The 115,343-nt window shown below is 43.4% G+C and carries 102 protein-coding genes and 1 pseudogene (2 of these 103 cut by a window edge); 87 read left to right on the top strand and 16 right to left on the bottom strand.

All coding sequences use genetic code 11. From position 1 onward, the window contains the following. From SD450_RS09885 to SD450_RS09860, 6 genes are all read right to left on the bottom strand, one after another. On the bottom strand, nucleotides 1–313 hold the 5' portion of the coding sequence (locus SD450_RS09885) for an AsnC family protein (protein WP_119648314.1). The gene continues 389 nt to the left of window position 1, outside the view; only the first 313 of its 702 coding nucleotides appear in the window; its start codon is at nucleotides 311–313; its stop codon lies off the left edge, out of view. A 393-nt stretch (nucleotides 314–706) separates the two neighbouring features. After that, the gene (locus SD450_RS09880; protein ID WP_119648313.1) at nucleotides 707–5,722 is read right to left on the bottom strand and encodes a helicase-related protein; all 5,016 of its coding nucleotides are present in this window, start codon (nucleotides 5,720–5,722) and stop codon (nucleotides 707–709) included. Between the two features lie 6 nt (nucleotides 5,723–5,728). Then, entirely contained in the window at nucleotides 5,729–6,094 is a 366-nt protein-coding gene (locus tag SD450_RS09875; RefSeq protein WP_094997563.1) for a hypothetical protein, read from the bottom strand. 12 nt (nucleotides 6,095–6,106) lie between these two features. Continuing rightward, on the bottom strand, nucleotides 6,107–6,421 hold the full coding sequence (locus SD450_RS09870; protein WP_094997562.1) for a hypothetical protein: 315 nt from the start codon (nucleotides 6,419–6,421) through the stop codon (nucleotides 6,107–6,109). A gap of 3 nt (nucleotides 6,422–6,424) precedes the next feature. Continuing rightward, nucleotides 6,425–7,684, bottom strand: coding sequence for a hypothetical protein (locus SD450_RS09865; RefSeq protein WP_119648312.1), 1,260 nt, complete (start codon nucleotides 7,682–7,684; stop codon nucleotides 6,425–6,427). A gap of 10 nt (nucleotides 7,685–7,694) precedes the next feature. After that, nucleotides 7,695–8,489, bottom strand: a complete 795-nt coding sequence (locus SD450_RS09860; RefSeq protein ID WP_119648311.1) for a M23 family metallopeptidase — start codon at nucleotides 8,487–8,489, stop codon at nucleotides 7,695–7,697. A gap of 98 nt (nucleotides 8,490–8,587) precedes the next feature. On the opposite strand from SD450_RS09860, the gene SD450_RS09855 reads away from it, so the two are divergent. From SD450_RS09855 to SD450_RS09770, 18 genes are all read left to right on the top strand, one after another. Further along, on the top strand, nucleotides 8,588–9,799 hold the full coding sequence (locus SD450_RS09855; RefSeq protein WP_119648310.1) for a hypothetical protein: 1,212 nt from the start codon (nucleotides 8,588–8,590) through the stop codon (nucleotides 9,797–9,799). Nucleotides 9,800–9,918: 119 nt separating this feature from the next. Then, nucleotides 9,919–10,731 carry a hypothetical protein gene (locus SD450_RS09850; protein ID WP_119648309.1) on the top strand — a complete coding sequence of 271 codons (813 nt, stop codon included), beginning with the start codon at nucleotides 9,919–9,921 and terminating at the stop codon, nucleotides 10,729–10,731. A 212-nt stretch (nucleotides 10,732–10,943) separates the two neighbouring features. Next, nucleotides 10,944–12,236 (top strand): toprim domain-containing protein, encoded by a 1,293-nt coding sequence (locus SD450_RS09845; RefSeq protein WP_119648308.1) that lies wholly within the window; start codon nucleotides 10,944–10,946, stop codon nucleotides 12,234–12,236. A gap of 45 nt (nucleotides 12,237–12,281) precedes the next feature. Further along, nucleotides 12,282–14,747 (top strand): type IV secretory system conjugative DNA transfer family protein, encoded by a 2,466-nt coding sequence (locus SD450_RS09840; RefSeq protein WP_119648307.1) that lies wholly within the window; start codon nucleotides 12,282–12,284, stop codon nucleotides 14,745–14,747. Next, a complete protein-coding gene (locus tag SD450_RS09835; protein ID WP_094997555.1) occupies nucleotides 14,747–15,145 on the top strand; it encodes a hypothetical protein in 399 nt (132 codons plus the stop codon). The genes SD450_RS09840 and SD450_RS09835 overlap by 1 nt, the downstream gene beginning before the upstream one ends. Nucleotides 15,146–15,385: 240 nt before the next feature. Next, nucleotides 15,386–16,060, top strand: a complete 675-nt coding sequence (locus SD450_RS09830) for a ParA family protein (protein WP_183114848.1) — start codon at nucleotides 15,386–15,388, stop codon at nucleotides 16,058–16,060. 2 nt (nucleotides 16,061–16,062) lie between these two features. Then, on the top strand, nucleotides 16,063–16,527 hold the full coding sequence (locus SD450_RS09825; RefSeq protein WP_119648305.1) for a hypothetical protein: 465 nt from the start codon (nucleotides 16,063–16,065) through the stop codon (nucleotides 16,525–16,527). Between the two features lie 176 nt (nucleotides 16,528–16,703). Continuing rightward, on the top strand, nucleotides 16,704–16,880 hold the full coding sequence (locus tag SD450_RS09820) for a hypothetical protein (RefSeq protein WP_166248844.1): 177 nt from the start codon (nucleotides 16,704–16,706) through the stop codon (nucleotides 16,878–16,880). Further along, on the top strand, nucleotides 16,813–17,169 hold the full coding sequence (locus tag SD450_RS09815) for a hypothetical protein (protein WP_147378288.1): 357 nt from the start codon (nucleotides 16,813–16,815) through the stop codon (nucleotides 17,167–17,169). The genes SD450_RS09820 and SD450_RS09815 overlap by 68 nt, the downstream gene beginning before the upstream one ends. Before the next feature lie 2 nt (nucleotides 17,170–17,171). Then, nucleotides 17,172–17,495, top strand: coding sequence for a DUF4133 domain-containing protein (locus SD450_RS09810; RefSeq protein ID WP_094997551.1), 324 nt, complete (start codon nucleotides 17,172–17,174; stop codon nucleotides 17,493–17,495). Further along, nucleotides 17,480–20,083, top strand: a complete 2,604-nt coding sequence (locus SD450_RS09805; RefSeq protein WP_119648303.1) for a TraG family conjugative transposon ATPase — start codon at nucleotides 17,480–17,482, stop codon at nucleotides 20,081–20,083. Before SD450_RS09810 ends, SD450_RS09805 begins: the two co-directional genes overlap by 16 nt. Nucleotides 20,084–20,091: 8 nt before the next feature. Then, nucleotides 20,092–20,712, top strand: coding sequence for a hypothetical protein (locus SD450_RS09800; protein WP_318344313.1), 621 nt, complete (start codon nucleotides 20,092–20,094; stop codon nucleotides 20,710–20,712). 8 nt (nucleotides 20,713–20,720) lie between these two features. Further along, entirely contained in the window at nucleotides 20,721–21,626 is a 906-nt protein-coding gene (locus tag SD450_RS09795; RefSeq protein WP_162987836.1) for a type IV secretion system protein, read from the top strand. A gap of 8 nt (nucleotides 21,627–21,634) precedes the next feature. Beyond that, nucleotides 21,635–22,261, top strand: a complete 627-nt coding sequence (locus SD450_RS09790) for a hypothetical protein (RefSeq protein WP_094997547.1) — start codon at nucleotides 21,635–21,637, stop codon at nucleotides 22,259–22,261. A gap of 64 nt (nucleotides 22,262–22,325) precedes the next feature. After that, entirely contained in the window at nucleotides 22,326–23,294 is a 969-nt protein-coding gene (gene traM, locus SD450_RS09785) for a conjugative transposon protein TraM (RefSeq protein ID WP_166248845.1), read from the top strand. Next, nucleotides 23,291–24,274 (top strand): DUF4138 domain-containing protein, encoded by a 984-nt coding sequence (locus tag SD450_RS09780; protein ID WP_119648299.1) that lies wholly within the window; start codon nucleotides 23,291–23,293, stop codon nucleotides 24,272–24,274. The genes traM and SD450_RS09780 overlap by 4 nt, the downstream gene beginning before the upstream one ends. After that, on the top strand, nucleotides 24,271–24,822 hold the full coding sequence (locus tag SD450_RS09775; RefSeq protein ID WP_119648298.1) for a conjugal transfer protein TraO: 552 nt from the start codon (nucleotides 24,271–24,273) through the stop codon (nucleotides 24,820–24,822). Before SD450_RS09780 ends, SD450_RS09775 begins: the two co-directional genes overlap by 4 nt. An 11-nt stretch (nucleotides 24,823–24,833) precedes the next feature. Continuing rightward, nucleotides 24,834–28,190 (top strand): TraQ conjugal transfer family protein, encoded by a 3,357-nt coding sequence (locus SD450_RS09770; RefSeq protein WP_119648297.1) that lies wholly within the window; start codon nucleotides 24,834–24,836, stop codon nucleotides 28,188–28,190. A gap of 27 nt (nucleotides 28,191–28,217) precedes the next feature. On the opposite strand, the gene SD450_RS09765 is transcribed toward SD450_RS09770, so the two are convergent. From SD450_RS09765 to SD450_RS09755, 3 genes are all read right to left on the bottom strand, one after another. Then, entirely contained in the window at nucleotides 28,218–28,706 is a 489-nt protein-coding gene (locus SD450_RS09765) for a hypothetical protein (RefSeq protein ID WP_119648296.1), read from the bottom strand. A 909-nt stretch (nucleotides 28,707–29,615) separates the two neighbouring features. After that, nucleotides 29,616–30,077 carry a universal stress protein gene (locus SD450_RS09760; RefSeq protein ID WP_119648295.1) on the bottom strand — a complete coding sequence of 154 codons (462 nt, stop codon included), beginning with the start codon at nucleotides 30,075–30,077 and terminating at the stop codon, nucleotides 29,616–29,618. A 228-nt stretch (nucleotides 30,078–30,305) separates the two neighbouring features. Then, nucleotides 30,306–30,500, bottom strand: coding sequence for a hypothetical protein (locus tag SD450_RS09755; RefSeq protein WP_119648610.1), 195 nt, complete (start codon nucleotides 30,498–30,500; stop codon nucleotides 30,306–30,308). Nucleotides 30,501–31,332: 832 nt separating this feature from the next. Between SD450_RS09755 and SD450_RS09750 the strand changes: the two genes are divergently transcribed. Beyond that, nucleotides 31,333–32,580 carry a mechanosensitive ion channel family protein gene (locus SD450_RS09750; RefSeq protein WP_119648294.1) on the top strand — a complete coding sequence of 416 codons (1,248 nt, stop codon included), beginning with the start codon at nucleotides 31,333–31,335 and terminating at the stop codon, nucleotides 32,578–32,580. A 76-nt stretch (nucleotides 32,581–32,656) separates the two neighbouring features. Here the strand turns inward: SD450_RS09750 and SD450_RS09745 are convergent, their stop codons facing one another. From SD450_RS09745 to SD450_RS09735, 3 genes are all read right to left on the bottom strand, one after another. Then, entirely contained in the window at nucleotides 32,657–33,472 is an 816-nt protein-coding gene (locus tag SD450_RS09745) for a prohibitin family protein (RefSeq protein WP_119648293.1), read from the bottom strand. 782 nt (nucleotides 33,473–34,254) lie between these two features. After that, nucleotides 34,255–35,043 (bottom strand): M90 family metallopeptidase, encoded by a 789-nt coding sequence (locus SD450_RS09740; protein ID WP_166248846.1) that lies wholly within the window; start codon nucleotides 35,041–35,043, stop codon nucleotides 34,255–34,257. A 28-nt stretch (nucleotides 35,044–35,071) separates the two neighbouring features. After that, a complete protein-coding gene (locus SD450_RS09735) occupies nucleotides 35,072–35,290 on the bottom strand; it encodes a heavy-metal-associated domain-containing protein (protein ID WP_166248847.1) in 219 nt (72 codons plus the stop codon). A 388-nt stretch (nucleotides 35,291–35,678) separates the two neighbouring features. Here SD450_RS09735 and SD450_RS09730 point away from each other — a divergent pair, with 388 nt between their 5' ends. Then, the gene (locus SD450_RS09730; RefSeq protein ID WP_318344312.1) at nucleotides 35,679–37,883 is read left to right on the top strand and encodes a TonB-dependent receptor family protein; all 2,205 of its coding nucleotides are present in this window, start codon (nucleotides 35,679–35,681) and stop codon (nucleotides 37,881–37,883) included. Nucleotides 37,884–37,946: 63 nt separating this feature from the next. Here SD450_RS09730 and SD450_RS09725 read toward each other — a convergent pair whose 3' ends face one another. Next, entirely contained in the window at nucleotides 37,947–38,516 is a 570-nt protein-coding gene (locus SD450_RS09725) for an RNA polymerase sigma factor (RefSeq protein WP_318344311.1), read from the bottom strand. 130 nt (nucleotides 38,517–38,646) lie between these two features. Here SD450_RS09725 and SD450_RS09720 point away from each other — a divergent pair, with 130 nt between their 5' ends. From SD450_RS09720 to SD450_RS09700, 5 genes are all read left to right on the top strand, one after another. Beyond that, entirely contained in the window at nucleotides 38,647–39,798 is a 1,152-nt protein-coding gene (locus SD450_RS09720; RefSeq protein ID WP_166248850.1) for a FecR family protein, read from the top strand. Between the two features lie 239 nt (nucleotides 39,799–40,037). Continuing rightward, on the top strand, nucleotides 40,038–43,166 hold the full coding sequence (locus SD450_RS09715) for a SusC/RagA family TonB-linked outer membrane protein (protein ID WP_318344310.1): 3,129 nt from the start codon (nucleotides 40,038–40,040) through the stop codon (nucleotides 43,164–43,166). A 19-nt stretch (nucleotides 43,167–43,185) separates the two neighbouring features. Next, a complete protein-coding gene (locus SD450_RS09710; protein WP_094997506.1) occupies nucleotides 43,186–44,523 on the top strand; it encodes a hypothetical protein in 1,338 nt (445 codons plus the stop codon). Between the two features lie 97 nt (nucleotides 44,524–44,620). Further along, nucleotides 44,621–47,191 carry a spermidine synthase gene (locus SD450_RS09705; RefSeq protein WP_166248852.1) on the top strand — a complete coding sequence of 857 codons (2,571 nt, stop codon included), beginning with the start codon at nucleotides 44,621–44,623 and terminating at the stop codon, nucleotides 47,189–47,191. A gap of 1 nt (nucleotide 47,192) precedes the next feature. Next, nucleotides 47,193–47,996: a DUF6503 family protein gene (locus SD450_RS09700; protein WP_162987833.1), complete on the top strand. Its 804-nt coding sequence runs from the start codon at nucleotides 47,193–47,195 to the stop codon at nucleotides 47,994–47,996. Between the two features lie 11 nt (nucleotides 47,997–48,007). Here the strand turns inward: SD450_RS09700 and SD450_RS09695 are convergent, their stop codons facing one another. Then, nucleotides 48,008–48,451, bottom strand: a complete 444-nt coding sequence (locus SD450_RS09695; RefSeq protein WP_094997503.1) for a QcrA and Rieske domain-containing protein — start codon at nucleotides 48,449–48,451, stop codon at nucleotides 48,008–48,010. Between the two features lie 421 nt (nucleotides 48,452–48,872). Here SD450_RS09695 and SD450_RS09690 point away from each other — a divergent pair, with 421 nt between their 5' ends. The 59 genes from SD450_RS09690 to SD450_RS09400 all read left to right on the top strand — a co-directional run bounded on the left by SD450_RS09690 (nucleotide 48,873) and on the right by SD450_RS09400 (nucleotide 110,165). Beyond that, nucleotides 48,873–49,292 (top strand): HYC_CC_PP family protein, encoded by a 420-nt coding sequence (locus SD450_RS09690; RefSeq protein ID WP_094997502.1) that lies wholly within the window; start codon nucleotides 48,873–48,875, stop codon nucleotides 49,290–49,292. A gap of 179 nt (nucleotides 49,293–49,471) precedes the next feature. Then, complete coding sequence (locus SD450_RS09685; protein ID WP_166248854.1) at nucleotides 49,472–50,053, top strand: helix-turn-helix domain-containing protein; 582 nt, start codon at nucleotides 49,472–49,474, stop codon at nucleotides 50,051–50,053. A 101-nt stretch (nucleotides 50,054–50,154) separates the two neighbouring features. Continuing rightward, nucleotides 50,155–50,694 carry a helix-turn-helix domain-containing protein gene (locus tag SD450_RS09680; RefSeq protein WP_166250478.1) on the top strand — a complete coding sequence of 180 codons (540 nt, stop codon included), beginning with the start codon at nucleotides 50,155–50,157 and terminating at the stop codon, nucleotides 50,692–50,694. Between the two features lie 228 nt (nucleotides 50,695–50,922). Continuing rightward, nucleotides 50,923–51,426 (top strand): hypothetical protein, encoded by a 504-nt coding sequence (locus tag SD450_RS09675; protein ID WP_309474613.1) that lies wholly within the window; start codon nucleotides 50,923–50,925, stop codon nucleotides 51,424–51,426. A 34-nt stretch (nucleotides 51,427–51,460) separates the two neighbouring features. Continuing rightward, nucleotides 51,461–51,748 carry a hypothetical protein gene (locus SD450_RS09670; protein ID WP_318344309.1) on the top strand — a complete coding sequence of 96 codons (288 nt, stop codon included), beginning with the start codon at nucleotides 51,461–51,463 and terminating at the stop codon, nucleotides 51,746–51,748. Between the two features lie 16 nt (nucleotides 51,749–51,764). Continuing rightward, on the top strand, nucleotides 51,765–51,980 hold the full coding sequence (locus SD450_RS09665) for a heavy-metal-associated domain-containing protein (protein WP_166248855.1): 216 nt from the start codon (nucleotides 51,765–51,767) through the stop codon (nucleotides 51,978–51,980). 27 nt (nucleotides 51,981–52,007) lie between these two features. Then, on the top strand, nucleotides 52,008–52,217 hold the full coding sequence (locus tag SD450_RS09660; protein ID WP_119648281.1) for an SHOCT domain-containing protein: 210 nt from the start codon (nucleotides 52,008–52,010) through the stop codon (nucleotides 52,215–52,217). A gap of 37 nt (nucleotides 52,218–52,254) precedes the next feature. Then, nucleotides 52,255–52,470, top strand: a complete 216-nt coding sequence (locus tag SD450_RS09655; RefSeq protein ID WP_166248856.1) for an SHOCT domain-containing protein — start codon at nucleotides 52,255–52,257, stop codon at nucleotides 52,468–52,470. 66 nt (nucleotides 52,471–52,536) lie between these two features. Further along, the gene (locus tag SD450_RS09650) at nucleotides 52,537–52,983 is read left to right on the top strand and encodes a hypothetical protein (protein ID WP_166248857.1); all 447 of its coding nucleotides are present in this window, start codon (nucleotides 52,537–52,539) and stop codon (nucleotides 52,981–52,983) included. Nucleotides 52,984–53,056: 73 nt separating this feature from the next. Continuing rightward, nucleotides 53,057–53,332: a DUF5676 family membrane protein gene (locus tag SD450_RS09645; RefSeq protein ID WP_119648278.1), complete on the top strand. Its 276-nt coding sequence runs from the start codon at nucleotides 53,057–53,059 to the stop codon at nucleotides 53,330–53,332. A 30-nt stretch (nucleotides 53,333–53,362) separates the two neighbouring features. Then, a complete protein-coding gene (locus SD450_RS09640; protein ID WP_318344308.1) occupies nucleotides 53,363–54,634 on the top strand; it encodes a multicopper oxidase family protein in 1,272 nt (423 codons plus the stop codon). Between the two features lie 25 nt (nucleotides 54,635–54,659). Beyond that, nucleotides 54,660–55,892 carry a hypothetical protein gene (locus SD450_RS09635; RefSeq protein ID WP_166248858.1) on the top strand — a complete coding sequence of 411 codons (1,233 nt, stop codon included), beginning with the start codon at nucleotides 54,660–54,662 and terminating at the stop codon, nucleotides 55,890–55,892. A gap of 17 nt (nucleotides 55,893–55,909) precedes the next feature. Continuing rightward, nucleotides 55,910–56,710 carry an AlbA family DNA-binding domain-containing protein gene (locus SD450_RS09630; RefSeq protein WP_166248859.1) on the top strand — a complete coding sequence of 267 codons (801 nt, stop codon included), beginning with the start codon at nucleotides 55,910–55,912 and terminating at the stop codon, nucleotides 56,708–56,710. Nucleotides 56,711–56,715: 5 nt separating this feature from the next. Continuing rightward, nucleotides 56,716–57,420: a lycopene cyclase domain-containing protein gene (locus SD450_RS09625; RefSeq protein WP_318344307.1), complete on the top strand. Its 705-nt coding sequence runs from the start codon at nucleotides 56,716–56,718 to the stop codon at nucleotides 57,418–57,420. 54 nt (nucleotides 57,421–57,474) lie between these two features. Further along, a complete protein-coding gene (locus SD450_RS09620) occupies nucleotides 57,475–57,951 on the top strand; it encodes a universal stress protein (RefSeq protein ID WP_275615842.1) in 477 nt (158 codons plus the stop codon). A 22-nt stretch (nucleotides 57,952–57,973) separates the two neighbouring features. Then, a complete protein-coding gene (locus tag SD450_RS09615; RefSeq protein ID WP_404828238.1) occupies nucleotides 57,974–59,374 on the top strand; it encodes an NAD(P)/FAD-dependent oxidoreductase in 1,401 nt (466 codons plus the stop codon). Next, the gene (gene nhaA / locus SD450_RS09610; protein ID WP_318344305.1) at nucleotides 59,367–60,737 is read left to right on the top strand and encodes a Na+/H+ antiporter NhaA; all 1,371 of its coding nucleotides are present in this window, start codon (nucleotides 59,367–59,369) and stop codon (nucleotides 60,735–60,737) included. The genes SD450_RS09615 and nhaA overlap by 8 nt, the downstream gene beginning before the upstream one ends. A gap of 60 nt (nucleotides 60,738–60,797) precedes the next feature. Further along, complete coding sequence (locus SD450_RS09605; RefSeq protein ID WP_205791666.1) at nucleotides 60,798–62,021, top strand: SAM-dependent methyltransferase; 1,224 nt, start codon at nucleotides 60,798–60,800, stop codon at nucleotides 62,019–62,021. Between the two features lie 91 nt (nucleotides 62,022–62,112). After that, entirely contained in the window at nucleotides 62,113–62,358 is a 246-nt protein-coding gene (locus SD450_RS09600; protein WP_163636414.1) for a heavy-metal-associated domain-containing protein, read from the top strand. Between the two features lie 36 nt (nucleotides 62,359–62,394). After that, nucleotides 62,395–63,444 (top strand): FAD-dependent oxidoreductase, encoded by a 1,050-nt coding sequence (locus SD450_RS09595; RefSeq protein WP_166248866.1) that lies wholly within the window; start codon nucleotides 62,395–62,397, stop codon nucleotides 63,442–63,444. Nucleotides 63,445–63,554: 110 nt separating this feature from the next. Further along, nucleotides 63,555–64,568, top strand: a complete 1,014-nt coding sequence (locus SD450_RS09590; protein WP_166248867.1) for a type II glyceraldehyde-3-phosphate dehydrogenase — start codon at nucleotides 63,555–63,557, stop codon at nucleotides 64,566–64,568. A 99-nt stretch (nucleotides 64,569–64,667) separates the two neighbouring features. Further along, complete coding sequence (locus SD450_RS09585; RefSeq protein WP_166248868.1) at nucleotides 64,668–65,729, top strand: class I fructose-bisphosphate aldolase; 1,062 nt, start codon at nucleotides 64,668–64,670, stop codon at nucleotides 65,727–65,729. 13 nt (nucleotides 65,730–65,742) lie between these two features. Continuing rightward, the gene (locus SD450_RS09580; protein WP_166248869.1) at nucleotides 65,743–67,107 is read left to right on the top strand and encodes a dicarboxylate/amino acid:cation symporter; all 1,365 of its coding nucleotides are present in this window, start codon (nucleotides 65,743–65,745) and stop codon (nucleotides 67,105–67,107) included. 19 nt (nucleotides 67,108–67,126) lie between these two features. After that, on the top strand, nucleotides 67,127–68,812 hold the full coding sequence (locus SD450_RS09575) for an alpha-amylase family glycosyl hydrolase (RefSeq protein WP_318344304.1): 1,686 nt from the start codon (nucleotides 67,127–67,129) through the stop codon (nucleotides 68,810–68,812). Nucleotides 68,813–68,872: 60 nt separating this feature from the next. Further along, complete coding sequence (locus SD450_RS09570) at nucleotides 68,873–69,760, top strand: alpha/beta fold hydrolase (RefSeq protein ID WP_166248871.1); 888 nt, start codon at nucleotides 68,873–68,875, stop codon at nucleotides 69,758–69,760. 37 nt (nucleotides 69,761–69,797) lie between these two features. Beyond that, nucleotides 69,798–72,338, top strand: a complete 2,541-nt coding sequence (glgP, locus tag SD450_RS09565; protein WP_166248872.1) for an alpha-glucan family phosphorylase — start codon at nucleotides 69,798–69,800, stop codon at nucleotides 72,336–72,338. A 24-nt stretch (nucleotides 72,339–72,362) separates the two neighbouring features. After that, entirely contained in the window at nucleotides 72,363–72,584 is a 222-nt protein-coding gene (locus tag SD450_RS09560; RefSeq protein WP_119648264.1) for a hypothetical protein, read from the top strand. 8 nt (nucleotides 72,585–72,592) lie between these two features. Then, a complete protein-coding gene (locus SD450_RS09555; RefSeq protein ID WP_205791668.1) occupies nucleotides 72,593–73,891 on the top strand; it encodes an acetate/propionate family kinase in 1,299 nt (432 codons plus the stop codon). Between the two features lie 130 nt (nucleotides 73,892–74,021). Next, a complete protein-coding gene (locus SD450_RS09550) occupies nucleotides 74,022–74,990 on the top strand; it encodes a 6-phosphofructokinase (protein ID WP_119648263.1) in 969 nt (322 codons plus the stop codon). Between the two features lie 7 nt (nucleotides 74,991–74,997). Then, nucleotides 74,998–77,355 carry a hypothetical protein gene (locus SD450_RS09545; protein WP_147378285.1) on the top strand — a complete coding sequence of 786 codons (2,358 nt, stop codon included), beginning with the start codon at nucleotides 74,998–75,000 and terminating at the stop codon, nucleotides 77,353–77,355. Continuing rightward, complete coding sequence (locus SD450_RS09540) at nucleotides 77,352–78,434, top strand: site-2 protease family protein (protein ID WP_119648261.1); 1,083 nt, start codon at nucleotides 77,352–77,354, stop codon at nucleotides 78,432–78,434. The genes SD450_RS09545 and SD450_RS09540 overlap by 4 nt, the downstream gene beginning before the upstream one ends. Beyond that, the gene (locus SD450_RS09535; RefSeq protein ID WP_240905002.1) at nucleotides 78,434–79,714 is read left to right on the top strand and encodes an MgtC/SapB family protein; all 1,281 of its coding nucleotides are present in this window, start codon (nucleotides 78,434–78,436) and stop codon (nucleotides 79,712–79,714) included. The genes SD450_RS09540 and SD450_RS09535 overlap by 1 nt, the downstream gene beginning before the upstream one ends. A gap of 22 nt (nucleotides 79,715–79,736) precedes the next feature. Then, nucleotides 79,737–80,744 carry a 2-hydroxyacid dehydrogenase gene (locus tag SD450_RS09530; protein ID WP_318344303.1) on the top strand — a complete coding sequence of 336 codons (1,008 nt, stop codon included), beginning with the start codon at nucleotides 79,737–79,739 and terminating at the stop codon, nucleotides 80,742–80,744. 12 nt (nucleotides 80,745–80,756) lie between these two features. Continuing rightward, nucleotides 80,757–81,587: a universal stress protein gene (locus SD450_RS09525; RefSeq protein WP_119648634.1), complete on the top strand. Its 831-nt coding sequence runs from the start codon at nucleotides 80,757–80,759 to the stop codon at nucleotides 81,585–81,587. 181 nt (nucleotides 81,588–81,768) lie between these two features. Continuing rightward, nucleotides 81,769–82,023 carry a hypothetical protein gene (locus SD450_RS09520; protein ID WP_119648635.1) on the top strand — a complete coding sequence of 85 codons (255 nt, stop codon included), beginning with the start codon at nucleotides 81,769–81,771 and terminating at the stop codon, nucleotides 82,021–82,023. A gap of 183 nt (nucleotides 82,024–82,206) precedes the next feature. Then, entirely contained in the window at nucleotides 82,207–82,560 is a 354-nt protein-coding gene (locus tag SD450_RS09515) for an MBL fold metallo-hydrolase (protein WP_119648636.1), read from the top strand. 51 nt (nucleotides 82,561–82,611) lie between these two features. Further along, entirely contained in the window at nucleotides 82,612–83,895 is a 1,284-nt protein-coding gene (gene eno, locus SD450_RS09510; RefSeq protein ID WP_119648637.1) for a phosphopyruvate hydratase, read from the top strand. A gap of 48 nt (nucleotides 83,896–83,943) precedes the next feature. Continuing rightward, on the top strand, nucleotides 83,944–84,075 hold the full coding sequence (locus tag SD450_RS09505; protein ID WP_449757763.1) for a hypothetical protein: 132 nt from the start codon (nucleotides 83,944–83,946) through the stop codon (nucleotides 84,073–84,075). A 113-nt stretch (nucleotides 84,076–84,188) separates the two neighbouring features. Next, nucleotides 84,189–84,956, top strand: a complete 768-nt coding sequence (locus SD450_RS09500) for an outer membrane lipoprotein-sorting protein (protein WP_203583834.1) — start codon at nucleotides 84,189–84,191, stop codon at nucleotides 84,954–84,956. Then, the gene (locus tag SD450_RS09495; protein WP_119648638.1) at nucleotides 84,957–86,168 is read left to right on the top strand and encodes an ABC transporter permease; all 1,212 of its coding nucleotides are present in this window, start codon (nucleotides 84,957–84,959) and stop codon (nucleotides 86,166–86,168) included. Nucleotides 86,169–86,268: 100 nt separating this feature from the next. Then, nucleotides 86,269–87,498 carry an ABC transporter permease gene (locus SD450_RS09490; RefSeq protein ID WP_129759431.1) on the top strand — a complete coding sequence of 410 codons (1,230 nt, stop codon included), beginning with the start codon at nucleotides 86,269–86,271 and terminating at the stop codon, nucleotides 87,496–87,498. An 11-nt stretch (nucleotides 87,499–87,509) separates the two neighbouring features. After that, nucleotides 87,510–88,220, top strand: a complete 711-nt coding sequence (locus tag SD450_RS09485; protein WP_119648640.1) for an ABC transporter ATP-binding protein — start codon at nucleotides 87,510–87,512, stop codon at nucleotides 88,218–88,220. After that, nucleotides 88,217–89,359 (top strand): hypothetical protein, encoded by a 1,143-nt coding sequence (locus tag SD450_RS09480; protein WP_119648641.1) that lies wholly within the window; start codon nucleotides 88,217–88,219, stop codon nucleotides 89,357–89,359. The genes SD450_RS09485 and SD450_RS09480 overlap by 4 nt, the downstream gene beginning before the upstream one ends. Before the next feature lie 36 nt (nucleotides 89,360–89,395). Next, complete coding sequence (locus SD450_RS09475; RefSeq protein WP_318344302.1) at nucleotides 89,396–91,567, top strand: copper-translocating P-type ATPase; 2,172 nt, start codon at nucleotides 89,396–89,398, stop codon at nucleotides 91,565–91,567. Beyond that, a complete protein-coding gene (locus SD450_RS09470; RefSeq protein ID WP_166248882.1) occupies nucleotides 91,567–92,826 on the top strand; it encodes an MFS transporter in 1,260 nt (419 codons plus the stop codon). Before SD450_RS09475 ends, SD450_RS09470 begins: the two co-directional genes overlap by 1 nt. Nucleotides 92,827–93,011: 185 nt before the next feature. Continuing rightward, the gene (locus SD450_RS09465) at nucleotides 93,012–94,751 is read left to right on the top strand and encodes a thiamine pyrophosphate-dependent enzyme (RefSeq protein ID WP_119648644.1); all 1,740 of its coding nucleotides are present in this window, start codon (nucleotides 93,012–93,014) and stop codon (nucleotides 94,749–94,751) included. An 83-nt stretch (nucleotides 94,752–94,834) separates the two neighbouring features. After that, the gene (locus SD450_RS09460) at nucleotides 94,835–96,028 is read left to right on the top strand and encodes a phospholipase D-like domain-containing protein (RefSeq protein ID WP_119648645.1); all 1,194 of its coding nucleotides are present in this window, start codon (nucleotides 94,835–94,837) and stop codon (nucleotides 96,026–96,028) included. 48 nt (nucleotides 96,029–96,076) lie between these two features. Beyond that, nucleotides 96,077–96,559, top strand: coding sequence for a pyridoxamine 5'-phosphate oxidase family protein (locus tag SD450_RS09455; protein ID WP_318344301.1), 483 nt, complete (start codon nucleotides 96,077–96,079; stop codon nucleotides 96,557–96,559). 116 nt (nucleotides 96,560–96,675) lie between these two features. After that, on the top strand, nucleotides 96,676–98,388 hold the full coding sequence (locus SD450_RS09450) for a GMC family oxidoreductase (protein WP_318344300.1): 1,713 nt from the start codon (nucleotides 96,676–96,678) through the stop codon (nucleotides 98,386–98,388). Next, nucleotides 98,388–99,035 carry a gluconate 2-dehydrogenase subunit 3 family protein gene (locus SD450_RS09445; RefSeq protein WP_163636401.1) on the top strand — a complete coding sequence of 216 codons (648 nt, stop codon included), beginning with the start codon at nucleotides 98,388–98,390 and terminating at the stop codon, nucleotides 99,033–99,035. The genes SD450_RS09450 and SD450_RS09445 overlap by 1 nt, the downstream gene beginning before the upstream one ends. A 57-nt stretch (nucleotides 99,036–99,092) precedes the next feature. Then, the gene (locus SD450_RS09440; RefSeq protein WP_163636400.1) at nucleotides 99,093–99,545 is read left to right on the top strand and encodes a pyridoxamine 5'-phosphate oxidase family protein; all 453 of its coding nucleotides are present in this window, start codon (nucleotides 99,093–99,095) and stop codon (nucleotides 99,543–99,545) included. 486 nt (nucleotides 99,546–100,031) lie between these two features. Then, nucleotides 100,032–101,501 carry a glycerol kinase GlpK gene (glpK, locus tag SD450_RS09435; RefSeq protein ID WP_119648648.1) on the top strand — a complete coding sequence of 490 codons (1,470 nt, stop codon included), beginning with the start codon at nucleotides 100,032–100,034 and terminating at the stop codon, nucleotides 101,499–101,501. A gap of 24 nt (nucleotides 101,502–101,525) precedes the next feature. After that, nucleotides 101,526–103,094 (top strand): glycerol-3-phosphate dehydrogenase/oxidase, encoded by a 1,569-nt coding sequence (locus SD450_RS09430; protein WP_119648649.1) that lies wholly within the window; start codon nucleotides 101,526–101,528, stop codon nucleotides 103,092–103,094. 35 nt (nucleotides 103,095–103,129) lie between these two features. Then, on the top strand, nucleotides 103,130–103,867 hold the full coding sequence (locus tag SD450_RS09425; RefSeq protein ID WP_119648650.1) for an MIP/aquaporin family protein: 738 nt from the start codon (nucleotides 103,130–103,132) through the stop codon (nucleotides 103,865–103,867). Between the two features lie 138 nt (nucleotides 103,868–104,005). Then, nucleotides 104,006–104,803 carry a universal stress protein gene (locus tag SD450_RS09420; RefSeq protein WP_119648651.1) on the top strand — a complete coding sequence of 266 codons (798 nt, stop codon included), beginning with the start codon at nucleotides 104,006–104,008 and terminating at the stop codon, nucleotides 104,801–104,803. Between the two features lie 160 nt (nucleotides 104,804–104,963). Continuing rightward, nucleotides 104,964–106,595 (top strand): phosphoenolpyruvate carboxykinase (ATP), encoded by a 1,632-nt coding sequence (gene pckA / locus SD450_RS09415; RefSeq protein WP_119648652.1) that lies wholly within the window; start codon nucleotides 104,964–104,966, stop codon nucleotides 106,593–106,595. Between the two features lie 231 nt (nucleotides 106,596–106,826). Further along, complete coding sequence (locus SD450_RS09410; protein ID WP_119648653.1) at nucleotides 106,827–107,495, top strand: succinate dehydrogenase cytochrome b subunit; 669 nt, start codon at nucleotides 106,827–106,829, stop codon at nucleotides 107,493–107,495. A gap of 9 nt (nucleotides 107,496–107,504) precedes the next feature. Next, nucleotides 107,505–109,415, top strand: coding sequence for a fumarate reductase/succinate dehydrogenase flavoprotein subunit (locus SD450_RS09405; RefSeq protein WP_119648654.1), 1,911 nt, complete (start codon nucleotides 107,505–107,507; stop codon nucleotides 109,413–109,415). 6 nt (nucleotides 109,416–109,421) lie between these two features. Further along, nucleotides 109,422–110,165, top strand: coding sequence for a succinate dehydrogenase/fumarate reductase iron-sulfur subunit (locus tag SD450_RS09400; protein WP_119648655.1), 744 nt, complete (start codon nucleotides 109,422–109,424; stop codon nucleotides 110,163–110,165). A gap of 100 nt (nucleotides 110,166–110,265) precedes the next feature. Here SD450_RS09400 and SD450_RS09395 read toward each other — a convergent pair whose 3' ends face one another. Further along, nucleotides 110,266–111,036 carry a hypothetical protein gene (locus SD450_RS09395; protein WP_119648656.1) on the bottom strand — a complete coding sequence of 257 codons (771 nt, stop codon included), beginning with the start codon at nucleotides 111,034–111,036 and terminating at the stop codon, nucleotides 110,266–110,268. An 866-nt stretch (nucleotides 111,037–111,902) separates the two neighbouring features. On the opposite strand from SD450_RS09395, the gene SD450_RS09390 reads away from it, so the two are divergent. Together SD450_RS09390 and SD450_RS09385 are read left to right on the top strand one after the other, a co-directional pair. Beyond that, nucleotides 111,903–112,592, top strand: coding sequence for a 2,3-bisphosphoglycerate-dependent phosphoglycerate mutase (locus SD450_RS09390; RefSeq protein WP_119648657.1), 690 nt, complete (start codon nucleotides 111,903–111,905; stop codon nucleotides 112,590–112,592). Between the two features lie 110 nt (nucleotides 112,593–112,702). After that, nucleotides 112,703–113,209 (top strand): hypothetical protein, encoded by a 507-nt coding sequence (locus SD450_RS09385; RefSeq protein WP_318344299.1) that lies wholly within the window; start codon nucleotides 112,703–112,705, stop codon nucleotides 113,207–113,209. Between the two features lie 86 nt (nucleotides 113,210–113,295). Here SD450_RS09385 and SD450_RS09380 read toward each other — a convergent pair. Further along, nucleotides 113,296–113,581, bottom strand: a pseudogene (locus tag SD450_RS09380) (transposase); the annotation flags it as partial. A 490-nt stretch (nucleotides 113,582–114,071) separates the two neighbouring features. On the opposite strand from SD450_RS09380, the gene SD450_RS09375 reads away from it, so the two are divergent. Then, nucleotides 114,072–115,343: the 5' portion of a hypothetical protein gene (locus SD450_RS09375; RefSeq protein WP_119648659.1), read on the top strand. Its footprint extends 102 nt past the window's final position; only the first 1,272 of its 1,374 coding nucleotides appear in the window; the start codon lies at nucleotides 114,072–114,074; its stop codon lies beyond the right edge, outside the window.

The following is a 115,343-nucleotide window of genomic DNA, read 5'->3' as shown; positions in this document are numbered from 1 at the left end:
AGTACCCAAGTTGTTGAAGTATTCTTTTAAAACGGATACCCCTTTTACCATTTGAAGAAATATGGTGCAGGATTTTAATGTCCGTTTTATCGAGTTTATTTCTCTTTGGCGGCCAACCACTTTTATCAATATCTTCCCATACCACAATCAGAATATCTGGGATTCCTGTCTCGGCATAAACTTCCTTTAGTACTTTAAACTTGTAATTTTTCTTCTCAAAGTTTTGAGTATATTGATTTAGAAAAGTATTGACCAAGTCATTTTCAGGGCCTTCTTTTTCTTTCCTAAAGTTAAATTGCAGGTTGTCGAGCATATAAATTTTTGTTTTGAACAAAGATAACAGTCTAAAGATAATTCCTTTTTTGTACTTGAACAGGATATTAAAAATAAATCAATACTCTCGGCGTTTATTGCCATTTGTTTTCAAAAAAACTGCTAATGATAGGGTCTAAAAAGGTTAGATGAAACTACTCCCTATTATATGCTGGGCAAACAACTCCAATTCAATTTGAACTTTTAAGATTTCAGGAATCCTCGTAAGTAGTCCCTTTTAAAACAACCGCACAGCTATTGACTAAAAAATATCCATTATAAAGGGGCTAACCGCCAAAATTCAACTACTAATTTATAAGGTATTTCTGGCTATATTCCACTTTAGGCGTGTTTACATTCTAAATTGGAATATACAAAATAGTCTTTGCCGCGGTTAGACTTTGACTGCCCTTTTTCGTTTGAGCTCTTTGATATCCTGTCTTAATACCTGCATCTTGGCCGTTTTTTCCGGAGGGAAGCCAATAGCCGTTTTCTTTTTATGGGTTTCCATCGAACGCAGGTTATAGTCCAGATCGAATTTTTTGGAGCTGATTTCCCGTTGTACCTTTTGACATAGTTTGAACAGTTGCAGGGCCACTTTTTCCGGGTCGAACCGTTGCTGTTTTCTGCCAACGATGTGGATATTCCTAAACTCCAGTCGATAGCAATAGAGATAATTGTGATTTGAGGGAACATATTCTGCTTGAAAGACCAAATTGGCATTCAGGGTTCGCAAACGGGCAACTTGCTTGTGCTTTTGTATGTTCAGGTTCAAATTCGACCGTTCGACCATGGCCAAGCCCAATTGTTTAAGGAAAGTTTTGGGTTCCTTTACATTATGGACACTCGATTCGAGTTCGGAACCCGAAACGAGACCTAGCAAACCTCTTTGCAACTGGTCCATGTCCTCGGGTTCGATTTCATCCATGGGCATGTTCATCCCGCTGATCGCATTTTGCGCCCTTTCCAAATCGGCCACTTGGGAAACAATATGTTTGTTTTCCTTTTCGATGCGCTCGATGGCCTTGAAGGAATTGGCCTTGTTGAGCTCGTGCAACCGCTTTTGCGATTGTAAAAACTTTAGGTCATCAGAAAGTTTGACGAGTTGAAATTGGTCCATATCCCCAATCAACGCAGCCTGCATCTGCTCATAGGACAGGCTCTTGTCATCGGGAACAAGGTCGTCATAGATACGCTTGTTCGGGTCGGCTTCCCTGATCTGTTCCCGGAACCTTTCCTTATGGGTATTCAACGAATAGGAAAAGATATCCGTGGAATCCTTGATGCCGTAGAATCGCTCCACCACCGTATTGCCATAGATTTGGGCCACTTCATTTCCCTTGCGCAGGCCCCGTCCGGCCCTTTGGTCAAAGGCATCGGGGGAATAGGGAATGTCCATATGGAAGATGCCTACGACCCGTTTTTGGATGTTCGTGCCCGTACCCAATACCTGTGTACTACCGAGTGCCACCCTAATCTCTCCATTTCGTATCTTTTCCTGCATGAAATCCGTTTTGTTCTTAGCCTTTTCCTCCTGAGCCAAGGCAATTTCATGGGCTGGAATGTCATAGTCTTCCCAAAGGATTTCGCGGACCGTGTCGTACGAGTTGTACTGTCCCGGTTTCCAAACATTCAGGTCGGAGAACACCAAACACACCCCTTTGTGTTCCGATGTTTTTTTATAAAGCTCGGCAACATCCCGGCACAGACGTTGCAGTTTGAATTGGTCGAGTTCCGAAAAATCGATGGCAAGATTGTCCTTTGCCAAAGGGTCGATCAAAAGGGAACGGTTGATGTTGAGTGCCGTTATGTGTGCGGACTTCATTTGGTCTGCGTTGTAAATGGGAACCTTGAACAGGGCATTTTGGTTGCGATCCTTTGTAAACCTGAGCGAGGCCTGTTTGAGTTCTTCATAGGCTGGTGTCGACTCCAAAATGATAAATTCCCTGTCCACTTCAAGGTCATGGGTCTTGAAATGTTTGTCCCTACAGATATGGGTAAAGGAGTTGTACATCTTGCTCAATTCGGGCAGATTGGTATAGTATCGAAATCGCGCATGCATCCTCGGATCCCCGAAAATGTTCGGTTCGATGCTTACGCTCTGCTTCAGGAAAATCGAGGCCCAGGCATCGAAATTGAAGATGTTCTTGCGCTTCAGTGCCGCAGGGGTAAGATAGCGCTGGTAGGCATACAGTTCGGTAACCGAGTTTTTTAGAGGGGTGCCGCTATAAAAAAAGATGTTTTTGTCGGGACCCATCCTGTGGTGGATGGATTTTATGCTGATTTCAAGGTCCAGGTTCCTTTGACTGTCCGAATGGTTGTTGAGGCCGGATACGTTCTGATGCCGGGTCGTGAAACCGATGTTCTTGAAATAATGGGCCTCGTCGATCATCAAAGCTTCGATGCCTAGATCCGTCAGGGTCGTTTCCATCCCATCGGACCGTTCCTCCAATTTTTTAAGGGTCGCCTGTAGCTTGCCCTCCAAATGTTCCTTCCTTTTGATCAGGCCCTTGATCAGTTTTTTGGATTCCTTTATATTTCCGTATTCCCTTGCCGTTTGTAGGTCCTGTTCGATCATATCGATTTTTTCTTCGAGGATATCCAGGACGAAGTGCCTTGATTTGGGAATCTGCTTTAAATGGCCATGCTCGGCGATGATCAGGTCAATGGCCCTGTGGTTTTTAATCGTTTTCAAGGTCTTGGCCCTCTTGCCCTTGGCCATGTTCTTGGAACTCAATCGGAGCATGTTCAGTTGGGGAAAATTGGCCCTGATCTCGGCCTCGATCTGGGGGGCTACGCTTTTTAAAGTCAGTAACAGGGTTCTCTTGCTCTTCCCGTGCTGTTTCAGTTTATGGGCCAGCATCGCCATGGAGAGGGTCTTGCCCTTGCCGACCTGATGATCGTTCAGGGCACTCCCTTTGGTAAGCCCGAAGAGTGTGGAATCGATCTGGTGCTGGTAGGGCGGGTAGACCAAGGTATCCGGAAAGGTGAGCCATCCCTTGGGTACCGTGATATTGACATCGGCCAAAAAGGCCTGATAATAGTTGTTCTCTATGGTGGCCTTCAATTCTTGGCTCCCTTCGATAAAGGACTTGAAGTGGAGCTGCAGTTCCTCATAAATATTTTGGGCCATCAAGGTGGCATCCTTGTCCAGTTTCCTGATGGTCTTTCCGGACCTGTCCTTATACGAGGTAAAGATGACAGGATACCTGTTTTCAGCAAAATGTTGCAATATCCGTTTATAGTTCGCCTTGACCTCATGGTGCAGCACCACACTGAAACGTTCGTGGGCCTCTTGGTTAAAGTCCCTGGGGAACATCAGGGTCAGGGTGGAATTGAACTGGGCCATATTGATCTGTACCTTCTCGCCTATGAGCTCCTCTAAAAAGGACTCCTTCGCGGAAATGGGGATAAAATGGCTTTCGAAATTGAACTCGATATCGTCCAGGTCCAACTTTATGGGAAGCAGCTCCGTCAACGCCTGTTCCATTCTTTCCGTTCCGATTTCGAATGGCGGAGGATGGTTCCCGACATAATCGATCTTATCCTGGATATAGCCACTCGAAAATAGGAAATAGGGCACCACTGCATAGCCCGTTTCGGATTCCCTATCGGGCTCTAGAAAAAGGGAGCGGGTTTCCAGCCCGTTCAGCAACAGTTCCTTTTCGTTGGTCTTAAAGGCTCTTGTGATGGCTGCTATATCGATCTGTCCGTTATGGTCAAATTGGTAGCGCGCCATTTGTTCGGGATTCTCGAATCTGGGTTCCTTTGAGTCGGATGTATCTGTGCCAATTTCAGCAGAAGCGGTTTCATCGGGTTTGGTTTTGGCGCGGGGAGCCTTTAGAAATCGTTTCAAGGTGAACGACGGATTTTTGCCATAGCCCTTTCCATCCTCCTTTTTCTCAAACTGTTGGCGGACCTGCTCGAAATAATGGTCGTCCTTCAGAAATATGAGATGCCCCTTTAGGAATCCCCACTTAAAATGGAAGGTGTCCAATTGGTAGTCCAAGTCCTGGAAGCGTCGGGCAACTTCTTGCTCCGGAAGTTCCCTTTTTTCGATATTGAGGTTGAGCAGTACGAGCTCGTTCCGCATACGGGCATAGTCCGCCACCAATTCCCTGATTTTATGGGGTACCTTTCTTGTGCGCTGTGGGTCGGTGTAAAACAAAACTTCGCCCTTCTTGTTAAAATTGTAGGTACCAAAAAACAATCGGGAGTATTGTTTGGCTTCTTTATCGTGCAAGGCAATCGGAGGTAAAACCGTATCGACGATAGGAGGCGTTGGTGGTGCTGCCGTTTGTTCCTCGGCTATGGCCTCCTTTGGCAAGGGTTCCGGTTTTTTCGGTATATCTAAAGGTGCCTGACCGACCTCGAACTTGAAACCATCGGATTGTCCTTCCAGAAAATTCGACAGGGATATTTCGTTAGGTTCAACAATAATGCTTGGCCTGTTGTGGAAAAAGCCGAGCTTGGGCGTACCGTGAACATTTCCCGGATTGTTCTTGAAAAAACGATTGGTCAGAAAGGATTGACCTTCCAGTTCAACGGCTTCGGTTTCCGCAAAATCCATTTCGTCGGCGGACAGCGTTTTTTTGTTGGAAGTCCTACGGTACAACAATAGATCGGATACGACCTTGGTGCCCTCGTTGGTGAACAAGTCCGTGTTGAAACGGTTGGCCAGGAGCAAGTCGTTATCCAATAATATAGACTCCCTAAAATCATTGTAGGCACTTCGCTCGGCAAAGGCGGAAGAGGTAACCAAGGCCGTGATTCCCCCATGGCGTACCATCTTTGGGGCATAAAAATTAAAATAATTGCCCACATTCTTGAGCGGACCTTCCGTCAGGTAATCGTGTCGATAGGCCTTGGTGATGGGAATGTCCCCAAAAGGGATATTGGTCATGACCAGATCGAAACGGGTCTTTTCCCCTTGATCCAGAAAAAAATCCTCAAAAGTGGTGTTCAGTACGGTTACACGGTCGTCTTTTTGGTTATTGGCCTTAAGGATTTCAAACGATAGGATATCGGGTTCCAAAGCCGTGATTTGGGCTTCGGGAAACGCCTTTTTCAATTCCTGCACATAGGCCCCATTGCCCGCCGAGGGCTCCAGTATGGTCTTGGGTTCGAACCCGTTCTTTTTTAGAAGACCGATTTTATATTCGATAAGGGTCTTGGGGGTATAGTAACTGGTCAGATGGTACCGCCGCAACGAAGCCAGAATTCCCCTGAAGGTCTCCGGGAAGGCCTGTTCAAGGGTTTGCAGCAATTGTTGCCCCTGTTTTTCCTTCCCAGATGCAGGATAGAACAACAGCTCCCCCAACTTGGCAAGTCCGGAATTGTTGATATAATAGTTCTTGGGATTCGATGCCTTTATCAAGGCAACGATCTGAGCCAAATGTTCCTGTTTCATCCCGAATTATTGAAGCGATTTCAGGATGGCCGCCTTTCCCTCGGGGTCTTTTTCGTTCAAGGCCCGATAGATATCCGACAGGGCTTCATTGGCATGCTCCAGCGCAAGGGGCCCAATGTGGCCGTCCTCAAGAAACTGCCCCTGTAATTTGGCGTGCAGGATATAGGCATTGATGGCAAAATCAAAACGGTATTCCGCAGCATCCAAACGGGCGGTCAGGTTCGGATAAGCCTCCAACGCGTAAAAACAAAAATGAAGGTCGGGACCACATTCCCCATTGGCAAGCTGGCGCTCCCAGTCCTTGATCGTTTCCGGATGTTCAGTTCGGAACCTTTGGGTTTCCGAAGTAAGTAAGAGTTCTTCCTGTGTCATGGATTGTATTTTTTAAGGTTTGTTTGACAGTATAAAATCAATTGTGCTTTCAATGTTTCGATTTGGAGTTTCGTTCAATTCGATAAGGTGTTCGTACAAGGCGTTCTTGAACAGTATCACGCCGTCAAGTGAATCGAAGCGATGGAAAACGTGTCGACCCTTTTCGCAGCGGATGAAAAGCTCAAAGGCCTTTTTCTCGGTGCTTTGGCTCAATGGTTTTAATACTTCTGAGGTAAAATCCATCAATGTGGTAATACTTTCCATAAGGAAAGCATCCCGTAGTAAGGGACGGCCATTTGTGTCCAAAATCGTTATCTCAAAAAGCATGGTTCAAATGGAAATTTTAATTTGTCTTTTTTTCTTTGTCCCCAATGGTTCCAAGACATTGGTATGGTTCATATATTCCCTATAGCTATGGTAGTATTCGGGATGTTTGCTTTTTAGATTGGCAATGGGCCTATATTCCTTGAGTTCTGGTTTCTTGCCTTTTTTCGACAATGCAAAGTAGGTTTTGCCCGAACCGTAATGCTTTTTTAGCAGTAGGGTATCGTTGGTCTGCCGCAAGGGAATCTTGTCCACATCTATGAGATAGTCCTTCTTCTCAATAAGGTTTTTGACGACCTCGTACTTTAACCGTTTCGGGACGTTTTTGGATTCCAAAAAATCATCCAGCAATGTCCATTGCTTTAAAACATCGATACCTCCCACACTGTCCGTAGCCTTTAGGAATAATCTGTTCCCATGAATGCCTAGGGAAACGCCGTATTTGGTCTCGGCCAAAAAGGTTATTGATTTTTGTCCAAGTAATGTGCGGAATTCGCCTACCGAGAGATATAGGCGATTTTTTTCATTGGCGACTTTTAGATAGGGCACCAGTACGACAACGTTTTTTCCTAGGGTTGCGGGAACGAAAAGTCCATCCAAACCTTGTTCGACCTGAATAGGCAATGTTTTGGATAATTTCGGTAGTTTACCGACCGGGGGCACCATAGGCCGGATGCCATTTTGCAGATGCCGATTGTACGAGTACATATTTCGTAAAGTATCGTTGAAAAGGTGGAGCAGCCTGTTTTTGGTCTGTTTATCCAAATGGTTGACATCCCTTTGGAAATACCTGTGCTTCATAAACAAATGATCGGATTTGGAAGGGTAAAGGTGTTGAACCCTTTCCTTTAGTAGCGAAATGGTATTGTTGTTCCAGACGGGACAATTGTTCAAATGTGCAAAGGATATATAAGTCCTATTCTCCATGCTATTATAGCCCAATAGCAGTTTCATCAACTTATTTTCGTTTTCATGGATGGATATGCGGCCTACGGGGGTGATATTCCTGTCTTTTTGGAACAGCCGGTTTTTACTTTTTAAAAGGGCCAACTGCTCTTTCAATGCCGTATTGATAAAACCCGATTCGGCCAATTTGAGATTGCGGACATATCGCAGCTTTCTAAGGTCGTTCAATTGATCGGTCGGAACGGACTTAAATTCAAATTCTTTAAATGTACTGAAGTCGGGATCCAAAAATCGGGATACCAAATTTTTGACCCTGTGGAAGAGTTTAATGGCAAAGCGAATAGTAAGGTACGATTTCATGGCTATCGGTTCAATCAGTTTTTAAATTGGAATACACCTCATATTTTATATTAAAGGAAGGTGCTGGATTTATCCTGTTTCCGTCCTTAATGACCTCGTAATGCAGATGGGGACCAGTGGAAATTCCCGTACTCCCAACGGTTCCGATAAAATCATGGGCATCGAGTGCTTCCCCTAGGGCGACCGCCACGGATTCCATATGCCCGTATAGGGTACTGAAACCATAGGCATGTGAAATGATGACATGCAGGCCATGCCCATTGGGATCGTTTCCGATATGGGCCACCCTTCCGGCAGCGGTACAATAGATCGGGGTATCCTTCTCCGCCGCCAAATCGACCCCAAAATGTTTCCTTGTGATCCGATGGATGGGATGGTGGCGGTTTCCATAGGAACTTGAGAGTACATAGTGCTCCCGGAACAGGGGAACCGTCGAGGGCACACTGTCCAAAATTTTCGGCCGCAAGGGCAAAAACGGTTTTAACCGGTCTATTTGCTCGAAATTTTTCAAGTCGTGCAGAAGGTCGTTGAGCCGTTGATAGACAAGGTCTTCCCTAGATTCCTCGGTTATGGGTTGACTTATTTGCCTTGCAAGGTTTCCAAGGTCTTTTGTATTATGGGGATTATCGTAAAAAAATCGATTGGCGGCGATACAAAGAAAGAACACCGTGACAAAAATCCAGTAATTACTGTTCTGCGGGGTAAAATGACCGCTATCCTTGGAATTGGTCACGTCGCCCACTTTTTGGGCGCATCCCTTTATCCAACCGATCGAGGATTTTTTAATGTTCTTCCAAACGCTCATAACGAATTTATTACAAAGGTTTTTGATAAAATTTTGATTATTGCAAATTTTATTTATATTTGTAGCAATTATTGCAAATATATGTAATTTTTACAAATATGAACAACAGGTGGCGAAAATTTGATGCAACGCTGGATGTCCCGGCCCTAATGGATTATTTTAGGCTTGTGGTCCAACGTGAGACGCGTACTTTTATATGCTACCAAATCGGGAAGGAGCAGTACATCGTTATCAGGACCGAACTCGGATATCGCTATTACAAGCCGAGCGGACCCAAGACAAAACTGACCGCTTTTGACTTTATACTGGAGCGGCTTTCTCGAACCGATGCAGAGGCGAGAACGGGTCTGTGGACCAAAGTCGAGGATTTCTATACGGAACTTGAAAAAAAGCCGGAATTTTTTCTAAATAACGGCTCCAAAAATTCACTTGAAATTGTTGACATTGATTTCAACCATTTTGAAACGCTCAACGAGGAACTTTCCTTAAGGCCGAAAAGCCTAGGGGGCGACGGTTCCGACATTTTTAAAGATCGTATCTACGAAAATCCGGAAGGCCGACTGTATTTCCCCTATCGCAACTTGGCCAACACCCTCACGGGATATGCCATGGAAAAGGATGGAAAGCTTTCCCTGATAGCGGAAAGCGATATTTCCAAATCGGTTTGGTTCAGTAAGGTACCCGATACCATCAAGCATTTGGTGGTACTCCGCAACCCTATGGAAGCTATGGCCTTTCATCGAAGGTTCCAATTGGAGGACGTGGTCTACCTTACGATATCCAAAATCAATTACGAGACCTCGAAACTACTGGTGCAGATCCTGAAGCGTACCAAACTGAAAAAAATGGTGCTCAGTTTTACCGGATCATCCAAGATCGAAGGCTATATCCACGACCTGATGCTCATTTCCTTTATCAACGACTCGCGTTTTTTGTTCCGGGTGGGCAAGGACCATTTGGCCGTCCGCTTCGATCCCGAAGGGCAGAAACCGTTGGCCAAGCTGCACAATGAGGTACTAAAATACAACGGTAGCTTGGCAAAGGAATATATCAAATACAACAAGGTGCCCGACCAATCCCTTTTGAACAGGAAGAGCATCGTGCTGACCAAGGAAAAGCAGTGGGTATCGTGCCGTATTCCCTTTGAGGTCAACGCACTTCGCTATTTTCTCTGGAGCTATTACCGAAACTATATGGACAAGACCGTTGAGATCGTTAAACCCGTACACGCCAATTGGAGGCTGGAGTTCGAAGCGAACGGGGTCTATGTCGGAACCGAAAAATTAAAGGCCTTTAGGATGGCCGTATAAAAAAAGGGGGCGCTCCCGCCCCCTTCAATCCTTAATTCCGGACATGAAAAATGGAAATGTCATATCCAGAATTACAAAGTTAACAATTGTTTATTAATCCTTAATTTAAAACTTGAAAAATGGAAAAACAAGCACAGCAGGTTTTCGTAAAAGTGAACCAACGGTGGCAACGGGCTACCGTAACCGGAGAAAAGGACGGAAAGGTATCCGTCGTGAACAACGAGGGACAATCGTTCAAAGTGCCCAAAAAAAAGAAGTATTATGAACCCATCGAATCCAAGGACCAGAAATTTGCTTATAAGGACCTCGAAGAACAATTGAAGGGCCATTATATCAGCTATAAAAAAATCCTCCCGAACGTACGCACAAATCTGACCGAGGGACAGGAGCATTTCCACGAGTCCACCTATATCTCCGAGGGCGAGCTCAAGGAAAGTGCCAAAATGATACAGATGGTATATGACCGGAACTTGGGTACTAGACTGGACGTCCAGTACCGTAGAAATGAAAAGGTAACTCTGGACGAGGCATGGGCCTATAACCATACTTTCAGCGCCGATGAGTTCGAGCGCATGGTGGACAAAAAGGAGTTCGTGCTGTTCCAGGGAAGCACCAACGACGGCGAAGTGTTCCAAAAATTGGCCTATTACGAGCCAAAGGTACAGGATATCCGTACCAAACCGGCACTTTCCACGAACACCTATTTTTATGGGGTAAAGTTGACGGCGAAACAGGCCGATGCACTCAACAGGGGCCAGGAGCTCGAAATGGTCATCAAGAGCAAAGTCCACGGGAACAAACCGTATTTGGTATCCTGGTCCCCGCGCCGACAGACCTTTATTACCAAAAAAGTCGATTTGGAAAAGGCCAAAAAGCTTGAGGTCAACCCCGGCGAAAAAAAAAAATCGCGCGGCCGAGGCATGAAAGTCTGACCGATTGACCTAACAATGGGCCGTCCGTCACGGACGGCCTTCTTTTCATCCATACTATCTACAAAAGCAAATAACCTCAGGGCAACCCTACGAGGCATTCACAATGAAAAGACTTACAATTATCGAGATAAGTCTTTAGCATTTAAATCTCGATTACTGACTAAAGTTTGGGACATAACCGCATGTAATGCTCCCAAAAAAACCATGCCTATATGAAAAATTATGCCGAAAATCCGGAGCACTACAAACGGTTGATCGCCCAGATCGATCGTGAGGTCGATTTTCCCGGATACCTGATCGCACAGGGCTACCAATTGCTCAAGAAAAGTTCGGGTTCACAGGAATTTGGCAAGGAGGCGGAACGCCTCGTCCTACAGACAAAAAGAAATCCCGTAACCTATTTCAATCGCAACGACTCTTCGGACAAGGGGCGATTTTTCAAATACCTCCACAAACGCTCCGCCAATTTTTACGAAGCCGTAAAACAGGGACTGGGCATCATCCAAAGGGATTATCCCGAACCTTCCCCGGCCAAGGTGCACCAAAAGAACAACAGGCATATCAGCTTGGAAGATCGTTATCATATCGGCCCCTTGACCAGACCGAACTATTTAACGGAAGGTCGCGGACTCTCCATAAACACCCTCCAATCCGAAGCCTTCAAGGGCAGGATCTTCAATGCCTTCCACGTCAGTGATAACAAGGGCCGCATCGCCAATATCGCCCTTCCCAAATATGGGTTGGACGGAAAAATCAAGAACTATACGCTTTATAATAGGCCCTATCGGGACAGAAAGGACGGAAAGGTGAAAAAGTTCCGCTTGTTCCTCAACGAGCGTTATGAATACCTTTTCGTTTCCAATCCAAATATCAACGCAGAAAAAATAGTTTGTGTGGAGAGCGGTTTCGATGCCATGGCCTACCATGAACTGCACGGTTGCCCAAAAACATTCTACATCTCCATGTCGGGCCATATCGACGAGCGGAAACTCGAACAGTTCCTCCAATGGAATCGTACGGTAGATCCATCCCATACGCTCCCTCTTCTTTTGGCCTTTGACCATGATATCGAGGGGATGCGCTACGACCTTATTCTTTTGAGCCATTGGATCAATCGAAAGTCCAACCGGGTATTCATCGAAACGGATTGGAAACGCCCCGTGATGCGTTTGAAACTGAACTATCTCACCAAATCCATTGCTATCATGGAACGGGATACCGATTACATCAATGAACGGATTTCCAGAGGTTCTCACGGAATGCCCGAAGGTCTTCAAAAAGCCGTCTGCTATCGCGACAAGGTGCTTTGGGAATTGGATTTGGAAAGGATAGTCTCCCTCCCCCAACATTCCAGAACCTATTGGCGGCTGGCAGTGGAGGCACTTTCCCAATGCTTCGCACAGGGTATCCTGAAAATGGACAAATGCCCCACCATGAAGGATTGGAACGAGGAACTGATCTCGGTAAAAAAAAAGTCCAGTTGTCGGCTAGTGAATCTACTTTAAAGACTGTCATGGACAGACCGAGGAAAACCCAAAAAAGAAAAGGACATGCAAGATAAGAACAAGGGCTATATGGGCATGTACCTATCCGCTTTCCACTTCGCCATTATCCTATTCCGGGAGCAATATGCCCTGTACTTATTCCATTACGGGCATCAGGGATTCTCGGATAACATCCATTCCTTTCTAGTACGGTCCGGGCTACCGTCCCAAGGCATGGTCGCCCGTCTGCTCTTGCTGGGGCTTCTGATGGGCGGTATTATGATGTACCGTCCGGTCAAAAAAGAGGAAGTCGGTCGCAGAAAAAGTGTTGCGGGCTTTCTCGTGTCCTTGGCCTTGCTGTTCGTTTCTTGGTGGTGCCACGGTGCTTCCGAACTAGGGATGTGGGCCTCCATGATATTTCTTTCATTGGCCTACTTGGGATTGATGACTTTCGGGATGCGATTGTTCCAGTTTTTGGACTTCATGAACTTGGCAAAAAATGACCCCTTTAACGATACGAAGGAAACCTTCGAGCAGACTGGGGAGCGTATAGATACCCCATATTCCGCCAATATCCCATATACCTATTCGCACGATGGGAAACAACGGAAAGGATGGATTAATTTTGTCAATCTTTTCAGGGCGTTGTTGGTCATCGGCACTCCGGGGAGCGGCAAATCCTTTTCCGTTATCGAGGAGATCATGGCCCAGTTCATCGACAAGAAATACGCCATGGTCATCTACGATTTTAAGTTTGATACGCTGACCCGTAAGGCGTACGGTTATCTACAGGAGGCCATAAAAAAGCATGGGAACGATTCCGAAATGCCTTTCCCGAAGCTCTACCGAATCTGTTTTGATGACCTTCGGATGACGCACCGGAACAACCCCATGGATCCCTATGGGCTGGTCAATCAGTCGGATGCCATCGATACGGCCACGACCCTTATGAAAAACCTGAATCCCGAATGGATAAAACGGCAGGACTATTTTTCACGTAGTGCCATCAGTTATACAGGGGGCTGTATCTGGTATCTCAAGAAAAAATCGGAAGAAACGGGCAGGTATCTCTGTACCCCGGGGCATTTGGCCATTCTGACCACCGTAAAGATCGATATATTGATGGAAATCATGACCAAGGACGTAGAGGTACGCCAAATATTGGTTCCTTTTCGGGACGCATTGGAAAAGGAGGCCATGGAACAACTGTCTGGCCAGACCAGTACGGTCCAGATAAGCCTTTCTAGTATTGCGACCAAGGAAATTTTCTATGTGATGTCGGGCAACGACTTCAGTCTTGAGGTGAACGATCCCCGGTATCCCAAAATCGTATCGCTACAGAACAATCCCGAACGGAAGGAAGTCTACTCCGCACCCTTGGGCCTGTACATGAACACCATTCTCAAACGGGTAAACAAACCGGGCAAGCGGCACATGGCATTGCTTATCGACGAGGTACCCACCCTGTTCATCATGTTGTTGCGGACCATAATCGATACCGGGAGGGAAAACAAGATCGCCACCATTTTGGGGCTTCAGAGCGTCGGACAGCTGATCTTGGACTACGGCCGGGAACTGGCCGATGTCATCTATGACAACTGTGCGAACATTATCTGCGGTGCGGCCAAGGGCGAGACGGCCAAACGGTTGAGCGAGCTTTTCGGAAAGATCCATCAAGAAAAGGTCTCGAAGAACACGAGCAGTTCGGACGTAAGTACCAATCTGAGTACACAGATGATGGAGCTCTTGCCCAGGAGCAAGATCGCATCCATGTCCACCGGACATTTCGCAGGGTTGGTGGCCGATACTTTCGAGCATCAGATCAAGGAAAAGAAATGTTATGGCCAGTTGCTCCCCGACATCGAAGGCAAGCGAAGGGCCATGAAGCACAAGTTGCCCGTTGTCAACGATTTCAAACCGGAGAATTTCGGGGAACTTTTCCAAGCACAGATGAAGCTCATAGAGGAGCTGGATTTACCGAAGAATGTCTCGGGCCTGTTTACCAGGGAAATTGGGTACATCGAATTTTATGGAAAGCGTCTGGAAGAAACGGCCAAAAATGCATTTACCAATGGTACCAAACGCCGAATTTTTAAGGATGTGGTCAAGGAGCTTCGCCTGTTCGATTTCAGGGAGGATATTCTGGAACTGCTGAATACGGGTGTTAGGGACGCCGATTGGCAAAGGTTATTGGCCTATATTGTGGAGGAATTTTTGGTACGTACGGAAATGGACCGTGTGGCCCAGGCCGAATTCGACAAGATCATTAATGAAGTGGACAGCTTGGTCAAAGAAGAGTATAAAGCCCTTACGGGAAAAGAGCTGAAGAGTGCCATATTTGACGAAAAGAAAATAAATGGTGAAATTGCAAGATCAATCGACAACTCCGAGGCGGCCGTGGAAAAGTTCATGGACGATTTCGGGAAGGAACTTGATGAGTCCCTGTCCCAAAGTTTGGCAGCTTGGCAGGAAGAGACGGAGTATAATTTTGAAGAGGAATTTTCCTCGTATCCCATAGAAAATTTTGAATAATGGACAATGAATCGATCATCAATCTGGACTCCAAGGATTTGGGGTATATCGGGGAACGCTTAAAGGAAATACGTCTTGAACTGGTGGAATTGGACGATGTCGAGGACAAAAGGTTCAGTCAGTTTTCGATGACCAACCTAAGCGATTACCTGAACATGGACCGTACAACTTTGGCCAATGTGGAGCGCGGTTCCTCAATGGTCAATTCAATCAAGATCATCCTCTATTTCTACAGCTTGGGCTATAACCCCATTTGGATCCTGTTGCCCGATAACGAGTTCGTGCAAAAGCGTAATCTCGGGGAAAATATGGTCTATCAAGAAGGACTTCGCGAGAAATACCTTGAGCTGGAGGAACGGGTTTCAGAGGCCATGAAGGATTTCAAATCGTCCTTGTAAATTTTGCATTCGAAGTAATTTCTTGCCGTTAAAAAGATTTAGGTTCAATATCCCCATTATTGTCCGCAACAATCTACCTATGCTTTGTTCAATTGCTGTATAGCAATGTCCATAGCATTATAATCATTGCTATATAGCAACGTATAATGCAATAGATATTCAATGCTATATATGGATATAGTTTCAAATGTTCATAGTGTCATATGGCCATATGATACTATGGTTTTAAAAAGTATATTTATGGAAACAAAAATAATTTCATGTACGGGGGAAAAGGGCGGTTGTGGCAAGACGACCCTGAATATCATCTTGGCCACCAACCTTTTCCACTTGTACGGGAAGAAAGTAGTATTGATCGACATGGATAATCCCCAGTACTCTGTGTACAAAAAGAGGAACCGAGATCTTGGACAGGTAGGTTCGACCGAAATGCCGATGTTTCCCGTGGAGCGGGCAACGGTCCAGACCTTGGAACCGTTGATTAAAAAATATTATGGTACCGTGGATTTTATCATCGTCGATTTCCCCGGAAACCTTAACGAGGAAATGGTAAGGGGGCTGCTGTACGTCGAACATATCTTTATTCCCTTTTTCCTTGACGAACTGGAAATCGACGGTACGGCGGTGTTTTACAAAACACTGCAACGGAACTATCTAATGAACGAAAATCGGGTACTTCGTTCCGTCAACCTGTTCTTCAACCGCTACGAGCTGGTCAAGGTCAATAAGTTCAATGCGGTAAGGAAAACCTTGGCGAAAGCGGGGATGCCCATGATGGAACAGGTCGTCATGGAACGGACCGTATACAGGGAGCGATACCGGAATACCCTAATTCCCATTCCCGAGACAAAAGAGAACGGGGAACTGGGGTTGAAACGATTTATGGAAGAGGTCATGAAAATTTCAAAAAACTAAAAATGGGCAAAAAAGTAAACGTTAAGGATTTGCTGGAATCGGCCATCCTAGATAATACGGATACCAAGGAAGAGGTCGAGGGACTGAGGGAACAACGGCACGGCACAGGCGGAAAAGTTGGAAATAATCCGATGGAGCAAAATAAAACAACTGATGACACCCTTAAAGATAGCAGAACGCATAGGGCCTTTGCCCGTACATTTCCGTTGACAAAGTTAAGCCGTAGAGAACAAAGGAAAGTAATGGATTTCGAGAGGTTAATGGAGCAAAACGATTATACCGACAAAAAGGAGCAGTTTATCTTTAGGTTGAGCAAGACCTGTTTCGAGGATTATGAACGGCTGGCCAGCGCATGCAGCTATAAATTGGAAAAAAAGGTATCGCGCAACGATATCATGCGAAAGGCCCTGGAGATTTACCACCAAGAAAACATTCGGGAACTTCAACGAATTATCGACAAGATTTGAATTGGCAGTGGGAACATATCGTCTATGCCGTCATCGGTATCCTGTGCCTGTTGTGGTACCTATGGGTCTTTGTCATACTTAAAAAATCAAAAAACGAAAAAAATGTTCAGGAAAATGATTCATATATGCAAAAATCACATATATTTGTAAAAAACACATCTTCAAAGGATAAAGATATGGACCAGTTACTCAGCCGTGTCGATGAGAATGAAACCAGCTCCGAGCTGTTGGATATTTTCAATGCGTCCGATAAAGATGTTCAGAATGAATCCTTAATTCCAGAACATGAAAAATTCAAGATTATCAAAAACTCCGAGTCCCCTCCGGAACCGGAGCTGGACGACTCCGATTAACGTCTTCCTAACACTATTCCTTATTGTTGCTTTCCATTCGGCCGGCTTTGCCCAGATCGATGAACTGGTCGATCAGGTCAACGAGGCGGAACAGGGTACGGCACAGATAGGGAACAGTATTTTCCGCATCATCAAGATTGCCGCAGGCGTACTTCTGGCCATCGCGGCACTGGCCTTTCTCATCATCAGGGAACAGAACCAGGATATGGCCCGAAAAGTGGGCAACGCCATTGTGGGGCTGGTCATTTTCTACGGCCTTATCGAAATCGGGGAAAACTTGGCCAACTGATCATGGAAAACAAGCTGGTCAAAATTCCAAAGGCCCTGCAAAAGGACGTTTCCTTCTTTGGGCTTCGTGCTAAATATGTGGACCAAGCCTTTAAGGGCTCGTTCCTGTCCCTGATGGTGGGACTGTTCCTCAGTACGGTCATCCCTACCTTTCTTAGCCTTTTGCTTTCCTTCTGTACCGCGGCCCTCTATATCGCACTCATGCTTTTCTATTCAAAGGCTTATGGGGAAAACGGTTTTATCAAGTCCCGAGCGGACAGAAAGGGGCCGGACACCATTAAGGGCCATGTCAATAAAAAAAAGTTGGTGCTATGGAAAAAAGATTGAATCTTCTGGATGCCTTTCCCATTTATGGTTATGAGGCACCGATCTTGGTATCAAAGGAACGAGGATGCCTGAGCATTCCGCTGCAATTGGAACTTCCCGAAATCTACACTTTGGACAGCAAGGATTATCTGAACCTGAACCGGATGGTCTCGGGTATCTTGGAAATCCTGGGCGAGAACTGTCTTTTGCACAAACAGGACCTGTTCTTCGGAGAAACCTATGCCATGGACCGACAGCGGTTGGAACGGGATTTTTTCGAGACCGAGGACGAACGCTATTTCAAGGACAGGCCTTTTTTGGAGCACCGGTGCTATCTGGCCATCCACAAAGTACCCAAAAACTATATCGGCCGAACGCCTATCGGGGCCAATTCCTTCTTAAAGAAAGAGCGCCGGTTCTACGGCCAAAAATATGTTCCCGAAGAATACCTCGACGGGGACACAATGGCGGATTTCGAGGCCAGGGTAGGTGCCGTCAACGACCTTATCAACGATTCGGGCCTGATGAGCTCAAAAATCCTTGATTCCGAGGGGCTTTTCGGACGATCGGGCTATTACGACTGTTATCTGGAAGCGGGCTACGGGGAAGGTACGGGCAGGGATATCGATTTTTCCGACTACGGGCTGCGGATCGGCGAAAAACAGGGACAGTACTTCACTTTGGAAAACCTGGACCAGTTCTCCAAGGAGGATATGGCCTTTCACGAATATTTTGGAAAATACAGTACAGGGAACAACCTCTTTCCTATAGGAAACCTGTTTTCCTTGGGGTTCAGGATTCCGCAGGAACATATTGTCAACCAATATATCTATATACCCGAAAAGGAGAAGGCCATGGCCAAACTTCGGTCGAAGGCGAAACGACTTGACAAATATGCCCGGAACCGCAAGGGGGACAAGAACAGCACCTACCGGGACCAAATCTATGAGTTCCAGCAGCATATCCTTAACGAGCATAAGGAACTGGTCTATTATCACTTGAACGTATTGGGCATTTCCAATTCCAAAAAGTCCTTTAGGTCGATGTGCAATTCCGTCCGGTCGGCCTTTCGGAAGCTGGGTATTCATGCCAAGGAAAATACCGTGGATCGGAAAAACCTCTTTTTTGGGGGTATCCTTGGCAACGGCATCGGACTCAGCATGGAACTCTTCAGCCCCTTTTCCTCGGAGATGGCGGCCAGCCTTTGGTATTTTGAAGGGGGATATCGAAACAGGATGCACGGCCCCCACGGCCTGCGCATGGTCGATAGGGCCACGGGAAAACCTTTATTGGTAAGTCTCTACCGCGATCCCGAGGCAAAGGACTGGATCTTTAACCGGGGCATGCTCATCGCCTCCGGTTCCGGTGGCGGAAAGACCTTTTTTGCCAATGCCTACCTGTTCTCCGAATATCGCGAGGGAGCGGAAATCCTCATTCTTGAGAACGGGAATTCCTATGACAAGTTGCTGGACCATCTGGACGGGGTCGTCATAGAGAACGACGACAAAAATCCCTTTACGTTCAACCCCTTTATGCTGGATCCGGGGGATATGGTAGAAAAAGACGGCCAAAAGATGCTTACCGAGCACAAGCTGACGCAGCTTATCGCATTGGTCTATCTTCTATTGGGGCGAAAGGATACTACAACGGACGACGGTCATGACAGTGCCGTAATCCAGACCATTATCGAATTGTTGGTACAGGGATATTATAGGGACCAGTTCCTTAAGGATAATCCCGATAACTCCTTCAATACTTTTTATGGGTATTCGGAAAGGCATTTGGAGCGGCTTATGGATTCCAAGGGCATACGAAAGGAAGTCTTCGACCCCAATCTGTTTTTACTGCTCTTGGGCAAATATGCCCACGATGGCCCCAGGGCATACCTGTTGAACAGTAGGGACAAAAGGATAGCCCAATTGGGTCGTGAAAGGTTGGTATACTTCAAACTCGAAAACCTGATCGAAAACGAACAGCTCTTTCCGATCCTGGCGTTCCTGATGATCGATGTGTTCGACAAAAAACTGAAGGATCCCAAAAAACTTTCCCTAAACAAAATATTGGTCGTTGACGAGGCGTGGAACCTGTTCGACAATCCGATAATGGCCCACTACTTTGACGCCAAGTCCAGAATGGCCCGGAAATATGGGGGGCAGCCCATTTTTATCTCGCAAAAGGTAAGCGATTTCGTCAAATCCAAATACATCGGCAATACCATTGTGGTCAACAGCCATATTAAGGTGTTGCTGGACCTCGGCGAATTCGGAAATTCCTTTGGGGAGATCCAACGGTTATTGGGCCTGAACGAGAAACAGAAGCAACTGATCCTATCCATCAACAAAGATTTGCCCATGGGCCGAAAGCTAAGGGAAATGGCCATTTGTTGGAAGGACCGGGTCAAGGTGTTCGGATTGGAGACCTCGTTGCCCACCAAATGCCTGTTCGAGACCAATCCCAATGAAAAAGCAAAGATCAACCGTCTCCATGAAAAACATGGCCGTGATTGGGTAAGAACGGCCAACGCCTACAAACAGCTGCAGAACGAACTGGCGGAATCCGGTTCTGGGAATTTGAACGGCAGCGACATTAACCCTAAAAATAGAAAATGATGATATACTTGAAACCAAGAATTGTTTACCTAAGAATTTTAATCGGGCTACTCCCTTATTTTGGGGCCGCCCAGATTCCCGTAACCGATGTGGCGGCGAACGCGCAACTGGTCATCCTCAATCAAAATGTGGCCACGCTGAATTCGCAACTGGTCACCTTGAACTCGACCATGGGCAAGCTTTTGGCACAGATGGAACGGAACGTTACCGCAAATTCCAGTGCCTCCAAAATCCTTAGCCAGGACCTGACCGCAAAAAGGACCCCCGCCAGCTATGTCATGGGAAGTCCAGAAATGAACGAGCTATATGACTTGAAGGACAAGATCGTGGAAGCCTATAAGGGTACTCAGAAAAACCTGCGCTCGTTCGCCAATCTGGAAAAGGTGGAAAAGGAAAGGGCGACCGAAGCGTTGGCCGATGCCCTCGTGCAGGTTACCTCCTTGGTCTCACAAGGGTCGCATATCGCCTCCACGGGCGAGATCATCGAATCGGCCGACCGGCTTTCGGCACTACGGTCGATCTTGGACAAAATGGACAGCGTGCTGGAAACCATCATAAAAGTCAACACCTCCCTTTTACAGAAAAACGAACACCGCAAAGCGGTCTATTCATTGATTAAGACCAATTGATGTACGTAATGCAATCGGATACAGGTTTTAGGGTAACGGTCAACACGATATTCGACCAATATATCGATGATGCCTTCGCGAATTTAGGCCCTACCTTGGGCATTGGCTTCCAAATGGCAAAGATCGGGTTGGGCATTTTCGCCATCATGCATTTTGTGGGCAATGATCGCGCCGATGTGTTCAAGGCCCTAAAGTGGTTTCCCTTGATGTTCATCCTTTTCAACTACTCCGAGTTTGCACACGCCATCTTTGAATTTTATAACAACCTCGGCTCCTCATTTGTCAGTACCCAAAAGAACTGGGATACCATCGGGCAAAAGGTGGCCTTGGCCCAAATCGATGTGGCAGCCAACAATGTGGTAGAATGGAACATGTTCAGCATGGATATCGATGGACTGCAATCCTTTGCCCTTACGGGTCTGGCAGGTTCCATAACGGCCTTCGCACATATTATCTCTACGCTGATTTTCGTGGGCATCAAGGCATTGGCCACCATTTACCTGTTCATCCTTATCATTTTCGGGCCGATCAATATCGGGCTTTCGTTCATTCCCGCCATTTCGGGCCTTTGGAAAGCATGGTTGCAAAAGTTCATGAGCCTCTGTCTTTGGCTTCCCATGTTATATGTAGTGGATATGTTTATGGTCAATCTTGTCGATGCGCTCGTGGACCATTTGTTGCGTAACAGTGCCTACGACCTCGGATTGATTTTGAGTTCCTCCCTTCTGGTCTTGATGACCTCCTTCTTCTATATCAAGGCCCCTACACTGGCCAACTTTGTAGTGCAGGGACTTAACATATCGGGTGGGGGCATCGTCTCCAAGCCCAAGCACTATGGCAAAAAAGCAATACAAACGGTCATCGATGCAAAGAGCGGCGGGGCCACAAAAGCGGTTAGGACACTTACGCAATAATTAGGATTATGAAAGGAAAATACGAGATATTCAATGATATCGCCCAAAGTAGAAGGCACAACAACAGGCTCGTCTATAGCTGCCTGATCTTGATGATAGCGGTCTTCGCGATTGCCATCTATTTCGTGGTATCGGCCCATGAGCGTGCCAACAATAACGCCTATGTGCTGCACGGGGGGCAACGCCTCCCCATGGTACCGATCAGGGATGCCAAGGAAAACCTCGAAATTCTTTGCGAAGGTCACGTCCAAAACTTTCATGAACTGTTTTTCTCGTTGGAACCCGATCTGAACCTGATCAAAAGAAACATAGAGGAAAAAGCCTTGTTCATGGTCGATTGGTCAGGCAACCGTTTATATGCCCGTTTGGTCGAAAAAAAATACTTCCATGATGTGGTAATGCGTGACTATCACTACTTTGTGGAACTTGATTCGATTCAAATCGACTATGCAACCTATCCGTTTCCGTTTACTTTTTACGGCAAACAGGCCATAGAAAAAGGCAAATCCACAACGTATAGGAACTTGGTCACCAAGGGGCACCTGAAAAAAGCGGGCATTACCCCAAACAACCTGAACGGAATCAAGATTATCGACTTTGAGGTCGTGGACAATTCCGATCTCGAGCGTAGGTAACATGAAATTCAGTGGCAACATAAAACGTTTGAAGCGATGGGTCGTAAGGCACAGAAATTTTGCTATGGCCCTACCTTTTATTCTGGTACTGACCAGTTTTTTTGTCATTGAGAACGTCAAGGATTTTCAAATGGGGTTCGGCGACACTACCGATCCTACGAATGGCTTCAATCCAGAACTTCCCGGCAAGGTTCCGACCTTGGAATCCGAAGCTATCGCCGAGCCTTGGAAATTAAAGGACTCAACTGAAAAGAAAAAGGTAGGGAAATCTTCGTCCTTACCGGACATGACCCAAATGAATGATTCGCAAAACGATTCTCTCCAGAAGATCTTGAAGCGATTGGAAGGGCTCTCCCTGGATGCTAAACCACAGGAAACGGTGCAGGCCGAAATCCCCGATGGAAAGAAAACCGTGGAGAGGGAAAAGAAGAGCGCAAAGACCGCTGAAGAGCAGAAGCAAAAATTCGTCGAGAACCGCTTGGCCTACCGTGAGATGCTGCTGGAGGGAAAAAAGAAAATAGTCGGGGAATCCTTGAGAGGGAACCGCAGGCCCCAACAGGAACGGATGCCCGTTACCAAAAAGCCAATCTTCTTTAGGGCAACCGTATATGGCGACCAATTCATCTTGCCCAATGAGAACGTAAGGCTCCTACTCATGGAAGATATGGTCCTTAGCGAAAAACGATTTCCCAAAAATACCTTCATCTACGCTATGGCTTCCATACGGGGAAACAGGGTGTATTTGGATATAGACAATATCGAGCACCATCCGGTCGATATCTCCGTCAGGGACTTCAACGATGGCAGGGAAGGAATCTACAACAAAAGGGCCGGGGAACTCTGGAGGGAGTACAAGGCCGAAATGGGAGGCGATGCACTGCGAGGGGCCACCGACGAAATTACCAGCGGCGCACCGGATGTTTTAAAAGGCATCGCCCAAGGGTTGGGGACTTTCCTTCGAAAAAAAAGGTTACGGGAAAAGGAAAAAATCCTATTGATGGATGATTATGAACTCTTATTGGCAACACAATGAAAATAAAAGCTGTACTTACAATAATTGGGCTATTGGGGTCTCTATCGGTTATGGCGAAAATGGACACCATTCCGGTTTCAAGGAACTATAAAACCATTCTGGTACTGCCCGCCCCTTATGATTTTTCCATCAATGGGAAGGAGCTGAATTTTTTGGAGTCCTTCCCGACGAAAAGTGCTTCCGCAACCTCAGAGCGTATCGTTTTGCTTATCTATAACGATGTGGCACCCGACACCTCCGATTTTACGAACTATACCATTTATACCCGTGACGGTCGTGCCTATGATTTTATCCTGGAACTGGTGGACATCCCCGCCAAGAAGAGATGGACCATAACCACCGACATGGTCGATAACCTCGAAGAGCTATCCCATAAGAAAAGTGTTACTGAATTGAATGAATCCGACTTTGCGTCATCTCCTGATATAAAAGACACCATGGCACCCAGCGGAACAGTTGGGGAAAAATTGGAGATTAAGCCCGAAAAGGAAATTGATAGGGAACCCTTGCCGCTTACCCAGGAATTGTATGTCTTGGATAGAATGGAATATATACGGCGGAGATGTTATTACAACCAGTTCAACAAGGGCAAGATCATCCGATATTTTTCAAAATACGATGATGTATTTCTCTGGCTGGAGAACGTGTATTATGAAAATAACGAAATATACCTGCAGTTTCGCTTGGAGAACAAGGAACATATCGACTATGATGTCAATTTTATAAAGTTCAGCATCGCCACCAACTACAAGAATAGTTCGAGCAATGTCAAGACGGAACACAAACCCTTGTTCAGGTACAAAGTTCCCAAAAAAGTCGAGGGGAATTCCGAGAACTATTTCATGGTGGTCTTCGATAAGTTTACCCTTGACCGGAGAAAGTCCCTCATGGTGGATCTGGATGAGGAAAAGGGCAATCGAAACCTGTCCTTGGATATAGACCAACTTGTCATCAATAACCCATCAGGATTTAAATTATGAAAACAACAGGATTTTTCATCGCGATACTATTTTGTCTTGCGGCTTCATCCATCTCAGGCCAAATGCGGGGCAACCTTGCTTCTTCGGTCGGCGTGAGCGGTGGCTATGTCGAGGATGGTTATGGTATTATGGGAACGTTTAATTTTCATCCCAATCGGTTCCAATATTTTCAGATAAGTGTTTTGGCCGCAATTGCCGAGGACAAGGGTGCCCAAAATATTCCCTATAATATTTTCACTATTCAGCCGGGGCTTTACTATCGTGTATTCATGGCGCCGCGAAGAAAAAATTTTAGCCTTTTCCTCGGTGGCGGTGGGCTGTTCGGATACGAGGTTATCAACAACGGGAGCAATGAACTGCCCACCGGTGCGCTTATCAATGGCAAAAGCCAATTTATTTACGGCCTTTATCTCGGTGCGGAAATGGAAATAGGCCTAAGTAACGATTTTTCGCTATTGGTCAAGGCCAACGAATACTACCATGTCAATTCGGACGTGGGAAATTTTTATCCGTATGTCGGCGTCGGCCTACGGTATTTTTTGTTTTAAAAAGCGACGTTATGAAATTCAATACCCCACAACGCATAGTCGCCATAGGTACGCTATGCATGATATTTATAATTGCCTGTAGCAAGGACTTTGAAGGAATAGTGCAGGATTCCTTTGATTTTACCTTTCATGGCACGAACGAGGAAAACGGCTTTGTATTTGAAGCTGTAAGAACGGATTTCAGCTTGGAACCCGATCGGATGGTCTCTACCGTTTCCTATTTCATGAAATATAATATCCTTGACGGGAAAGGCTATTATTTAGGTACGGAAAACGATACCATCCGCGAAAACGATACCATCCCCGTCAAGGATTTTGACCTTTCTTACCGCTATATGCCCATCGATACGGGTATGCACAAAGTCAAGGTATTGGCCTGGGATTCAAACCGATTGCAAAAGGAGTTGGAGTTGGCCTACAATGTCAAGTACGCCAGTTTCAGCTTTCTCTTGGGCAAGGGTACCGGGGATTTCATTATCAATAGCCGGAACCCCGTCAATGTAACCTTGTTACGGGACAAGAACACGGTAGCTCCGGATGGGGATTCGACCGAGGAATTTGAGATTACCTACCAACTGGAAGATGGTTCGGGCAAGCTTCATTTGGACGATGTTACCTACAATGCTGGAACCCCCTTCAAGTTGCCCAAGGGCGTTACCGAATTTGGCTACTTACCAGAAACCTTGGGCGAGCACAAATTGACCATGGTTGCCAAGGCTCCCGATGGGGCATCCCTGACGAATGAGCTGCTGCTGACGGTCGGAAATGTCGATTTCACGTTCAGGGCAACCGCGGCATCCTCACAGGTGGAGCTGGATACCAACCTGGCAATCAATGTCGATTTGCAGACACAGGACGAGGAAAGCGAAGTTACCTATGATATTAGCCATTCCTTTTCTTCCGATAGCCAAGGCGCGGGAGTTGTACGGGACCAGAATGGCGGGGTCATGGACCCCGGGACTTTTCGCGGCATTGATCCCGGCAATTATAACTATACTTTTGAGGACGATGAATTGGGGCAGCGCAAAATCTATTTTGATATACGAGACAGCAATGGCCAGAGGAAAAGGGACAGTGTCGAGATCGAGATTGCCAACATTCCCTTCACGTTTAGCGGAAATTCGGAAAGCAACCAGGTATTCGTAAACCAACGGACACAGCTTAATTTCAACATTAAATCGAACGGTAACACATCCAATATCGATTATTTCCTGACCTATGACCTAGAAGAAGGAAACGGAAGGGTTACTGGGGTCAATGGAAATACGATCCGGAACAATACCGACTATCCGGTCGACTTGGGTAATTTCCCATTGTTTTATACGCCCGAAACCTTGGGTCCGCATCGCATCAATTTTCTCGTTACGGACAATTACGGGCAAGCGGTCGGACCTGTGGAGATCGATCTGGATGCCAATCCCCTTGAACTGGAATTCAATGCCTCGGCCAATAGCAACGAGGTATTGGTAGGCCAGCGCGGTACAATTTCACTCAGCCTTATCGAACAAGGGGATTACGATGGGGTTTCCTATGAACTGAATTACTTTATTTCAGGTGGTGACGCACAATTGTACAATGGAAATTCGCCAATAATCCCTAGCCAATATTTTTCGGTAAGTCCGGGAAGCTTTGCGTATGATTTCGTTGGGGACCAGGCAGGAACCTACGAAATAACCTTTTTGCTTCGTGACAGCAACGGTCAGATCCTTGAAGATAAGGTTACCGTTGTCGTTGGCAACAACGACTTTACGGTCAATATGACCCCGTCCAAGGCTACTGAGTTTTCCAACATTCCGGTGGGTATGATCGTGGATATCGACGAAGTTCCCGACGGAGCGAACGACAGTTACACGGCTTTCTTTTCCTCTAGTCAAAACGGGTCGATGTCCATTAATGGTATAACCTATGGTCCGGGGGAACAATTTCCTTTGGGTGCCGGGGTCAACAATATTTCCTATACCGGATCGGAACCCGGACAGCATACTATCGTTCTCAGTGTCGAATCGGGATCGGACGTTACCCGAACGGCCAACACTACCATCACTTTTGACCAGGTCGACTTTACCTTTACCGGGGGCACCCAAAAATCGGACATAACCGTAGGGGAAACCACTGGCCTCAATTTTAATATTTCGGAAAGTGTCGGGTCTTCGGATTACACGATGCGATTCAGTATGAACGGCAATGCGCTCATCAGGGACAACAATGGTATAGAGGTAAGCCCCGGGAACAGTTATGATGTCAATACGGGCAACTTTAACTGGACGCTCGAAGGTACCAATGAAAGTACCGTTCGAATGGCCTTCACGGTCCGAAACGATACCGGATTGGAGAAAACCGTGGATATAACGGTAAACGTTGCGGCCAAGGATTACACCTTTACCGCATCGGGCACATTGCAGCAGGCCTATATCGGGGAACAGGTGGATGTTAACTTCAATATTTCCGAAATCGGAATCGGTGGGGACACCTACGTGATGTATTTTTCGGCAAATGGTAACAATGGTTCTTTTGAATATGCGGGCACCAATTACTCTGCTGGGGAAAGTTTTGATGTACCCGTGGGGGCATTTTCAGGAAAATATACCGGAACGACCGAGGGCAACCATAACATCACTTTTACGGTGCGCTCCTCATCGGATGTGGAGAAAACGGCCAATGTCAATATCAACTATGAAAGGTACGAGGAACCATTCGAGTTGACCGTTAGTCAGGCCCCTGGGGAACGTTTGGAAGAAGAACCCTTTAACATCACGGTCATTACCAATGCCATTGGCACCCATGATCCGGCCGTGACCTATCAAATGACATATTCTTTCAATGGAAACCGTGTCGGTTATTTCTTTTATGGCGGAAATAGATATGATGAGGGGGAGACAATTCCGTTGAACTACGGGAGTACCAACCTTACTTTCTATCCAGAGACCCCAAATACGTTTACCATTGATTTTGAGGTGGAGAACTCAACAGGACACTCCAAAAGCGGAAGCACATTTGTTGACACTTTAGGAAGGCCCGTGGCTTTTGTAAAAGGGGAAAAGCACAATGTCAGTTGTGGTGGATTGAACGGCTGCGATTATCAGGTCAGGATCTATACCTGTTTTGATATCGGGTGCTCGGAAGCCTATGGCGGTGCTACGCTGGACCAGGTGGAAATCAGGATATTCAACAGGAGTACCAACCGGTGGGATACCCGATTGTTCAATTACAACGAAGCCACGGGCAGTGGAGTGGATCGATATTTCATGTTGGAAGAGGAACCCCGAGAAAGCCGTTTGAAATATCTTGATCAGGACTTTGAGGTCCGGGTCAGGGATACCAATGGCCAGTGGAGTGAATGGACATCGGGGAAAATTGTTAGAGTATGATCAAAAGGGGGTAATGCAAACCATTTTCTAGCTTCTTTTAAAAGTATACGTTATGACAACATCTTGATTGTCTAAAAAGTCGTCTTGCTCTAGGACTAACCTGTTTTGGCTAAACTCGATGATGGTCATATCATCTTTATTATCGAAACGAAGAATTTCATTATTGATTAATTCGTATTGGTCTTTTTCAACATTGGCAAAGGCAGCTACATCACCACAGCTTAATCCGTTTTCGTTTATAGTGTAGGAATCTTTTCCTTCGTCAGCGGGACCATCACTAAAAAAAGTAAGGTTGTCCTTTAAGCATTGGCGGATTTCATTGGTATTATATAAATCTATATTTACCGTACCGTCGCCATTTATGTCTACGGCGGTATTGGAATCGATAGCCTCATATTCCCACTGGCCGAACAAAGCTTGCTTCCTATCCGATTCTGCAACACTGTCGTCGTCGCTATTGCACGAAAGAAATAGCAGCATCGGGAATGCAAGAAAGATGAAAATATTTGTTTTCATTGGAATTGGCCTTGGGTTATTACAAATATATCACTAAGGATTACATATTTTAAACAAGAATTTTCGAAATTAATTGTGCGTAGGCAAGATAAATGCATGGAGCGCTTTTTCTGCGCCTCCATGCTTTTATGCGCGGTGCCGAGGATGTTTAAAAACCGTAGCCGGAAAGACGGCCGAATGCGGGCCAGCGCAGCTTGCCCACTCGGTCAGGCTTGAAGGCGAAGGGTTTTAAACTTCCGCCTAGGAACTTGGATAAACACGTCCCTGTCCCTCCTCATTAATATATTCTAACAGTTCTTATAGTCAAATCTCTTCACTAGAAAATGTTTTGCCAATTTCTTGAAATAATATTTCTAATTAGAAGTTTTATCGATATTACGCAGTGTCTTTTACGTAAGCCCCTTCCGGAAACTTTCCCCAATCTAGACCCTTCAGTCAATATTCGTATATTGGCAAGTACTTAGGAATTTAGCGATACCGTTGGTTGGTGATAATATGAAGAAAATGGGGCGAGTCTTGGAAAAGAGCTCAGCATTTTGGATAATGGCGAAAGTGTGCTAAAAAATATTGATAACTAATTGAGCCTATATTTGAGAAATAACTACTTCATAAACCACACCCAAACCGTTTCATCCGCCATCTTGTTATTCGAGGTAAACGCACTATTTTTTTTCCTCGATATTCCAGAAAGGAAGGGAATTCCATCATAGAATGAAATCATTATAGGTTATAAACCTTTGTTTAACTAGTCTTAAAGATTGTTGTGGGCTATTTACAATCTACGAAATCGCTTAAAATGCTGAACGCTTCTTACTAAGGGCGGACTTGTTCAATCCATTCTTTGGTCTTCTCGAGATGAAGGGTTTCGAGACTGGCCTACAATAGTTATTTAGCTTTGATGCTGATTTCTTATTTTATATTTTTTGTAGGTACAATTAAAATAGGAATTTTGGCATGCCGAACGACCGTGACCGCCGTATTGCCCATCAGTACATTTTCAAGTACTCCATGGCTATGCGTTCCCATAACCAAAAGTTCAATTTTATTTTTTACGCAGTAGTCCAGAATGGCGTCTGCGGTTTCGCCTTTCAACACCTCGGTCTTGATGTCCCCGCTTCCCAAATGTTGGGCCGAGGCCGATAGAAAATTCTCGGCACCATGAACCAGTTCGTCAACCACTTCCAAATTGTTCTTGGCAAAAGCACTCGTATAACCCATTATGGGTGAATAATCAATGTCATAATAGGTAGCATCGGTTATTACATGTACCAATGTAGTTTGAGCTCCCAGTGCTTTGGCATAGTCATAACCTGTTTCAGCTACTTTTTCTGCGGACGGATTATAGTCCAGCGCAATACATATTTTTTTCATTCTTCATTAATTTATTGAAAAGAGACCAGAAAAACTGGCCCCTTTTGTTCATAAAAAAATAGAATACATCTAATTACGAATTGTAAAATTAGGATAATGCTCCAAAAACTTTTCTTGGGTCTTTTGGCATGTTCGTCTGCCTTTTCTCCCAAGCCTTGAATTCTTACTCTAGTTTTTATTCTTTTTTCAATAAAACATCTTCGTTCTATTTAGACCCTTCTACTAGATCTATTCTCCTTTTTTAGTAAGCAGCTTAGTCTTCATAGCCTCCAATTCTTCCGAGGCTTTCTTACATTTTTTATGTGCTTTTACCTTTTTTTCTTCTTCATTGGCGGTATGATGGTCGTAAACCTTCAGTGAAAATCTTTTGTGCCGATCATGTAATCTCGCCAATTGATCCCTATGTTCTATATCATGTTCCATACGTTCTTGTTTTAAATTCGAAAATTTCTTTGTTATCCTATGATTTATCACTTATTAAACCAATTTTAGAAATGTAGATTTCAAAATCAGTAGTTATTTATTTTTACTTTCCTAATGATTTTGACAATTGACCAAAAAAGAACAGCCCATTGAATTATCGCACTTTTCGGCTAAAAATGTTGAAGGCGACACTAATCGAGTTTGAGGGGAACTGCCTTTATCATAAAATTGGACGAAGAAAAGATTTTGATTCTTACTGTATGCATAAAACGTCTAAAACCGAAGTTTAAAGGTAAATAAACCATCAAAGATATTTTTATAAGAACTTTCGTAAAGCTTACACATTTCACAGGTTTTTAGATATATCAGGTGGGAGAAAATTTTCATTTTTACTGTTCTGTTTGTAAGAACGTCGTCTTAAACAACTAAAATCCTTGGATATCAAATTTTCACTTAGATAGTTTTAAATTCATCTGCCTAAAAGAAGGTCCGAAATTGAAGTCCAACACAACTATCATGTTCTATAAATATTGTTTGACTGAAACGGAAATCAACCGCCTTTGAAGTAACATTTTACCAAAGGCAATTTGGTCATTATACTTATCGATAAATATTAATGAAGCGAACGCTGGGAAAGTATACAGAATAAATATGACGTTTTCTAGCAAGGTGATGCCACCAAACAGCACATCGTTTACGATATGGTAAGCAATTCACTTTCCGGTTGAGCTATAGATAAGGATAGTAATAAGCTCCCGTAAACTGAGGAAAGAGTCAAGTTAGCCGTATCTTTGCAAATTCTTCTACCCATAACGCTTACTAATTTTAGGACATGAAAGACGGACTATTTCGCATACTGTATAAATATTTTTTAAAGACCGGTATGAGCGAAAATCTCGCCTTATACCTCAATTTGATTATTTGGCTAGTGGGAATCCTGCTTTTTGTATGGTTGCTCGACCTTATTATCTTGAAGGTGCTGCGAGCACTGTCGGTTCGAATAGCGCGAAAATCGAAGACCAACTTGGATGATTTTCTGGTGGCGCACAGGGTACCAAGCTATGTGGCTCATATTTTCCCGTTGATACTCTTGTTCAAGTTTGTCCCGATGGCATTTATCGGATTTGATTACGTCGGTGTTCTAGTATTGAAAATACTCCACATTCTGTTCGTCTTGTTGGCACTCGCTTTGGTCAAAAGATTGTTCAGGAGTACGACCGATTACTTGAAAACCAAGCCAAGGTTTCACGATAAACCGATTGATAGTTATATTCAAGTCTTCATGATTTTTGCTTGGATCGTTGGTGTAATGGCCGTTTTCGCTATAATTACCGGTGTTGAAATTTGGAAATTTTTTACCGCCCTCGGTGCGGGCTCCGCAATAATCCTATTAATATTCAAAGATTCCATTTTAGGGCTCGTCGCAAGTATACAGGTCAGTATAAACGATATGGTAGGTATCGGCGATTGGATTACTTTCGATAAATACGGAGCGGATGGCGATGTTATCGAAATTAACTTGGCCACGGTAAAGGTGCAAAATTTCGACAAGACTATCACAACGATCCCGACCTACGCTATGATTTCAGATTCATTTAAAAATTGGAGGGGCATGCAGGTTTCCGGTGGAAGACGAATCAAACGGGCAATGACAATCAGTCAAAAAAGTGTTCGTTTTCTTTCAGATGAAGATTTGACCGAACTCAAGAGAGTACAATTGATTGCCGAATACCTAAATACCCGAACCAGCGAAATCAACGCATATAATACTCAGCAGGATGTAGATAAGTCTTTGAATATAAACGGCAGGAACCTGACAAATTTTGGGGTATTTCGTAAATATGTTTCTTCATATCTTGAAAAACACTCCGCAATCAACAAGACCATGACCTTGATGGTCCGACAACTGGAACCGACACCACAGGGCATTCCTTTGGAAATTTATGCTTTTAGTGCCGACAAGCGGTGGGAAAATTACGAATATGTCATGTCCGATATTTTCGATCATCTTTTGGCCGCCTTGCCTTATTTCGAATTAAAGGTTTTTGAGCTGCCAACTTCTTTGGGTGGGGAAAAATAAATCAAGAGCTTTTTAGTTCCTGCTCCATTTATGATTGGGTTCGTCTGAACTTTTTGATTTATCACACTAAACAAAATCAATTACTTCCCAATATCAATGGTAATCCGGAATCGCCACTGCCAACAATGACTGCTTTAGAGTTAGGTGACTTCGCTAGTTCCAATGTTGCGTCGATACCCTTGTCCCGCAATATCTTATCTGTCAATGAAGCACTTAAAATTCTGTTCGCATCCGCCTTTCCCTGTGCTTCAATGGTTACTTTTTCAGCTTCTTTTCTAGCTGTAACCAAACGAAACTCGTATTCCAACGACTCTTGCTCTTGTTTTAGCTTACGCTCTATAGCTTCCTTTATGGTAACTGGCAAAGTGACATCCCTTACCAATATCTCATTGAGTTGAATGTACTGTCCGTCAACGATCTTTTTGGTTTCTTCATAGATCTCGGCCTGTATCGCATCTCGCTTACTGGAGTACAATTGCTCCGGGGTATACCGCCCCACAACGCTTCTTGCCGCCGATCGAATCGTAGGTAATAGTACCCGTTGAATGTATTCCGAGCCTTTTTCTTGGTGTAGCTTTCCCAAAAATTCCCGTTTTGGTTCAAACCATGCGGAGGCGTCCAGTTTTATTTCCAATCCGTTGGAAGATAGTACCTGCATTTTTTCAAAAACTTCCTGCTGTCTTACCTCATATATGAAAACTTTGTTCCAAGGTGCTACGATATGAAAGCCCTCGCCCAAGGGTGGTTCGTCGGTCACAACGCCTCCACCAAAAGTTTTGTATAATACACCGGACTCTCCCGAACCGATTGTCACTGCGGATTTTGCTATTACAATAACCAGTATAATAAATATGATTATTGCGGGTAAGGCCATTTTAGGTAATTTGTCCATAATCTTTTGTTTTGAATTAGTACTAAATTTTTCGTTTTTAAACGCAATCGATTCCTTAAACTCTTAATGCTTAGGTTATGGGGCGAACAGTTTTTTTATGTGTATCCCGCTCTATTTTTTGCATTACGCTTTGCCCTTTTTCCTTTAATTTTCCTATCCATACCATTTGTGAGTTTGCATTATCAAATATCGGTCTGAAAGAATTTCTTGACTTTTAATTATCTTGTGAACCAAATTGTTCTTTTCAAATATTATTGTACTTAATATCTATTTAGATAACTTTAGTCAAAGGTGCAAAAGAACCATAAAGAGTTTGGTACATAAATATTGATAAACATTACATAATTCACACGTTTCAAAACAGCCTTTAAGCACTAAGCCTTATATATGGATATATATTTAGTGATTGCATCAAATTTATATGAACTATTGATTGCGATTTTAAGGTCAAATAAAACGAACATGGCCGTTGCAAAACTCCAATAGATATCCATTTTTCGCGCTTATAAATGTGCGGAAATCAGTAAATTAAAGATAGGCGAAGAAGAAAGAAGTATACCGAAAAACTGTGTGCGGTTTTCTAGGACTATCCCATTTGTGGTCTCTTTCGATAGTTGTGTCGATATACCCTTTACAGAACCATAAGGTATGCTACTTCTCATTGGATTCAAGTAACCAATAAAATTCGCGACAAATGATATTAGCAATACAATCTTCAAAGATTTAAGCGTGTACCCATAATATTTTCGATTTTGGCACATAGACTACTTTTTGTCTCTTCATTAGCCGTAATTGTTCCCACTAGCAGGTTCCTGCCTAAAACATTCCACCAGCATTTTATACAGTTCCGGATGTTTCTTTTTTAGTAAATCGGGCCGTTCAAAAAAGTATTCGGAAGCCACGGCAAAAAACTCGGCTTCGTTGGTTCCGCCATACTTTCGGATATCGGAATGGTTATCGTTTATGGCTTCCATTTCCTTGTGGATCAACTTTAGCCACGGGATTGTATATTGATGTTTCAATAACCGTTCTGGCACTCCATCGGTCACATCGTCTATTTTATCTATGAGGTGTACAAATTCGTGAATCCCGGTGTTGCTTTTATCAGTGGTATTGGCAAAGCCATGGTATAACGCTTTTTTTGATAGAATCATCTGTTTTTCGAACCTGCCGCTACCGACCAGTCCCCCAATATTTCGTAATTGTCCCTTACTATCGAATTCCAAATCTTCGTTGAAATAATCAGGATATAGAAGTATACCGCTCAAATTGGTATAGTGCCATTCCTCAAAACCAAAAACCGGAATCACGGCACTTGCGGCAATCAATATTTTGTCCAGTTCTTCTAATTCCAGTTGTACCCCATCAATATATACCTCGCTTAAGAACTGCATCATTCGTTGTTGAAAAACTGCCTGTTCACTTTTGGGAAGTTTCCGGTAAAAGAGTACATGATCCATCAGCAACGGATGCCAATGATTTGGGAAGGGCTTTACCTTTTTTTTTCCTATTCCGGAAAAATAATAAACGGCAAGCACAAGAAGTAGTCCAAAGATTATGGTGTAAATCATGATTGGCGGAGTAGTTTACAAAACAGCATTAATTTGAATTTACACTTTCCGCCTTAAATCCAATATTTTGGAGCGTAGTATTTACCTCCTCTTCGAATGCTCCATTGCTTTCCACTGTCAGGGTTTTATCGGGATTAGCGGTATCCACTTCCCAATTTTCAATCCCGTCTTGCTTGTTTATAAAAGGTGTTGCCTTAGATGCACATTCACCACAATTGATATTTGTTTTAAATTTTAAAGTTTTCATCGTGTTTGAACTTATTCTTATTAAAGTTTTACTCATTTTAGCCGTAAGCTGTTCTCTACAAACGATACACTACTGAATGCCATTGCTACTCTCGCAATCATCAGCTAAAAATCCATCAACAGGCTAAAACTCCTGCTAGTATAGGAATTACGATGATATTATATATGAATGCTCAAAACAGATTCTTACATATACCCATTTCGGTTTTTTTTGACAGTTTCAAAATGGATAAAGCAATAAACTTAATAGTAATTATAAAACTAAAAAATTATTTAGAATCTTTCTCAATAAGATTGCGCCAAACCAAAAATTATCCTACGTTTGCACTTTATTTTTATTCAATCTAAATAAGTATAATATGAAATGGTTTTTAACTGTATTTTCAATAATGCTCCTGACAGCGAATTTAGGATTATCACAGGAAAGCAATGATGGCAAAGATTCAACTGTCCTGAAAACGGAAATCCTAAACGAGGTCATAGTCAATGGAAGTGCAATTCTAGGGAGTAAATTTGAAGCCATGAACAGAACGGGTTCCGCAAATTATATATCGGCGAAAGAACTCCAAAAATTCAGTTATAACGATATTAACAGGATATTGAGAAACGTGCCCGGGGTCAATATCTACGAGGAGGACGGTTTTGGATTACGGCCCAATATCAGTTTGAGGGGTACTTCTCCAGAACGTAGTGCAAAAATCAATCTTATGGAAGATGGGGTGCTTATAGCCCCTGCCCCCTACAGTGCCCCTGCCGCATATTATTTTCCCACCATCGCAAGGATGCAGGCCGTGGAAGTATTGAAGGGAAGTAGTCAGGCCCAGTACGGGCCAAATACTACGGGTGGCGCCATCAACATGATCTCTACCCGGATACCGGACCGGTTTACGGGAAGAGCGACCTTATCGGCCGGTAACTTCAATTCAAAAAATACACAGATCGTAATAGGCGATAGTTTTAAGAACTTCGGATTCGTAAGCGAATACTATAACTACAATTCAGACGGTTTTAAAAATATTGACGGAGGGGGAAATACGGGTTTTGATAAATCGGACTATTTGGCAAAGTTTCGAATGAATACCGATGAAGGTGCCAAAGTCTATCAATCCCTTCTCTTTAAAATCCAATTTTCCGAAGAAAGGGCCAATGAAACCTATTTAGGGTTGACCGATGCCGATTTCAATGAAAACCCGTACCGCAGATACAGGGCATCCTCGGAAGATGTGATGGATGCGGAGCACCAACAATACCAATTAACACATTTTCTTAAACTTTCCCAGGCCCTGTCCATTACCACCACGGGATATGTGAACAAGTTTAAGCGCAACTGGTACAAATTGGACGATGTAAATCTTGGGGAGCGCGTTGGAATAAACAATGTGCTCACAGATCCGGAAACTTATGCCATGGAATACAATGCCCTGTTGGGAAACACGGATACCCCGGAAGATGTGTTCGGCATAAAAGCGAATAACAGGAGGTATACCTCCCAAGGAATACAGTCCATTGCCCGGTTGCGCTGGGGCGCTGACTGGTTACAAAGCCTGGAGCTGGGTATTCGCTACCATGAGGATGAGGAGGATAGGTTTCAATGGGTAGACAGGTATGGTTTTCAGAACAATGAACTAATACGTACAACGGTCGGCATCAAAGGGGCGGATGCAAACCGTATCGGCAACGCAAAGGCAATTGCTGCGCATACCTTGTACAAACTAAATTTGGGCAGGTTTACATTGACCCCGGGTATTCGGTACGAGAATATTACGTTGGGCAGGATAAATTACGGTACCAACGATGCAACGAGATCGGGTACGGACCTTTCCGAACGTGAGAACCAAGTGGATGTTTGGATTCCGGGAATTGGGGCAAATTATACCTTTACCGAAAATCTTTCCGTTTTTGGCGGGGTGCACAAAGGGTTTTCCCCTCCCGGCAATACCGAAGGCCAAGATGCGGAAAGCAGTATAAATTATGAATTGGGTACCCGTTTCAATTATCATGGAATTCAAGGCGAAGTGGTAGGCTACTATAACGACTATCAAAACTTGTTGGGGAGCGACCTTGCGGCTACAGGTGGTACGGGCAGCTTGGACCAATTCAACGCTGGCGAGGTAAGGGTCAGCGGTGTAGAAGTATCGTTGAACTATAACCTTTTGAATAACAGCTCGGAAAAGGTCCGCTTACCGTTAACGTTTAACTATACCCTGACCGATACCGAGTTTCTTAGTTCATTTGACAGTGCCAACGCTATATTCGGGGAAGTCTCGGTGGGTGATGAAATACCCTATATCGCCAAGAACCAGTTCAATTTGAACCTTGGCCTGGGGCATGAAAAATTTGCTGTCGACCTGGGCGCACGCTATATCGATGCATTCAGGACACAAGCAGGAACAGGGACCATTCCAGCAAATTTAAGGGTAGATTCCAATTTTGTCGTTGACATGTCGGGCCGCTATTTCTACAATAGTCATTTTACCTTTTCCGCCAATATCATTAACTTGTTCGACACCACCTATGCGGTTTCAAGGGTTCCTGCCGGACTACGGCCTGGGCATCCATTCGGGGTTAATTTTTCAATAACCTATGGCCTTTAAAAGGAATAATCATAATTTCTAGACCATGTCAATTGAAAACCGATGTAAGGACATTTGTCCTTTTTACCTCACATGGCCAAGAATTAAAAACAGCACTTTAATTTTTTCTTTTAATTTTTCCCTTAAAATTTTGAGGGCTTTGGTAAGATGTCCTTCGACCGTTTTGATGGAGATACCCAAATGTTCCGCAATCTCAGTATTGGTTAGACCTTCTTTCTTACTTAACTTAAATACTTGGTTGCACTTCTTGGGAAGCTGTTCGATCTCTTTTTCAACTAGTTCCACCTTATGTTTTAAGTCTTCTTGATATTCCCTTTCAATTACATGGTCCAAAGTTTCGGCATAGGTAGTCTCGAAAAAATAAGTTTCTTTCTTATACTTTTTTATATGGTCCAAAAAATTGTTTCGGACAGACTTGTAGAGCCATCCCTTTAAGATAGTTCCCTTTTTTATATTATCCCTTTTCTTCCATAGTTTGAAAAATGCTTCCTGCACCAAATCTTTTGCCAAAGCTTCGTTACGGCTTAAACTTTTTGCATACCAGTAGATTTCATTATAATAGGACTCAATGACTGTTTTGAAAGCCTTCCTATCCCCTTTTTGGATTGCTTCAACCTTAATTTTTTCATCCAAGTTATTTGAATTCATAGGCTATTTTAACAAAAAAAATCAATAATTATAGATTATTGACAATAAAAAGCAAGGGTATTGTATAGTTCAATCGTTTACATAATATGAATTGGGACTTTCCTAAAAATCATCGATGAAAAACAAGAAAATAGAAATTATCATACACAAATTTTTGGCCAATACGGCAACTTTGGATGAGATTGATATTTTGGCCAAATGGGTCGATAAAAATAAATCTAGCTTTCAGGAAGAAGTGGAACTCCATCATCTAATAACCGGGGCTGGAGAAGAAGAAAGTACGGAACACCTAAAGAAAAATCTGACATCGGCCTTCAATCAAGCTAGACTCGTCGCAGGCAAGGTCAAAAAAAGGAACTTACTACTCAGGTACGCCGCGATTTTTGTCGGCGTTCTTATGTTAGGTATTTATGCTTACGAGCAACGTAGTCCTGAAGTAATTCTTGAAAAAGAAGCCACGATTACTTTTGAAGATGGGTCTAAAAAGGAAACCTTAAATGACAAGGCAACCGGAATAGTGTCTACTACAAATGCCTATGTGGTAGAGCAAGAAGGCACTAAAATTACCTATAAAAAAGTAGCATCGAACCAAAAAAAGGTGAATCGGTTGGTGTTCAACACCTTGGATGTACCTTATGGGAAAAAGTTTCAGTTGGTACTATCCGATGGTACGGAAGTATACCTTAATTCGGGTTCCTCAATTACATACCCAGTGGTATTTTACGACGAAGGCCCAAGGAATGTTGTTCTTAGAGGGGAAGCTTACTTTACCGTTGCTTCAGATTCTTTAAGGCCATTTACGGTCAGCACACAGCTTCTTGATGCAAAGGTCCTAGGGACGGAATTTAATATTTCCAGTTACCGAGATGACGAACATATTCAAGTGGTACTTGTTGAAGGTAGTCTGTCAGTCGGTCGGAATAATTCTATTGGTTCGGGAGATGTAATCCTAAAACCGAATCAGCTGGCTTCCTATTCCTATTCCGATGATGAACTAGCCACTGCTAATATAGATGTCAGCAGTTACATTGCTTGGAAAAATGGCATATTGTTGTTCAAGAACGAAGACTTTTATCATATCGCAAAAAAACTTGAAAGGCACTATGATGTAAAAATCGAGATAAAGGATATGCAGGTAAGCAAAGAAAGTTATACAGGAAGGTTTAAAACGGAAACCATTGAGGAAATACTACAGGCTTTTCAACGGATTAAAAGTTTTGACTACAACATTGAAAACAATAACATTAAAATTAACCTTAAAAACTAAGCGTATGGAGTGAACCTTAAAAGAATCAGGGATTGCTGGAACAATCCCATGATTCCAAACGAATTTAAAAACTATTTGACCAATTTCTAAACTCTCTCAAAAGTATGAAAAACACACTATGTAAAAGGTATTTTACGATTAAAATAGACCTGAAAATGAAAATTACCATGTTGTTTCTTTTGGTTGCCTTTTTTCAACTTCAGGCAAATAACACGTATTCCCAGAAATCCAATATTTCTATGAACATGAAGGATGCTACGATAGCCTCCGTATTTGAAGAAATAGAGAAAACGACCGATTTCAACATTCTTTATAAGAATTCCACTTTAGACATCAATAAACGTATTTCCGTAAACGTCGACAAAGTCAAGATAGATGAACTGATGGGAATAGTTCTAAAGGAAACCAATGTTTCTTTTGAAATTAGAAGAAAACTTATCGTGTTGGTTGAAAACGGCAAAACGTTGAATTCCGGTACAAGTCCGGCCTCATCCAATCCTCCAAAGGTTCCGGATCAAACTATGACGGTAACTGGCACGGTAACCGATCAAGACAATATTCCCTTAGGTGGAGTGAGTATTGTCATCAAGGGCTCCACTAAGGGGGTTTCCACCAATTTTGATGGGGAATATGAAATAGAAGCTTCTGAGGGCGATATTCTTGTGTTCTCCTATATTGGCTTTTCCTCACGTGAAATCAGTGTAAAACAAGCAGACGTAATTAACGTTGCCATGATGCAAAGTTCAATGGATTTGAACGAAGTAATCGTTACCGCAACCGGTGCGCGCCGTAAGGTTGAGATGGGAAATTCCATTGCGAATCTCAACGTTGCCGATGACGTAAAGCAGCGGCCGATAAGCAATGTCTCGGACCTACTTCAGGGCCAGGCGACCGGCGTTCAGATTTCAAGTAGTGGAGGTTCTACAGGCATGGGCTCGCGCATTAGGATCAGGGGTTCGAACAGTGCATCCCTTTCCAACGAACCAGTAATTTATGTTGATGGTATTTTGATTAATAACGAGGCAAATTCAATCTCTTTTGAAACAGGTGGGCAATCCCCTTCCCGTTTAAATGATATCAACCCAGAGGATATTGAGTCTATCGAAATCATCAAGGGTCCTTCCGCGGCAACATTATACGGATCTATTGCGGCCAACGGTGTAATTCGTATTACCACTAAAAAAGGTAAACAAGGAGAACCAAGATGGTCTGCATTTTTCGAGAGCGGTTTGGTAGAAGATGTAACAACCTATCCCAAAAACTATCAGGCACTTGACGCAGCAGGCAATCCCGGTTTCAACTTTGAAGCGGCCGAAGGCACTTTTGTCCACAGTACGGTCAATTCTTTTCAGCCCTTGAACGACCCGCGTACCTCGCCTTTTAGAACCGGACAGTCTTATGGCGGTGGGTTGAGCGTATCGGGAGGTTCGGAAGTACTCACCTATTTCCTTTCGGGAAGTCTTACCGACGGTGAAGGCGTGTTGCCCGTCAATAACATAAAAAGAACGAATTTCCGGGGAAATTTCGGAGCCAAGATTACTGATGACCTTAAGGTAAATTTGACCACGGGCTACACCAACAGTAATCTGGAACTTCCCTTGAACGATAATTTTGCCCTCGCATTAATGAGTCAGGGCCTAAATGGTACATCGACCATAGATGTCAACAACGGTTGGGGTGAATTTACACCCGATGAACTGTTTACCATAGACACCCGGCAAATAATCAATCGTTTTACCAGTGGTCTTGAACTCATTTGGCAACCCTCTGAAAAATTGAACCTAAGAGCCTCCGGAGGCCTAGATTTTACATCCCGTTGGGACAGTCAGTTTTTCCCCACGGGTGAAGCCCCTGATTTTCTAAACTACGACGAAGGTGCCCGGTTCTCTAATAGGTTCAACGATTTTGTCTATACTTTGGATGCCGTAGGTTCTTACAAAACAGATCTTTGGGAGGGCATAAATTCCAGAACTTCCCTTGGATTCCAATATTTACAGAATCTTTCGCAAGGCACCTTCGCAACCGGTCTTCAGTTGGTTGCGGGTAGTAATTCTATTGCGGGGGCAGCAGTAACACAAAGTAACGAACAGACCATCGAGTCGCGTACCGTAGGGGTCTTTGTGGAGGAACAGATCGGTTTTAATGACAAATTGTTCGTGACAGGTGCCGTACGGGCCGATCGCGGGAGTTCTTTTGGTGCCTCGTTCAATTCGGTATTTTACCCCAAAGTGAGTGCTTCTTGGCTGATTTCGGAAGAAGAATTTTTCAATGATTCCGACAAATATGGCATAAGCTCGTTACGGCTTAGGGGAGCCTGGGGAGCCTCGGGGGTACAACCGGGCACCAATGATGCGCTGAGGTTTTTCAATCCCATAGCCGCTACACTGGACGGACAAAGTGTTACCGGGGTCACTATTGGCAGCGTTGGAAACTCCGACTTAACCCCAGAGCGGTCAACGGAAGTTGAGTTCGGCTTTGATGCGAAACTATTGTCCGAAAAAATTGGCTTTGAAATGACCTATTTTAATAAACGTACCGAAGATGCTCTTATATTTAGGCAATTGCCCTTATCGCTCGGCGTGGGCGAAGGGCGCTTTGAAAATTTGGGTTCCGTTAAAAACTCGGGTATTGAAATTGGATTGAATACAAGAATCATCGAAACCGATAAGTTTTTCTTTGGGGTAGATTTTGTGGGTTCGTTCATAGATAATGAATTGATAGAATTGGGTGAGGGCATACAACCGGTCATTTTTGGTCAACAACGTCACGTTGAAGGCTTTCCCCTTGGCGGTTACTGGGATGAAACCTATACTTTTAACGATGCCAATGGCGATGGTTTCATTGGGCAGGATGAGATACAAGTTGGGGAAGTAGGGTACTTAGGTACGCCGTTTGCCACTACCGATATTTCATTTACCCCAACACTTAGTTTTTTCGAAAATCAATTTGTGCTAAGAGGACTCCTAAACTACAGGGGTGGTCAAAAACTTTATAACAACACCGGTTCTTGGCGAAACGGGAATAGTAACAACCAAGAACTGAACGATCCCAATGCCTCGCTTGCCGATCAGGCAAGGGCCGTTGCATCAAAATTTTTGGGCACTAATGCTGGTTATATTGAAGATGCTTCGTTTTGGAGGCTACGTGAAATTTCGTTGACCTATAATGCGCCTGTCACCTTTTCGAGTCAATTTGGTTTTGATCGTATAAGCCTGACGCTTTCCGGGCAAAACTTGGGTGTATGGACCGACTACACGGGACTTGATCCGGAAATAAGTTCTGAGGGGCAAGCCAATTTTACTACTGAGGAATTTCTCAGTCAACCACCCGTGCGTTCTTGGAAAGCAAGGCTAAACCTATCTTTTTAATATAAAAAAATCTAAGAAAATGAGAACATTACTGAAAATAAAAAACAACTATTCCAGATTGATCTTTAATGTCGTTGTTTTGGTTGTACTTACATCGTTGAGTATTTCTTGCGATTCGGTGGTAGAAGTTACAGATCCTGATATTGTTACACCGGAATCACTTAATAGCGAAGCCGGTATACAAACCCTACGCGCGGGTTCTTTGGGAGATCTTGCCGTGGCCATGAGCGGTTCCGCAGCAGGCCATGGGGCTACCACGGGCCTAATCGTTATGAGCGGCCTTATGGCTGATGAGTATAGTTATTCTGGAACCTTCCCCACTAGACGTGAGGCTGATACCCGAAACCTTCAAGATATTAACGGTGACATAAATACAATTTATGGTAACCTGCACAGATCACGAACCGGGGCCGAAACTACTATAGACCTTCTTGCCAATTTCGGCGGAAATCCAGAAGTGGAAAGCGAGATGCAAAGTATCGTTGGGTATGCCTATGTCATGTTCGCAGAAACCTTTTGCGGTGGGGTTCCCTTTAGCAAGGCACCTGCCGACGGAGGTGAATTGATCTATGGCGAGCCTTTGACTACTGAGCAAATGTTTAATGCTGCGGTCGAATGGTTTGACCAAGCCATCACCAACGCCGGCAGCAACGATAAATTGGCCAACCTGGGGCGGTTAGGCAAGGCCCGCTCCCTTTTGGGCCTAGGACAAATTGATGCCGCGGCTGGCGAAGTATCTGCTGTTCCATCAGATTTTGTTTACAATATTGAACAATCAGACAACAGTCGTAGACAAGAGAACGGTATTTATATAATGACCACTGTTCGCCGTCAGTTTTCTATAGCAGATGGCAAAGGCGGCAATGGTCTAATGTACCGCTCCGCTATGGATCCCCGGACACCTTGGGACGGGGGCACGGAATTTGGACAAGATGATATTACCCTGTATTACAACCAACTCAAATTCAATTCCTCCAGTGTACCCGTGGCCTTGGCCTCAGGAATAGAAGCAAGGTTGATCGAAGCCGAGGCGGCCGCTAGTGCAGATGATGCCCAAACCGTCGAGAATATACATAATGAACTTAGGGCCGCAATGGGTCTATCAGAGTTAGACCTCTCAGGAATTAGTGGCGAAGACCTGTTGCTGGCCCATTTTTCAGAACGTGCCTTTTGGTTGTTCAGTACCGGTCATCGACTGGGAGACCTAAGAAGACTTGTGGATGTTTATGATATGATGCCCTCAAGTGTGTTTCCATGGGGGCCTTATTTCAAGGGAGGGGAATATAATCCCAATCTTAAATTTCTAGTCCCACAGTCAGAATCGAACAACCCCAATTATGTTGGCTGTTTGGATTGAACATATTTGAAAATGTCATACAAAAAAGAGAGGAGGCTTTTTAGGGCCTCTTTTCTTTTTAAGTTTGCTGAAGGCAAAGTTGTCAATTACATTTTTTATGAAAAACCTGTTAGCGATTCCAAAATTTGAACGTTCTGGAAGCTTCATTTTCTTATGTGCCTTGTTTTTGTTGTCCGGCACCGCTGGCCTTATATTCCAAGTGATTTGGATGTACCGGCTGGGACTTGTGTTCGGGAATGCGGCGTATGCAACGGCTGCAACATTATCCGCTTTTTTTCTCGGATTGGCCCTTGGGGGACGGTTTTTTGGCAAGGCTTCCGCCCGTTTTAAACGGCCACTTCGCTTATATGGCTTTATGGAGCTAGGTATTGCCGTAACGGCACTCTTGTTGATTCCTGGCCTCCATTTCTATGAAAAGTACTATTCTGATATCGTATCTTTTTTAGGGGTTTCAAGAAGCGTTCTCTTAGTCATCAAGTTTGTATTTGGTATTTCATTACTTTTTTTTCCTTCATTTTTAATGGGAGGCACCTTTCCCGTTTTGGCACAGTACATCGGGAAAAATCGAATTGACCTTTCAAGACGTGGAACGATTTTGTATGCCGTAAATACCTTAGGGGCCGCTCTAGGTGCTTTTGCTGCCGCGTTTTATTTGTTAGCTAGGTACGGGGTCAGTGCAACCTATGGCTTTGCCATGGCCCTGGCTCTTTCCGTAGGGGTTCTGGCGCTTGTTATCGACCGCTTTTATAAGACTCCCCACCCAGCTGCTCTTGAAGCCTTCGATTGGCCTGAAAAGCACGAAAAATCCACTTACGCTACATCCGAATTGGGTTATGGCCAATTCATCACGGTCGCCTTTTTTTCCGGGGCCTTGGCACTAGCGGCCGAAACCTTATGGACTAAAATGTTCGCCCAAGTTTTACAAAATTCGGTCTATTCGTTCGCTGCAATATTGGTAGTGTTCCTTTTATCCCTAGGGCTTGGCGGTATTTTATCCCATGTGCTGGTAAGGCTAAGGGCGCCGTCAACAAAACTTTTGATCTTATTGTTGGCCTCGGCCGCAATTTTGATAGGAATATCTCCAACGGTATTCAGTACTGTGACAAACGGACTTGAGTACCTTGCAGTGAACGCATCTTGGCTTACATATATATTGTCCGTCTTTAAACTAAGCCTAATAGTAATTATGCCTCCAACTATTATTTTAGGTGCCGTGTTTCCCTTTCTGTTGAAAGCGGCCCCTACAATCCAAATGCCATCTGGGATAATCGCGGGCAAATTAGTACTCTACAATTCGTTGGGCGGCTTTGTGGGACCGGTAGTGGCAGGTTTTGTTCTACTTGATTTGGTCGGCCTCTGGAATAGTATAAAAATCATTGCTGTTCTGTATGGCATCTTAGCTCTATTGATTGTTTTCCCAGCATCCGGAAAAAAGAAAATTATTCAACTTTTATTACCAGTTGCATTGATTTTCGGAATATTCGTGTTGAAAAACCCACCTCTTGTACAATTGAAAACAGGAGAAAAAGTACTGGATTATTGGCAATCAAGCGACGGTGTCGTCTCTATAATACAATTGGCGGGAAATTTAGAGATGCGATTGGATAATTTTTATGTGCTCGGGGATTCGAAATCGTTTTTGGTCGAGCAAATGCAGGCCCATGTTCCGCTTATGATACATCCAGCACCAAAAAATGTGGCGTTTTTGGGACTGGGGACCGGCATCACGGCAGGTGCGGCGTTTAACCATGATGTAGAAAATGTAGTAGCCGTTGAACTGGTGTCCAACGTGGTTATTGCGGCAAAACGTTATTTTTCACCTTGGACCAATGGACTTTTCAAAGATAAACGGGCGAATATAGTAGCTGACGATGCCAGAAACTTTCTTCTGGGCGCCAATAAGAAATTCGACGTTATTATCGGAGACCTTTTTACCCCGTGGCATGCGGGTACGGGAAGTCTTTACACCCTTGAGCATTTTGAACAAGTTAAAAAGCGATTATCGCCCGGTGGCATCTTTGCGCAATGGTTACCGCTATACCAGCTTACACCTGAGAACTTCAATACCATTGCCGCTACATTTGCAGCCGTTTATCCACAAGTGACACTCTGGCGGGCCGATTTTTCCACGGACCGGGCCAGTATCGTACTCGTTGGCCAGGAAGCAGGCTCACAGCTTAACGATAATACCTTACGCAAAAATATTGTCCATGTAGTGGGTAAGCAAATTGACCCGGAAAACAACCACATGGCCGGTCTTTTTTATCTAGGTAACTTGGAGGCCATTAGAAATCGGTTGTCGGGTGTTGAACTGAATACCGATGACAGAAGGTCTATTGAATTTAAGGCACCTATTCTATCGCAACAAGCCAATTCGGGCAGTGCAAGCTATATTACAGGCAAGGAGTTGGATGATTTGTTGACCTTATTAAATACTAATCTTCCTGCTGGGAAAGACCCCTATCTTTCCAACTTGGCAGAGGAAGAAATTCGATTTGTAAAAGTGGGGGCGCTTTACCATCGTTATTTGCGATATGTCAGTACCGGGGAAGAAGATAAGGCAAAAAAAATACGGGAACAGATACAGTTCTTGGCTCCGGACTTTTTACATACGGAGACCAAAGCTATTAATGAAAAAAATAAGGGAATACAAACAAACAAGAAATAAAATGAATTACCAAAAAACAACTGGACCGATCAAGGACTATATGAAACAAGTAAGCAACAAACCATTCTTTTTTTCGATTCCAATAATCATATCCATACTATCTTTTAGTCTTTCCTTTGCGCAACAAGATATCATCGATAAGGCCATAGCGGTTTCGGGAACCGAAAAATTGAAAAATGCAAAGGCTTCATTTGATTTTAGGGATTACCAGTATACATACAAAAGAAACCAAGGGCGATTTGAATACACAAGAATCGGCAAGAAAGGCGATGGCACGGAAATACGGGATGTCTATACCAATAAGGGGCTGGTCCGCTATGTGGCCGATACCTTGATAAGCCTTACCGAAAAAAGAGAGAAAGCCTATACCAATTCGGTAAATTCAGTGATGTACTTTGCATTTCTTCCATTATGGCTCAAAGACCCCGCGGTCATTGTAGAAGACCAAGGTAGAAACTTGATAAAAGGTAAGGAGTACTATAAAATCCGTATTACTTTTAAGCAAGAGGGCGGTGGCGATGATTTTGAGGATGTGTTCCTCTATTGGTTCGATGTCAAGGATTATAGTATGGACTACCTCGCCTATAAATACTTTACCGGCAAAGGGGGAATGCGGTTTCGGGAAGCTTACAACCAGCGCAACGTTAATGGGGTCGTAATACAGGATTACCGTAACCTACAACCTAAAATAAAAGACGGCATTGATTTTGATGAAATCGAGAAGGCTTTTGAAAATGACCAACTGGAAGAACTCTCACTCATTCAATTGAAAAATGTGAAAATCAAAACGATACCCAAACCTTAGCTCAGTCTAATTCATTCAAAGACCCGAAGTAGGTTTCCCGTAAGTTCAGTCTGGAATATTTTTAAAGGGTTGCTCGTAATACTGTTCAAGGGCTTTCCGGTTTGGTCAAAGCGTGCGCCATGGGTAGAACAATAGTAAATACCGCCGTCGTTCTCCACAAACCTAACTTCCTCGGTCTGTTGATGGCTGCATATCTGACTGGCCGCCACAAAATTACCTTCTAAATTTTTAACTACGACCACATAGTCCTTCAAAATATAATCGCCGTTGTTCTGTAAGCCATTACCCTCGTTGGAGCTAAGGTCTATCGTAAAATCGATTCCGGTAGGTATCGGTCTCATATCCTCTGGGGAAACGTCTCCGTTACCATCTTTGGAACAGCCTTGAACACACGGAAAAACAATGGCAAACGCGGCACCGGCACCCAAACTTCGTAAAAATTGTTTTCTTTCCATAACAAAGACTTTTTAAAAATAAACGTCTTTTGCTAAAAAATCGTATGCAAAGAACAAATATGTAGTCTTCAGCGCATATTATAGAAGATAGTAAAATCAATAATTTCTCTACAAGGGGGTCTAATTGAGTGTTTGAACGCATCCGATTTATACTGTCCTATACCCGCAAGCGTCAACAATTTTTTTTAGTACTATGCTGATTGTGTTTAGTAAAGAACAAGAATAGCTTTTATTCGAGTTGCTACATTCAACTTTTTTTACAAACATGACGATCGTCATGTTTGTGTTTGATCACTTACGTTACTTTTGAAAAATAATGTCATTTAAATTGAGTGTAACTATATAAAAATGAGATTATTATATATTTTTTAAATTGACAGGTAATTTTAAAACCCAAACGGTTTTTTGCTAATTTTAGAGTATGAAGCGCTTTTTACGTAAAATAGTATCCATCGGTTTGACGTTCGCAATACTTTTTGCGACCACATCCTTTAGCGCTGATATGCATTTCTGTTGTAACAAATTAGTGGATATTGCCGTATTTGGTAAGGCAAAATCTTGTGATGATAAAGTTCAAAAAAGCGAAAGTCCTTCCAAGGAGTGTTCTGTAGGAGCCGAGGATTGTTGCAGGAATGAAACATTTAGCAAGGCCGGTGATGACAACGTTAAAAAGGTTACCGCGGAATTCAGCATCGAAAACTATGTTTTCTTACATAGCTTTTTTTACACCTATATAAATCGATTTGAAGGGCTAGATAAAAACATCGTTCCCTTTGTAAATTATGATCCGCCATGGATAGAGAAGGACACTCTTGTGCTTCATGAAACTTTCCTTATTTGATTTTTTTTCAAACAGATTATTGATCCAATAATCTGTACTTCTTGTTGGCCGACATCGCGTTCTGCCCTCTAATGTCGTACCCTTTATTCCAACGACACTCGCTCCAATTGGTCAAAATACCAAATAATAATGAGTCCTTATGGACACAAGCAATTAGAACATTTAATAAACCCTAAAGTATGGATTCTCAGAGAGAATACTGGATCAAGAATATGGTCTGCAGTCGGTGCCTTAAGGTCATAAAGCAGGACCTTGAAGAAATCGGTGTAGAAGTGCTTTCCCTTGAACTGGGCAAACTATCAGTCCGTATCACTACTGAAATTGATAAAAAAATCGATTTGAAAATAGCGGAGGTGCTTCATTCCAACGGATTTGAAATCGCCAAGAACGAGGAGGAAATGATCGTTGAGAATATCAAGATCACCTTAATCGAACTTGTAACAGACCTTCCTTTACATATTAAGGAAAAGACTTCAGAACATTTGGCAGCGGAACTACATCGGGATTATAAGATGTTGAGCAAGGTTTTCTCCAAAAAAGAGAACGTCACGATTGAAAAGTACTTTATAAAACTGAAGGTCGAAAGGGTCAAAGAGCTCATACAGTTGCAACAGCATGCGTTCTCAGACATAGCCTATCTACTCGATTACAGTAGCGTGAACCATTTGTCCAGTCAGTTCAAGAACGTTACCGGAGTAAGCATGACGGATTATAAGAACAGCCAAATCTGGAAACGGAGCTTCCTTGACGAAATTATATAAGGAAGAACGAAAATTATGCAGACAAAGGCTTATGGTAACAGCTACTTTTATCAACGACACTAATTTAATATGAAAACAAAATGTTTATATACATCAAACATATGGTGAGTTTGCGCTGTAAGATGGTGGTAGAGCAAGAACTGCGAAAGCTGGGCCTGCGTTATGTCAACGTAGACCTTGGATCCATCGAAATCCTTGGGAATATCACTGATTTCCAAAGAGATCAGCTACGTAAAAACCTGAAGGCCTGCGGTCTGGAACTGCTTGAAGATAAGCGGAGGATCATGGTTGAAAAGATTAAGGCCTTAATTATTGAAATGGTCCATTATTCCGATGAATTGCCCAAGGTAAACAACTCGGATTACATCAGCGAAAAACTGGGTTATGACTATACCTATTTGGCAAATACATTTTCCGAAGTAAAGGGAATCACCATTCAGCAGTACATTATTTTAAACAAAATTGAGCGGGTCAAACAACTGTTGCTGTATGATGAATTGAATCTAACGGAAATATCCTATAAGCTGTCCTACAGTAGCGTCTCACATTTGTCGAACCAGTTTAAAAACGTTACGGGGTTCGCCCCATCTTATTATAAAAAACGGAAAAAGAAACGAATTAAATATCTAGAGAATTTGTAGTCCATGGTAAAAATTGTTCGAATAAAAGCCTTTTTGGTTCAAACCCTACCTCGCCGTCAGCTAGGTTTGAGGCTCTTTTTAGGCACGAACATTAATACAAAGAATGTGGGAAAAATATAACTCTTCCTCTTTCTTATGTAACACAATAATAGCAAAATTCCCTCAACTTTAAGTTTAGGGAATGGAAAAATAGAATTGACGAAAATAAGTAGCAATTAAAAATCAAATATGATGAGAACGATAACAATTATTTTATTGGCAATGGGCTTAATAAGTCTATCCAGTTGCGAACAGAAAACAGATCCTAATGCAATGCTTGAAAATTCACAAACGAGAACGGAACTCTTTGATGCAATTGCCAGTAATCACAGCTATATGACCCAATTCATGGACAATATGCAAACCAACGACCATGCCATGCAGATGATGCAGGGCAACCAAAAGATGATGGGCCATATGATGCAGGGTGGCGGAATGCAGATGATGATGAAAGACAGCATGATAATGAAAAACATGATGGGCGATCAACCTGTGATGCACGCAATGATGGACAGAATGATGAAAAGTCCGGAAACAATGAATTCAATGATGCAAATGATGCACGAAAACGGAATGATGAGTGAAGATTGTATGGAGTCGTGCAAAAAAATGATAGAAGAAAGTGAATTAGAAGCCAGGGAACAAGGCGAACTCGAATTGAGCAAAAGCCAAAGCCATGGCGATCATCATTAAAGAATATAACATTTAACACTAATAAATAGAAATCATGAAAGGACATTGGATATGGATGGTCATCGGTTGCGGTATTCCGTTACTGTTAATTTTTTTCGCCCCGGCACTGGGTATCACAGGCTACAATGGAATTTTTGCCTTTATCCTTCTAATGTTTGCAGTACATCTTTTAATACCGCACGGGGGTCATGGCAGGCATGGCGGGCATAAGAGCGGCAGTCAAGGCCACGCCGGCCATGGAGGTGCCGATCATGAACACCGTAAGGCAGAATCGATAGCAGGTACTGAAGAAGAAGAACACAAAGGGCATCGGCACCATTAGAAATAAATAGAAACAAATGAAACATAAATATCAAATAAACGGAATAAGCTGTGGCGGCTGTGTCACAAGGGTAAGAAAAACCTTGGAAGCGCACCCGGCCATAGAGAAGGCCGAAATCTTTTTAAGCCCGAAAGGAAAGACGATCATCAGCATGAACAAGAAGCTTACGGTCGAAGAACTGCAAGGGCAACTCAATAAACTTGACGGCTATACCATTACAGAGATCATTTAAAATAATACGAACCTTAAAATTTAGAACATGTTTTACAAAGATGGATTTTTTTGGGGCATGCACCTTATCTGGTGGGCCATTTGGATCGTGGCCTTAGGCTGGATATTTTTTGCACCTTCCAGTACAACTTACACAGAAACCATAGAAGACGATCCGGCCACAATGCTCAAAATCCGGTTTGCCAAGGGCGAGATTTCCAAGGAGGAATATGAGCGATCAAAGAAACTTTTAAAATAGGAAAGACAAACAACTATTAACCTTTAAACCTAAAACTATGCATTTTTTCGACGGACACTGGGGCGGTATGCACTTCGTATGGTGGATCATATGGTTCATTCTTTTAATATGGATATTCTTTGTGCCATACGACATCCCTTACCGAAAATCAAAGAAGGAAGACCCTCTCGCAATTCTCAAAAAAAGATTTGCCAATGGGGAAATTACAAAAGAGGAATTTGAGGAAACAAAAAGGATTCTAAAATCCAAATAGTGTCATTTCAGTTTTGACTTGACACTAGGAAGTAGCTACAATTAGTAACACTTAAAATGAATCAAAATGAAAACAAAAATCAAAAAAACAGTAGGAATTGTTTTGGCCGTTTTCACATTATCGGCCTGTGCACAAAAACAGGAAAGTGCTGTAAAGGATATGCTTAAGGACCCGTCACAACAAGAGGAGGTTTTGACCTTGATGGTCGAAGACCACGATCTGGGCAAAAAATACATTGCCAAGATGATGGATAACGACCATGCCATGGGAATGATGGTGGACGAACTCGTAAAAGAGGCGGCTAAGGATACCATACTTGCGAACAAATTGAGCGATATGATCACTAGATATCCTGACCTTATGCTACTGACCACCCACCATTTTATGCCGGTCATTGCCAATGACAGCCTTTTGAGCGACACCTTTTGTGACCACACTTTGGAGCATGAGGAATTGGAAAAAGCTATGCACAATAAAATGGAATACAAAAAGAGCCTTGAGCGCAACCATTGACCCCGACTTTGGTTTTAACGCAAAGTATTGCATTTAAAAATGAACAGCAACTAAAAACATTAAAACAAGAATCATGAATCGTATCAATGTAAAAAAATTCGGTTTTGCCATGGGGCTGACCGCTGCAATCCTCTACGCTGGCTGCATGATCGTTTTGGCCACAGCAGGACAAGAAGGAAGCATAACCTTTTTCAACAGCCTGTTGCACGGCTTGGACACCACCAGTATAATACGGGTAGACGTGCCAATTTGGGAGGCACTTATTGGCATTGTCCAGACCTTTATCATTGCCTGGCTCACGGGTGCCCTGATCGCCGCTTTTTATAATGCACAACTTAAAGCCAAATAAAACCTTAAAATTATTAAAGACTCTAAAATTATGGACAGAAGAAATTTTTTGGCAACGGGTGCCGTATCTACGGCGGGCATGCTGTTTTTTCCCGGCAATCTCTTGGCCGAAAGTGCCAAGGAGGCCAACAAACAACGCTTAACACAACCCCTACCCTTTAAAAAAAATGGCGAATGGAAAGAATTTGAACTTTACATCGATATCAAGGTACACGAACCCGCCCCGGGGTTTCAATACCACACCTTGGCCTTTAACGATATGATTCCCGGCCCTGAGATACGGGTCGACTATGGCGATAAAGTACGGGTGAAATTCAAAAACAAAACCGGCATCAACCACACCATACACTGGCACGGTATCTATGTGCCCTGGCGTATGGACGGAGTCCCCTACGTGAGCCAGCTGCCGGTAATGCCGGAGAACGAATTTATTTACGAATTTGAGGCAAAACCCGTGGGCACCCATTTTTACCACTGCCATTGGGGCACGGTCATGCACATGCAGGCTGGGATGTTCGGGAGCATAATCGTAGAGGATCCAGACGATCCTATTAAAAAACAGTTTCCGTACGAACGGGAATATACCTTGGTATATGGTGCGCACGACGTCAACTACATCCGCAATGAGATGAACCGGATGCTGGACCGTATGAAGGAACGTAACTATCTTATGAAGGAAGGCCGCTTCGATCCGGAGCGCTGGGCCGTGTTCAATAACCACGACCAGTTTGCCGAATCCATCAAGAACGGATGGGAGCCGCCCTATGCATTGAGCCGCAGGGCCCCGGCAAGCCTGCCACAGGCAGACTGGTTCACCGTAAACGGCAAGTCGTATCCCGAGACCCCGTACCTTTTTATAAAATCGGGCGAAAAGATACGGGTACGCCTTATCAATGCTGGTGCAGAGATACATAACCTTCACCTGCACGGGCATGACTTCTGGATGGTGGCCGATGACGGAATTCCTTTATCTCATCCTTGGAAACGAAACACAGTGCCGTTGACGCCCGGCAAAACTTTCGATATCATTATTGAGGGGGACAATAGGGGTATCTGGACCTTTCATGACCACGATACGCGAAAAGTGACCAATAATGGCTTATACCCTGGAGGAAATTTGTTGGCATTGGTATACGAAGACTTACCCGAAGATGAACTCATCATTACCAAACACAGTGGCAACACCATGTTCAACAAGGGCATGGGAATGGAAGGAATGGATATGGATATGGGCAAACCAATGAATATGGACAAGATGCTGTTCGGGGACGATAAGCTTCCCAAGATCGCCCTGGACGAATAATTATTAATAAACCAAAAAAATCATCATGAATAAAATATATGTAATCCTATTTTTTGCACTTTTCGCATTGCCGGGTTTTGCACAATTACCGGGATCGGAGCAATTGAACAGGGAAGATATGCTGCCCGAAATAGAACTGGGCATCAAGACCGTTTCTACGGGCAATTTTTACAGCAATCAGGGCAATGCCTCACTGGCCATACCCGTACTCAACGAAGGCGACCAGGTCCTTTCCGATTTTTCGGATTCCTATTTCCTCATTGGCGCCCGCCAAAAACTGTACAAAGGTTGGCGGGGCCAAATGGTATTGGGCTTCTCTTTCCCAGACGCCAATAGCGGCCTGGGGCAGGTTTTTTACAACCAGGTGATGGCACTTGTGGAAAACAAGAACAACATCATAAGGATCGGGCGTACCACCTCACAGACCATTTTGGGCGAGTTCAATACCATACGCGATGACGATGCGCTGCAATATACCTATGTGCTCAACCCCTTCTCCAACGGCCTCAATACCGAGGACAACCAATATGCGAACGTACTGGAATACACCCGCATCTTTGGGCAGCGCCTCTATGTAACCCTGCACGCCGAAAATTATCAGGATTTTGAGGAACCCAACGATTATTCCATCAATGGCCTTGGGGGCAGCATTATATATCGCCAACCGGAAAGCCAGTTGTGGAACCGCAAAATCTTAAGGGAAATAGGCTTTAGCTGGAACAACTTTTTATTGGACAGATCCGATTTGGCGCCCAATGCGGACAGCAACGAAACCTTGACCAGTTTTATAGGGAACGCCACCTTCAGTATATTGCCCGATCCCGTACATTTCGTCGATTTCAAGGTACAGGGCATCTACAACGACGGGCTCTCAACTATTGAAAACATCACAGATTATACCAGTTACACGCGCTCCCGCAGTACGGCGGCCTTTGGGATGCTCCGCTACCTGAACCGCAAGCTGGAACGGCCCAATTTCCAGATAGCCGCCGGGTTCGGGTACAAGGATTTTTCCAATACAGATGGCAACACCAACCAATATATGGCCATCGGCAATTTCCTGTACCGTGTGGGAAATAATTTCGACCTTATATTCCAGTACCGCTACAACAAGAACAATGGTGCGCTACAGCCCTTGCTGGGCGAGAGCCAGCACCGGGTGCAGATAGGCCTGGCCTATACCTTCAACAAATTGTTCAACAGCCAGTTCGATGGCAGGAATTCGTTGCTGAACCTGGAACACGGTTATATAAAATAGTTTAAGGAAAACGACCAATGAAAGTTAAAAGGACTACATCAAAAATAGGGACCATATTCATTCATGCACTCGTGGGAACAGGTATTTTCTATTTCCTTGTCCATCCTTTTACCATGGTGCTCTATTGGTTTGAATTTAGCAATACGACCATTTCATTTTCATTATTTCGAGAAGTGTTGCAAGAACGCTTTTTGGAATCATTTACCTTAGATATGCGGGGTATGGGTGGATTACTAGCTTTATTAGGGGTACTCCTGGGAACAATTTCGGGTTTGTTTTGGATAAGCCTTAAAAAGAAAAATGAACTTATTGGTACACAACAGCGCCTTCTGCAACAGGATATTGCAGCCCTTATAAATGCCGGCGAGAATGAACGGGTAGAATTTAAGTCATCCATCCGCTATGATTATTTTAGGAAAACCACCAACCGCGAACTGGAACTGGCCATTGCCAAGACCATTGTAGGTTTTATGAATGCAGAAGGGGGCAAATTAATTATTGGTGTTGATGACGATGGAAGCGTTTTGGGCCTGGAAAAAGATTTTAAGACACTCAAGCATAAAAACAGGGATGGCTACCAGCGGGAGGTATACCGGATTATATCCACCCAGCTGGGGCACGAAGCCTGTTTCAGCAATCATATTTCCTTTTATGTCGTCAATGAAAAGGAAATATGTGTCATAGACATTGAACCATCCAAAGACCCTGTTTACGTTAACGATGGTGCGGACACGACCTTTTACGTGCGCACCGGTAATGCTACATATCCCTTGACCGTAAAAGAAACCGTGGATTATTTAAAAACCCAAAAAACGTAAAAATTATGCAATACGTTTGGTTTATATGGTCGCTTATCCTCCTTGCCCTTTGGGGCCTGGTTTACCTCCTGAAAAAGGATTCTAGGAAGGAAATGCTCAAAATGAGTTGGATAACGATGCCCTTCGGGCTTACAGAACCTTTGTTCGTTCCTGAATATTGGCATCCGCCGTCCCTTTTTGATTTGGCGATAAAGACAGGCTTCGATATTGAAAGTCTCATCTTTTCATTCGCTATTGGGGGTATTGGTACGGTATTGTATAATCTTATTTTTAAACGTGGCTACGTTGAATTCCCGCACACCGAAAGAAGTCATAGAAGACACTCCCTGCATGTATATATTCTCTTTGTTCCAGTTTTGGTTTTCGGGGCCTTGAGTCTTTTTACCGAATTGAACCATATTTATTGTGGGATTCTAGCCATGTTCATGGGCGGTTTGGCAACGCTGTATTGCAGGCCAGATTTAATAGAAAAGATTTGGATCGGAGGTCTATTGTTCACGGTGCTCTACTTTATTTATTTCGGTAGCATCCTTCCGTTCTATCCCGATTATGTGGAACTCTACTGGAATCTGGAGAACCTGACCCATATATTGGTTATTGGTATCCCCGTTGAGGAACTGTTGTTCGCTTTCACTTTCGGAATGTACTGGTCGGGGCTATACGAGCATTTGTATTGGAAAAAATTGATGAAACCCTTGGTCGTAAGTTGATTTGGCAATATGGGAATTAAGCATAATTAATCATGAACAAATAAATTTAAAAAGATGAAAATAGTATTAGCAATAGATGGTTCTGACTTTAGTAAAGTCGCCATAGATGAACTTGCAGCGCTGCCGTTGCCTGCGGGTACCGAAGTATGTATTTTGAATGTGTTCGAAAATCCCATGTTGGCCGCTCCTGGTGCCCTTCCATTGGGCGGCACACTTGGCAATTATTATGAAGAAACGGTATCCAATGCGAAAAAATCAGCAGAAGATCTTGTTAATGAAGCTTCAAAATCATTAAGTGACAATAATAGCGCATTGTCTATAACAACAGCGGTGGTCAATGGCCTTCCCAAAAGTGCAATTTTGGAAAAGGCGGAAGCCTTTGATGCCGATTTAATCGTAGTCGGGTCGCAGGGTCATGGTGCATTTTCCAGATTTCTGCTTGGCTCGGTTTCCCAGTCCTTGGCAACGCATGCCGACTGTTCCGTCATGATAGTACGGAAACGCGACTCGAAAGAGAAAAATAATCAGTAAAAAGTTAATGAGCAATAACCAAATGTTAGACCGTATCAACAACAATACATGTAAAGTGACGGAAGCTATCTGCTTGCCAAATTCTAGGTTGCCACGGGTAGTTATAGTTGGAGGGGGCTTTGCGGGTCTAGCATTGGTGGAAGGGCTGAAAAACAAAGATATTCAGGTTGTACTGATAGACCGCAACAACTTTCATCAATTCCAACCCTTATTTTATCAGGTAGCCACTAGCGGCCTCGAACCCGATAGTATTGTGTTCCCTTTTAGAAAACAAATTAAGGGGTATAAGAATGTAAGCTTCAGGCTGGCCGAGGTAAAGGAAATTCAAGCCTCTACCAATACTGTCATAACGGACAAAGGAAAACTTACCTACGATTATCTGGTCTTGGCTACGGGAACAAAGACCAACTTCTTCGGTATGGAAGAAGTGGAAATAAATAGTTTGGGCATGAAGGATATCCGGGATTCCCTGAACATCCGCCACATGATGTTGCAAAACTTGGAGCAGGCCGCGATTACATGCGATGATGAGGAACGCGATGCCCTTACCAATTTTGTGATTGTGGGCGGTGGCCCTGCAGGGGTAGAAATGGCAGGTGCCTTGGCGGAGTTTTGTAAATACATTCTACCAAAGGATTATCCAGAGTACCCTTCTTCCATAATGAACATTTATTTGGTGGAAGCTATGGACGAAGTGCTCTCGGCCATGTCCGACAAAGCTTCTTCAAAAACCCTGACCTATTTGGAAAATCTAAACGTGAAAGTATTGCTGAAAGAGTCCGTTAGCAATTATGATGGTAGGATCGTACAAACCAAAAGTGGGAAGACGATTTTGGCCAAGAACTTAATTTGGACGGCAGGTGTAAAAGGGGACTTCCCAAAGGGTATCGATGAGAGGCATGTAGTGAAGGGAAATCGCTTAAAAACCGATGCTTATTTGAAAGTAGACGGTCAAGAAAACATTTATGCCATCGGGGATATTGCCGCCCTGATTTCCGAAGAGACCCCAAAAGGCCACCCACAGGTAGCACAGGCGGCCATCCAACAGGGAAAATACCTTGCCTGCACATTGATGGGGATCATCAATGATAAACCAATAGGGTTATTTAGCTATAAGGACAAGGGTTCTTTGGCTACCGTTGGTAAGCGCAAGGCTGTTGCAGATCTAGGTAAACTAAAGTTTGCCGGCTATTTTGCCTGGTTGCTGTGGTCGGTCGTACACCTGTTATCCATTAGTGGGTTTCGAAACAAGTTATTGGTCGGCTTCAATTGGGCCGTAAGCTATTTTTCCTATGAAAAGAGCAATAGGGTAATTATTAGGAATTTCAAACTTAATACTACTGCGAAAACTCAAACAAAGGATAATTCCGAAAATCATTTGGAAAAGGATGTAAACACAAAAAAATCCAGTATTGATGTCTAAACACCTTACAAATAACGGCATTATTAAATTCTTCGGCAGCACGGCCAAAGAACTCAATAACAGTGGTGTTGTTCTCTTTATCACGGTCGTCGTCGCAATGGTCTGGGCCAATTCGCCGTGGAAGGAATATTATATCGACTTAATGCAAACTGATATTGCCTTTACCGTTGGCAGTCTTCAGCTATCGGAGCCACTGCTGTTATGGATCAACGATGGTTTGATGGCCCTCTTCTTTCTACAAGTAGGTCTGGAGCTGAAACGTGAAATAATCGGTGGTAAACTTTCATCCCCAAAGAATGCGGTGCTACCTATTGGTGCAGCTATAGGTGGCATGGTACTTCCTGCCCTTGTTTATTTTATGTTCAATAGCTCGGGCGAAGCTTCTAATGGTTGGGGCATTCCCATGGCCACGGATATTGCCTTTTCTCTAGGGGTCCTGGCCCTTGTCGGCAAAAGACTGCCAGCCTCTTTAAGGGTTTTTCTTATTACGTTGGCGATAGTGGATGATTTGGGAGGCGTCTTGGTCATTGCCCTATTTTATACTTCCGGTATATCCGAGATGGATTTACTGCATGGGCTATTGTTCTTCGGAGCTTTGATTATAGGCAATTATGCTGGAGTGAGAAGCACTTGGTTCTATGCCATCATTGGTATCGGTGGTGTTTGGCTGGCCTTCTTTTTTTCAGGGGTACATCCAACCATTGCCGGGATTCTGACGGCATTTGCTATTCCTGGTAGGGTAAAAATTAAGGAGAATACCTTTTTAGAGCGTTTAGACCGTTTGCATAAGAGATTTCAAGAAACCAAGTCGATAAAGGGCACGCTTATCTCAAAAACGCAATTGGAGATATTGGAGGATATAAAGACTGCAAGTTCCGAGGCTGAAACTCCACTTCAAAAATTGGAAAGGACTTTAAACCCAATAGTGGGCTTTGTAATTCTTCCCTTGTTCGCTTTGGCAAATGCTGGAATACATCTTCATGGAGATTTGTTGAAAGTACTATCCAGTCCCGTTAGTTTGGGGATTGGTCTAGGTCTGATTTTTGGAAAATTTATCGGTATTACCGCTTTTTCACGACTGCTGGTCGCATTTAAACTGGCCAAACTACCGGAAAACGTGAATTGGAACATGATTTATGGTGTGGCCTTTCTTGGAGGAATAGGCTTTACAATGTCATTGTTTATAAATGAATTGGCTTTCACGGACGAGTCCCTAATATTTACGGCCAAGGTAAGCATCCTATTCGCTTCTATGATAGCGGGGGTAATGGGTACTCTATTATTACACAGAAGCGGTAAAAAGTTACTAAAAGTAAACAACCTCGGGGCAAGCCCACGAGGCATTCGTAAGGAAACGACTTAACATATCGAGGCAAGCCTCGGAGCATTTAAATCTCGATTATCGAGTAAATAGGCAAAAAATATGACGACACTGACAAAAACAATAGACAAGGTACTTATAAAAACCTTTTTGAAAAACATAAGCGACCAAACATTCACGCTTGTGTTCTGGGATGGGGAAACCCATGAGATCGGGGAAGGGGAATTCAAATTCAAAATCATCATCCATAACTTTCCCGGCAAGAAAGAATTGTTTGCCGACCCCAGCACCGCCTTGGGCGAAGCCTATATGACCGGTGATATCGAGCTGGTAGGCAATCTACAGGAAATCGTGGAAAGCATCATGCGCCGTAATAAGAGCTTCTTGAACGAAAGCAAATTGTTGGGTATGTTGGGGAAATGCAGCCCTGTTGGAAAAAGGACATCGGAACGCGACATTGCCCATCATTATGATATAGGCAACGATTTTTATGCACTATGGCTGGACCCGACCATGAGCTATTCCTGTGCCTATTTTAAAACGGGATCGGACAGCCTCTACGATGCGCAAATGAACAAGATACACCATATACTGAAAAAGCTCAACCTTAGGGAAGGGCAAACCTTATTGGACATTGGCTGTGGTTGGGGATTCCTGGCCATCGAAGCTGCAAAGAAATACAGAGTAAGGGTGCTGGGCATTACGCTAAGCAAAGAGCAGCTAAAAAAAGCCCAAGAACGGATCAAGGACGAAGGCCTGCAGGTCCTGGTGGCCGTAAAATTAATGGACTATAGGGGCCTAGAAAAAATCGGCCTCAAGTTCGACCATGTGGTCAGTGTGGGTATGGCCGAACATGTAGGGAAGGCCAATCTGCCCCTCTATTTTAAAAACGTGAACGCCGTATTGAAAGAAACCGGCCTGTTTTTACTGCACAATATTACCAATGTGTTGGAAACGGAAGTTAATGCGTTTATTGCAAAGTACATCTTTCCGGGCGGGTACATACCGTCGTTGAGGGAAGAACTGTACCTAGCCGCAGATCTGGGGTTCCATACCATTGATATAGAAAGTTTAAGGCTACACTATATGAAAACGCTGATGCATTGGGCAGAACGCTTTGAGGGCAACATGGATAAAATCGAGACCATGTTCGACACCAAGTTTATACGAATGTGGCGCCTTTACCTAAACGCCTGTGCCGCGGCATTCCATTATGCCAAGATAGATCTCCATCAAATACTATTATCAAAAGGGGCCAATAACCAATTGCCCTTAACACGGCAGTATATATATGATATGCCCGGTAACAAATTTGGAAATCGATAGTGGATGTTATTTGGGCTTTACATCCAAATACATAAAGAACACCAAAATGAAAACAAGAAAATGAATTATTAATATTTAAAAAGTCAAGATTATGCAACAACAAGTAGCAATTAAAGGAATGACTTGCGGAGGGTGCACCCAAACCGTTGAAAAAGCCCTGAAGCAGGTAGCAGGTGTAAAAACGGCAACGGTAAGTCTGGTCCCGCCACAGGCGGTTATACAAACGGACCATGAAATAAGCAATGCACAATTGCAGTCCGCTTTGGCAAAAGTGGGAAACTATAGGGTTGCCGGGAACGTCACGGATAACGAACCAAAAAAATCTGGCGGTTCCTGATGTGGCTGATCAAAATCCAATATGAAATTCAGATAAGTGAATAAAGTGGATATGGATATGGAAAAATATGATGTGATCATCGTTGGGGCGGGGCCCGCAGGCCTGAATTGTGCCAAACAGCTCGGCGGTACCCCATTGAGGGTATTGGTCGCCGAAAGAAACGACGTGGTCGGTCCCAAAGTCTGTGCGGGCGGTTTAACGGGCAAAAGCATAGAAAGTTTAAACCTTCCCGACGAATTGATAGAATATAATTTCAACAAAATCCACCTGAACCACAAAAACAAACTGTTCTATCTGAAAGATGACGAGGACTTTACCTATACCATAGACCGCAAGGAACTGGGGCAATGGCAATTGAAACAACTGGGGAAATTTGACAATATCGAGGTAAGGACAGCCTGTGCCGTCTCAAGGATCACAAAGGAATATGTGGTCCTGAACGGCCGGAAAATAGGCTATGCCCATTTGGTCGGGGCAGATGGGGCCAGTTCGTTGGTACGAAGGTACCTAAAATTGCCTTCAGGGAAGGCGGAAATCGCCATGCAGTATATTATTAACGAAACCAAATATCAGGATCTGGAAGTTTATTTTGATTCCCAATCGTTTTCGGCCTGGTACGCCTGGATTTTTCCGCACAACAATTCTGTATCGGTCGGTTGTATGGGCAACCCAAAAGTAATTTCATCCAAACGGTTGACAAAAAATTTTTCCGCTTGGCTCAAAACACACCATATCGACGTAAGCGACGGAAAATATGAGGCATTCCCAATAAACGGGGATTTTAAAGGGTATCGGTTTGAAGGGAATATATATCTGGCAGGTGATGCCGGCGGGTTTGCTTCAAGGTTGACGGGCGAAGGCATTTACCAGGCCCTTGTTAGCGGTGGGGAAATAGGGAAAATGATCCTGGACAATAGGTATCACAGTAAAGAAATCGATGAATTGATCAAGTTGCAAAATAGGCACAACAAAATCTTGTACACCTTGATCGGTGCCGGAAAATTCAGGCCTTTATTGGTAGAGGCGGGCAAATATTTTTTAAGGTCCAGATCCATTAGCAAAAAAGTGATAAGAACAATAGCATAAAGTATAACAGGCCCTTATGCCAAAATTAAGCGATAAAGGCGATTCTTTGGGATAATGGCTTTAAATAGGCGTAAAACAAAAAAGTGTAATTATTAATTAAAATGAAAAAAATGAAAAATGTAGCATTAGTAGGATACGGCGTCATCGGAAAAAGAGTGGCCGATGCTATCAACGTACAAGATGATATGGACCTTATCGGGGTTTGCGATGTCATCAACGATTGGCGCATACAGAACGCCGTGCGAAAGGAATATGATATCTATGCGGCCACCACCGATGCCGAAAAACAAATGAAGGCTTCCGGCATTTCGGTAAAGGGCAGCTTGCAGGACCTTTTGGACAAAGTGGACCTCGTGGTCGATTGCACTCCAAAGAACATAGCTGCAAAAAACGTAGAGGTCTATAAAAAACAGGGTATTAAGTTCATTGTTCAAGGTGGCGAAAAACACGAGACAACAGGGCATTCCTTTAGTGCGGAAAACAATTACAAATCCGCTGTAAATCTTGATGCTACAAGGGTGGTTTCCTGTAATACCACATCAATCTTGAGAACATTGACCGCTTTAAAAAGGGCAGATTTATTGGATTATGCACGGGGAACATTATTAAGAAGGGCGACCGACCCATGGGAAAGCCATTTAGGAGGTATAATGAACACCATGGTGCCCGAAAAAGACATCCCAAGTCATCAAGGGCCCGATGCGCAAAGCGTAGATCCTGATCTGGATGTGATCACCTCGGCGGTAAAGGTGCCCGAAACCCTGAGCCATATGCATTATTGGAACGTGAAGCTAAAGAAAGAAGCATCTAAAGAAGAAGTGCTCAACGCCTTTAAAACCTCTACACGCATTAAGCTAATCCATTATGATCAAGGATTGGTTTCCAACAATACAATCAAGGAAATGTTTATGGATATGGGAAGATCTTGGGGCGATATGTATGAGGTAGCCCTTTGGGAAGATATGCTAAAGGTTGTGGGCGATGAACTCTTCTATGCCTATGTAGTAGACAATCAAGCGATTGTAATTCCTGAGACCATTGACGCCATTCGGGCCCTTACTGGTATTGAGACCGATGCGCACAAATCCATCGAAAAGACCAATGAAAGTTTAGGAATCGGATAAAAAAGGACAATGAAACATCTATGACCAAAAATTTTGTCACACAACGAAATGATTATATGGATGTTACATATGGCCGTTGAAAAACAAAAAAATAAACACATGAAAACATACGAAAATATAGTGGAACAATTAGGGGACAAAGCGTCCTTCTATTTGGACCACGTAAGCGAAAAAATTACCAAGGATGAACTACAACTGCCCGATGCTGATTTTGTCTCTAAAGTTTTTGCCAATAGTAATCGAAATCCACAAACGCTTCGGAGTCTTGCCCAATTGTACGGGCATGGCAATCTGAAGGATACGGGGTATTTAAGCATACTTCCCGTAGATCAAGGGGTCGAGCATAGTGCGGCTTTTTCCTTCTACAAGAATCCCGATTATTTTGATCCGGAAAACATTATAAAACTGGCCATCGGTGCGGGTTGTAACGGGGTGGCATCGACCTTCGGTGCGCTGGGTCTCTATGCCCGTAAATATGCCCATAAAATCCCCTTTATTGTGAAGATCAACCACAATGAGTTATTGTCCTATCCCAATGCCTATGACCAAAACCTTTTTGGGAAAGTCAAGGACGCTTGGGATATGGGCGCGGTTGCTATTGGGGCGACCATCTATTTTGGATCTAAGGAAAGTAATCGACAGTTGAAAGAGATTGCGGAAGCCTTTGCCGAGGCCCATAGCCTCGGTATGGCCACGATCTTGTGGTGCTACACCCGTAACGACGCTTTTAAAACGGATAAACAGGACTATCACACCGCCGCGGATCTAACAGGGCAGGCGAACCACCTTGGAGTAACAATACAGGCGGACATCATCAAACAAAAGTTACCCACCACAAATTTTGGCTTTAAAGACCTTCAATTTGGGAAGTATGACGATGCCATGTACAAAACCCTGACAACGGAACACCCCATCGATTTGTGCCGTTTACAGGTCGCCAATTGCTTTATGGGCAAAATTGGATTGATCAATTCTGGCGGGGGTTCCAAAGGGGCGTCCGATATGACCGAGGCCATTACGACTGCTATCGTAAACAAACGGGCCGGAGGCTCCGGTCTTATTTTGGGAAGAAAGGCTTTTCAAAGACCTTTAAAGGACGGGGTGGAATTGATACATGCGGTCCAGGGCGTTTACCTCGAGAAAAGAATCACAATAGCTTAATACGGATATAAGCATGCTCGATACGGAAATAAAATCATTAAAATCCCTAAACCACTACCTGCGTAAATTGGTAGAAAATAGGCTTTGGCTCAAGGTTATCATTGCCTTGTTCCTCGGTGTCGGGGTCGGCCTGTTGTTAAGCCCCCAAAACGGTTGGATCACCAAAGGCACTGCCGATGTTCTAGGGAATTGGCTGGCCCTGCCGGGTATGCTCTTCCTGAAACTGGTGCAGATGATCATGATTCCCCTGATCGTAGCTTCTATCATTACCGGAATAGCCAGTAACGACAAGGAAAATCTGAAAAAGTTAGGCGGCGGCGTGCTTCTATATTTCATATCAACAACAATTATATCGGTAACGATAGGCACCGTACTTGCACTGATCTTTTCCCCTGGAAAATATCTGCACCAACAGGCGGAGGTCGATCATACAAATGCATTGGCCGACGCTGCTAAAAGTTCGGAACTATCCTTTGGAATAAACGATATTCCGAATGCCATAACCAATTTACTGCCCGAAAACCCATTGGCCTCCATGGTAAGTGGCGAAATGTTGAGCATCGTCATTTTTACCATTATCATAGGGGTCGCCGTATTGTCGCTGACCGACGACCTGCTCAAACCTGTAAAATTGCTCTTAGGGGCCATACAGGAAATCTGTATGACGGTGGTCAAATGGGCCATGTTATTGGTTCCGGTCGCCGTATTCGGTCTAATGGCACAGCTTACGTCGAGCGTTGGCCTGAACTCCTTAACGGGTCTGGGATTTTATGTGCTCGTGGTACTGATGGGATTGCTCATATTGCTCGGCATTTACATCATGCTGGTCAGCATACTTGGCCAGAGCAACCCTTTTAAATTTTTGCGAAAGATCACGGATGTACAGCTTTTGGCGTTCTCAACAACAAGCTCTGCCGCGGTAATGCCCTTATCGCTGAAAACAGCGGAGGAAGAACTTAAGGTGGATGGGGCCATCAGTAATTTCATAATCCCCATCGGGACTACCGTGAATATGGACGGGACGGCCCTCTATCAGACCATAACGACCTTGTTCATAGCACAGGCCTATGGCCTTGAAATGGGCCTTCTCAATGTCATCGTTGTCGTAGTTACCATAGTCGCCGCTTCCATCGGCACCCCGGCCATCCCGGGTGGTGGCGTGGTGATTTTGGCCTCTGTACTATCCAGTGCAGGAATTCCCGCCGAAGGAATCATCATCATCATCGGGGTCGAGCGCTTGCTCGGGATGTTCCGCTCTGCGATCAACGTTACCGGGGACCTAACGGCCTGCATGGTATTCGATAGGTTTTATGGAAATAAGCCAGGGGGAACCAAAGTGAGCGATGTAAAAAGGACTACCGAATATTCAACTGTTTAATTATTAAAAGAAACGGATAATGATAAAATCAATTAGCAAAATAGATCTTTCCCCGAAACCGGGCAAGGCGTACTGGGTAAACTGTCACAGGGAATGGCGGGAGGAGATCATTTATTTTATGATGGTCGACCGGTTTCATGATAGCAATAAACGGCATTCGATGAATTTCGATATCCGGCATGCCGGTTTCGGGAACGAAGACCAGCTGCAAAAGCCTTTTGGGGGCACCATCAAAGGCATCACAGACAATATCGATTACATCAAAAATTTGGGCTGTACGGCTATCTGGTTAAGTCCCGTGTTTGAAAATAACCCAGGATCCTACCATGGCTATGCCATCCAGAACTATATGGACGTGGACAAACGCTGGGGCACCAAGGAAGAACTGGAACAATTGGTGGACAAGGCACACGGGCTTGATATAAGGGTCTTTTTGGATATCGTTCTGCACCATTCAGGCGATAATTGGTCCTATCCTTTTGATTATGATTATTTCTATGCTGGTGGCCAACGGTTTCCACTAGGAGGTTGGCGCCAGAAGGACAGGCCGCTTCCAGTCGAACTGGCAGACCCCGAAATGTATAACCGAAAAGGGCAGATCAGGAATTTCGATGCGTATCCCGAGACCCAGGAAGGCGACTTCTTTACCTTAAAAACATTTAGGAACGATGGTTCTCCCGCCAGCGAAAGTTTACTGGATATATTGGTCAAGATACACTGTTATTGGATACGCGAGACGGATGTGGACGGTTTTCGTTTGGATGCCGTCAAACACATGAAAGGAAACGACATTAGCCGTTTTTGTTCCAACATAAGGGAATATGCCTACACCTTGGGCAAGAGAAACTTTTTCCTGTTTGGCGAAATTATCGGTAATGATGAGATGGGCAATCCCTATATAGGCCCCAAAATGCTGCCGAAGGACCGGAATGTATATTACGGGCTAGATTCCATTTTAGATCATCCGTTACACAGTGTTCTGGCAGAGGTCATAAAGGGGAATTCATCCCCGAACCGATTGATACAACGGTATTCGGATTTGCAAAAGAATGCCTTAAGCCGGGGTGAGTATGGGGAATTCTTGGTAACCTATATCGATGACCACGACCAGGTGGGGATGGACTTTAAGCACCGCTTTGGCCATAATGCCACCCCTGAACAAATTGTTGCAGGAATGGGCTTTCTCATTTGCGCCCTTGGCGCCCCATGTATTTATTATGGTACCGAACAAGGTTTTGAGGGCAACGGTATGGATGACCGGTATATCAGGGAAGGAATGTTCGATCCCGATGATAAGGAGACCAACGTATTGAACCAAGGTTCATGGATATACAAGCGAATTTCGGTCTTGGCACATTTAAGGCAGAAAGAGTCCATTCTAAAGTTCGGTCGAATGTATTTCAGGGAAATTTCAAAAAACGGGGTTGATTTTCATTTTCCCGATGGCAAGGAATGCCTATTGGCATTTTCAAGGATCCTGCATCAGGGCGAAATCCTTGTCGTCTATAATTCTTCCCCAAAGGATACCAAAGAAGAATATATAGCGGTCGATACCACTATCAATAAAGAGGGTAGTCTTATGGACTGCATCTATGGTAACAAGAAAAAAATCAGAATAGAAAAGAATACAGATCAAGAAGCTGGCCGCCTTTTCATCAAGGTAAAGCTAAAACCCATGGAGTTTTTGATGTTCAAGAACAAGTAGCGGAAACAGAACCTCGTTAAGAATTTGGATAGGATAATGAAATACATAAAGATAAAAAAAATGGTTTTTTTGGCAGTATTGGTGATTCTGGTATTGTTCATCTCGGTAGCGGGGTACCAATACCTAACCGTCGCTTTAGCACCTGAATATGATCCCGATACCATGCCCTTGAACTATGAAATAGTGGGCAAGGGCGAAAGGAACATCATCCTAATCCATGGCATGGCAGGTACTAAAGATTATTGGAAAAAGGATTTGGAACAAGTTACCGGAACGTACAGGCTTCTTTTGGTCGACTTGTTGGGTTTCGGCGATTCGCCAAAACCCCAAAGTGAATATACCCTCGAAATTCAGCTTGCGGCACTTGAGAACATCATCACGAACGAGGGCTTTAATAATGGCAACACCCTTATCTTGGGCCACTCCATGGGCGCGGTAATTTCCTTGGCCCTCTTTGCGGAACGCCCCGACTGGTTTAGAGGGGCTACGGTCATAGGCCTCCCCGTTTTCGAAGGCAAAGACCAATTTTTGGAACAGATGTCCAGTAATTCCTTTTTAGACAAGCTTGCCGTAAGCTCCTATGGGAAAGTGTTCTGTATGCTCCACCCCTTATACATTGTTAAATGGTTCAAGCCTAAAAATCTGACCGATGATGTTTTTAGGGACTCGAAAAAGCATACCTGGCAGAGCTACTACAATTCGTTGAACGAGGTCATTCTAAAAACGGATCTCTACGCCCTTACGAAGAACATAATCAATCGAAAGATCCTCTTTATCCAAGGCACCGATGATAAAGTGGCACCCTTTGTCAACGTGGAAAAGTTTGCAAAGTCCTTTCCCCGTGCAAAATTAATGGAAATACGGGATGGTGACCACCAGCTCTTTCTGAAGGTACCACTTGAGGTTTGGAAAGCGATAGATAATTATTTTGACGGAAAATCACAATGAACAGGAATGAATACTAATCTGAAAATGAAATGGAAAGATGAAAAAACAAAAATACAGTACAGATCAATTCTACGGATTGATGCACACGGACGTCGAGGGAATCGATGCCCTTATTGAACTGGCCCTGAACATCCGGTGGTCATGGAACCATGCCTCGGATGAATTATGGCAGCAACTAGATCCGGAACTCTGGGAATTCACACGAAACCCATGGGTCATTCTACAAACGGTTTCACGAGATCGACTGGAGGAGCGTTTGACGGACCCGGCTTTTCGAGAAAAACTCAAAGGCCTATTAAAGGCAAACGAACAAGCGAATTCCGCTCCTTCATGGTTTCAGGAAAAACATCCGAAGGCAGCACTTACGACCATTGCCTATTTCAGTATGGAATATATGCTCAACGAGGCCCTGCCTATTTATGCCGGTGGCCTGGGCAATGTAGCGGGAGACCAACTAAAAGCGGCCAGTGATCTGGGCGTGCCCGTTGTTGCCGTTGGGCTACTTTATGCTAAAGGCTATTTCCGTCAGGAAATCGATAAATACGGCACGCAAAATGCCCTGTTCCCCTATAACGACCCAGGGCAATTGCCCGTTACACCCTTACGCTTACCGAACGGGGAATGGCTTCGTATAAAGGTATCGTTGCCCGGTCATCCGATATGGCTCCGGGCCTGGCAGGTACAGGTAGGTAGGTCCAAGCTTTATCTGTTGGACAGCAACGACGCCGCCAACCTGCCCATCCATCGGGGAATAACCGATGAGCTGTATGGTGGAGGGCCCGAACTGCGCATAAAACAGGAAATCATATTGGGCGTGGGTGGCTACAGACTATTAAAAGCCCTGGATATAAAACCTGAAGTATGCCATATGAACGAGGGGCATGCGGCCTTTTTGGTCCTGGAACGTGCCAACGATTTTATGAAGGCGAACGGCACTTCTTTCGAAGAGGCGCTTGCCGTAACCCGGGCGGGCAACCTATTTACTACACATACGGCAGTCGCGGCCGGTTTTGATCATTTCAGCCCCTCGTCCATGGAATACCATTTGGGCACTTATGCCAAAGAAGAATTGGGCCTTGATTTTAATGATCTGATGGCCTTGGGGCGTGCGGACGCCAATAACCGATCGGAAAGTTTTAACATGGCCTATCTGGCCATTCGTGGTAGCGGGGCTGTAAATGGCGTTAGCCGTTTGCACGGAGAGGTAAGCAGAAATCTTTTCAACAATCTTTTCCCGCGTTGGCCGGAAGCTGAAGTTCCGGTAGGCCATGTGACCAATGGGGTGCACATGCCATGCTGGGATTCCAAATATGCAGATGAAATCTGGACGGAATCCTGCGGAAAGGATCGCTGGAGGGGCGAACTCGATGACCATTCAGCGCATATTTCGAAACTATCCGACGAAAAACTCTGGGAATTTAGGAACCGATCGAGAAATCGCCTTGTCGATTTTATAAGGGAAAGGTTTGAGAGACAGGCAATAGTCTCGGGCCTACCGTCGGAAGTGGTAACGACCGCAGAACAGGTTTTTGACCCCAATACCTTGACCTTGGGCTTCGCCCGCCGGTTTGTGCCTTACAAAAGACCGGATCTCTTGTTACACGATCCCGAACGGTTTGTCCGAATCCTTACCAACCCGGAACATCCGGTACAATTGGTCCTGGCCGGTAAAGCGCCGCCATTTGATGAAGCGGGAAAAGGATTGATACGAAAATGGGTGCAGTTTATCCAACAGCATAATCTGCACAGGCATGTCCTCTTTCTAAGTGATTATGACATGATGTTGGCGGAAAATTTGGTCCAAGGTGTCGATGTATGGCTAAATACCCCGAGACGGCCCTGGGAGGCCAGTGGTACCAGTGGTATGAAAGTACTTGTGAACGGTGGCCTCAATTTATCGGTACTGGACGGTTGGTGGGCCGAGGCCTATACTCCCGAAGTGGGCTGGGCCTTGGGCGATGGCCAAGAACATGGCGACGATCCCGCGTGGGACGCGCACGAGGCAGCAGCACTATATGAAATACTGGAGCAGCAGGTCGTCCCCGAATTCTACGCACGTAACAAAAAAGGAGTATCGGAAATTTGGGTAGAGCGCATGCGAAAAAGTATGGCGACCCTAACGCCCCGTTTTTCGGCCAACCGAACGGTTCGCGAATATACGGAGGACTATTATCTGCCAGCGGCGATCAACTATAAAAAGTGCGCAGCGAGAAAAGGGGCTAAAGGGAAAAGAATCGTTGGCGCAGGCCATGAGCTCAAAGCTAAATGGGATGCCGTAAAATTCGGACAAGTTCAAATCGAAAGCGAACGCCAAAAACATCACTTTAAGGCACCTATCTGGTTAAATGGAATAAACCCAAAACATGTTCAGGTAGAACTGTTCGCGGAAGGTATCAACGGTGGAGCGCCCGAAAAAATCAAGATGAAATTTGATTGGATGGGGGAAAATGGGGCACATAACTTTTATGCACAGGTAATCACAGACAGGCCTACCGATCACTTTACCGTTCGTATTGTACCCAGTTACGAAGGAGTTTCCGTACCGTTGGAGGATAACTTGATACTATGGCAGCACTAAATCAAATTTCAAATAATCGGACAGATGAAAACACTGGAATATCACGAAACCATATTGAAAAAAGTCAGCTTCGACAAGAGGTTGTTAAAGATGGAACTGAAAAAGGCGGTTCGCAATACCACTTGTTCCGAACAGCCAGTGCTTCTTGAATGGTGCGGAGAGCACCTTGGCGAGGAATACAAAAAGATGGCCGCCGGTTTTATGGAAAACAAAAGTTGTGCTTTCGAAGACGGGGGCAATAAATAAAATACCAAGTGAAAATATATCCGCAAAATTCAAATCTTTTAACGATCAGTGCCGGTCCATCGAGTATTAGGTTCGCTATGTATGAAATGGCCGAAAATCCCGTGAAGGAACTTTTTGGCGATATCCGTCACATCGGTTCCGGTAACGAGGTTTTCAGGGTAACCCACGTTAAAGGCAATGAAAGGGAAAACTCACGGATATACGCTCCTGGCTTTTACCAAGCTACTGTTTTTTTAATAAGCTGGCTCAAAAACCAGCCAGGCTCTGATCGTATTGGGCACATAGGGCACAAGATAACATATGGATTGAACCATCAAGGACCGAAAGTAATCGATACCGCCCTGTTGGCCGAGCTGAAACAGATCGCGGACTACATTCCCGACCGTCTTCCCGCAGAGATTGAGATTGTTGAAACGTTCACAATGCGATATCCGACCTTACGGCAGGTGGCCTGTTTCGATACCAGCTTTCATGCAGACTTGCCTCGGGTTGCCAAGATACTCCCTATTCCAAGGCGTTTTGAACGGACCGGAATCCATAGGTATGGCTTTCACGGCCTGTCCTTTTCCCATCTCATGATTGAACTCAAAAAAAGGATCGGTATTCAAAAAGCCAATGGAAGGGTCATTCTTGTACATCTTTGTGAAGAAGCGAGTCTGACCGCTGTCAAAGAGGGCAAGAGCATAGATACCAGTATGGGGTTTACACCTTCGGGTGGATTGGTCATGGGCACTCGAAGCGGAGATTTAGACCCCGGTGTTGTAGGGTATTTACTGAAAAAAGAACGGTTGGGGGCAAAACAGTTCAACCGTTTGATCAATCATGAGGGTGGTTTGCTCGGAATCTCCGAAACAAGTGCCAATATACATGATTTATTACTGAAAGAAGATGCTGATCCAAGGGCGGCGGAAGCGGTGGCCCTATTCTGTTATCAGATAAGAAAATATATCGGAGCGTTTACCACCGTCTTGGGCGGACTGGATGTACTGGTTTTCTCTGGCGGCATAGGCGAAAACGCCCCTATCATACGGTCAAGGATTTGTCAGGGACTTGACTTTTTAGGTATTGGACTCGATGAAGAACAAAACAGGAAAAATTCATATAAAATTTCGGACGTGGACGGTAAGGTACTAGTTAAAGTAATTCATTCTGACGAGGAGACCATCATTGCAAAAAATGTGGCCCAAGAGTATTTTAAAGATGGCAATGATGATAAAACAATACCATACGGACTTAGCGAAAGGCAAAAAAGTCCGAGGGCTTCCCTCCGAAGAAATTTTGGGAAATCCAACGTATGGGATGGGTAAATGGAATATTGTGATTTCTTCGTTCGGATTGGCGTACGAAATATCCGCTAGTTGAAACGACGTATTGTAAACCGGGCTGGTTAATCTTCTCGGGAGGTACTCAATAAAAAAATTATAAAGAACCAAGTGTATGAAGACTATTGAACACATAGCAATTTTTACGTCGGGGGGCGATTCCCCGGGGATGAATGCCGCCTTATACGGAATTGTGAAAAAAGCAGAACAAAGTGGTATCAGGTTAAGTGGTATCCGAAAAGGATATGAGGGCCTAATAGATGGCGATTTGGTTCCCTTGGACGCCCACAAATTACAAAAGATGGTACATCGGGGAGGAACACTGTTAAAAACAGCTCGAAGCAAACGTTTTTTAACGCTAGAAGGAAGACAGCGGGCATTGGAAAATCTTCAAAAAAATGAAGTCGATGCTCTGATCGCCATAGGTGGCGATGGAACATTTAAAGGTCTGTTGGCATTTTCAGAAATCTGTGACCTCCCGTTTTTGGGCATTCCCGGCACCATAGACAACGATCTGGCCGGTACCGATTTTACGCTCGGTTTCGATTCTGCCGTAAATACCGCAATTGAAAACATCGATAAGATCAGGGATACCGCAGAAGCTCATAACAGAATATTTCTGATCGAGGTGATGGGTAGGGACTGTGGTTATATCGCCATCCACTCTGGATTGGGTACCGGCGCGGATGCCATTTTGATCCCTGAAAGCGCACATGACTTTATCCAATTGTTGGAAAAGGCGGGAAGTTACGATCGTGAAGAGGCCTTTATCGTAATCGTTTCAGAAGGAGATGAACTCGGGGCCGAGGTGGCAGCCAAAAAGATAAAGGAAATAAACCCTGACGTGGACCTGCGCATTACGAAACTGGGGCATGTGCAACGCGGGGGCAACGCATCCGCTTTTGATAGAATGTTGGGCATACGGCTTGGTGCAGCTGCTGTAGAGGCACTTTTGCGCGGAAGGAAGAATGTCATGGCGGGAATCTTGAACAACGAACTGAGCCTGACCCCATTTGACCGAGTGGTAAAAGAGCATCAAGTGAACGATGAATTGCAGGGCCTATTAAAAATTTTCGGGAACTAAAAATAGAATGAAACGATCGACAACCAACATAGCGATTATTTTCTTGCTGACTGCAGCGACTATTATCTTTGAGATAAGTCTTTCACGCCTGTTCTCATACCTTCTTAGTTTTCATTTCGTGCTCATTATCATTGCTTTTTCCATACTCGGTCTTGGCATTGGCCAGATAACGTATGCCAAGTATTCCGAGAAGATAGATCATTCATTGCTTTGGTGGATGGCACTACCGTCAATCTCAATGTTTTTAAGCTTTACCCTTTTGCTTGTCCTTTCACAAATAGGCGTTTCGTCATCCACGGATTTTGGCCTGCCCATTTTTATACTCTTGTCAACCGTTCCGTTCATAGCCATCGGAATAGTCTATGCCCATATTTTTGAAATGGATAAACGGCATGTGTCAACCTTATACGCCTTAGATCTCATAGGGGCGGCCACAGGCGCACTCGCCTCCATTTTTTTGCTTAATGCATTTGGCTTGGTAGAGGTAGTGGCGATAGCCATAGGCTTACTGTTGCTGGCCCTGATAATAGCGTTGATAACAGTCAAGAACCGTTATTCAAAAATACTGGTCCCCTTAGTGCTGGTCGTTATTTTTTTAATGGGATTTGCAAAGGATGCCCTGAACTTCGATATACCCGTTGCAAAAGACCCGTCCAAGGATTTGTACCGGTTGATGGCCAACCCTGCTTTGAAAAGCGAAAAACTGGAAAGCCGTTGGAGCGCATTTGGCAAGACCGATCTGGTCAAGTTCACGTATCCTGATGGTACGGTGTCCAAATCAATGTTTATCGATGGTGCGGCAGGAACCGATGTAATCTCCATTGACGAGCTTGCCAAGGATACCGTAGAAATGAAAAGGGTGCTGTATGGGTTTCCGGGGATTTTTGCCATGAATTTTTTAAGCGAAAAGGAAAAGGATTCCGTGCTGATAATTGGTCCCGGTGGTGGAATTGATATTGCCGCAACATACTTCATGGGCTTTAAATATATTGAAGCGGCAGAGGTCAACCCCTCCTTTGTGGCACTGATGAAAAAGTACAACCCTTCAACCTTTAATGACAAGGAGAACATAAAGGTACATGTGAACGAGGGAAGAAATTTTGTGGTCGAAAACAAGGGAAAATACGATGCCGTTATGTTGACCATTCCGGTGACCAAAAGTTCAAGGGGCACAGATTTTTACGGACTTACCGAGAACTATCTGTTTACCATGGAGGCACTTGCGGATTATCTGGATGGTTTAACGGAAGACGGTGCCATCTATTTTACGATGCACGGAAGGCAGGAGGTATATAAAATGTTGGCGAACTTTTTGGAGCTACAGGAGCGGATGGGGGTAGGTCAATTAGAGGCGTTAAAAAAGGTTTATATCTATTCCAACGAAATGAACCCTGTATTGGTCATTAAAAAGAACCCTTTTGAACAAAAAACAATAGAGGAGGCACATAAAACCGCACACTATTATGGATTGGACAAGGAGCCGTTTTATTTTCCATATATCGAACAAGAAGGTTTGGACACCATCGTACAGAACGTAAATTATAAGTGGTATATGTTCGACGATCTGTTGTATGATATCTCCAAAGGCTCCTATGCGTATGATGAACTTTGGAAAACCGCATCCATAAACTTGAGTCCGGTTTCCGATGATTCCCCCTATTTTTTTAATTACAACAATGGCATACCCGATGCCATGACCACCCCCTTATGGCTTGGTCTGTTCATCGTCGGGTGGTTCATAGTCAACCATGTGAACGGATGGAGATCGGTTTCTTTTTCAGAAAACACCTCTATATACATGCAAAGAAAATTTAGAGCCTGGGCACTTATATCCTTTTTGTTGGGATTCTCATATATACTCATACAAGGGTATCTTTTTCAAATACTCAACTTAAAGCTCTCCAACCCTTCCCAGTCCTTTTCATTATTGCTTTTTACGTTTTTACTGGGCAATGGGGTGGGCAGCCTTTTGACGGGAACTTTCAAAAAAAATCTTTCCCGTAAGCTCATCGTATACTCGGCCTTGATCGTTTTGGTTTCCTTATTGACCGTATATGTACTGCTCCCTATATGGTATAAACAACTATCAGAATTCTGGATAGCCTTATTTTTACTGCTTCCGTCTTTCTTTATAGGGATCCCTTTTCCAGTATTGCTAAAAACGGCCTCCTCGCTGAAAGAGAAGAAAAGCATTCCCTATTTATTAGGTATATCAAGCGTGGCGGGTGTTGCTGCCTCGATCTTTGCCATTGTCATTTCCATCCTGTATGGTTACAGGTTTGTATTCCTGCTCGGCTTGTTCGGATACGGTGTAGTGATAATGCTGGCGTACAGATTAAAAACCCTTAAAATCGTACACACATGAAAAAATGGTCCTTATATATAGGAAGCTACTCAGGAATCAAGGTATTTATCCATTGGACCTTCTGGATCATTATTGGATGGATATTCATGATGCATTTTGAAATGGGACATGGATGGGCCGAAGGCCTGGCAGGCGCCCTCTTTATCCTAACTTTGTTTGCCTGTGTGGTACTGCATGAATTTGGCCATGCGTTAACGGCCAAAAAATATGGTATCCCAACACGTGATATTACGCTCTATCCCATTGGTGGGGTAGCGAGTCTCGATAGAATGCCCGAAAAACCCGCCCAAGAGTTGGCCGTGGCCGTGGCCGGCCCCGCGGTAAATGTCATAATTGCCGGGATTCTCTATATTTTTCTGTTTTCGACCGATCAATTGTTGCCCATCTCGGAAATAGACCATATGAGCGGTGACAATTTTTGGTTCAACATCATGGCCGCCAATGTGATCCTAGCTGTTTTTAATTTGATACCGGCTTTTCCAATGGACGGCGGAAGAGTGTTGAGGGCAGTTTTGGCGTTCAATATGGACAAGCTCAAGGCAACGACCATCGCTGCACGGGTAGGACAATTGCTGGCCATCGTATTTGTATTCCTAGGGTTCTTTTCCAATTTTTGGCTGGTGTTCATCGGCCTGTTCATTTTTTTGGGGGCCGGGGCCGAAGCGGTACAGGAAAGCACGAAATCTGCACTCATCGGATATACCGCAAGTGACGTTTTGATTCAAAAATATACCCGACTATCGCCCATGGAAACCTTGGAAAAAGCAGTACAGTTGTTGCAGAATACCCAGGAACAGGGCTTTGTGGTCGTAGAGAACGATCAGGCAATAGGTGTCCTGACACGAAAGGAACTGATCAAGGGGTTGACCGCATATGGAAATAATTCCCGCGTGTCCGATATAATGCGAAACGACTTCGCAATAGTTGCGCCAAATACGCCCCTACAACAGGTGTATGAAAAGCTCGTGTCCAATAACTCTCAACTTGCCGCGGTCTTGGATAATGGGCAGTTGACAGGTATTGTGACCGTAAAGGGAATTAATGAAATGATAATGGTTACAAAGGGAAGAAAAAAATAATGCAAACACATCAAAACATAAGTGAGCTATTAAGCCCCTACATTCTGGGGGTACTCCTGAGCACGGGTATAGGCCTTATCCTTGGACTGGAAAGGGAATATGACAAGATAAAGGATGAGCAGGGGTTTGCCGGTATTCGAACATTTCCGATTGTTGCCATAATAGGCTTTATGGTGGGCAGTTTGAACGAGACGTATACTCCTTGGCTGGTCATTGTTAGTTTGGCGACCATTATTTTGTTTTTTGCCATCAGCCATTTGTCCATTGTGCAGAAACATTCCATGACCGGTAATACCACAAATCTCGCTTTGATTGCCACATTTGTTCTTGGTGTTATGGTTTCGGGCCATTTGTACAAAGAGTCCATTGCCACTGCTGTAATTGTGGTTACGTTGTTATCGCTCAAGACCACCTTCCGCTCGTTCATTAAGAATATAACGCCCGAAGAACTTTTTGCCTTTATCAAATTTTCAATCATTGCCCTGTTGATATTACCATTTCTGCCCGACAAGGATTATGGGCCTGAAGGCCTACTGAACCCTTTTGAGATCGGGGCAATTATTGTCATTGTCTCCTTTCTGAACTTCATCGGATATTTTTTGGTCAAATACGTTGGGTCAAAAAAAGGAATCTTGTTGACCGCTATTCTGGGTGGTTTGATATCGAGTACGGCAGTTGCTTGGATCTATGCCTCCAGAAGCAAGAAGTCTCCCGAGCTTTCAAAAAAATACGCAGCAGGTATCATCATAGCATCGGCAATCATGTTCCCTAGACTTTCGGTTCTCGCCTATATTTTTAATAGTGCCATCCTAGGCTATTTGGCAATCCCCTTTGCCCTGCTTACGGTGGTCTGTCTGGTAGCTTCCCTGCTTTTGATACGTAAGGATACCGATCAGCCGAACACGGACATTAATTTGGGGAATCCGCTCAATATTTGGAATGCGATCGGTTTTGGCGGCATCTATGTGGCCATCCTGTTTGCGGTTTTCTATGGAAATAAATTTTTTGGAGAAAGTGGTCTGTACTATTCGGCATTGATTGCGGGTCTGGCAGATACCGATGCGATAACCATCAGCATGGCTAAATTTGCCTTATTGGATGAAAAATTGATTTTGGCATCCAATGTCATCATTGCAGCGACCCTGAGCAATATGACCGTGAAATTGGGAATTGCCTTTTTTAAGGGCTCTAAAAAAACAGGGCGACTCGTGGGCTATGCCTTTGGGGCGGTCGTCCTTCTTGGCATCCTTTATATCCTGCTTAATTCTTGGATAAATTGAAATTTTAAAACTAGAAACGAAAATGAAAACAACCGTATTCAGCACCCATAAATTTGAAGATCCCCATTTGCTATCTGCAAATAAAGGCAAACACGAGCTTAACCTACTTGAAGTACGGTTGACCGAAAGCACGGCTTCCTTGGCCCGTGGCACCGAGGCCATTAGTTTGTTTACGAGCGATGATGCCTCGGCGGTAGTACTTGAAAAACTTAAGGACATAGGAATCAAATATATCGCCCTGCGTACCGCTGGATATAACAACGTAGCTGTCGAAAAGGCTGCTGAACTTGGCATAAAAGTAGCCCGTGTCCCAGCCTATTCCCCATATGCCATCGCAGAACACACCATGGCGCTGATACTTGCATTGAACAGAAAACTGATCAGGGCCCACAATAGGGTCAGGGATATGAATTTCTCGCTGAACGGGCTCACCGGGTTCGACCTGAACGGAAAAACTGTCGGGGTAATGGGCACTGGAAAAATTGGGGCTATCCTTGTTAAAATACTTCACGGTTTTGGTTGTAATATTTTGGCCTATGACAACTCTGAAGATGGAGAACTCATCGAAAAGTACGGGATCCGCTATACCGACTGCTCAACAATCTGCCGCCAAGCTGATATTATAAGCCTGCATGTGCCTTTAGTGCCTTCCACCAAACATTTGATCGATGCCAAGCGTATTTCATTGATGAAACCAGGGGTAATGCTTATCAATACCAGCAGGGGTGGCTTGGTGGATACCAAAGCGGTCATTGAAGGTTTAAAAACAGGAAAAGTCGGATACTTTGGGATGGATGTTTATGAAGAAGAGGAAGGACTGTTCTTTGAAGATCATTCGGACGAAATACTACAGGATGATGTCATTGCACGTTTGATGACCTTCAGCAATGTTCTGATAACGAGCCATCAGGCATTCTTGACCGATACAGCCTTGACCAACATTGCAGATACGACCATACATAACCTTGATAGTTTTGAAAAAGCAACGGTTTCAGGGAATGAAGTAAAAATAAATTACAACAACTTGTAAAACTTAATAAGGATGAAAAATATACTCGTACCCACCGATTTTTCGGAGAATTGCGACAAAGCCGCTGATTTGGGCATTGAAATGGCTAAACTATACGATGCGGAAATTCATTTCTTTCACTTGATACATACTCCCGTAGACTGGGTAAAACTGGACAAGTTAAAGGAGAAAAGATACCCCAAGACGCTTAGGGAAATCGGGGCGGCCAAATCCGCCTTGCGGGAATTTGAGAAAAAGGCGGAGAAGGAAAATCTAAAATGCCAGACCTTCTTGGAGTATCAGGTTGAGACCAGTAATATTCTAAAACATTCCGGTCATTTCCATCATGACTTTATTATCACGGGGAGTAGCGGTACGAAAGGCACCGCCCGTGAACTTTTTGGTAGCAATGTTGAAAAAATCGTGCGAAAATCCGATGTGCCCGTAATCGTGGTGAAAGAGGAAGAGGTCTCCTTCCCTTTTAAAAATATAGTTTTTGTCTCTGATTTCATGGAGGATGTAAGTGGTGCTTTCGAGCATGTAATTTCGATCGCAAAAAAATGCAATGCACATATTCGTTTGTTGCGTATCAACACCCAAACGGATACCAATAGCATTACTGCTGGATTGAATCCAATTAAGAAATTCTTGGAAAAGTTTCCTGATTTGAAAAATTATTCGATGTACGTCACTAACGAACCTTCTGTGGAAACGGGAATAAATACGTTCCTAAGACACGAACCTGCGGATCTGATTGCTTTGTCCACCCATGGCAGTACAGGTTTTTTAAGCTTGTTTTCCAAAAGTATCGCCGAAGGTGTGGCCAATCATTCCGCACTTCCGGTAATGACGGTTAAAATCTAAAGGCATGAATGTCGTGAACGTCACAAAATATTCGGGCGAATTGCAAGTCTTTGACCTAAACCAGCTTATTGGCTCTTTGCGGCGTTCGCGAGTAACGGTAAAAAAATTCTCGAAGATTCAGAAGAATTATGTAAAGCACATTAAACCAATAAACATCTATTAACCCTAAAAAAGAATACAGATGAAAACTAAAACATTAAAAAAACAGGACAGCATGGACCTAGAGCCATTTTACCAAGCAATGGAAGATGATCCAAGCTTACTGGAAGAAGCCTTTGAAACATTACTGGAGATGGTAAACTCCGAGCCCGGATCCGCCAAGAAACTAGCCCTTCTTATCAAAGAGGACTTTCACGATCTGTACAAGGAAATAGCGGAGCTATGCAAACCGGACCAAGATAAAGGGAACACACCTTCCTGTTGTGGGGGACTTTAAAATTTGATAAATGATCAAGACCTCAAAAACCGATTGGATCCATTGAATGGGTGTGTTAGCACATGAAGTCAAGAACCGTGAGTACAGGAAATCGGTAAAATAATAGTGATTCTTTCTTTATACAATAAAGAGAATTTAGAAGATCCGTTAGAATTATTTATGACCTAATAAACTGTAAAAAAAATGAAAAATAACAAAGTAAACATTCACTTATTAGGAGATGCAGGAACGGTTACCGGTTCAAAGTATATGATGGAATCCACCAAAAAGGAAATTCCCATTGAATGTGGTCATCATTACAACGGTATCCTCTTGGCCTCCAACTTTTTAGGATTGAAGGTAAACGACAAGCCGCTGGTGTTTTGGGGCGATATTTGCCGCACCGAAGAACCATTCCCGTACTCGCCCCAAAAACCTATAAAAGATACTTATGGCTGGGAAGCTGAAGTACCACAGCCTTACGACATTAAATGGTTGGAATTAAAACCACCAATCAGAATTGTGTACAAAGTAAAGGAAAGAATCAGCATCAACTAAGTTGTTCGATTTTATAAAAATATATACTTAGAAAAAAGAAATACAAAAATTATGAAAATCCAAAAAATTGAAGCGATCGAAATACTCGATTCAAGAGGGAATCCTACCGTAGAAGTGAATCTAAAGTTGGAAGATGGAACTACCTCCCGTGCAATGGTCCCAAGTGGCGCATCAACCGGAGAAAGGGAAGCCACCGAATTAAGAGATGGCGATAAAAAACGTTATGGAGGAAAAGGCGTTTTGAAGGCAGTTGAGAATGTAAATACTGTAATTGCGAAAGCCATTAAAGATAAAAGTATCCATACACAAAGAGAGCTTGACTATTTATTGATAGAACTGGATGGAACAAAAAACAAAGCCAAACTAGGTGCAAATGCAATACTTGGTGTTTCTATGGCCTATGCGCGAGCAAAAGCCCAGAGTGCTAAAATCCCGTTATATGAGTGCTTGGGAGGAAGCTATGCCCACATAATGCCCGTACCTTGTATGAATGTCATAAACGGCGGCAAACATGCGGACAATACATTGGATTTTCAAGAATTCATGATCGCACCTCATAGCGCGCCGTCATTTAGAGAAGCCATTCGTATGGGCGAAGAAGTGTTCCATTCCTTAAAAAATGTGTTAAAAACCAAAGGTTTAAGCACTGGAGTTGGTGACGAAGGTGGATTTGCCCCCGATTTAAAATCAAATGAACAGGCTGTCGAAATGATTTTAGAAGGAATTCATAAAGCTGGTTATAAACCGGGAATAGATGTAAGTATTTGTCTTGACCCCGCTGCCAGTGAAATGTGGGAAAATGGAATGTATAAATTTTTTAAAAGTTCCCAAAAGTTAGTTTCAAGCGATGAAATGGTAAAGCTTTGGGAAAGTTGGACAACTCAATATCCTATTGTCTTGCTTGAGGATGGTCTATCTGAAAATGACTGGGAAGGTTGGAAAAACTTAACGGATATATTAGGCGATAAAATTGAAATTGTAGGCGATGACTTGTTCTGCACCAATAAATCGATTTTAGAAAAAGGTATCGAAAAAGGGGTGGCAAACTCGATCCTGATCAAATTGAATCAAATAGGAACCGTAACCGAAACGCTTGAAACAACCGAGCTTGCTTATAAAAATTCATACAATTGTTTTGTATCGCATAGGAGCGGCGAAACAGTAGATAGTTTTATTGCGGATTTAACCGTTGCCCTAAACGCGGGACATTTAAAAACAGGAAGCGGTTGCCGTGGAGAGCGTATTGAAAAATTCAATCAACTTATGCGTATTGAAAATGAATTGGGCAAATCATCACAATTTGCCGGTTTGAAAGCATTTAAGAATGCCAAATAACACCTGACGAATAGTAGGGCTAATGATACATTTTCCACTTTTGAAGGAATGAGCAGTACCGATGACAATAGCGTTCTCTATGCCATTTCATCAAAAAATGGAATTAAGGGCCTTCTGGTGGATGCCTATGGCGTATATGCTGAAAACATTTCAGAAGCAATGAGAAAAAAATTACGATAACATTTAAATAGAACAGTATGAAATCGCCATTAACAACAAGTTTGCGAAAGCAAACACCAATGAAGATATAAGGCGATTCCATATAACCATTGAAAAACAATAAATATCAACATATGAAAACTAAATCATTTATCAAACTTGCTTCCATGGCCACCATTACCCTGTTCCTTATAAGTGGCACAGCCCCTGTCCAGGACAACGCCAGGGATATTATAGAAAAAGCCGACAACAAAAGACTCGGCAAGACCAGTTCCAGCACGATGACCTTAAAGATCATACGGCCCAAATGGACCCGAGAAATAGATTTAAAATTATGGACAAAGGGAAACGATCTTATGATGATTTTAATAACAGGTCCGGCAAGGGACCAGGGAACGGCCTTCCTGAAAAGGGGGGACGAGATCTACAACTGGGTGCCCCGTATAGAGCGCAGTATAAAGCTTCCGCCATCCAGTATGATGCAAAGTTGGATGGGCTCCGATTTTACCAATGACGATCTGGTAAAGCAATCTTCCATGGTCAATGATTACGACCATATACTGATAGGGAAGGAAGAAATAAGCGGCAGGGAAGCCTACAAGATCCTTTTAAAACCCAAAGAGGAAGCCTCCGTGGTCTGGGGAAAGGTGGAAGCCTGGGTAGATGTGGAAGAATCCCTTTTCCTGAAACTGGCCTATTACGATGAAGAAGGGGAACTGGTAAACACCCTGTTGGGCAAGAACATTAAAACAATGGGAGGCCGCACCGTAACCAGCCTTTTGGAGATAACCCCGGCCGATGAACCTGGCAATAAAACCACTTTGGAATATAAATCCATAGCATTTGACCAACCTATGGATGATAATTTTTTCTCTTTAAGAAACCTAAAAAACCTTAAATAAATGATTATTAAACTATCCTGGCGAAACTTATGGAGAAACAGGCGAAGGACCCTGATAACAGTAGCTTCCATAGTTTTCGCAATAATTTTAGCCAATATAATGGACAGCCTGCTACTGGGCCTGAACAAACAGATGGTAGATAGCCTGGTGGGCGTGTACAGCGGGCATTTTCAAATTCAGCAGGAAGGGTATTGGGAGGATAAATCGCTCCACAATTCCTTTGTGCCAAATGACAGCCTGGAAACGGCACTTGAAGGCACGGAAGGAATAAAAGGCTTTTCATACCGCCTGGAATCGGTTGCGCTGGCAGCTACCAATAAGATGACCAAGGGCACATTGGTAATGGGCATAGATCCCGATAAGGAGAAAAATATAACAGGTTTTGATAAAAAGATCATCCAGGGAAACTATCTTGGCGAAACCAACAATCAGGCTTTGGTAGGCAAAGGGTTGGCCGAAAAAATGAATATTTCGGTCGGGGACAGCCTGGTGCTGGTGGGCGAAGGCTATCACGGTGCCAGTGCTGCCGATAAATATGAAGTTTCCGGCATTATAAGGCTGGGCTCCCCGGACCTGGACAACAATATTGTGATACTAAAACTTGAGGATGCCCAATTCTTGTATGGTGCCTATGACAGGGTTACTTCCATCCCGGTCTTTTTGAGGCCAAACCAACCCCAGGAACAGGCTATAGCGAACTTGAAACCTAACCTGAATACTGATTTTATCGTCAAACCCTGGCAGGAAATGTTGCCAATGCTCACCCAGTCCATCGGCCTTATAGACGCGCTACGCGTCATTATAGTAGTGCTACTTTATGTACTTATTAGTTTTAGCATTCTCGGCACCATTATAATGATGGCGCACGAACGGATGACCGAGTTACGAATATTATTGTCCATTGGTATGCGGAAAAAGGTAATGCAGCTTATGGTATTGATCGAAACATTTTTTATGGCACTTTTTGGTGCAGTCCTGGGTTTTTTAGCGAGCTATCCTATTGTTAATTATTTCAAGGTAAATCCCATCCAATTTCGTGGCAAGGTAGCGGACGGTTGGGAATCGTTTGGGATTGACCCCATAATGCCCACTACGGTCGATTTTGGTGTTTTCACAAAACATACCCTGATCATACTTGTCATTTCGATCCTATTGTCAATTTATGCCATACATCAGATTTCAAGTTTAAAGCCTGTGGCATCAAAAAAATAAATATCGACAGATGAAACGAGCATGCTAAAAGCGTTATCACCCAAGGGAATGATTAATAGCGAACCGCATGTGACAGTTAAAAAACAATAAATATAAACACATGAAAACACTTTTAAAAATAGCATGGAGAAATATCTGGAGGAACACGACCCGAAGCCTGGTCGTGGTCATTTCATTGGCAATTGGTATTTGGGCAACGGTTATTATTCTGGCCGTTTCGGATAGTTTGCACATGGAAGCCTTAAAGGATGGTATTGAATATAAGTACGGGCATATACAAATCCAGAACCCCGATTTTATAAAGAACGAAAAATTGACCATAACCATCCCTAACGGGGAAAGAATACTGAAGGAAATTAGAACGGATGATGAAGTAAAAGCCGCCACGGCTCGTACCGAAGTATCAGGTATCATCGCCTCGGCCGGCAATTCTTCCAATGTAATCCTTATAGGTATATTGCCCGGGGCAGAAGAAAAAACCACAATGCTAAAATCAAGGTTGGCTACTGGGGAATACCTTAGCCAGAAGGTAAGGAACCCAATTATCCTTGGCGAAAGGCTGGCCAAAAAACTCAATGTAAAACCAGGGAATAAAGTAGTATTGGGCTTTGAAGGCAAAAGCGGGGAATTGATATCCTCAACGTTCAGGATTACAGGCCTATACAATGCCACCCAAACTAGGGATGAGGAAATGTTAGTTTATGCCGACCTTTATGATGTCACCAAACTGGCAGGAATTGAAGGGCAATACAACAAGATAGTTATTAAGCTCAAAGAACCTGAACAATTAGCCACTTATCTTGCTTTCCTACAGTCAAAATTCAGCCAACCGGATGTATTGGTCCAAGATTGGCGGCAGGCAAATCCTGAATTGGAACTTATCAGCGATATGATTTACCAAATGGATATTATAATGACTATAATTGTGCTTATTGCACTTGCCTTTGGGATAGTAAATACCATGTTGATGTCCATATTGGAACGTTACAAGGAATTGGGGATATTAATGGCCATTGGAATGAACAGGCGGCGTGTATTTACCATGATTGTTGTGGAAACCACCTACCTTTCTATTTTGGGCGGTGCCGTGGGGATGCTTATTGGATTTGTTACCGTTTCAATCCTTAGTTATAACGGTATCAACTTGAGCCTGTTTTCTGAAGCCTTATCAGGTTGGGGTTTTAGTGACGTTGTTTATCCAACATTGGAACCCAGGGTCTATGTGTTGATAACCGTTTTGGTCATCCTTACAGCTGTGCTCACTTCCATCTATCCGGCCGTAAAGGCCTTAATGTTAAAACCTAACGAAGCTATTAGCAAACAAAATTAATACAAAAAGTCATGAATGTCATAGAAACAAAAGACGTAAGCAAGATATACAATCCGGATACCATTCCGGTGTATGCCCTAAATAAGGTAAACCTAAACTTTGAAAAAGGGGAATTTACCGCCATTGTTGGGCCATCGGGCTCGGGCAAGACCACATTACTAAATGTTATCGGTGGTTTGGACGATGCCAGTAACGGTTCGGTAATGATCGATGGCAGCGACATCCTGAAATTATCCGGGGGCAAACTGATCGATTTCAGGTTAAGGCACATCGGCTTTGTCTTTCAGGCCTATAACCTGATACCGGTGCTTTCGGCCAAGGAGAATATCGAGTTTATAATGCTGTTGCAAAACTGGCCTACGAAGAAACGTGAGGACCGAACAAAAGAAATGTTGGAAGCCGTTGGCCTAAAAGATAAATCGGGCTCAAAACCATCACAACTTTCAGGCGGGCAGCAACAAAGGGTCGCCGTGGCCAGGGCCCTGGCTTCCAAACCCCGGTTTGTGCTGGCCGATGAACCCACGGCAAACCTGGATTCAAAATCGGCGGAAAACTTATTGGATATTATGCTGAAATTAAATAAGGAAGAGCATATCACTTTTATTTTTTCAACCCACGACCCACGGGTGATAAAAAGAGCGAGGCGGGTGATAACGCTCGAAGACGGCAAAGTAGTGTCCGACATACAACAAAATACCGAGCAGGCATTAGCAAGGCAATGAAGTTTTACCTCTATACCCTATTATTGATAGTGTTATACAACAGCAAGGCAATGGCGCAGGCCGAAGAAAAGAAATGGGAACTGAACGGTTATGTAAAAGGGCTCCAGGCCACTTCCTTTACGGATCTGGATTCCATTACCACCAACTCCCTGCTCCATAACCGGCTCAACTTCAGGTGGTATCCGTCCGATAGTTGGAAAGTTGGCATTGAAGTAAGGAACAGGCTGTTTGTGGGGGACCAAATTACGGCCAATCCGTTGTTGACCGGGATTGAGGACGATGGGATAATCGACCTCTCGGCCAATATTGTGGAAAAAAAGGATGTTCTCTTAAACACAACCCTGGACCGTTTTTGGGCACAATGGCAGGGTACCAGTTGGCAGGTTACTTTGGGTAGGCAAAGGGTGAATTGGGGCGTGGACAGGATATTCAACCCCAACGACATTTTCAACGCCTATTCTTTTATTGATTTCGATTATGAGGAACGGCCGGGCAGCGATGCCCTGCGAGTACAGTATTTTAAGGATACGGACTATACATTGGATATGGCGGTAAAGATCACCGATGACCCGGATGAACTGATTGCCGCGGCACTGTACAAGTTCAATAAATGGAATTACGATATACAATTGCTCGGAGGGATCTATAAACGCGATATTGTGGCCGGGGCCGGATGGGCGGGAAATATCAGGAACGCGGGACTTAAGACGGAACTCTCTTATTTTAGGAATTACCAAAACTTTGCCGGGGATTCCGGAACGTTTATTTCTTCGGTCTCGGTGGACTATGCCCTTCCAAATTCGCTGTACCTGTATGGGGCGTATTTTTACAATTCATCCGGGGCGAATCAAAATGCCATTGAAAATTTGGTTTCAATAAATCTGGATGTAAAAAACCTGTCTCCTTTTACGCACAACCTTTTTGCCCAGCTATCCTATGAATTCAGTGCCATAACAAACGTAGCAATGAACATTCTGTATTCCCCCGCCGATAATGCGGTTTTTATAAACCCGTCCCTGAATATCATAATGGGCGAACAATTTGATTTGTCCATTATTTCACAGAGTTTGTTTGGAAATACAAATAATTTTGATTTATTGTTCAATACAATATATACCCGTTTAAAATGGAATTTTTAAAAAATAGAATAATACAGAAAACTTAATTTAATAAACATGGAAAACCACAAAGATCACAAGGACAAAAAAATGGACCATTCGAAGATGGATCATTCAAAGATGGACCACTCGAAAATGGAAGACCCAAAATCGGACGACCATAGTAAGATGGACCACAGTAAAATGAATCACTCCAATATGGACCATTCAAAAATGAAACACGGAAACGGAGACCATTCCGGTCATGACGGCAACGCACCAATGGGAATGGCAGGGCACGACCACCATAAAATGATGGTGAAGGATTTTAGAAAACGGTTCTGGGTATCGTTGATAATTACCATCCCGATCCTCTTCTTTTCACCCATGATCCAAGAGTTTTTTGGTTATGATTTTCTACTTCCCGGCAATCCATATTACCTATTTGCGCTCTCTACCTTTGTCTATTTTTGGGGCGCATGGCCATTTTTAAAAGGCTTTTATGGTGAAATGAAAACCAAGGGTGCCGGTATGATGACGCTCATATCCATGGCGATCAGTGTCGCTTATTTTTACAGTACCGCTACGGTTTTCGGACTGGAAGGCGAAGATTTCTTCTGGGAATTAAGTACACTTATTGTGATTATGCTCTTGGGGCACTGGTTGGAAATGAAATCGGTCTTAGGAGCTTCAAAAGCATTACAACTATTGGTAAGTATGCTACCTTCCGAAGCACATAAAGTCGTTGGGGATACCATTCAGGACGTTAAGCTGGACGACCTTATAAAAGATGATATCATCCTGATTAAACCAGGAGAAAAAATTCCAGCAGATGGTGTGATAACAGAAGGCTCAAGTTACCTTAATGAATCTATGCTTACTGGAGAGTCCAAACCGGTTAAAAAGGGACTGGATGACAAGGTCATTGGTGGTGCCATAAACGGCAATAGCACCCTAAAAGTGAAGGTAGTGCATACAGGCAAGGACAGTTACTTGAACAAGGTCATCAAGATGGTCGACGAAGCACAGCGCACGAAGTCCAAAATGCAGAACCTTTCCGATAGGGCCGCAAAATGGTTGACCTATATTGCGCTCATTATCGGTTTTGGCACCCTAGCAGTTTGGTTGATTTTGGGCTTCCCATTTGTCTTCGCATTGGAAAGAATGGTTACCGTTATGGTCATCGCCTGTCCGCACGCATTGGGTCTTGCCATTCCTTTGGTAGTGGCCATTTCTACTGCGGTATCTGCCCAAAATGGCTTGTTGATCCGTAACAGAACTGCCTTTGAAGAATCACGCAAAATATCGGCATTGCTCTTTGACAAGACAGGAACCTTGACCAAAGGCGATTTTGGGGTTACCCGAATAGAATCGGTAGATGAAAAATACTCCACGGATGAAGTCTTACGGCTTGCCAGTGCCCTGGAACAAAGCTCCGAACATCCTATTGCCGTAGGTATCATTAAAAAGGTAAAAGCCGATAAGGTGACTATTCCAAAACCTGAAAAATTCAATGCCATTACCGGAAAAGGCGTAGAGGCCAATGTAGAAGGCAAACAGGTAAAAGTAGTAAGTCCAGGCTATCTGCGTGACGAAAAGATTGCCATTCCAGATGATGCCTATAGTGATGCCGCCGAAACCGTGGTATTCGTATTGATAGAAGGAAAATTGGCAGGTTATATCGCACTCTCCGATGAGATCAGACCAGAATCGGCAGATGCTATAAAAACCTTTAAAAAGAATAATATCAAGGTATATATGGCCACTGGTGACAATGAAAAAACCGCCAAGGCTGTTAGCGATAAATTAGGTCTGGACGGTTATTATGCCGAAGTGCTGCCCCATCAAAAAGTGGAAATTGTAAAAGACTTACAGGATAAGGAGGAATTTGTAGCTATGACGGGTGATGGGGTAAATGATGCGCCTGCATTGGCACAGGCCAATGTTGGAGTTGCTGTTGGTTCTGGTTCTGATATTGCTGCCGAGACCGCAGACATTATTTTGGTCAACAGTAATCCAAAGGATATTGCCAACCTCATATTGTTCGGGAAAGCAACTTACAATAAGATGATCCAGAACCTGATATGGGCCACCGGGTATAATGTGGTTGCCATTCCTCTAGCTGCGGGCGTTTTCTATGCCTCAGGTTTTGTGCTGGGGCCAGCTATAGCAGCTGTATTTATGAGCTTGAGCACAATCATTGTAGCCATTAATGCCCAATTGTTGAAAAGAAAAATCGCTAAAAAATAATGGACAAAAAGGAAAAGCTCCACAGGATATATTTAGTATTGTTGAGTTTATTTGTGGTAATGCTCGGGTACGGTATTTTACTGCCTACCCTTCCGTATTACACGGAAAGGCTGGCTCTAAAAGACAACCTGGATACGGACCTTATCAACTTCCATATCGGAATGTTGACCAGTATTTATCCGTTGTTCCAGCTCTTGTTCGTTATCGTCTGGGGCAAGCTTTCCGATAAATACGGACGTAAACCCATAATACTATTGGGGCTTGTAGGTTTTGTCGTGATGAACTTGCTAACGGGTCTTGCCACTTCCCTGTCGATGCTCTATATGGCCCGTATCATAGGGGGCATCTTTACGTCAGCGGTCATTCCGGTCAGTAATGCCTATTTAAGTGATATTACCTCAGAAAAGCGAAGGACCAAAATAATGGCCTGGTCCGGGGTCGCTATCAGTTCCGGTGTGATATTCGGCCCTGTTCTGGGGGGATTTCTGTCGCAAACGAACCTACACTATACATACTCTTTTGGAGTGTTCCACTTAGACCGTTTTTCGGTTCCCTTTATTTTGGCCGCTCTTTTGGGCTTTGTGGTATTGCTGATAATTGTAAAATGGCTGAAGAATACAGAAGTAAAAAGTCGTATTGCTTCTGAGGCAGTCAAATTCAGTTTTTCCCTTAGTAACTATTTTATCATTTTGTTGCTCTTATCCTTTGTGATGCAGTTCGTGGTTACCCTGTTTGAGACCGTGTTTTCAATTTATGGGAAGGATGAGTTGGCCTTTACAACCAATCAGGTGGGTATTGGTTTTATGCTTTGTGGTTCCGTGATGGCCGTTTTGCAACCGGTATTCGCAACCTATGGCGAAAAAATATTGACCTCTAAACAGCAAATAACATTGGGGTTATTGATATCGGGTGTTTCGTTAATCGTCTTCCCTTTTGTGAGTGGTGTACTATACATTTATGTTACTATTATAATTTTCGCAGCCGGGGGAGCCATGGTGACACCAAACCTGCTTTCGGCAGTTTCCTTAATATCCAAGGAAAACACGGGAAGGAATATATCCATTCAAAGTTCCACGAACAGTATCGGTCAAATTTTGGGTCCGGTATTGGGGACTTGGCTGATTGCCGGAGGGTTTTATTATCCTTTCATCATTGCCGGAGTAACCGTTTTGGTTTCTATGGGATTGGTTTATTTCTTGAAGCGACCAAATGAAGGGATTGACGGGCCTTTATTGGCCGACCAGCATAAAAAACTGTAATGATGGATCATTGAACCGGTACACCAACACGAACAGGGCCTAAATAAAAAAAGGCGGATGTATGAAAATCAAAATGCCTACAATGTATTTATAAAAGAATCAAAAGATGGGTAATAAAAATATAAAGTATTCTAAACATAGCACATCATCTGGAATGCTATTTTGTTAATTAAAAAAAGTGAATTATGTCAAAAAAAGTTGCAGACCTATTGGTAGAAAACCTCGTGAATGCAGGTGTTAAAAGATTGTATGCCGTAACCGGTGATAGTTTGAACCCCATAAACGATGCGGTAAGGCGGGACGGCAGGATCAGGTGGATTCACGTTCGCCACGAAGAGGCAGGCGCCTATGCCGCCTCTATGGATGCAGAACTCGATGGTATAGGCTGTTGTATGGGCAGTAGCGGCCCAGGCCACGTACATCTGATCAACGGGCTATATGATGCCAATAGGTCCGGAAACCCCGTGATCGCGATTGCCTCCACGATTAATACCGATAAACTGGGTACGGATAATTTTCAGGAGACCAACGTGGTCAAATTATTTGACGATTGCAGTATATATTGTTTTATGGCCAATACCCCGCAGCAAGCCGCACATGCTTTTCAAACGGGTATTCAGCATGCGATCGAAAAACGTGGCGTTGCGGTGGTGGGGCTTCCAGGGGATGTGGCCGCCGCAGATGCACAGGAAATCACCACGTCACATAAAAACTACTATACAAGTGCCCGGCTCATCCCAGGGAAATTGGAAATGGAAGAATTGGCCCAGGTAATCGATTCCCATAAGAAAATCATGCTGTTCTGCGGCTATGGGTGCAAGGATGCCCAAGGGGAAGTCATGCAATTATCCGAAAAACTGCAGGCTCCCATGGGCTTCAGTTTTCGTGGAAAAATATTCTTTGACAAGTCCAGCAATCCTTTTGCCGTGGGACTCAACGGCCTATTGGGGAATAAATCCGGATTTAAGGCCATGCAGGAGGCCGATTTGTTGCTATTACTGGGTACCGATTTTCCTTACTCCGACTTTTTGCCGGAGAAAAATACAATCATCCAAATAGACGACAAACCGCAACGTATCGGGAGGCGCGCTAAAGTGGATTATGGCTATGCCGGAAAAATAAAGGACACCATAGAAGCCTTGCTGCCCATGATAGAGGAAAAAACCGATAAGGATTTTTTAAATGAAATGCGTAAACTCCACGAACAACAAGAAGAAAAATACGCCTCTTACGTAAAAGCCAAATCCAGTGAAAAAAACATACATCCTGAATTTGTGGCAGCGGTAGTTGATGAAGTGGCGGCAGACGATGCCATCTTTACCGTGGATACCGGCATGTCCGCAGTTTGGGCGGCACGCTATTTAAAAGGCCGGCGAGACCGCTACCTTACCGGCTCGTTCAACCATGGCTCCATGGCAAACGCCATGCCCATGGCCATTGGTGCCGGGCTTTCAAGACCAGACCGGCAAGTTATCGCCTTATGCGGCGATGGGGGCATAAGCATGCTTTTGGGCGATCTAATGACCATAAGCCAATATGATATACCGGTAAAAATTGTCGTTTTTAACAATCGGTCGCTGGGAATGGTTAAACTGGAAATGAATGTGGCCGGCTACCCAGATTGGCAAACCGATATGGAAAATCCTGATTTTGCCCAGGTGGCGCAGGCGATGAACATAGCATCTTGGAACGTGGAACAATGTGAAAATGTAGAACCCACATTAAAAAAAGCCTTTGCACACAAGGGACCTGCACTGATCAATATTTTTACAGATCCCGAAGCCCTGGCCATGCCGCCCAAAGTGAGTTTTGAACAGGTAAAGGGCTTTGCAACAAGCATGGGCAAGATGATGCTGAACGGCCAAAGTGCCGAGGTAATAGACACGGCAAAATCCAATCTTAAATATTTAAGGGAATTGTTTTAGATATAAAAACTGGGGAAGCTAAAAACATATTTTAAGTATCCTTGGGCCTATTGACAATAATGAACGTAAGCTGAAAAAATAATATGGAGCATAAACGGACAACCCTAAAACCTCATGATAGGCTATTTCAAAATGGCACCGACAATACTGAACATATTGAGTTGGTCCGTTCGGGAGAAGACTATTTTTTGCGGCTTGAAAAATTAATAGATAAGGCAGAAAAGGAAATCCATTTACAGACCTACATTTTTGAAAACGATGAAACAGGAAACCGTATAGCCTCCTGTTTAAAAAAAGCCGCTCAACGAAAAGTAGAGGTATATGTCTTATTGGATGCCTATGGTAGCGCTGCATTACCCAATAGTTTTGCCCAGGATTTGGTACAGCATGGTATTTTACTTCGCTTTTTTTCGCCATTATTCTCCTTGAACAATTTTTATATCGGTAGGCGGATGCACCATAAAATTGCGGTCGTCGATGAAAAAATAGCACTGATAGGCGGAATCAATATTGCCGATAAATACCGCGGAACCAAGGCTTCTAAACCTTGGTTGGACTATGCCGTTCAGTTGAATTGCCCGGCAGCTAAGAATCTACAAATATTGTGTAGCGATTATTTTTATAAAAGGGGAAGCTCAAAAAAAATACCACCCGTGTTACATTCGGCAGGTAGCGCACTCGTGGGAATTTTACAAAACGACTGGCTGCAGCGAAAAACGGAAGTCTGTGATGCCTACACGAACGCCTTCATTTATGCCAAAGAGGAAATAGTAATCGTGAGCTCGTATTTTTTACCTGGAAACAGATTGGCAAAGGCTTTGAAAAAGACGTGTAAAAGAGGAATAAAAACAACGGTGATCTTAGCGGGTATTAGCGATGTGCCGTTGGTGCGTAGGGCCACCGAACATTTGTACTCGTCTTTTCTAGACCATCATATGAGAATTTTTGAATGGAATAATTCCGTAGTACACGGTAAAGCTGCGGTGGTTGACAACAAATGGTCTACCATAGGCTCATTTAACCTGAACAGTCTTAGTTGCTATGGCAGTATTGAAATGAACGTAGAAGTTCACTCGGTCAATTTTGCCAAAATTCTTCGGGCCGACTTTGAAATGGTTATAAGCCAGTGTAACGAAATTACAAAGGGGAGTCTAAGACAAAGAGCCGGTATATTCAATAAGTTGGGTAATTGGATTTCTTACCATATGGTACGCACAGCCATGCTTTTTCTAACCTTTCTTCCGCATTTAAGGTTTTTGAAAAATTATAGGTTATAGGGTGCTGCTAATGGTCAAGTGATTAAATGTGCCAAGGTAGAATACGAGATGTTTCAGGACAATGAAAGAAAAGTTATGATAAAAAGTTTAAGGACAAAGGAAGGCATCCGCCTACTAAGGGATAATTATATCGGACGCTTGGCATTTATATCCCAAGGAAATCCTTACGTTGTTCCGATTACCTATTATTACGATGAAACCAGCAATAGTATCCTGGGATATTCTGCTGAAGGACATAAAATGAATGCTATGCGGGAAAACCGATCGGTATCATTAGAAGTAGATGAAATAAGTTCCGTAAATAATTGGCGATCTATCTTGGCACACGGTGTTTTTGAAGAATTGCAAGGAAGCGAGGCCAAATTTCTCCTGCATCGGTTTGCCCAAGGTGTCAAAAATATTATCCTCCGTAAGGAGAAAATAATTCCCCAATCCATTAGTGAATTTTCAAGTAAACTGAATTCACCTAAAACCCCTATAGTCTTTCGAATCAGAATAGTTGAAATTACAGGAAAACAAAGGAAACCATAATCTATATACGAATATGACATAAGCCATTGTTGGTTTTAGATACGAACTATGAACCCAAAGTCATTTATACTTTTTAAGGAAGCGAAAGAATGAATGGCTTATTAAAAGATTTGACGATGAAAAAATATTATTACAACGAAGAACAGGAATCTTATGATGCGATTGTTGTAGGCACTGGCATCAGCGGAGGCTGGGCCGCCAAGGAACTATGTGAGAAGGGTCTTAAGACCCTGGTTTTGGAGCGTGGAAGAATGGTGCGCCATATCACGGACTATCCCACGGCTTACAAAGATCCTTGGGATTTTCCGAACGGAGGGGAGCCGACACAGGAAGACCTTAAAAAACAACCAAAACAAAATCGAACAGGTTACACGACCAATGCGGCAAGTGCACTTTGGTTCGTGAACGACCTGGAACATCCCTACAACGAAATCAAACGTTTTGACTGGATGCGGGGCTACCACGTGGGAGGGCGCTCCATCATGTGGGGGCGACATAGTTACCGTTGGAGCGATATCGATTTTACAGCCAACCGGCGAGAGGGAATCGCAGTGGATTGGCCCGTTAGATATAAGGATATCGCCCCTTGGTACGATAAAGTAGAAACCTTCATCGGGGTATCGGGGGAAAACCTGGGGTTGAAACAATTGCCTGATGGCCAGTTTTTACCGATGATGGAACTCAATTGTGTCGAACAACGTTTTCGGGAAAAGGTAAGTGAGAATTTCGATGGCCGAGTGGTGACGGCAGGAAGGGTGGCCAATATCACTGGAACCAAAAAATTCGAAGGGCGGCAGCATTGCATGTTCCGAAACCGCTGTATACGTGGTTGCCCATTTGGGGCGTACTTTAGCAGTAATTCCTCGACCCTGCCCGCCGCCGAACGAACAGGAAACCTAACGCTAAGACCCGATTCCATAGTACATGAAGTCATGTACGACCCCGATACCAAACGGGCCACCGGCGTAAAGGTCATCGATAGGGTGACCAGGGAAGCGTATGAATTCAACGCCAAAGTAATTTTCCTATGCGCCTCGGCTATTGCCTCGACATCAATATTGATGCAATCAAAATCCGATCGCTTCCCCAACGGTATGGGTAACGATTCCGATCAGTTGGGAAGGAACATTATGGACCATCATTTGGGAGTGGGTGCACAGGGCAAGTTTGACGGACTTGAAGACAAATATTATAAGGGGAGAAAACCGAATGGGGTATATATCCCACGTTTTAGAAACCTTGGTGGTGATTCCGACCGCAAAGACTATAAGCGAGGTTTTGGCTATCAAGGTAGTGCCGGAAGGGGCAATTGGGACGATGCCGTTGCCGAACTATCTTTCGGGAAAGAGCTAAAAGAGTCCATCTTAAAACCCGGTGGATGGACCATGGGCATTGGGGGCTTCGGCGAAGTGCTTCCGTACGAAGAAAACAGGATGACCTTGGATTATGATAAATTGGACGGTTGGGGGCTACCCACGGTAACTTTCGATGCCGAATTCAAGGAGAATGAATGGGCCATGCGGAAGGATATGAAGGAATCAGCCGTCGAAATGCTCGAAAAAGCCGGGCTGCGCGATGTGCAGCCTTTTGACAATCCCGGGGCCCTGGGCCTTGGAATCCACGAAATGGGCACCGCCCGTATGGGAAGGGACAAAAGGACATCGGTACTCAACGGAAACAATCAAGTTCATGATGTTCCCAATGTATATGTAACGGATGGTGCGTTCATGACTTCCGCGGCATGTGTAAACCCGTCACTGACCTATATGGCCTTTACGGCAAGGGCGGCAGACCATGCGGCAAAAGAACTTAAAAAAGGAAACATATAATGGATAGAAGAAAAGCACTTAAGAATATGGGGCTGGCCTTGGGATATTCCGTGGCCACCCCGACATTGATAGGTATGGTCCAAAGCTGCAAAAACGATAGGTCACTGGAATGGACCCCGGTTTTCCTTACCCCGGATGAAGGAGAGGCACTGACAAAATTGGTGGATATTATCCTTCCGAAAACGGATTCCCCCTCAGCCTCGGAAGTTCAGGTACACTTGTTCATTGACAAGTTCATTGATCAAGTAATGGAAAAGGAACAACAGGATTTTGTGAAAATGTCCATGGGCCAATTCTTGGAAAAAGCCTTGAAGGATGCCGGAAAGGAAAAAGCGCGCAATCTCACTTCAGAAGATTTGGAGCCGGTACTCGCCGAAGCCCTGAAAGTGACCAAGGAAGATGAGGTGAAAAACTTCGAGGCCATAGAGCAATACCATGAAGCCATTGCCGAAGGAAAAGAGCCCTTGTTGGACGATGGTATCTCACGCTTTGCATTTGCCAACAACCTTAGAGGCCTCACTATTTGGGGTTACAAGATTTCGGAATATGTAGGCGAGGAAGTACTGGCCTATCTCCCCATTCCGGCAGAATATATTCCATGTGAGGATGCACAAAAACTTACCGGAAGTATAGCATGGTCCTTATAAACAATCGCCCTGTTTCAAAACAGCTTCAAACAATTTGAAATTACAAAAACAATAACAATGACAGATTTAACAACTAGCGCGATCGGGCGTGTCCTCAGGAACAATTATCTCGGCCACTTGGCCTATCTATGGCAAGGGAAGCCCTATGTGATTCCCATTACCTATTATTTTGACCCTACGGACAATACGATCATTAGCTATACCTCGGAAGGCCATAAAATCGATGCGATGCGAAAAAACAACTCGGTCACCGTACAGGTCGAAGAAATACAATCGATGTTCAACTGGGAATCGGCCATGGTGCACGGAACATTCGAAGAACTTGAAGGAAGCGTTGCCAAGCAAAAATTGCACCTATTTACCGAAGGTGTCAAGAGCATTATTCGTAGAAAAGAACGGAGAGAGGTCGAGTTCATCAATGAATTTTCAAGTAAGATATACTCCAGGGGCATTCCAATTGTTTACCGTATTAAAATACAGGAAGTTATCGGAAAACGAAGGGAAACGTAAAGATGAAATCAGTAATTATGATAGAACTGTAAGACAATTTAAAAAGATAAAAATGCGAAATTGATATTGGTAAGGCATGAAAAATCGATTGGGAGGCAAAAAATATATTTACCGGATGGACGGATATCGACTTTGCCCTGGAAGGCATTGAAGAATCCAAAAACAAAGGGGAAGCACTTACAGAACCGCCCAGATGAGCTCTGTTACAGGATCAACAGAAAACTATTCGGCCTTAGGCTGTTCGATAAGAGCGAAATTGCTATAAAGACACCTTACTGATAAGCAATTAATTTGCGTTTTGAACTGACTAAAATCATACTATATAGCAACTGATTTTGATATTTTTAATTTAACCTATTAAAAGTCTCGCAAGGGTAGTTGAAGCTAAATAGAAAATACATTCTAAACTTAAAAAATGAATATGATAATAAACCTTTCAAAAAGACCATATTACTTTTTTCCATATAAATTTTAATTATACTAATTATGTCTAAATATATATTATCGCTAGATCAGGGAACTACCAGTTCCAGAGCCATTTTGTTTAATCATAAAGGTCAAATCGAAGCTATTGCTCAAAAAGAGTTTGAACAAATTTTTCCCAAACCCGGTTGGGTAGAACATAATGCCATGGAAATTTGGTCCTCTCAACGCGGTGTAGTGGCAGAAGCAAAGGCAAAGTTGCACATTGAAAACTCGGATATTGCTGCAATCGGGATAACCAATCAGCGAGAAACGACAATTGTTTGGGATCGGGCAAGCGGTAAACCTATCTACAATGCCATTGTATGGCAAGACCGAAGAACTTCAAAAACTTGTGACCAACTTAAGGAAGCTGGTTACACCGATAAGGTGAAATCAAAGACGGGCTTGGTCATAGACGCCTATTTTTCGGGAACCAAGATTAAATGGATACTGGATAACGTAGAAGGTGCCAGAAAAAAAGCGGAGGCTGGAGAACTGGCATTTGGAACGGTTGATTCATGGCTCATCTGGAACCTGACGAAGGGCAAATTACATATTACAGATGTCACCAACGCAAGTAGGACGATGCTTTACAACATTCACGATCTTGATTGGGACAATGAGTTGTTGACACTACTGGACATTCCGAAAAGTATGTTGCCTGAAGTAAGATCCTGTAGCGAGGTTTATGGGGTAAGTAGTTGGGGAATCCCTATTGCTGGTATTGCTGGAGATCAACAAGCCGGTCTTTTCGGTCAAATGGCACTAGAATTGGGAATGGTAAAGAGCACCTATGGTACAGGATGCTTTATCGTTGCAAATACAGGAAGTACTCCCGTTTCCTCAAAAAACAATTTGCTTACGACTATAGCCTGGCAGATAAACGGTGAAACGACCTATGCCTTGGAAGGTAGCATTTTTATTGGAGGAGCTGTAGTACAATGGCTTCGAGATGGGTTAGATCTTGTTAGGGAATCTCGTGAAATAGAAAAACTGGCCAATTCTGTAGAGGATAATGGCGGTATTTTTCTGGTACCGGCGTTTGCCGGATTAGGGGCGCCTCATTGGGATCAATACGCTAGAGGAATTATTGTAGGGATTACACGTGGCACTAGCAAGGGACATATAGCCAGGGCAGCACTTGAAGCCATATGCTATCAGACCAAAGATGTAATGAACGCTATGCAAGGTGATTCTAAAATAGCCATAAAGGAATTGCGTGTTGACGGAGGCGCTTCCGTAAACAACACGTTAATGCAATTTCAATCGGACATCCTTAATATTGATGTAGTGAGGCCCAAAGTATATGAGACTACAGCACTTGGAGCAGCTTACTTAGCAGGTTTAGCTGTAAAATTCTGGAAATTAGAAGACTTAAAAAATCAATGGCAAGAAGATCAAAAATTTAAACCAAAAATGGAATCTGAAGATAGGGAAGAGTTATACTCCCGTTGGAGTAAAGCAGTCGAACGATCAAAAGACTGGTTATAATTAGAACAAAAAAATAGCATAAAGATGGACAGAAAATTTATGGTAAAGAAACTCGAGCAACATATCGATGAGGTATGGGATATTGTAGTAATCGGAGGTGGTGCAACAGGGCTGGGAGCAGCCTTGGATGCAGCTAGTAGGGGGTATAAAACGTTGCTGCTGGAACAAGCGGATTTTGCAAAGGGTACATCAAGCAGAAGTACCAAACTTGTACATGGTGGGGTTAGGTATCTGGCACAGGGAGATATCTCTCTTGTACTTGAAGCTTTACATGAGCGGGGTCTGCTTAAGCAAAATGCTCCGCATTTGGTAAACGATCAGGAATTTATTATTCCGAATTATGAATGGTGGGGCGGCCCATTTTACACCGTCGGGTTAAAAGTCTATGATATGATGGCCGGAAAACTAGGATTGGGGCCTTCTGTTCATATTACCAAAGAAGAAACACTAAAAGCAATACCGAATCTCAAGAAAAAAGGACTACATGGCGGTGTCATATACCATGATGGTCAATTCGATGATTCTAGACTGGCCATCAATCTAGCACAGACCATCGTGAATAATAATGGTATTGTTCTCAATTATATGAAAGTTACCCAACTATTGAAAAATAACATTCAATTGGTTAATGGTGTTATGGCCATTGATCAGGAGACTGGTAAAGAATACAAAATAAATGCAAAAGCCGTTATCAATGCCACGGGCGTTTTTGCGGACGACATTCTAAAAATGGATGATGCAAATGCCCGTAAAACCATAGTTCCAAGCCAGGGTGTCCACATTGTCCTTGAGAAAGAGTTCTTGTTGGGTGACTCGGCCATCATGATTCCTAAAACAGATGATGGTCGCGTGTTATTTGCCGTACCCTGGCACGATAAAGTAGTTGTAGGTACCACTGATACCTTAATTTCAAAACCTGCTCTAGAACCTAGGGCCCTTAAGGATGAAATTGAATTTATACTAAATACAGCTAGTAAATACCTGACCAGGGCACCTTCTAGAAAAGATGTGTTATGCATTTTTGCCGGATTGCGACCGCTTGCAGCTCCAGAAGACGAAGGGAAAAGCACCAAGGAGATATCGCGTAGCCATAAAATCTCAATATCCCTATCTGGTCTGGTTACCATTACAGGGGGTAAATGGACTACCTATCGCCGTATGGGAGAGGATACAATTGACAAGGCATCCATGGTGGCTGGTCTTGACGAGCGACCTAGTGTGACCAAGAATATGCCTATTCATGGTTCTGTGCAACACTTGGAAGAAGATGATGATTTAAGGTTCTATGGAACAGATCGACTTCGGATACTTAAACTTGTGAATAGCAATCCGTCGTTGGGTGAAAAGTTGCACCCTAAATTGAACTTCATAAAGGCCGAAGTGGTTTGGGCCGTAAGAGAGGAAATGGCCAGAAACATAGAAGATGTTTTGGCGAGACGTGTAAGAGCGCTATTCCTTGATGCCCGGGCAAGTATTGAAATGGCACCAGAAGTTGCTAGGTTGATAGCTGCCGAGCTGGATTGGGACGATGCTAAGGTTTCTCGAGAAATAGAGGCCTATAAAGAGTTGGCCAAAGGGTATATTTTGGATTGACACAATGATTTTATCTTAATTTATAATTAAAATTTATGTCTGAATTTACAGCGGAATTTTTCGGAACCTTTCTATTGTTATTGCTCGGCCTTGGAACTAACGCTAATGTTGCACTTAACACTACGTTTGGTCAAAATAGCGGTTGGATCGTAATTAGCTTTGGGTGGGGGCTTAGTGTTTTTGCCGCCGTTGCGGTAGCCGGTCCGTATAGCGGCGCCCATATCAACCCGGCAGTAACAATCGGTCTTGCATCCGCCAGCCTATTTGCCTGGAGTGAAGTACCCTCTTTTTTACTGGCGCAAGTACTTGGCGGTGCCACTGGTACTACATTGGTGTGGTTGGTATTTAAAGATCATTTTGCATCTACAAAAGATCAAGGCACCAAATTGGGCGTATTTTCTACCGGTCCTGCCATTAAAAATTATCCGATCAACTTTTTAAGTGAAATGACAGGGACATTTGTACTCATGTTCGTGATTCTCTATTTCACTGAGCCTCAGTTCAATGCTGATTTCATGTCAGGCAATGTTGTTGGCTTAGGATCAGTAGGCGCTTTACCAGTAGCCTTATTGGTTACTGTAATAGGGCTAAGCTTAGGCGGCACTACTGGCTATGCGATTAATCCTGTACGGGATTTGATACCAAGAATTGTACATGCCGTCCTACCCATTCCGGGAAAAGGTGGAAGCAACTGGAAATATAGCTGGATACCCGTTTTGGGGCCCATTACAGGTGCGATAATTGCCAGTTTAATTTATTTGTATTTAAAATAATAGATGCTGCTATAGAGAAGAATCTTAATTCCTTTTAAAGATGATGTTATTGCTTAACGAGCTTCTGTATTTTATTAAAACGTCGCTTTGCGACAACCCGAAAATTCAATTTTAACCTTTTTTAACTTCACAAGAATTATGAATACTATAAATAAAATCCTTGTTCCATTTGATTTATCCCCGGCATCGGAACGTGCTTTACAATATGCGCTTCATTTTATAACCCAAAATGACACCCCTGAAATCATAACCTTATATGCTTCCAGTACATCGGATGATGACGTATTGAAAGAAGTACTACAAGAAAAGATTTCAGATATAAAGAAACCATTTCCTTATGCATCAAAATTCAATATCGAATTAGTAATACGAAGAGAATTATTGGTCGATAGTATGTTGAAAGAACAAAAAGAGAACGACATAGATCTCATTATTATGGGAACTAAAGGTAGTGCTGAGGATGAAGAAAGTACCTTCACCAATACTTCACGACTTGTTTTAGAAGCGGATTGTCCTGTCTTGGTAGTCCCGGAAAAAGTCGGAGAGTTTCAAGTTGGTAAGATTGCTTTGGTATTAGGTAAAGATGAAATTGATGACCCTACTGCTTTAGGGACATTATTGGAAATCGCAAGAAGGTTTGACACTCAAGTTCATGTATTGACGATTTGTAATGAAGACGGTACTTACGGGTATTCGGTAACCGACGAGAAAAACGAAAATACAATCAGCTATTACTTGGAGAAGTTTTATTCCCATCACATGTTTATGGAAAACACAGATGTGACCGACGGTATTTTTGATTATGTAAATAAAAAGGAGATAGATATGATAGCGATACTGCCTTCTAACCATTCCAAAAAGAATCGGCCCTCTGAAGGCAGACTCACCAAGTTCCTGACATTGCGTTCGCAAATACCTTTACTGACTTTGGATTGATAGGTGCTTCACCTAGGATTACGCTACCGTTAAAATTTAAAATACAACTATGTAAATCAATAAGAGATCTTTTATACTATTGATTTTTTTTCATGATAATGCTCATGTTTATGCTGACCTCGCATTTTTAACTTTATAAAAACTTTTAAAAATTACACCTATGGAAATACTATCGAAAGCACCAAAAAATAATGACCTTGATAAATATGGGTTAAAAGATGTTACTACATTTTGGAACCTTTCCCCGGAGACATTGCAAAAACTCACTGTAGAACAGGGAATGGGAAAAGAAACTGCAAACGGCACACTAGCTGTCAATACCGGTAAATTTACGGGCAGATCCCCGAAAGATCGCTTTTTAGTTGATGACGATTATACAAAAGATAAAGTCTGGTGGGGGCGTACGAATAAACCAATTACTCCAGATAATTTTAGTAAACTATACCATGAAGTGACCAATTATCTATCTGGAAAGTCAATATACATTCATGATGGGTATGTATGTGCCGATCCAAAATACCGAATGAATGTAAGAACCATTACAGAATACCCCTGGTCCAACTTTTTCGTTCACAATATGTTTCTTCGATTGGCGGAAAATGAAATTGCAGATTTTGAAGAAGAATGGTTGGTACTTTGCGCCCCTGGATATGAAGCTCAAGATCCCGCAGCTTTTGGGCTTCGTCAAGGGAATTTCTCCATACTTGATTTCACGCGCAAAATAGCTTTGGTGGGAGGATCTGCGTATACTGGTGAAATGAAAAAAGGTGTTTTTTCAGCATTAAACCTTATTTTACCAATAGAGAAGAATGTACTCCCAATGCATTGTTCCGCAAATGTAGGTGAAGATGGAGAAACGGCTATTTTCTTTGGATTATCCGGTACCGGAAAAACAACACTATCTGCCGATCCTAAACGTAGGTTGATCGGTGATGATGAACATGGCTGGACAGCTGAGAATACAATATTCAATTTTGAAGGAGGATGCTATGCAAAGGTGATCGACCTTACCGAAGAAAAAGAACCTGATATTTTCCGTGCGATACGTCCGGGTGCTATTCTCGAGAATGTTGTATTCAAAGAAGGAAGCAAAGAAGTGGATTATAAAAATAGTAGTATTACTCAAAATACACGAGTGAGCTATCCTATTGATCATATCGACAATATTGCGGTCCCTTCTTATGCAAAAAACCCTAAAAACATATTCTTTCTAACCGCTGATGCTTTTGGCGTTTTACCTCCAATATCAAAATTAACACCGGCACAGGCGGCCTATCATTTTATATCGGGGTATACCGCAAAAGTCGCGGGTACGGAAGCAGGGATTGTAGAGCCTGTTCCATCGTTCTCCGCTTGTTTTGGGGAGCCTTTTATGCCATTACACCCCACGGTATATGCAGAGATGCTGAGCAAAAAAATGACCGAAGCCAACGTAAATGTTTGGTTGGTCAATACCGGTTGGTCCGGTGGGCCTTACGGCGTTGGATCCCGCATAAAACTTAAATATACACGAGCTATGATATCAGCGGCAATGGAAGGTGAGCTTAATGATATTGATTATGAGCAACATCCAATTTTTGGGTTGCATATGCCAAAATATGTCCCTGGTGTTCCCTCTGAAATGTTGGACCCTATGAATACTTGGTTGCAGAAAGGGGCCTATGTTAGCAAATCCATTCAGTTAGCACATTCTTTTCATTTAAATTTTGACAAGTTTATCAATCAAGCTTCCAATGAAATTTTACACGGAGGGCCGCTGATCGACGCGCATCAGATTTTAGATCATATTTAATCGGAACGAATTCCTCGAGGCTCTGCCTCGGGGTTTCCGTTAAAATTATCGTTCCCATCAAAGCAGGAATCAAAATAACAGAATTTTGATTTCTTTTAATTAAAATGAAACCGGCAAATACCTCTATGGCCGTGCCTCGAGAATAGTCGGTTTCAAAAATAACTTTTATTCGAAAAACGTTGAATAGCTGTAATCCATTTATAGGACCAGTCAATTTAAAAAATAAGAGATATGGCCGCAAATAAATTGGTTTTTAGGAAAACAATTATCGCAGGAACCGGGCTTTTCTTATGCTTATTTTTAATTGTACACCTCTCTGCAAATTGGATTCTATTACTGCCTGAGGAAACAGCACGCGAACTGTACAATTCGTACGCTACCACATTGCGGGAGAACCTTTTCATTAAGTCGATATCCTATATTCTGTATGCTTTTATCGTATTGCATGTAATCTATGCTTTGCTCATCACAATACATAATAGAAAAGCCAAACCACAGAAATATGTGGTCAATCATTTTTTGCAAAATAGTACGTGGACCTCTCAAAATATGGGACTTATCGGGACGATGATCTTACTTTTTATCGTAGTCCATCTTGCTAATTTTTGGGCACGTGTAAAACTAGGAATGGGTGAAATTATAGAACTGGATGCTACAGGTAATTTAGATGTATATAAAGTAACCTTTTCGCTGTTTCACAATATTTACTATGTAATTTTTTATACTGTTTTAATGATTCCACTAGGACTTCATCTAAATCACGGACTTAAAAGTGCATTCAAAACACTCGGGTTTTATCATAAAAAAGGATTGCGGATTTCGGCGAAAGTTTCCCTCATATATGCAGTTATAATCTCCATCGGATTTGGGGTTATTCCATTTTTTGTATATCTCAAATAACTCATTAAGATGAAATTAGATTCAAAAATCCCGGAAGGAAGACTCGAAGACAAGTGGCGTAATTACCAGATAAAAGCGCAATTGATCAACCCTGCCAATAAAAAGAAACTAAATGTTATCGTTGTAGGGTCAGGGCTTTCTGGAGCTGGAGCTGCCGCTACACTTGCCGAACTAGGCTATGACGTGCAATGTTTTTGTTATCAAGATTCTGCCCGTAGAGCGCATTCCGTTGCTGCCCAAGGAGGTATCAATGCCGCAAAAAATTACCAACATGATGGCGATAGCGTTTGGAGGATGTTTTATGATACATTGAAAGGAGGTGATTTCAGGTCACGAGAAGCCAATACCTATAGATTGGCCGAGCTTTCTGCACCCCTTATTGATCATTTTGTGCAACAAGGCGTTCCTTTTGCCAGGGAATATGGTGGTGTATTGGTAAATCGAAGTTTTGGGGGCGTACAAGTACAACGAACCTTTTATGCCAGAGGGCAAACAGGGCAACAATTATTACTTGCCGCATATTCGCAGCTGTATAAAATGATACGTGCCAAGAAAGTAAAAATGTTTCCACGCAGTGAAATGATCGATTTAGTGGTTATCGACGGAAAAGCAAAAGGGATCATTGTTCGTGATCTAGTTACAGGTGAACTGAAACGCTATGTTGCAGATGCAATTGTATTGGCAACTGGTGGCTATTCTCGTGTTTTTAGATTATCTACACTTGCCATTGGATGTAACGGTAGTGCGATTTGGAAAGCCCATAAAAGAGGAGCCTTTTTTGCAGCGCCTAGTTTTACGCAAATTCACCCGACTGCATTACCTCAAACCAGTGAGGCACAATCCAAACTTACCTTAATGTCAGAATCCCTTAGAAATGACGGGCGTATTTGGGTGCCTAAAAAAAAGGAAGACATCAGGAAAGCAAATGATATACCGGAAAAAGAACGGGATTATTACTTAGAACGCCGCTATCCGAGTTTTGGGAATTTAGCACCTCGTGACATTGCATCAAGAGCTGCAAAAGAACGCATCGATGCCGGATACGGTGTGGGAAGATTAAAAAATGCCGTCTACTTAGATTTCAGGCACGCAATCGATAAATTAGGTATTCAAACTATAAAAGATCGTTATGAAAATCTCTTCGGCATGTATAAAAAAATCACGGGGATTGATGCGTATAAAGAACCCATGCAAATTTCACCTGCCGCGCATTTCTCCATGGGCGGGTTGTGGGTAGATTATGAATTAATGACTACCATCCCTGGACTATATGCAGTGGGAGAATGTAATTTTTCCGATCATGGTGCCAATCGTCTGGGAGCAAATTCATTATTGCAGGCCAGTATCGATGGTTATTTTATATTACCGAATACGATCAATAATTATCTGGCAGGTGCTTTAGAAGAAGATATTCCGACCACCGACCATATCGAATTTGAAAAGGCCGAAAAGGAAGTACGGGTTATCATAGACCGAGTTTTGAATATCAATGGCACCAAAACTGTAGACCATTTCCATAGAGAATTAGGGAAAGTCATGTGGCAAGAATGTGCAATGAGCCGTAATAAAAAGGGGTTGGAAAAAGCGATACTCCAAATAAAAACGTTAAAGGATGAATTCTGGAGTGATGTAAAAGTTACGGGAAGCGGTAATGAACTTAATACCGAACTAGAAAAAGCCCTGCGACTGGCCGATTTTATGGAGATGGGAATTTTAATGTGTACAGATGCACTAGAACGTGAAGAGTCGTGTGGAGCACATTTTAGGGAAGAATTTCAAACCGAAGACGGTGAAGCTGTACGTGTAGATGAAAACTATTCCTATGTGTCTGCCTGGGAGTACGATGAAGGTGATTTTAAATTACACAAAGAAGAACTGGAATTTGAATTTGTACAACCTTCGGTAAGAAGTTATAAATGACATATAATGAAAGTTACATTTAAAATTTGGAGACAAGAGAACCGGAATACCAAAGGAGCAATAAAAGAATACAAGGTAGATGGGTTAACAGAAGATATGTCCTTTTTAGAAGCATTGGATCACTTAAACGAATTACTCGTTCTTAAAAACGAAAAAGTTATCGCATACGAGTATGACTGTAGGGAAGGTATCTGCGGGCAATGTGGTGTTTTTATAAATGGTCGTGCTCACGGTCCACATGATAATATCACAACATGCCAACTGCACATGCGCAGTTTTAAAGATGGGGATACTATTGTTGTAGAACCATGGAGGGCTGCTTCTTTTCCGGTACTAAAAGATTTGATCGTAGATCGTTCTGCATTTGACCGAATCATGGAACAAGGGGGATATATAACCGCAAAAACAGGGACCGCACCAGAGGCCAATGCCATTCTTATTCCTAAAGAGGTATCCGACAGTGCTATGGATGTCGCGGCCTGTATTGGATGCGGTGCTTGTGCAGCTACCTGTAAGAACGCGTCCGCGGCCTTATTTGCATCGGCTAAAATCAACCATCTTAACAACTTGCCGCAAGGACATCCTGAAGCGCACAAACGAGTACAGGAAATGACCTATCAAATGGAACTGGAAGGATTTGGCAGTTGTTCCTTTACAGGTGCTTGTGAGGTAGAATGTCCAGAGGGGATTTCAATAACCAACATAGCAGAAATGTACGCTAAATATACCAAAGCAAAATTATTTGGCTAAATTGAGTCAACAACTTCGAGCAAACCCACGAAGTAAGCTTCCAAAAAAATATTTTGTTTTCGCAGGCGAACCTCGGGTAATCAAACCCTCTACGAGGGGTTTAAAAAAGGTCTATGGCTACTTGTATACTTGCAAACTTTTGATCGGTATTCCACAAAGCCGTTGCAGACACGGGGAGATAAATATCCTGGTAAACTTTTACATCCCTGCTATAAATAATCCCAAAATTATTTAGGACTTTATCTCCATAAAAGTGGGCGTCATTAACGAAGGAAAATGCTGCTGCAATGGACACTCCAAAAGAAGAATGTTTCTTTTTAAAAATATTATAACTAAGTTCTACATAATTGGTAAATGCATTTTCTAATTCTCCGCCATCTGCAACATAGGTGTCTCTACCTAAGAGAATAGTACTCCAGGAAGTTTTTAAAGGAATCTTTTGAAATGTATATGCTAATGTCAAATCTACAAAGTGGGATGTAGTGGATCTATCATAATCAAAAACTTCTGCATCCGGAAAGTCACTATAATTATTAATATCCCATAACGCTATTGAAAACCCATGAGTAGCATAGCTAATATAATAGTCAACCTCGGTATAGTCTCCATTGAATCCTGCACCGCCCCAAAACCCCGTATCGAATTTACCGTTCTTTGAAGTATAATGTAAAAGAGCTCCGGTCATAGGAGCGTCGGTAACCCTAAGCCCTCTCCACAAGTGCATGTTTTTTACCTGTAAATTAAAATCAATAGGTTTATAGGAAACTGCTTCTGTAGGGTTTTCAGTCTCATCTTGTGCATTTAAGGCACTAAAAGAGAGCCAAAATAACAGGACGATCTGTATATACTTAGAATTTTTGACTTTTTTCATGCTCGTGTTTTTAATTCTTTTTCATTAACATATCCAAAATAAAAAACCAAGTTTTTATATGTACCCGTATTCAATTGATTATGAGATCAATAATTTTTTTTGAATGTGCTGAATTTCTTTTCAGAAAAACCAAAGGACTAAAAATATGCTTCAAACACGTTGAATACTATGATATTCATCAGTGTTATATGTTCAATAATATTCTATAAAACTAGAAGAGCTCGGTGCAAGAACATTGAGCGAGAACCTCTAAACAATCCTAAAAATTGCCCGCTACCCGATGGAGAAGGAAATCATCATTAGCCGGTTATTGGCGGTACTTGATCCTAGCAAAATATGAATCAAAATCCGCAGTCTTAATAAATGATTACAGCAGATTTAACAAATAGCACAAGTGCAAGAGTACTCATGAACCATTACCACGAACACTTAGCCCATCTATTGCAGAGGAAATCCCATTTAATTCCTAAAACTTTTTGTTTTAATCGTACTGACAATACAATTATCAGCTATACATCGGATGGTTATAAAATCTCTACGCTGCGAAAAACAACATGGTCACCACCGTACAACTAGAAGAAATACAATCTAAGTTAAATTGGGAGTCGGCTATGGTGCATGGTATTTTTGAAAAACTTTAAGTCAGCATTGCAAAGCAAAAGCTAGACCTATTTATCAAAGGCGTTAAAAACATTATAAAACAGGAAAAAGTCGAGTTTAGCAACGAAATTTCAAGTAAATTATAGTACGGAGGAATTCTTATTTATTCCCGTATTAAAATACTGTCATTTATGGAAAAACAGAGGAAAGATGAACGCCACATCAATAATGGGACAGAGTAATAACGTAATTTAAAAAAACATAAAATGGGAAAATTGATATTGGTAAGACATGGAAAAAGTGAGTGGAACCTGAAAAATATATTTACAGGATGGACGGATATCGACCTTGCCGCGGAAGGCATTGAAGAAGCCAAAAATGCGGGTGAGATTTTGAAACGCAATACTATTGAAATAGATATATGTTTTTCCTCCTACCTAAAACGCGCCATCCGCACGGCTTGGATTTTATTGGAAACGGCCGAACAGATGCACGTGGACACCCGTTACCATTGGAAACTGAACGAACGGCACTACGGGGATTGGCAGGGTAAGAATAAGGAAGAGGTGCGCAATTCGATAGGGGAAGATTACTTTTTGAATGTTCGAAGGGGATATGACGCGCCGCCCCCGATTCTATCCAAGGAAGATGAGCGAAATCCGAAATTTGATCCGAAATATAGCCGGGTAAATCCCTCTGTGCTGCCCTTGGGCGAATCATTAAAGGATACCTCGAAAAGGGTCGTCAATTACTTTTTTGAGGCAATTGCGGCCCAATTGGCAAAGGATAGGACTATACTTATCTCCGCACACGGAAATTCATTGCGCGCCTTGATAGCGCATCTAGAACATATTTCGACTCTCGATATTGAAAAAGTGGAAGTTAATACTGGGGTTCCTCATCTCTATGAATTTGATGGCAATCTGAACATATTGAATCATCACCGATTAAAATAGGGAAACAACTACTTTAGAAATCCTTAAAATAATCAGAATGATCGCTCTTAAAATAATTCAAAAAGCTGCAAGAGCACTATGGCGGTAAGAACAAACTGAGATGTTAAGTCATGCTAAAACAAACAATTTACAAATTATCAATTTCCTTGATGGTTATATGGGGATGTAACGACGATGACCAAAGTCCAGAACAGGTTAATCTGTTATTTACTGAAGATAATCTTGCAGGAGATTGGAAAAGGATGGCCGAATTTAAAGGGCGGCCCAATGATTCATTGGGATTGTCGGAACCAACAGAAGATCTATTTGCCCAATTCGAAAATTGCCGAAAAGATGATATAATCCGATATGTCAAGGCAACACAGCAAGAAGGAAACACTTATTTCTGGGGAATCGGGGAAGTGGCATGTCATAACCAGATAGCCAACTCATTTATAGAAATTGGCACTTGGACTATTCAGGAATCAGGGAAACTAAACCGCTTTTATTCGGATGTTGGCGAACCCTATATCGTAGTCTTATTAACGGGTAAACAATTGCGTATTCGAAAAGAATCGGGTACAAAAGAACCGGAAGGGGTCATTTACGAATTTACGGAGTATGTGCGGTCGAAATAGTGAAAAAAACTGAGGGAAAAGACGTAACCAAAGGACACTATCCCAACAAGTGTGTAAGTTTAGACTAACAGGGGTTTGACTTTTATTTAAAGCCGGATCCTTTTTTCATAGATCGCAAGGAACTGGTTCAGGATGATGCATCGTCCTGATGGGCATCTACCATTTCTTGGTGGCCTACCTTGTGACCAAATATTCGGATTTCATTTCCGCGTCGTCGGTCGGGAAGGAGAGCTTGTTCTTGGTGTACCTCCTGATCTTTCGGTTGAGGTTCTCGATAAGGTTGGTGGTATAGATAATCTTCTGTATCTCCAAGGGGAACTCGAAGAACACGGTAAGTTCGTCCCAGTTCTCCCTCCAGCTCTTGATTGCATAGGGATTTGCCTACCGTTTATTGGCGGAGCTCTCCAAGGGAGCTTTTCATTGGGGGCGTTGTATTTTGTCACTTGCCCATATACTGTACGGCACATTCAAGGGCGGATCTGGCCGTTTTTGAAAAATCGAAAAGAACGAGAATGGTCGCGATTTTCTTCATGATCCACACTTTTTAATGGTTCAAGAAAAAATAGTCAGTGACTTTTGCAGAAAATATGACAATTATCATGTCATAGGAAAATAGGTCTTTTTAGTATTGTGTTCGAGAAAGAAAACTTCATTTTAGCGCAGGAATTTTCAATGGATATAGGGTCTATATGCCTTCTTTAAATTTTAGGTTATGAAGGGGTTACGATTTCGGAAACATTTAAAAACGTATGGTAAAATGCTTTCTTTTGATTTGGACTAAGTACCTTTTGGATGCATTGCCCTTATGGGTTTTTGGAAAAGTAATCGAACCCCTATTCCCGAACGCGATGAACCGCCATAAATGAAGCCTACCATGTTCTTCCACCCTTTTCGATTCATTTGGCCCAATGGGATTTTTGTATTGGCTTCCCTGCTTCTTATCACGGCGAAACTTTCAGGGCAAACCACTCAAACAATCGAATCGGAAACCCGAACGCTCCAATTCTACCTGAAATACGATAAGACCCGTTGGTTCGCTTTCCATACCTATGCCCAACTGTGGACACGACTGAACGATAACAATCCGGGAAGCCTTGTTTCCGAAGAGCTTCAAGACCGAACCTTTGATATTTCGGTACGGCGATTCCGGTTGGGCTTTCAGGCGCAGCTTAGCGAAAGACTTTTGATCTATTCACAACTGGGCATCAACAACCTCAATTATTTATCGCCGCGCGGCACATCGTTGGACCTTTTGGATGCCTATGCAGAATATTCCTTTTCGCGATCGATATCCATTGGTGCGGGAAAAACGGCTTGGACGGGACTTTCAAGATACTCCGCCCCCAATACTTCAAAACTGCTTTCCTACGATCTTGTATTGCTCGCCCTGCCAACGGATGACGAAACCGACGATCTTATTCGAAAGCTGAGTATATATGCCAAAGGAAAACTGGGCCAACTGGATTATCGGTTGGTGGCCTCCAAACCTTTTTCTCCGGGCAATAGTCCCAATTTTGACGGGGAGCTGACAGAAAATGTAGCCAAGTTCAACGATAAGAGCAATGAGGGTGTTTATTCCAGCTATCTAAAATGGGAATTCCTAGACGCCGAACCGAACGACATTCCATTTTCCGACGGTACCTACCTCGGCAAAAAAAACGTATTGAGTATTGGTATAGGAGCGGAGTTTCAAAATGATGCACTGTCATCCTTACAAAGCGGAAGGGAACAAGACCACGATATGATGCTATGGACCGTAGATATCTTTTTGGATAAACCTATCGACACCAAAAAGAATACGGTACTGACAGCCTATTTGGGCTACTATAATTACGATTTTGGACCCAACTATATTCGGAATACCGGCGCGAACAACCCTATAAAAGAGGTCGATGCCAACCTTGCCTCGTTCAACGGGCCGGGAAATGCCTTTCCCGTAGTGGGTACGGGAAGCTCTTTTTTCGGCCAGGCGGGATATTTATTTCCAAAAATGGGCAATAGCGAAGACCGTGGGCAACTACAGCCCTACGTATCTCTTCAATACTCCAATTTCGAACGACTGAAAAACCCTATGTTTTACTATGATATTGGAATCAATTGGTTGCTCAAGGGGCATCTTTCCAAGTTTTCCCTC

Origin of the sequence: Flagellimonas baculiformis, assembly GCF_033441575.1 — a bacterium.
In the GTDB taxonomy this organism is placed as follows: domain Bacteria; phylum Bacteroidota; class Bacteroidia; order Flavobacteriales; family Flavobacteriaceae; genus Flagellimonas; species Flagellimonas baculiformis.
This window is presented reverse-complemented; position numbering and strand designations above follow the sequence as displayed.

Coding starts and splice junctions, on each gene's coding strand:
- SD450_RS09880 (WP_119648313.1), bottom strand. CDS start 5,722: ATGAAACAGGAACATTTGGCTCAGATCGTTGCCTTGATAAAGGCATCG.
- SD450_RS09875 (WP_094997563.1), bottom strand. CDS start 6,094: ATGACACAGGAAGAACTCTTACTTACTTCGGAAACCCAAAGGTTCCGA.
- SD450_RS09870 (WP_094997562.1), bottom strand. CDS start 6,421: ATGCTTTTTGAGATAACGATTTTGGACACAAATGGCCGTCCCTTACTA.
- SD450_RS09865 (WP_119648312.1), bottom strand. CDS start 7,684: ATGAAATCGTACCTTACTATTCGCTTTGCCATTAAACTCTTCCACAGG.
- SD450_RS09860 (WP_119648311.1), bottom strand. CDS start 8,489: ATGAGCGTTTGGAAGAACATTAAAAAATCCTCGATCGGTTGGATAAAG.
- SD450_RS09855 (WP_119648310.1), top strand. CDS start 8,588: ATGAACAACAGGTGGCGAAAATTTGATGCAACGCTGGATGTCCCGGCC.
- SD450_RS09850 (WP_119648309.1), top strand. CDS start 9,919: ATGGAAAAACAAGCACAGCAGGTTTTCGTAAAAGTGAACCAACGGTGG.
- SD450_RS09845 (WP_119648308.1), top strand. CDS start 10,944: ATGAAAAATTATGCCGAAAATCCGGAGCACTACAAACGGTTGATCGCC.
- SD450_RS09840 (WP_119648307.1), top strand. CDS start 12,282: ATGCAAGATAAGAACAAGGGCTATATGGGCATGTACCTATCCGCTTTC.
- SD450_RS09835 (WP_094997555.1), top strand. CDS start 14,747: ATGGACAATGAATCGATCATCAATCTGGACTCCAAGGATTTGGGGTAT.
- SD450_RS09830 (WP_183114848.1), top strand. CDS start 15,386: ATGGAAACAAAAATAATTTCATGTACGGGGGAAAAGGGCGGTTGTGGC.
- SD450_RS09825 (WP_119648305.1), top strand. CDS start 16,063: ATGGGCAAAAAAGTAAACGTTAAGGATTTGCTGGAATCGGCCATCCTA.
- SD450_RS09820 (WP_166248844.1), top strand. CDS start 16,704: ATGGACCAGTTACTCAGCCGTGTCGATGAGAATGAAACCAGCTCCGAG.
- SD450_RS09815 (WP_147378288.1), top strand. CDS start 16,813: ATGAAAAATTCAAGATTATCAAAAACTCCGAGTCCCCTCCGGAACCGG.
- SD450_RS09810 (WP_094997551.1), top strand. CDS start 17,172: ATGGAAAACAAGCTGGTCAAAATTCCAAAGGCCCTGCAAAAGGACGTT.
- SD450_RS09805 (WP_119648303.1), top strand. CDS start 17,480: ATGGAAAAAAGATTGAATCTTCTGGATGCCTTTCCCATTTATGGTTAT.
- SD450_RS09795 (WP_162987836.1), top strand. CDS start 20,721: ATGCAATCGGATACAGGTTTTAGGGTAACGGTCAACACGATATTCGAC.
- SD450_RS09790 (WP_094997547.1), top strand. CDS start 21,635: ATGAAAGGAAAATACGAGATATTCAATGATATCGCCCAAAGTAGAAGG.
- traM (WP_166248845.1), top strand. CDS start 22,326: ATGGCCCTACCTTTTATTCTGGTACTGACCAGTTTTTTTGTCATTGAG.
- SD450_RS09780 (WP_119648299.1), top strand. CDS start 23,291: ATGAAAATAAAAGCTGTACTTACAATAATTGGGCTATTGGGGTCTCTA.
- SD450_RS09775 (WP_119648298.1), top strand. CDS start 24,271: ATGAAAACAACAGGATTTTTCATCGCGATACTATTTTGTCTTGCGGCT.
- SD450_RS09770 (WP_119648297.1), top strand. CDS start 24,834: ATGAAATTCAATACCCCACAACGCATAGTCGCCATAGGTACGCTATGC.
- SD450_RS09765 (WP_119648296.1), bottom strand. CDS start 28,706: ATGAAAACAAATATTTTCATCTTTCTTGCATTCCCGATGCTGCTATTT.
- SD450_RS09760 (WP_119648295.1), bottom strand. CDS start 30,077: ATGAAAAAAATATGTATTGCGCTGGACTATAATCCGTCCGCAGAAAAA.
- SD450_RS09755 (WP_119648610.1), bottom strand. CDS start 30,500: ATGGAACATGATATAGAACATAGGGATCAATTGGCGAGATTACATGAT.
- SD450_RS09750 (WP_119648294.1), top strand. CDS start 31,333: ATGAAAGACGGACTATTTCGCATACTGTATAAATATTTTTTAAAGACC.
- SD450_RS09745 (WP_119648293.1), bottom strand. CDS start 33,472: ATGGACAAATTACCTAAAATGGCCTTACCCGCAATAATCATATTTATT.
- SD450_RS09740 (WP_166248846.1), bottom strand. CDS start 35,043: ATGATTTACACCATAATCTTTGGACTACTTCTTGTGCTTGCCGTTTAT.
- SD450_RS09735 (WP_166248847.1), bottom strand. CDS start 35,290: ATGAAAACTTTAAAATTTAAAACAAATATCAATTGTGGTGAATGTGCA.
- SD450_RS09730 (WP_318344312.1), top strand. CDS start 35,679: ATGCTCCTGACAGCGAATTTAGGATTATCACAGGAAAGCAATGATGGC.
- SD450_RS09720 (WP_166248850.1), top strand. CDS start 38,647: ATGAAAAACAAGAAAATAGAAATTATCATACACAAATTTTTGGCCAAT.
- SD450_RS09715 (WP_318344310.1), top strand. CDS start 40,038: ATGAACATGAAGGATGCTACGATAGCCTCCGTATTTGAAGAAATAGAG.
- SD450_RS09710 (WP_094997506.1), top strand. CDS start 43,186: ATGAGAACATTACTGAAAATAAAAAACAACTATTCCAGATTGATCTTT.
- SD450_RS09705 (WP_166248852.1), top strand. CDS start 44,621: ATGAAAAACCTGTTAGCGATTCCAAAATTTGAACGTTCTGGAAGCTTC.
- SD450_RS09700 (WP_162987833.1), top strand. CDS start 47,193: ATGAATTACCAAAAAACAACTGGACCGATCAAGGACTATATGAAACAA.
- SD450_RS09695 (WP_094997503.1), bottom strand. CDS start 48,451: ATGGAAAGAAAACAATTTTTACGAAGTTTGGGTGCCGGTGCCGCGTTT.
- SD450_RS09690 (WP_094997502.1), top strand. CDS start 48,873: ATGAAGCGCTTTTTACGTAAAATAGTATCCATCGGTTTGACGTTCGCA.
- SD450_RS09685 (WP_166248854.1), top strand. CDS start 49,472: ATGGATTCTCAGAGAGAATACTGGATCAAGAATATGGTCTGCAGTCGG.
- SD450_RS09680 (WP_166250478.1), top strand. CDS start 50,155: ATGGTGAGTTTGCGCTGTAAGATGGTGGTAGAGCAAGAACTGCGAAAG.
- SD450_RS09675 (WP_309474613.1), top strand. CDS start 50,923: ATGATGAGAACGATAACAATTATTTTATTGGCAATGGGCTTAATAAGT.
- SD450_RS09670 (WP_318344309.1), top strand. CDS start 51,461: ATGAAAGGACATTGGATATGGATGGTCATCGGTTGCGGTATTCCGTTA.
- SD450_RS09665 (WP_166248855.1), top strand. CDS start 51,765: ATGAAACATAAATATCAAATAAACGGAATAAGCTGTGGCGGCTGTGTC.
- SD450_RS09660 (WP_119648281.1), top strand. CDS start 52,008: ATGTTTTACAAAGATGGATTTTTTTGGGGCATGCACCTTATCTGGTGG.
- SD450_RS09655 (WP_166248856.1), top strand. CDS start 52,255: ATGCATTTTTTCGACGGACACTGGGGCGGTATGCACTTCGTATGGTGG.
- SD450_RS09650 (WP_166248857.1), top strand. CDS start 52,537: ATGAAAACAAAAATCAAAAAAACAGTAGGAATTGTTTTGGCCGTTTTC.
- SD450_RS09645 (WP_119648278.1), top strand. CDS start 53,057: ATGAATCGTATCAATGTAAAAAAATTCGGTTTTGCCATGGGGCTGACC.
- SD450_RS09640 (WP_318344308.1), top strand. CDS start 53,363: ATGGACAGAAGAAATTTTTTGGCAACGGGTGCCGTATCTACGGCGGGC.
- SD450_RS09635 (WP_166248858.1), top strand. CDS start 54,660: ATGAATAAAATATATGTAATCCTATTTTTTGCACTTTTCGCATTGCCG.
- SD450_RS09630 (WP_166248859.1), top strand. CDS start 55,910: ATGAAAGTTAAAAGGACTACATCAAAAATAGGGACCATATTCATTCAT.
- SD450_RS09625 (WP_318344307.1), top strand. CDS start 56,716: ATGCAATACGTTTGGTTTATATGGTCGCTTATCCTCCTTGCCCTTTGG.
- SD450_RS09620 (WP_275615842.1), top strand. CDS start 57,475: ATGAAAATAGTATTAGCAATAGATGGTTCTGACTTTAGTAAAGTCGCC.
- SD450_RS09615 (WP_404828238.1), top strand. CDS start 57,974: ATGTTAGACCGTATCAACAACAATACATGTAAAGTGACGGAAGCTATC.
- nhaA (WP_318344305.1), top strand. CDS start 59,367: ATGTCTAAACACCTTACAAATAACGGCATTATTAAATTCTTCGGCAGC.
- SD450_RS09605 (WP_205791666.1), top strand. CDS start 60,798: ATGACGACACTGACAAAAACAATAGACAAGGTACTTATAAAAACCTTT.
- SD450_RS09600 (WP_163636414.1), top strand. CDS start 62,113: ATGCAACAACAAGTAGCAATTAAAGGAATGACTTGCGGAGGGTGCACC.
- SD450_RS09590 (WP_166248867.1), top strand. CDS start 63,555: ATGAAAAATGTAGCATTAGTAGGATACGGCGTCATCGGAAAAAGAGTG.
- SD450_RS09585 (WP_166248868.1), top strand. CDS start 64,668: ATGAAAACATACGAAAATATAGTGGAACAATTAGGGGACAAAGCGTCC.
- SD450_RS09580 (WP_166248869.1), top strand. CDS start 65,743: ATGCTCGATACGGAAATAAAATCATTAAAATCCCTAAACCACTACCTG.
- SD450_RS09575 (WP_318344304.1), top strand. CDS start 67,127: ATGATAAAATCAATTAGCAAAATAGATCTTTCCCCGAAACCGGGCAAG.
- SD450_RS09570 (WP_166248871.1), top strand. CDS start 68,873: ATGGTTTTTTTGGCAGTATTGGTGATTCTGGTATTGTTCATCTCGGTA.
- glgP (WP_166248872.1), top strand. CDS start 69,798: ATGAAAAAACAAAAATACAGTACAGATCAATTCTACGGATTGATGCAC.
- SD450_RS09560 (WP_119648264.1), top strand. CDS start 72,363: ATGAAAACACTGGAATATCACGAAACCATATTGAAAAAAGTCAGCTTC.
- SD450_RS09550 (WP_119648263.1), top strand. CDS start 74,022: ATGAAGACTATTGAACACATAGCAATTTTTACGTCGGGGGGCGATTCC.
- SD450_RS09545 (WP_147378285.1), top strand. CDS start 74,998: ATGAAACGATCGACAACCAACATAGCGATTATTTTCTTGCTGACTGCA.
- SD450_RS09540 (WP_119648261.1), top strand. CDS start 77,352: ATGAAAAAATGGTCCTTATATATAGGAAGCTACTCAGGAATCAAGGTA.
- SD450_RS09535 (WP_240905002.1), top strand. CDS start 78,434: ATGCAAACACATCAAAACATAAGTGAGCTATTAAGCCCCTACATTCTG.
- SD450_RS09530 (WP_318344303.1), top strand. CDS start 79,737: ATGAAAACAACCGTATTCAGCACCCATAAATTTGAAGATCCCCATTTG.
- SD450_RS09525 (WP_119648634.1), top strand. CDS start 80,757: ATGAAAAATATACTCGTACCCACCGATTTTTCGGAGAATTGCGACAAA.
- SD450_RS09520 (WP_119648635.1), top strand. CDS start 81,769: ATGAAAACTAAAACATTAAAAAAACAGGACAGCATGGACCTAGAGCCA.
- SD450_RS09515 (WP_119648636.1), top strand. CDS start 82,207: ATGAAAAATAACAAAGTAAACATTCACTTATTAGGAGATGCAGGAACG.
- eno (WP_119648637.1), top strand. CDS start 82,612: ATGAAAATCCAAAAAATTGAAGCGATCGAAATACTCGATTCAAGAGGG.
- SD450_RS09505 (WP_449757763.1), top strand. CDS start 83,944: ATGAGCAGTACCGATGACAATAGCGTTCTCTATGCCATTTCATCAAAA.
- SD450_RS09500 (WP_203583834.1), top strand. CDS start 84,189: ATGAAAACTAAATCATTTATCAAACTTGCTTCCATGGCCACCATTACC.
- SD450_RS09495 (WP_119648638.1), top strand. CDS start 84,957: ATGATTATTAAACTATCCTGGCGAAACTTATGGAGAAACAGGCGAAGG.
- SD450_RS09490 (WP_129759431.1), top strand. CDS start 86,269: ATGAAAACACTTTTAAAAATAGCATGGAGAAATATCTGGAGGAACACG.
- SD450_RS09485 (WP_119648640.1), top strand. CDS start 87,510: ATGAATGTCATAGAAACAAAAGACGTAAGCAAGATATACAATCCGGAT.
- SD450_RS09480 (WP_119648641.1), top strand. CDS start 88,217: ATGAAGTTTTACCTCTATACCCTATTATTGATAGTGTTATACAACAGC.
- SD450_RS09475 (WP_318344302.1), top strand. CDS start 89,396: ATGGAAAACCACAAAGATCACAAGGACAAAAAAATGGACCATTCGAAG.
- SD450_RS09470 (WP_166248882.1), top strand. CDS start 91,567: ATGGACAAAAAGGAAAAGCTCCACAGGATATATTTAGTATTGTTGAGT.
- SD450_RS09465 (WP_119648644.1), top strand. CDS start 93,012: ATGTCAAAAAAAGTTGCAGACCTATTGGTAGAAAACCTCGTGAATGCA.
- SD450_RS09460 (WP_119648645.1), top strand. CDS start 94,835: ATGGAGCATAAACGGACAACCCTAAAACCTCATGATAGGCTATTTCAA.
- SD450_RS09455 (WP_318344301.1), top strand. CDS start 96,077: ATGTTTCAGGACAATGAAAGAAAAGTTATGATAAAAAGTTTAAGGACA.
- SD450_RS09450 (WP_318344300.1), top strand. CDS start 96,676: ATGAAAAAATATTATTACAACGAAGAACAGGAATCTTATGATGCGATT.
- SD450_RS09445 (WP_163636401.1), top strand. CDS start 98,388: ATGGATAGAAGAAAAGCACTTAAGAATATGGGGCTGGCCTTGGGATAT.
- SD450_RS09440 (WP_163636400.1), top strand. CDS start 99,093: ATGACAGATTTAACAACTAGCGCGATCGGGCGTGTCCTCAGGAACAAT.
- glpK (WP_119648648.1), top strand. CDS start 100,032: ATGTCTAAATATATATTATCGCTAGATCAGGGAACTACCAGTTCCAGA.
- SD450_RS09430 (WP_119648649.1), top strand. CDS start 101,526: ATGGACAGAAAATTTATGGTAAAGAAACTCGAGCAACATATCGATGAG.
- SD450_RS09425 (WP_119648650.1), top strand. CDS start 103,130: ATGTCTGAATTTACAGCGGAATTTTTCGGAACCTTTCTATTGTTATTG.
- SD450_RS09420 (WP_119648651.1), top strand. CDS start 104,006: ATGAATACTATAAATAAAATCCTTGTTCCATTTGATTTATCCCCGGCA.
- pckA (WP_119648652.1), top strand. CDS start 104,964: ATGGAAATACTATCGAAAGCACCAAAAAATAATGACCTTGATAAATAT.
- SD450_RS09410 (WP_119648653.1), top strand. CDS start 106,827: ATGGCCGCAAATAAATTGGTTTTTAGGAAAACAATTATCGCAGGAACC.
- SD450_RS09405 (WP_119648654.1), top strand. CDS start 107,505: ATGAAATTAGATTCAAAAATCCCGGAAGGAAGACTCGAAGACAAGTGG.
- SD450_RS09400 (WP_119648655.1), top strand. CDS start 109,422: ATGAAAGTTACATTTAAAATTTGGAGACAAGAGAACCGGAATACCAAA.
- SD450_RS09395 (WP_119648656.1), bottom strand. CDS start 111,036: ATGAAAAAAGTCAAAAATTCTAAGTATATACAGATCGTCCTGTTATTT.
- SD450_RS09390 (WP_119648657.1), top strand. CDS start 111,903: ATGGGAAAATTGATATTGGTAAGACATGGAAAAAGTGAGTGGAACCTG.
- SD450_RS09385 (WP_318344299.1), top strand. CDS start 112,703: ATGCTAAAACAAACAATTTACAAATTATCAATTTCCTTGATGGTTATA.